89 protein-coding genes (2 of these 89 running past the window's edge) are annotated in these 115,343 nt (G+C 36.4%); 54 read left to right on the top strand and 35 right to left on the bottom strand.

Translation table 11 applies throughout. The features are described from left to right. On the bottom strand, positions 1 to 47 hold the start of the coding sequence (locus tag K4L44_09935) for a hypothetical protein (GenBank protein QZE12907.1). Its footprint begins 1,189 nt before the window's first position; the window shows 47 of its 1,236 coding nt (coding positions 1-47); its start codon is at positions 45 to 47; the stop codon falls past the left edge of the window. Positions 48 to 54: 7 nt separating this feature from the next. After that, positions 55 to 2,910, bottom strand: a complete 2,856-nt coding sequence (locus K4L44_09940; GenBank protein ID QZE12908.1) for a TonB-dependent receptor — start codon at positions 2,908 to 2,910, stop codon at positions 55 to 57. A gap of 378 nt (positions 2,911 to 3,288) precedes the next feature. On the opposite strand from K4L44_09940, the gene K4L44_09945 reads away from it, so the two are divergent. From K4L44_09945 to K4L44_09955, 3 genes are all read left to right on the top strand, one after another. Continuing rightward, on the top strand, positions 3,289 to 4,101 hold the full coding sequence (locus K4L44_09945; protein ID QZE12909.1) for a Cof-type HAD-IIB family hydrolase: 813 nt from the start codon (positions 3,289 to 3,291) through the stop codon (positions 4,099 to 4,101). Positions 4,102 to 4,170: 69 nt separating this feature from the next. Beyond that, positions 4,171 to 6,219, top strand: a complete 2,049-nt coding sequence (locus K4L44_09950; GenBank protein ID QZE12910.1) for a TonB-dependent receptor plug domain-containing protein — start codon at positions 4,171 to 4,173, stop codon at positions 6,217 to 6,219. A gap of 18 nt (positions 6,220 to 6,237) precedes the next feature. After that, entirely contained in the window at positions 6,238 to 7,356 is a 1,119-nt protein-coding gene (locus K4L44_09955) for a DUF5074 domain-containing protein (protein QZE12911.1), read from the top strand. 55 nt (positions 7,357 to 7,411) lie between these two features. On the opposite strand, the gene udk is transcribed toward K4L44_09955, so the two are convergent. The 4 genes from udk to K4L44_09975 all read right to left on the bottom strand — a co-directional run bounded on the left by udk (position 7,412) and on the right by K4L44_09975 (position 11,504). Then, positions 7,412 to 8,020 (bottom strand): uridine kinase, encoded by a 609-nt coding sequence (gene udk / locus K4L44_09960; protein ID QZE12912.1) that lies wholly within the window; start codon positions 8,018 to 8,020, stop codon positions 7,412 to 7,414. A gap of 521 nt (positions 8,021 to 8,541) precedes the next feature. Next, the gene (locus K4L44_09965) at positions 8,542 to 9,759 is read right to left on the bottom strand and encodes a glycosyltransferase family 4 protein (protein QZE12913.1); all 1,218 of its coding nucleotides are present in this window, start codon (positions 9,757 to 9,759) and stop codon (positions 8,542 to 8,544) included. 471 nt (positions 9,760 to 10,230) lie between these two features. Then, the gene (locus tag K4L44_09970; GenBank protein ID QZE12914.1) at positions 10,231 to 10,791 is read right to left on the bottom strand and encodes a hypothetical protein; all 561 of its coding nucleotides are present in this window, start codon (positions 10,789 to 10,791) and stop codon (positions 10,231 to 10,233) included. A gap of 398 nt (positions 10,792 to 11,189) precedes the next feature. Further along, a complete protein-coding gene (locus K4L44_09975; GenBank protein QZE12915.1) occupies positions 11,190 to 11,504 on the bottom strand; it encodes a transposase in 315 nt (104 codons plus the stop codon). A 190-nt stretch (positions 11,505 to 11,694) separates the two neighbouring features. On the opposite strand from K4L44_09975, the gene K4L44_09980 reads away from it, so the two are divergent. Further along, complete coding sequence (locus K4L44_09980; GenBank protein QZE12916.1) at positions 11,695 to 12,960, top strand: transposase; 1,266 nt, start codon at positions 11,695 to 11,697, stop codon at positions 12,958 to 12,960. On the opposite strand, the gene K4L44_09985 is transcribed toward K4L44_09980, so the two are convergent. After that, positions 12,944 to 14,053 carry a transposase gene (locus K4L44_09985; GenBank protein QZE12917.1) on the bottom strand — a complete coding sequence of 370 codons (1,110 nt, stop codon included), beginning with the start codon at positions 14,051 to 14,053 and terminating at the stop codon, positions 12,944 to 12,946. The two genes, K4L44_09980 and K4L44_09985, sit on opposite strands and share 17 nt — an antisense overlap. An 850-nt stretch (positions 14,054 to 14,903) precedes the next feature. On the opposite strand from K4L44_09985, the gene K4L44_09990 reads away from it, so the two are divergent. From K4L44_09990 to K4L44_10030, 9 genes are all read left to right on the top strand, one after another. Beyond that, on the top strand, positions 14,904 to 15,875 hold the full coding sequence (locus tag K4L44_09990) for a hypothetical protein (GenBank protein QZE12918.1): 972 nt from the start codon (positions 14,904 to 14,906) through the stop codon (positions 15,873 to 15,875). 169 nt (positions 15,876 to 16,044) lie between these two features. Further along, a complete protein-coding gene (gene gcvT / locus K4L44_09995; GenBank protein ID QZE12919.1) occupies positions 16,045 to 17,130 on the top strand; it encodes a glycine cleavage system aminomethyltransferase GcvT in 1,086 nt (361 codons plus the stop codon). 225 nt (positions 17,131 to 17,355) lie between these two features. Further along, the gene (serC, locus tag K4L44_10000) at positions 17,356 to 18,429 is read left to right on the top strand and encodes a 3-phosphoserine/phosphohydroxythreonine transaminase (GenBank protein QZE12920.1); all 1,074 of its coding nucleotides are present in this window, start codon (positions 17,356 to 17,358) and stop codon (positions 18,427 to 18,429) included. A gap of 353 nt (positions 18,430 to 18,782) precedes the next feature. Beyond that, positions 18,783 to 19,706 (top strand): 3-phosphoglycerate dehydrogenase, encoded by a 924-nt coding sequence (locus tag K4L44_10005; protein ID QZE12921.1) that lies wholly within the window; start codon positions 18,783 to 18,785, stop codon positions 19,704 to 19,706. 165 nt (positions 19,707 to 19,871) lie between these two features. Further along, the gene (locus K4L44_10010) at positions 19,872 to 21,119 is read left to right on the top strand and encodes a DUF1015 family protein (GenBank protein QZE12922.1); all 1,248 of its coding nucleotides are present in this window, start codon (positions 19,872 to 19,874) and stop codon (positions 21,117 to 21,119) included. A 149-nt stretch (positions 21,120 to 21,268) separates the two neighbouring features. Further along, a complete protein-coding gene (locus K4L44_10015; GenBank protein QZE12923.1) occupies positions 21,269 to 22,423 on the top strand; it encodes a hypothetical protein in 1,155 nt (384 codons plus the stop codon). Then, entirely contained in the window at positions 22,395 to 22,934 is a 540-nt protein-coding gene (locus tag K4L44_10020; protein ID QZE12924.1) for a hypothetical protein, read from the top strand. The genes K4L44_10015 and K4L44_10020 overlap by 29 nt, the downstream gene beginning before the upstream one ends. Before the next feature lie 707 nt (positions 22,935 to 23,641). Then, complete coding sequence (locus tag K4L44_10025; protein QZE12925.1) at positions 23,642 to 24,835, top strand: saccharopine dehydrogenase family protein; 1,194 nt, start codon at positions 23,642 to 23,644, stop codon at positions 24,833 to 24,835. A gap of 304 nt (positions 24,836 to 25,139) precedes the next feature. Beyond that, positions 25,140 to 26,690, top strand: a complete 1,551-nt coding sequence (locus tag K4L44_10030; GenBank protein ID QZE12926.1) for a sulfatase-like hydrolase/transferase — start codon at positions 25,140 to 25,142, stop codon at positions 26,688 to 26,690. Positions 26,691 to 26,749: 59 nt separating this feature from the next. Here the strand turns inward: K4L44_10030 and xerD are convergent, their stop codons facing one another. After that, entirely contained in the window at positions 26,750 to 27,649 is a 900-nt protein-coding gene (gene xerD / locus K4L44_10035; protein ID QZE12927.1) for a site-specific tyrosine recombinase XerD, read from the bottom strand. Positions 27,650 to 27,862: 213 nt separating this feature from the next. Here xerD and aroQ point away from each other — a divergent pair, with 213 nt between their 5' ends. After that, complete coding sequence (aroQ, locus tag K4L44_10040) at positions 27,863 to 28,285, top strand: type II 3-dehydroquinate dehydratase (GenBank protein ID QZE12928.1); 423 nt, start codon at positions 27,863 to 27,865, stop codon at positions 28,283 to 28,285. Between the two features lie 215 nt (positions 28,286 to 28,500). Here aroQ and K4L44_10045 read toward each other — a convergent pair whose 3' ends face one another. From K4L44_10045 to K4L44_10055, 3 genes are all read right to left on the bottom strand, one after another. Beyond that, positions 28,501 to 30,132 carry a glycoside hydrolase family 18 protein gene (locus tag K4L44_10045; protein QZE12929.1) on the bottom strand — a complete coding sequence of 544 codons (1,632 nt, stop codon included), beginning with the start codon at positions 30,130 to 30,132 and terminating at the stop codon, positions 28,501 to 28,503. 511 nt (positions 30,133 to 30,643) lie between these two features. Further along, positions 30,644 to 31,051, bottom strand: coding sequence for a DUF5606 domain-containing protein (locus tag K4L44_10050; GenBank protein QZE12930.1), 408 nt, complete (start codon positions 31,049 to 31,051; stop codon positions 30,644 to 30,646). 130 nt (positions 31,052 to 31,181) lie between these two features. Next, entirely contained in the window at positions 31,182 to 33,242 is a 2,061-nt protein-coding gene (locus K4L44_10055) for a TonB-dependent receptor (protein ID QZE12931.1), read from the bottom strand. 153 nt (positions 33,243 to 33,395) lie between these two features. Between K4L44_10055 and K4L44_10060 the strand changes: the two genes are divergently transcribed. Continuing rightward, positions 33,396 to 34,112, top strand: coding sequence for a TonB family protein (locus K4L44_10060; GenBank protein QZE12932.1), 717 nt, complete (start codon positions 33,396 to 33,398; stop codon positions 34,110 to 34,112). A 173-nt stretch (positions 34,113 to 34,285) separates the two neighbouring features. Here K4L44_10060 and mnmA read toward each other — a convergent pair whose 3' ends face one another. From mnmA to K4L44_10075, 3 genes are all read right to left on the bottom strand, one after another. Continuing rightward, the gene (gene mnmA, locus K4L44_10065) at positions 34,286 to 35,344 is read right to left on the bottom strand and encodes a tRNA 2-thiouridine(34) synthase MnmA (GenBank protein QZE12933.1); all 1,059 of its coding nucleotides are present in this window, start codon (positions 35,342 to 35,344) and stop codon (positions 34,286 to 34,288) included. Between the two features lie 74 nt (positions 35,345 to 35,418). After that, positions 35,419 to 36,003, bottom strand: coding sequence for a DUF4956 domain-containing protein (locus tag K4L44_10070; GenBank protein ID QZE12934.1), 585 nt, complete (start codon positions 36,001 to 36,003; stop codon positions 35,419 to 35,421). Next, positions 35,996 to 36,739 carry a VTC domain-containing protein gene (locus K4L44_10075; protein ID QZE12935.1) on the bottom strand — a complete coding sequence of 248 codons (744 nt, stop codon included), beginning with the start codon at positions 36,737 to 36,739 and terminating at the stop codon, positions 35,996 to 35,998. Before K4L44_10075 ends, K4L44_10070 begins: the two co-directional genes overlap by 8 nt. 164 nt (positions 36,740 to 36,903) lie before the next feature. Here K4L44_10075 and K4L44_10080 point away from each other — a divergent pair, with 164 nt between their 5' ends. Further along, positions 36,904 to 37,590 (top strand): hypothetical protein, encoded by a 687-nt coding sequence (locus K4L44_10080; protein QZE12936.1) that lies wholly within the window; start codon positions 36,904 to 36,906, stop codon positions 37,588 to 37,590. 7 nt (positions 37,591 to 37,597) lie between these two features. Then, on the top strand, positions 37,598 to 39,808 hold the full coding sequence (locus tag K4L44_10085) for a RelA/SpoT family protein (GenBank protein QZE12937.1): 2,211 nt from the start codon (positions 37,598 to 37,600) through the stop codon (positions 39,806 to 39,808). Positions 39,809 to 39,916: 108 nt separating this feature from the next. On the opposite strand, the gene K4L44_10090 is transcribed toward K4L44_10085, so the two are convergent. The 4 genes from K4L44_10090 to K4L44_10105 form a co-directional block, all read right to left on the bottom strand. Further along, the gene (locus K4L44_10090; protein ID QZE12938.1) at positions 39,917 to 40,699 is read right to left on the bottom strand and encodes a hypothetical protein; all 783 of its coding nucleotides are present in this window, start codon (positions 40,697 to 40,699) and stop codon (positions 39,917 to 39,919) included. Positions 40,700 to 40,705: 6 nt separating this feature from the next. After that, positions 40,706 to 41,803, bottom strand: coding sequence for a hypothetical protein (locus K4L44_10095; protein QZE12939.1), 1,098 nt, complete (start codon positions 41,801 to 41,803; stop codon positions 40,706 to 40,708). Positions 41,804 to 42,219: 416 nt separating this feature from the next. Then, positions 42,220 to 43,362, bottom strand: coding sequence for a hypothetical protein (locus K4L44_10100; GenBank protein QZE12940.1), 1,143 nt, complete (start codon positions 43,360 to 43,362; stop codon positions 42,220 to 42,222). Between the two features lie 11 nt (positions 43,363 to 43,373). Next, entirely contained in the window at positions 43,374 to 44,546 is a 1,173-nt protein-coding gene (locus K4L44_10105) for a BamA/TamA family outer membrane protein (GenBank protein ID QZE12941.1), read from the bottom strand. Positions 44,547 to 44,882: 336 nt separating this feature from the next. Here K4L44_10105 and K4L44_10110 point away from each other — a divergent pair, with 336 nt between their 5' ends. Then, positions 44,883 to 45,152 carry a DUF493 domain-containing protein gene (locus K4L44_10110; GenBank protein ID QZE12942.1) on the top strand — a complete coding sequence of 90 codons (270 nt, stop codon included), beginning with the start codon at positions 44,883 to 44,885 and terminating at the stop codon, positions 45,150 to 45,152. 24 nt (positions 45,153 to 45,176) lie between these two features. On the opposite strand, the gene K4L44_10115 is transcribed toward K4L44_10110, so the two are convergent. Both K4L44_10115 and K4L44_10120 read right to left on the bottom strand, forming a co-directional pair. Next, on the bottom strand, positions 45,177 to 45,806 hold the full coding sequence (locus K4L44_10115; protein ID QZE12943.1) for a hypothetical protein: 630 nt from the start codon (positions 45,804 to 45,806) through the stop codon (positions 45,177 to 45,179). Positions 45,807 to 45,881: 75 nt separating this feature from the next. After that, entirely contained in the window at positions 45,882 to 46,724 is an 843-nt protein-coding gene (locus K4L44_10120) for a hypothetical protein (GenBank protein QZE12944.1), read from the bottom strand. 149 nt (positions 46,725 to 46,873) lie between these two features. On the opposite strand from K4L44_10120, the gene K4L44_10125 reads away from it, so the two are divergent. From K4L44_10125 to K4L44_10145, 5 genes are all read left to right on the top strand, one after another. Further along, the gene (locus tag K4L44_10125) at positions 46,874 to 47,698 is read left to right on the top strand and encodes a Cof-type HAD-IIB family hydrolase (protein QZE12945.1); all 825 of its coding nucleotides are present in this window, start codon (positions 46,874 to 46,876) and stop codon (positions 47,696 to 47,698) included. A 38-nt stretch (positions 47,699 to 47,736) separates the two neighbouring features. Beyond that, positions 47,737 to 47,874 carry a hypothetical protein gene (locus K4L44_10130; GenBank protein ID QZE12946.1) on the top strand — a complete coding sequence of 46 codons (138 nt, stop codon included), beginning with the start codon at positions 47,737 to 47,739 and terminating at the stop codon, positions 47,872 to 47,874. Between the two features lie 179 nt (positions 47,875 to 48,053). Beyond that, the gene (nhaD, locus tag K4L44_10135; protein QZE12947.1) at positions 48,054 to 49,430 is read left to right on the top strand and encodes a sodium:proton antiporter NhaD; all 1,377 of its coding nucleotides are present in this window, start codon (positions 48,054 to 48,056) and stop codon (positions 49,428 to 49,430) included. 52 nt (positions 49,431 to 49,482) lie between these two features. Further along, positions 49,483 to 50,001 carry a 3'-5' exonuclease gene (locus K4L44_10140; GenBank protein ID QZE12948.1) on the top strand — a complete coding sequence of 173 codons (519 nt, stop codon included), beginning with the start codon at positions 49,483 to 49,485 and terminating at the stop codon, positions 49,999 to 50,001. Positions 50,002 to 50,032: 31 nt separating this feature from the next. Next, complete coding sequence (locus K4L44_10145) at positions 50,033 to 50,605, top strand: TIGR00730 family Rossman fold protein (GenBank protein ID QZE12949.1); 573 nt, start codon at positions 50,033 to 50,035, stop codon at positions 50,603 to 50,605. Between the two features lie 58 nt (positions 50,606 to 50,663). On the opposite strand, the gene dapF is transcribed toward K4L44_10145, so the two are convergent. Beyond that, positions 50,664 to 51,446 (bottom strand): diaminopimelate epimerase, encoded by a 783-nt coding sequence (dapF, locus tag K4L44_10150; GenBank protein ID QZE12950.1) that lies wholly within the window; start codon positions 51,444 to 51,446, stop codon positions 50,664 to 50,666. A gap of 113 nt (positions 51,447 to 51,559) precedes the next feature. Between dapF and K4L44_10155 the strand changes: the two genes are divergently transcribed. Together K4L44_10155 and K4L44_10160 are read left to right on the top strand one after the other, a co-directional pair. Continuing rightward, positions 51,560 to 53,008 carry a Do family serine endopeptidase gene (locus K4L44_10155; GenBank protein QZE12951.1) on the top strand — a complete coding sequence of 483 codons (1,449 nt, stop codon included), beginning with the start codon at positions 51,560 to 51,562 and terminating at the stop codon, positions 53,006 to 53,008. 69 nt (positions 53,009 to 53,077) lie between these two features. After that, positions 53,078 to 53,938, top strand: a complete 861-nt coding sequence (locus K4L44_10160) for an RNA polymerase sigma factor RpoD/SigA (protein QZE12952.1) — start codon at positions 53,078 to 53,080, stop codon at positions 53,936 to 53,938. Between the two features lie 718 nt (positions 53,939 to 54,656). Here K4L44_10160 and K4L44_10165 read toward each other — a convergent pair. Both K4L44_10165 and K4L44_10170 read right to left on the bottom strand, forming a co-directional pair. Next, the gene (locus tag K4L44_10165) at positions 54,657 to 55,850 is read right to left on the bottom strand and encodes a trans-2-enoyl-CoA reductase family protein (GenBank protein QZE12953.1); all 1,194 of its coding nucleotides are present in this window, start codon (positions 55,848 to 55,850) and stop codon (positions 54,657 to 54,659) included. 190 nt (positions 55,851 to 56,040) lie between these two features. After that, complete coding sequence (locus K4L44_10170; protein ID QZE12954.1) at positions 56,041 to 58,110, bottom strand: HDIG domain-containing protein; 2,070 nt, start codon at positions 58,108 to 58,110, stop codon at positions 56,041 to 56,043. Between the two features lie 152 nt (positions 58,111 to 58,262). Here K4L44_10170 and K4L44_10175 point away from each other — a divergent pair, with 152 nt between their 5' ends. Both K4L44_10175 and K4L44_10180 read left to right on the top strand, forming a co-directional pair. Further along, positions 58,263 to 58,973 carry a C40 family peptidase gene (locus tag K4L44_10175; GenBank protein QZE12955.1) on the top strand — a complete coding sequence of 237 codons (711 nt, stop codon included), beginning with the start codon at positions 58,263 to 58,265 and terminating at the stop codon, positions 58,971 to 58,973. Between the two features lie 209 nt (positions 58,974 to 59,182). Beyond that, positions 59,183 to 59,611, top strand: coding sequence for an NUDIX hydrolase (locus K4L44_10180; GenBank protein ID QZE12956.1), 429 nt, complete (start codon positions 59,183 to 59,185; stop codon positions 59,609 to 59,611). A gap of 862 nt (positions 59,612 to 60,473) precedes the next feature. Here K4L44_10180 and pyk read toward each other — a convergent pair. Then, positions 60,474 to 61,913, bottom strand: coding sequence for a pyruvate kinase (pyk, locus tag K4L44_10185; protein QZE15993.1), 1,440 nt, complete (start codon positions 61,911 to 61,913; stop codon positions 60,474 to 60,476). A gap of 215 nt (positions 61,914 to 62,128) precedes the next feature. Continuing rightward, positions 62,129 to 62,929 (bottom strand): hypothetical protein, encoded by an 801-nt coding sequence (locus tag K4L44_10190; GenBank protein QZE12957.1) that lies wholly within the window; start codon positions 62,927 to 62,929, stop codon positions 62,129 to 62,131. 242 nt (positions 62,930 to 63,171) lie between these two features. Between K4L44_10190 and K4L44_10195 the strand changes: the two genes are divergently transcribed. From K4L44_10195 to K4L44_10220, 6 genes are all read left to right on the top strand, one after another. Beyond that, the gene (locus tag K4L44_10195) at positions 63,172 to 65,079 is read left to right on the top strand and encodes a YgiQ family radical SAM protein (protein ID QZE12958.1); all 1,908 of its coding nucleotides are present in this window, start codon (positions 63,172 to 63,174) and stop codon (positions 65,077 to 65,079) included. A 101-nt stretch (positions 65,080 to 65,180) separates the two neighbouring features. Further along, the gene (hydG, locus tag K4L44_10200; GenBank protein ID QZE12959.1) at positions 65,181 to 66,671 is read left to right on the top strand and encodes a [FeFe] hydrogenase H-cluster radical SAM maturase HydG; all 1,491 of its coding nucleotides are present in this window, start codon (positions 65,181 to 65,183) and stop codon (positions 66,669 to 66,671) included. Between the two features lie 18 nt (positions 66,672 to 66,689). Continuing rightward, positions 66,690 to 67,403 (top strand): hemerythrin domain-containing protein, encoded by a 714-nt coding sequence (locus K4L44_10205; protein QZE12960.1) that lies wholly within the window; start codon positions 66,690 to 66,692, stop codon positions 67,401 to 67,403. A 3-nt stretch (positions 67,404 to 67,406) separates the two neighbouring features. Next, the gene (locus K4L44_10210; GenBank protein QZE12961.1) at positions 67,407 to 68,006 is read left to right on the top strand and encodes a LuxR C-terminal-related transcriptional regulator; all 600 of its coding nucleotides are present in this window, start codon (positions 67,407 to 67,409) and stop codon (positions 68,004 to 68,006) included. A 265-nt stretch (positions 68,007 to 68,271) separates the two neighbouring features. After that, positions 68,272 to 69,522, top strand: a complete 1,251-nt coding sequence (locus K4L44_10215) for a hypothetical protein (protein ID QZE12962.1) — start codon at positions 68,272 to 68,274, stop codon at positions 69,520 to 69,522. A 343-nt stretch (positions 69,523 to 69,865) separates the two neighbouring features. Continuing rightward, on the top strand, positions 69,866 to 72,571 hold the full coding sequence (locus K4L44_10220; protein ID QZE12963.1) for a sel1 repeat family protein: 2,706 nt from the start codon (positions 69,866 to 69,868) through the stop codon (positions 72,569 to 72,571). Between the two features lie 187 nt (positions 72,572 to 72,758). Here the strand turns inward: K4L44_10220 and tdh are convergent, their stop codons facing one another. Continuing rightward, positions 72,759 to 73,787 (bottom strand): L-threonine 3-dehydrogenase, encoded by a 1,029-nt coding sequence (gene tdh, locus K4L44_10225; protein ID QZE12964.1) that lies wholly within the window; start codon positions 73,785 to 73,787, stop codon positions 72,759 to 72,761. 265 nt (positions 73,788 to 74,052) lie between these two features. Here tdh and K4L44_10230 point away from each other — a divergent pair, with 265 nt between their 5' ends. From K4L44_10230 to K4L44_10240, 3 genes are read left to right on the top strand one after another with little or no spacing between them, the layout of a single operon-like run. After that, complete coding sequence (locus K4L44_10230) at positions 74,053 to 74,391, top strand: translation initiation factor (protein ID QZE12965.1); 339 nt, start codon at positions 74,053 to 74,055, stop codon at positions 74,389 to 74,391. A 59-nt stretch (positions 74,392 to 74,450) separates the two neighbouring features. Then, a complete protein-coding gene (locus tag K4L44_10235; GenBank protein QZE12966.1) occupies positions 74,451 to 77,333 on the top strand; it encodes a DEAD/DEAH box helicase in 2,883 nt (960 codons plus the stop codon). Continuing rightward, complete coding sequence (locus K4L44_10240) at positions 77,330 to 77,971, top strand: tetratricopeptide repeat protein (GenBank protein QZE12967.1); 642 nt, start codon at positions 77,330 to 77,332, stop codon at positions 77,969 to 77,971. Before K4L44_10235 ends, K4L44_10240 begins: the two co-directional genes overlap by 4 nt. Before the next feature lie 71 nt (positions 77,972 to 78,042). Here K4L44_10240 and fabD read toward each other — a convergent pair whose 3' ends face one another. Together fabD and folE are read right to left on the bottom strand one after the other, a co-directional pair. After that, a complete protein-coding gene (fabD, locus tag K4L44_10245; GenBank protein ID QZE12968.1) occupies positions 78,043 to 78,930 on the bottom strand; it encodes an ACP S-malonyltransferase in 888 nt (295 codons plus the stop codon). Positions 78,931 to 79,090: 160 nt separating this feature from the next. Next, a complete protein-coding gene (folE, locus tag K4L44_10250; protein ID QZE12969.1) occupies positions 79,091 to 79,702 on the bottom strand; it encodes a GTP cyclohydrolase I FolE in 612 nt (203 codons plus the stop codon). Positions 79,703 to 79,988: 286 nt separating this feature from the next. Here folE and mqnB point away from each other — a divergent pair, with 286 nt between their 5' ends. Together mqnB and K4L44_10260 are read left to right on the top strand one after the other, a co-directional pair. Continuing rightward, positions 79,989 to 80,687 (top strand): futalosine hydrolase, encoded by a 699-nt coding sequence (gene mqnB, locus K4L44_10255; GenBank protein ID QZE12970.1) that lies wholly within the window; start codon positions 79,989 to 79,991, stop codon positions 80,685 to 80,687. Positions 80,688 to 80,695: 8 nt separating this feature from the next. Then, positions 80,696 to 81,520: a 1,4-dihydroxy-6-naphthoate synthase gene (locus K4L44_10260; protein QZE12971.1), complete on the top strand. Its 825-nt coding sequence runs from the start codon at positions 80,696 to 80,698 to the stop codon at positions 81,518 to 81,520. A gap of 28 nt (positions 81,521 to 81,548) precedes the next feature. Here the strand turns inward: K4L44_10260 and K4L44_10265 are convergent, their stop codons facing one another. Continuing rightward, on the bottom strand, positions 81,549 to 83,072 hold the full coding sequence (locus K4L44_10265; protein ID QZE12972.1) for a hypothetical protein: 1,524 nt from the start codon (positions 83,070 to 83,072) through the stop codon (positions 81,549 to 81,551). A 1,102-nt stretch (positions 83,073 to 84,174) separates the two neighbouring features. Here K4L44_10265 and K4L44_10270 point away from each other — a divergent pair. From K4L44_10270 to K4L44_10280, 3 genes are all read left to right on the top strand, one after another. After that, complete coding sequence (locus tag K4L44_10270) at positions 84,175 to 85,257, top strand: hypothetical protein (GenBank protein QZE12973.1); 1,083 nt, start codon at positions 84,175 to 84,177, stop codon at positions 85,255 to 85,257. A gap of 24 nt (positions 85,258 to 85,281) precedes the next feature. Next, positions 85,282 to 86,646, top strand: coding sequence for a hypothetical protein (locus K4L44_10275; GenBank protein ID QZE12974.1), 1,365 nt, complete (start codon positions 85,282 to 85,284; stop codon positions 86,644 to 86,646). 321 nt (positions 86,647 to 86,967) lie between these two features. Further along, positions 86,968 to 87,780, top strand: coding sequence for a sialate O-acetylesterase (locus K4L44_10280; GenBank protein QZE12975.1), 813 nt, complete (start codon positions 86,968 to 86,970; stop codon positions 87,778 to 87,780). 328 nt (positions 87,781 to 88,108) lie between these two features. Here the strand turns inward: K4L44_10280 and K4L44_10285 are convergent, their stop codons facing one another. Further along, positions 88,109 to 88,696 (bottom strand): RNA polymerase sigma-70 factor, encoded by a 588-nt coding sequence (locus tag K4L44_10285; protein QZE12976.1) that lies wholly within the window; start codon positions 88,694 to 88,696, stop codon positions 88,109 to 88,111. Positions 88,697 to 89,236: 540 nt separating this feature from the next. On the opposite strand from K4L44_10285, the gene K4L44_10290 reads away from it, so the two are divergent. The 5 genes from K4L44_10290 (at position 89,237) to K4L44_10310 (ending at position 97,351) form a co-directional block, all read left to right on the top strand. Beyond that, on the top strand, positions 89,237 to 90,235 hold the full coding sequence (locus K4L44_10290) for a DUF4974 domain-containing protein (protein QZE12977.1): 999 nt from the start codon (positions 89,237 to 89,239) through the stop codon (positions 90,233 to 90,235). A gap of 99 nt (positions 90,236 to 90,334) precedes the next feature. Beyond that, positions 90,335 to 93,775, top strand: coding sequence for a TonB-dependent receptor (locus tag K4L44_10295; protein ID QZE12978.1), 3,441 nt, complete (start codon positions 90,335 to 90,337; stop codon positions 93,773 to 93,775). A 12-nt stretch (positions 93,776 to 93,787) separates the two neighbouring features. Next, on the top strand, positions 93,788 to 95,494 hold the full coding sequence (locus K4L44_10300) for a RagB/SusD family nutrient uptake outer membrane protein (protein ID QZE12979.1): 1,707 nt from the start codon (positions 93,788 to 93,790) through the stop codon (positions 95,492 to 95,494). A gap of 110 nt (positions 95,495 to 95,604) precedes the next feature. Then, on the top strand, positions 95,605 to 96,129 hold the full coding sequence (locus K4L44_10305) for a GNAT family N-acetyltransferase (protein QZE12980.1): 525 nt from the start codon (positions 95,605 to 95,607) through the stop codon (positions 96,127 to 96,129). Between the two features lie 316 nt (positions 96,130 to 96,445). Beyond that, positions 96,446 to 97,351: a transposase gene (locus K4L44_10310; protein QZE12981.1), complete on the top strand. Its 906-nt coding sequence runs from the start codon at positions 96,446 to 96,448 to the stop codon at positions 97,349 to 97,351. 533 nt (positions 97,352 to 97,884) lie between these two features. Here the strand turns inward: K4L44_10310 and K4L44_10315 are convergent. Beyond that, on the bottom strand, positions 97,885 to 98,727 hold the full coding sequence (locus K4L44_10315) for a porin family protein (protein QZE12982.1): 843 nt from the start codon (positions 98,725 to 98,727) through the stop codon (positions 97,885 to 97,887). 509 nt (positions 98,728 to 99,236) lie between these two features. On the opposite strand from K4L44_10315, the gene K4L44_10320 reads away from it, so the two are divergent. Then, on the top strand, positions 99,237 to 102,173 hold the full coding sequence (locus K4L44_10320) for an insulinase family protein (GenBank protein QZE12983.1): 2,937 nt from the start codon (positions 99,237 to 99,239) through the stop codon (positions 102,171 to 102,173). 41 nt (positions 102,174 to 102,214) lie between these two features. On the opposite strand, the gene K4L44_10325 is transcribed toward K4L44_10320, so the two are convergent. Both K4L44_10325 and K4L44_10330 read right to left on the bottom strand, forming a co-directional pair. Continuing rightward, a complete protein-coding gene (locus tag K4L44_10325) occupies positions 102,215 to 102,892 on the bottom strand; it encodes a hypothetical protein (GenBank protein ID QZE12984.1) in 678 nt (225 codons plus the stop codon). Between the two features lie 103 nt (positions 102,893 to 102,995). Then, entirely contained in the window at positions 102,996 to 103,469 is a 474-nt protein-coding gene (locus K4L44_10330) for a hypothetical protein (GenBank protein ID QZE12985.1), read from the bottom strand. Positions 103,470 to 103,684: 215 nt separating this feature from the next. On the opposite strand from K4L44_10330, the gene K4L44_10335 reads away from it, so the two are divergent. The 5 genes from K4L44_10335 (at position 103,685) to K4L44_10355 (ending at position 112,072) form a co-directional block, all read left to right on the top strand. After that, positions 103,685 to 105,964: a DUF1566 domain-containing protein gene (locus K4L44_10335; protein ID QZE12986.1), complete on the top strand. Its 2,280-nt coding sequence runs from the start codon at positions 103,685 to 103,687 to the stop codon at positions 105,962 to 105,964. Positions 105,965 to 106,013: 49 nt separating this feature from the next. Then, positions 106,014 to 107,222 carry a T9SS type A sorting domain-containing protein gene (locus K4L44_10340; GenBank protein QZE12987.1) on the top strand — a complete coding sequence of 403 codons (1,209 nt, stop codon included), beginning with the start codon at positions 106,014 to 106,016 and terminating at the stop codon, positions 107,220 to 107,222. A 45-nt stretch (positions 107,223 to 107,267) separates the two neighbouring features. Further along, complete coding sequence (locus tag K4L44_10345) at positions 107,268 to 108,479, top strand: 50S ribosome-binding GTPase (protein QZE12988.1); 1,212 nt, start codon at positions 107,268 to 107,270, stop codon at positions 108,477 to 108,479. Positions 108,480 to 108,757: 278 nt separating this feature from the next. Continuing rightward, positions 108,758 to 109,807 (top strand): IS5 family transposase, encoded by a 1,050-nt coding sequence (locus K4L44_10350; GenBank protein QZE12989.1) that lies wholly within the window; start codon positions 108,758 to 108,760, stop codon positions 109,805 to 109,807. 243 nt (positions 109,808 to 110,050) lie between these two features. Further along, on the top strand, positions 110,051 to 112,072 hold the full coding sequence (locus tag K4L44_10355; protein ID QZE12990.1) for an SGNH/GDSL hydrolase family protein: 2,022 nt from the start codon (positions 110,051 to 110,053) through the stop codon (positions 112,070 to 112,072). A gap of 471 nt (positions 112,073 to 112,543) precedes the next feature. Here the strand turns inward: K4L44_10355 and K4L44_10360 are convergent, their stop codons facing one another. After that, positions 112,544 to 113,620 carry a DUF3810 domain-containing protein gene (locus K4L44_10360; GenBank protein ID QZE12991.1) on the bottom strand — a complete coding sequence of 359 codons (1,077 nt, stop codon included), beginning with the start codon at positions 113,618 to 113,620 and terminating at the stop codon, positions 112,544 to 112,546. 57 nt (positions 113,621 to 113,677) lie between these two features. On the opposite strand from K4L44_10360, the gene K4L44_10365 reads away from it, so the two are divergent. After that, the gene (locus K4L44_10365; protein QZE12992.1) at positions 113,678 to 114,181 is read left to right on the top strand and encodes a sel1 repeat family protein; all 504 of its coding nucleotides are present in this window, start codon (positions 113,678 to 113,680) and stop codon (positions 114,179 to 114,181) included. 11 nt (positions 114,182 to 114,192) lie between these two features. Further along, a complete protein-coding gene (locus tag K4L44_10370; protein QZE12993.1) occupies positions 114,193 to 114,720 on the top strand; it encodes a carboxymuconolactone decarboxylase family protein in 528 nt (175 codons plus the stop codon). 53 nt (positions 114,721 to 114,773) lie between these two features. On the opposite strand, the gene K4L44_10375 is transcribed toward K4L44_10370, so the two are convergent. Continuing rightward, on the bottom strand, positions 114,774 to 115,343 hold the 3' portion of the coding sequence (locus tag K4L44_10375) for a MarC family protein (protein ID QZE12994.1). The gene runs 48 nt beyond the window's last position; only the last 570 of its 618 coding nucleotides appear in the window; its start codon lies off the right edge, out of view; its stop codon occupies positions 114,774 to 114,776.

Raw genomic sequence — 115,343 nt, forward strand, 5'->3', positions numbered from 1 at the left:
AATATGGTAGTTACAGCGATTAATAAGCTATATATTTTCTTCATCATACTATTTTTAGAAAGTTAAGGACAGGGTAGTTGTAAAAGTTCTTGCTCTAGGAACTGTTGTCCAATCTAATCCAGAATAGGATATTGAACGAGAATATGAGCTTCCACCACTTGCATCAATCTCTGGATCGGAACCTTTGTATTTAGTCCAAAGGAATAGATTGTTTCCTGTAAAGGAGATTCTAGCACTTTTGAAGGTATCTGTCTTAAGCGTGTTCTTCAACAAAGAGGTCATATCATAACTTACAGTTAGAGCACTCAAACGAAGAAAGTCACCATCTTGAATAAAGTCTCCTCTTTCGTCTCCGTTGTTTGAAGCATACTCATTTGCCCAGTGGATATACTCAGGAGTACCTGGAGCATATTGATTCATATTATTATATGCCTCCACTCTAGGCTTGTAGTTGTTCTGCGCAATATCGACATCGTTTGTACCTCTAGCAATATTACGTTGAGTCACATTATACAATTGGAAACCTGTGGCATAGTTAAAAAGAGCAGACACAGTCACCTTCTTAAACATCTTGACATTGAAACCAAAAGAACCAGTATAGTCTGGAGTCGGTTTGCCAAGATACTCAGGATCTGTAGACGCCACCCCAGTATACTCTTTGGTCACAGGATCGAAAGTAGCCACATTGGATGAAGTATAAAAAGCATATACTGGAAGACCTTCGCGAATAGTTGTAGCCCACACATTTTGAACCACTCCTCCTGTAGATAGCACTTCGTTGGTCTGATAACTTGCGTTGGCAAAAAAGTCAATCTTTAGGTCGTTTGATTCTGACTCATAAAGGGTTCCGTTATAAGAAAGCTCCACCCCTGAACCTTTGATCTTTCCAAGGTTTTGTGCATATTTTCCATTGTTTGTTGGCCATCCTTCAGAAGGAGGAAGGTCGGTATAGATAATCGAATTTTCCGTTTTTTGGAAATAGGTAGTCACACCCACTCTATGTTTTGATAGCGTCCAATCGAAGCCTAGTTCTAGCTCTCTAGTACGCTCTGGTTTGATATCGGGATTTCCTTTGATATAGTAGTCGTAAGCACTACCTGTAGGAGATTGCAACCCGATATAAGAAGAGTTTGCATCGTATGGATTTGGTAGACGTCCACTCTCACCATATGCAGAACGGACCTTCAATTGATCTGCCCACCTCAGGTCGTCAAACACATAAGCACCATTCACTTGAGGGTACCATATAGAAGCCACATTCTCTCCAATAAGATTTGATTGGTCACGACGCAAACCAGCTCCAAGAAACAGTTTGTCGTCATAAGTATAGTTTACTTCACCATAATATCCTTGTATACGTTTTTCGAAGACATTCTCTGAGACACCATTCACTTTACCAGCAGTACCGATACCGTCGACACCAGGAGCAGAGAAGTCTTGCACATCGATGGTATTGACACGATCATAATATCTATTGGTTTGAGAGACCAAAGAGAATTGCAGGTTCGAGATGTCATTGACTCTCCACAAATAATCTGCACCAAATTCGAAGTTCATACTCTTGGTTGTATGATTTGACTCTTTTTTACGCCCCTTTGAGATAGAGCCGTATTCAAAGCCATAAGGATATAGATTTGTACCGAATACATTATTTTGGTCATATCCCACATTACCCCAAATATGAAAATCTTTAAATGGAGTCAATTTTAGTTTTGCTCCCCCAATATAACGGTCATTATCATAGTTAATATCAATAGCGTTCCATGCATCCTCCGTAAGAAAAGGCCAAGGCTCTACAAATTTCATCAAGTTCCAAGTTGCACTATATTTACTTTGGTCAGTCAAAGGAACAGAGAGTTTTCCGTTAGTATATTGAGAATTCACACTCCACTCATACCAATCACCACGTTTACCAAGATTTAAACGTAGCCCCAAACGATTGTCCGTATTCCCTGGAACATAACTCTCATTATTACGATAGTTAAGACTAGCATAATAGCTTAAATCCCCTTGTGTTCGTCCACTGACTCCTACATTGGCATTGGTCCCTACACCAGTACCGTAGAAATCATTAATGGGGTCTGCGTTGACCAAATAGTCATAATCATCAGCACTCTTAGAGATTACATTCGTAACCTTTGCATTGATGGTCATCTTTTCGCTCTTCCCTCTTTTCGTCTGAACAATAATCACCCCATTAGAAGCTTCAGCACCATAAGAAGCGGCGGCTGAAGGACCTTTCATCACTTCCACGGAAGCCACATCATCCATATTTAGATCGTTCAGTGCACTCATCGCATCTTGACTAGAAGTCACATCACTGTAGTTTGATGTAATCATCCTTACCCCGTCAATGATTACAATTGGATCTTTCATCGTACTAAAAGAGGCAGAAGATCTCACATTAAACTTCGTACCACTACCAGCCTTACCATTCACTTGAAACACCTGTAATCCTTCCACACTACCACTCAACACGGAAGTTAAGTTATCGGCACCAGTCTCTAGCATCTTCTCTTCCACATCGATATGCGCCACTGCTACTGGCGTAGAGCGAAGTGTACGACGATTAGAGATACTTGCTTGGACGGTTACCTCTTCGAGGTTCACTCCACTATCTTTTAGTACAATATCGAGTGGAGCGTCTATCTTAGACACTAAAAAGTGCTGTTTCTCATATCCAATATAAGTAATTTCCACTTGCGCATTCGGATGGATTATTTTTAAAGAGAAATTTCCATCTACATCAGTCACTACCCCATTGGTTGTTCCCAGTTCTACAACGGTAGCTCCCACAAGAGGCTCATCTGAAACAGTCTTTACAATACCACGAACCACTTTAGAGGTTTGTGCCATACTAGTAAGACTCATGAAGGCAAATAAGAAAAAACATAATAATTTAGATCTCATACTATCAAATTTATGTTGCTATTTGGTTTTTTGTTTTTCTGTCTTGAACCTTGTATTCGAAGACATGACAAAACTATTGCCATTTAAACAGGTATACAATCACTAGATTTAGGGATTTGCAATCGAGCCATACAAACACCTATATCACAACATATTGCACACCTTAACACTTCGATAACCTATGTTATCATCGTATCAACCACAACAAATAGGGATAAAAAGATCCTTTAGTGTTAACATTAACTTATTTTTTTTAACACTAGCAAACATTTTTTGGGATCGTTTGCGAAAAACAAACCGACAATTATCGCCCTTCATAGGGAATATTGTTTCTAAAAATATTGTTTCTTTGTCAGCTCAATAAAAAGAAGTAAAGAGATGAGCAACTTGAAGTATAAAATGTTGGTCTTAGACCTAGACGACACTTTATTAACAGATGACCATAAAATCTCACCAGAGAATGAGTTGGCATTACAGAAAGCACAAGAAGCAGGAGTATATGTTGTTTTGGCATCAGGACGCCCAACTCCGGCGATGATGAAATATGCAGAGCAATTGGATCTAAAAAAATACGGTTCCTTTCTTATCAGTTATAATGGAGCTATCATTACCGATATGAGTACTGGAGAGACGCTATTTGAACAGACCTTGACCAAAGAGGAAGTTCACGATCTTCACGATTTTAGTTTGGACCACAAGGTAGATATCATCACCTATATTGATGGAACCATTGTGAGTGAAAAGGAGTCAGAATATATTGATGTAGAGATTGGACTGACCCAGATGCCACATCGCATTGTACCGAGCTTTAAAGAGGCAGTGCATACCAACATGGTGAAGTGTATTATGCTAGAGGAGCCTACTTATTTGAAGGGAGTAGCAGAACAACTTAAGAGAGAGAAGCAAGATAAGAGTGTCTCTATCTCGAAGCCATTCTTTCTTGAGGTTACTCCAAAGGGTATAGACAAAGCTGCAAGTATCGGGAGGTTGGCACAACGACTGGAGATCAAACAAGAAGAGATTGTTGCAGTAGGAAACGCAGGAAACGATTTGACCATGGTAGAGTATGCAGGTCTTGGTGTATGGGTAGACAATGTCGATCCAGCATTAAGAGACAGAGCCGATGTGATCGTATCGAGCAACAACGATCATGGCGTATCGGAGGTGGTATACAAGTATCTTCTATGTTAAGATAAATAAAATAGAGGAGCAAACAATCTTTTTTTATAGTTTGAACTCCTCTTTTTCTATATCTTTGTCGTGAAAATTACTGTAATCAATCGATCTATTTTGAAAATTGTGTCTTTGCGTCTTGCCATATCCCTTTTTGTAATTCTTGCAGTCTCATTGTCCTCGTTCGCCCAAACTGAGGCGACCAAGGATACGGTTCAACTTGGCTCCATCGATATAAAGAGAAAGTCGAATAACAAATATATTGCAGGCAAAAGCATCACAAAGATATCTTCCCAAATACTACAAAACAATAGTGTAGAGAACCTTGGCGCAGTAGTTCTGCAGAAAAGTGCGATATATTCGCAACAACAAGGAAGAGGGGGGGCTATGTATCTCTCTATACGGGGTACTGGAAAAAATCATACCGAAGTTACATGGAATGGGATCCCTCTAAACTCGCCTCTATATGGAACGGTAGATTTCTCTTTAATTCCCACACAGGTAGTAGACCAAGCCTCTATCTTCTTTGGAGGTAGCGCAACAAGTGAATCCAATAGCAATATTGGAGGAGCTGTGACTCTACGTACCTTTCCCAATCTCAGTCAGACCTTTAGAGGCAAAGCTTCATTATCTATTGGTAGTTATGAGACATATAAAGCATCGACCGCTCTATATTATCCTATCAGCGAAAAACTTACTGCTTCTACAAAGCTATACTATAGTGCTTCACAAAATGACTTCACCTATACCAATACCTATAAGGTGGTTCCCAACGAAACGGGAGATGGATGGGTCAACCCTACAGAAACCAATACAATGGGGGATTGGCTCACCACAGGAGGGCTACAAGAGTTTTTCTATAAATTCAATGAAAATACTCGGTTGAGTATTCACTACTGGGGACAATACAACAATCGATCCATTCCGATGATTGCGACTAGTGAGGCCAACGATACTGACTCTGATAAAGAGAATAGATCGATCACCACAAGTCATCGAAGCAGTATACAGCTCTACAGCTCTATTTGGGATTGGAATGTGAGCGTATCATCAGCATTTAGTCATGAAAAAAACCATTTTTGGTACAAAGACAATGCCACAGGATACAGCATGAATGACGACCAAAGTACACAGAAGAACACCTTTAACCAACTAAAGGCGTACAAAGAGATAAACGAAAAGCTCATCCTTCGGTTGGGGGCACAGGTCAACTATCTCACCATGAATACAGAAAATCTCATTCAATATCAGACACAAAAGAGTCATCGAGGACAACAGATACTCTCACTAAAATCGGATTATCAGATCGCAGATTTTATCCACACCTCTCTCTCGCTACAAAATCAATGGAATGAAGGCAAAAGTAGTGGGTTGATTCCATTTTTTGGAACCAATATTTCTCTATTAGACCAAGAACGACTAGACCTTACAGCCAGTGTCAATAGAAACTATCGATTTCCTACCTTGAATGACCAGTATGCGATTCCTGGCGGGAATCCAGGCTTGAAAGAAGAGAGTGGTTGGGCCTATAGTATCGGAGGACAAAACACCCTTCACAAGGCGAAGTTCACCTTCCAAAATAGTCTCGAATACTATCACTCAGACATAGACAATTGGATTGAATGGAAGCCCTCGGATGCAGGTTATTGGACTCCTTCAAACAAAGAGAAAGTGAGATCGTATGGTTTTACAGTCAAACAGAATACCCGATGGAATGCTTCCAAGGAGCTACAGATAGACTTAGACCTGCACTACAACTACTCCAAGACTGTAAATCGATCGACTCCAGTAAACACTTACGACGATTCGTACAACAAACAGTTGCCCTATACGCCTGTACATGTCTTGACAAGTTCTATTGGTGCCACTTATCGTCAATTTGAAAGTTCATTGCATTGGAGTATACAGAGCATGCAATATAGCACCTCTGACAATGACACCAATAACGATTATGGAACCATTGATGGTTATCACTTGGCAGATATCGACTTTAAATATCATCAAAAAATAAAAAATAAAGAGCCCATGACCTATACCCTATCGATATACAATCTTACAGACCAGACCTATGAGAGTGTAGTTGCACAACCTATGCCTGGAATTAATTTTCAATTTTCTATCCAATATCAATTTTAAAAAAATTCATTTAATTATATGAAAATAACTAGAATCTTAAGCGTATTGTTGTTATTGACAACATTGTTCGTATCCTGCAGCGAGGAAACAGAAAAGAAACCGAGTGTCCCAGGAAAATATAGTAATAGTGTTTATATCCTGAATGAAGGACCTTATGGCGATCCAACCGCTTCGTCTATCTCCGTATACAATCCTGTGGATCAAGAGGTGGAGAACCAGGTGTTCAAAACGGCCAATAAGGATATTGGATCGGATGGACTGATCCTAGGAAATCTTCCACAGTCGATGACACAAGAGGGAGAGTTGATCCATATTATTGTCAATGGGGACAATAAAATCTTCACTATAAACGGTAAAGATGCCCGTTATTATGGCAAGACGACAGGAGTAACCTCACCTAGATATATGGTAACCCTTCCAGATCACTCTGCTTTTGTAACCAGTTTGGGTGTTACAGAATTGACGAAAGTAGACTTGGTACAAAAAGAGTTTGACGAGGGAAAAGTACTCGACAAGATAGATCTTACAAATCCAGACATCACAAAAGTCAAACAACATACGACAGAACAGATCATTGCAACGGGAGACCAACTTTTCACCAATGCATGGAGTTACGATAACAAGATCTTGGTAATTGACCCTAAAACAAGGATGTTGACAGACAGCATTACCGTAGGTATTCAGCCTCAATCGATCGCTTTAGACAAAAACAAGAAGTTGTGGGTGCTGTGTGATGGTAGTTGGAATGGAAACCCATATGCAACTCAGACAGCAGGCTCGATATATCGTATCGACACCAAGACCAACAAGGTGGAGTGGAGTTATCAGTTTCCAACAATTGGAGCACAAAAGAAGAATTTGTGTATCAATGGATCTGGGGATACACTATACTTTATTAACAAAGATGTCTATCGTATAAAGATTGATCAGACAGAACCAGAGAAGGTGATTGAAGCCAAAGCAGGTCAGACTTTTTATGGGATGGGTATAGATCCAAAGAATGGCGATATCTATATCGGAGATGCTATAGATTATGCACAAGATGGAATGGTATATAGATATAACAAGAATCTAGAGAGTGTAGATAATTTTAAAGTTGGAATTCTTCCAAACTCCTTCCTTTTCTATTATAACTAGACAAAAAATGGGATAGAACAAACTTTGTTTCTATCCCATTTTTCATATACTATTCTTAATATAAGTTCTTTTGAATGAATTGGGTTAAGATATCAATGGCTACATGGTTTTGTCCTCCTGATGGAACAATGATATCTGCATATCGTTTCGTAGGTTCGATAAATTGAATGTGACTAGGTCTTACGGTATCTTCGTAACGAACTAGTACCTGCTCTACACTACGACCTCTCTCGACAATATCCCTTAGTATCACTCGAGATAGACGCACATCAGACTCACAATCGACAAATACTTTAATGTCCATTACATCTCTCAACTTCTCTACACCCAAACAGAGTATTCCTTCCACAATCACCACATTGTGAGGCTGTACGGGAATGGTCTCATCCGATCGAGTACAAGAGAGATAAGAGTAGATAGGTTGTCCCACTTCTTCTCCCCTACGAAGTTGTTCAATATGGTCAATAAGTAGATCCCATTCAATTGCATCTGGATGGTCAAAATTAATTTTCTGACGATCCTCTAACTTCATATCACCATTGTCTTTGTAATATGAATCTTGGGCTAAAACACTCACTTGGGCATCCGAAAGATTCTCGATAATGCGTCTTACAACGGTACTTTTCCCCGATCCTGTTCCTCCAGCAATTCCTATAACTATCATACTTTTATATACATCATTTAGATAAGACCACTCATTATTAGGTTGCTTCAAAAATAGTAATTTAAATTAACACTATAAGGAGATTGACCATTTAATGCGAAAGTCTCATTCATAAAAAAAAGGATTCAAAGTGTAGTTTTGGACGGTCTATTGGGGATTTATGAGAGTCATTATGGAATGAGTATCAAAGAGGAGAGGTAGAAATGGATGCAGATAGAGATAGTACAGGAGTAGATAAATATTATTACTATAATTGATTTTTCTTCGTACATATAAATGTGCCTACTGTAATATCAATTCCCATGATGACAATCCTTTGACAAAAAAGATGAAAGCTTTTTTCTCTCAAACATTGGCAAATAAATACAAGGGGGCTAATGAGAGTGAGAGAATTACTATCTATTTCTATTCGATTGTTACACTCCTTCTATTTCCCCTAAAAATTACGACATCATCATTCCAATCGAAAACGGTAGAGAAAAGGCACTTCCTTATCTAAAGACGACTGCAATACATTTATACTAGACCTGAATTGAATCCTTTCGTAGTAGTGCAAGGACTGACTTCGAGAATTCGTGCCAAGAATAACGATTAGTTGCTACTACACAACGCTTTTGCATGGTATTATAATCACTCTCTTTCATCATGACAATACGCGTCATACACGCAGCAAGATCAGAAGGATTCATTGGACAAAGCAAGCCTGTTAAACCATCTTCTACAATCTCCGAGGAGGCACTCATTTCGCTTTTATATGCGATAACAGGTAAACTAGAAGCCAAAGACTCTGTTACAGTCTGTCCAAAAGGTTCAAATCGAGAAGTCATCAAGAAGCAATCAGAAGCAGCATAAAACATTTCAGGTTTATCGGTAGCCTCACAAATCTCAAAACAGTTGTTCACCTCTTTATCTTGTATCAGACGAATCAAGGCAGCCTTTTCTGGTCCCGAGCCGACAATAAGAATTTTTATCTTGTGTTTTATCAATTCAGGCAAAAGAGAAACCGCCTCCACAACATCATGATACTGTTTTTGTGGAACCATTCTTCCCATACATAGAAACACAAAATTAGGATCCAAAAATAATGAGGAACGCAGGCTTTTACGGATATTCAACGATCGATGATAACGGGCATGATCGACACCAGGAAGCAACATGCTAACTTTATGATTGGAAGCCACTTTTATGACTTGGCGGAACATTGTATCACTAAAAACGACCAGTTGTGGGACTTTTTTAATCGCAATATTTTGAATGATAATATGCTGAGAGATCATTCCAAAACGAACGATATAGGCTCGAAACCGCTCCTTTAACGAGGCAACGCTACTCACCTCGGTATCAATTTGTGATGCCAAGCTAGGAACAACATATACCACTTTACGTACCCCATAAAGTAGAAATCCGACAGCCATAATATGGTTGCGGCATATCACCTCTTGATTTCGATCAAAATGATCTTTATATAAAGCACGCAATAGAGATAAGATCAAGCATATTGGGGTAAATATAGAGAACCAGATGGGAGGATGATAAAAACGCTTAATCTGAACACCATCTTCAAAACCACTTTTCGCTCGTTTTCCAGAAGGAGTTCTGTCGGAAGTCCAAATCACCACCTTCTCGTCCATACTTTTTAATGCCTGAGAGATATAATACAATGAACTCTCCACCCCACCTACAAATGGTTTATAATAGAGACTACATACCACCACTGGGGGGGTTAAATTAGGATCCATTTTGTCTAATATTAAAATAAAAAGTAGAAATATACCTCCTTTAACAGTATACAAACTTGAAACGATAAAATAACTCGAATATTATTAGAGAATCATAAGAGTATACATCAACAAGATAATTATTATTCATTAAGGACAAAAGCGCTTATTTAGTAATAAGGATGAACAGAACACTACTACAAAATTCTTTTTTAGACTAACGACATTAATTAATAGAATAACGAGAGAGTAAGAGAGGGAGATAACACAGCCAAGACATTGGTTTGCTATTCAACACATATTAATACAAACAGATTAATAACGCCCAAAAGAGAAGAAGTAAATTTACTATTTATTGGGAGATGATAAGGCTATAGAATACCATTTTTTAAATTATTTGCAAAAAAAAGGCTTAATACATCAAAGAAATCTCTTCGCTGTAATAAGCCTTTACAATTTTTAAATATTATCTGGTATATATAAAAACAAAAGTTAACCCATTGAGATAACAGATATCGATATTCGAGGTTTGCCATCTAACAAACCATCATATTTACCAATAAGTTGAATCTCACTCTTTTTTAAAGGATCCAACCAACCTTTTTCTGTTACCACTTTACGTGGGAGATATCCTATAAAGCGGTACTGGTTGTCATAAACACCAATCACATCTTTCCCAAAACGTTCTTCTGTGTCAATCTTAATAATGAGAGGAGTATTACTGTGAACAGTTTTCAAATACCTTAAACGATGGTCTGCCATATTGACCACCATAAAATACTGTTCGATCACTGTGGATTGATTCTTTTCATTGTGGTATGTTTCGACAACCGCATTCCAATCATGAATAAAGAGGCTATCGGCCGCAACAATTTTCTGAAAAATACTAGAAGGGTGGCCCAGATTATATAGATTCACTTTTTCAGTAAACAGTTTCTTTTGTTTCACCTTCTTGAGGTATTTCTTGTATAAAATAGCAGTAACTACCAATACTATCACCACAATAGATATTATTATGTAGTGAGATGAGGATAATTGAGATGAGTAGTTCATTTAAAATGATAATTTTTGTTCTGGTTGTTCAGTAAAACACCATTTATTAATAAAAGGTGCTAGTTAAAATAAGTGCTCTCCCCTTTATTAATTAAAAGTGGTTAACATTATTTAAAACAAAGTCAAATTAATTTTGTTCATCGAATAATTAAGAAAAGGATAAATAGAACTCAATTAATATCAACTCTATAGGCTATATTCAGATATTTGTTGATATTATCATTCACAGTTATCTCATCGATGGACTAATACAACCATTTCAAAATTCTAAGTATTACTAACTCAATTAGCATTCTGAACTGTAAACCCAGGTATTGTAACTACTCAGCTTCATTTATAGTTTAGCCTCCATTCGCTAAAGAATGGAGGTTCAGAAAATATATAATGTGTAAATTATTTTATTGCCAACTGACCTTAAGATTGTTTTGAGATAACCAATGAGCAATCATTCTCACTACACTCTTTCCTTGTTTTTTAAGTGTATCAACAATAGAGCGTAACATGGCATACCTTTGGGCTCCTTCTTTTGTTCGATAACCTGCAGATACTTTTTGTTTTATTTTAATATTACGTATTGACCTTTCGGATGCATTGTTGTCAAAAGGAACTTCGTAATACTCTAAGAAAGTAAACACACTATCAATCCTTTTAATTAATCGACTCCGTAATGTCTTGATCTCATCTAGCTGATCGTCATACTCGTCATTTTTCAACAGTAATAAAAGCTGTTCTTTAAATATTGATTTTTCTTTTAAAGGATATTGGTTGACTACCTCCCGAAAAAAGTTGTATTATTACTGCAAGTATCTGACATTCACAATATAATATATGTGTAAAAACGAGGAAAGCTAGATTAAAAATGTTATTTTAAGTGTGAAAACATAATCATTTAAAACCTAGCTCATGAACAAGATACTTACAAAACAAATACAGAACAAGCTAAGTCTATATTTTTGTAAATTAAATAGTCATTTAACCAAACCAGAATTACGTTGTACACGTGAGATAACAACAGGTATTCTTAAGACAGGGTCTGTTATTATCAATCAAATAGCAACAGCTATAGGTGATTCTATAGACAAACAACAAACGACCAAAAGGCTTCGAAATCATTACAATAAAAAAGGTTTCTTTTTAAAACTTCTTAGAGGCCATATGGATTGTGTGTCAGATACAATTCATGAAGGAGACTACATTCTATTTGATGGATCAGATATTCAAAAGAAATATGCTAAGACCATGGAAGGTCTGGATTTTGTAAAAGATGGAGATGAGAAAAATAAGGTTGGATTAGGTTATTGGCTTATGAATGTTGTACATATTGATAAGGCCAATAAGATGACACCTTTGTATAATAAGCTGTACAGTTTCGATCATGGAGCCAAGAGTGAAAATAATGAAGCAATCGAAGCATTAAAAGAAGTAGATAATGCTATTTCAAAGAATGTAACTTGTGTGTTTGATCGAGGATTTGATCGTCAGATTATTAAGGATTATGTTGTTAGTCAACAAAATAACTTCATAATCAGATTGAAAAAGAATACCAAATTAATATACAAAGGCAAAGAAACTACTGTATCTACAATTGGGAAAAAGATTCCATTCTTCATGGAATTAACTGCCAATAAAAGAGGCAAAAACAAAAGTAAAAAGATAAACTTTGAGTGTGGTGCTGTTAAGGTTAAATATAGAATAAAGCAGAGGGAATTTGAGCTATGGCTTGTTGCTACAAAACGCAAATCAGGAGGGAAATGTTGGTTATTAACCAACTCACCTAAGCATACAATAACAGAAGTTATTAGTGAAGCTTTTCAAGCATATGGCTTTCGTTGGAAAATAGAAGAATACCATAGACATATCAAATCAAGCTATGATTTAGAGAATATACAAATAAAGAAGTTTGATGGACTGCAATGCATGTTGGCAATTTTAACCATTGCAATGGGAATCCTTTATAACACATTAGAGTCCATGCATCTAAGGTTGTTGCTAGATAGCAAAATTAAGATACTTGATAAAAACAAGGTATCTGAACTCAGAAATTTTATCTATTATAAGATAAGTACGATAATTAAAATTTTATTGGCAAATGTTTACACAAAACATATAATACAGAGTAAACAGACACAAGTAGACGTAGGACAAATGAGACTCAATCTAGATTTCTGACTAAAAAACGGGAGGTAGCCAAAGGATATTGGTTATTGGCTGATTCTCTCTTTAATTTCATGGCTTTATAGAATATATTCAAAATATCCTCTGCCCAACTGTTATTCGTTTGTTGTTTAATGTAGATTAATTCTCGTTGTAAATGTGCTAAACATAGTTGATAATGTTTGGCTGGAGTTTTTAATTGTGAAGCATAACAGTCACTGACTAAGGTCGCATTAATAAATCCTTTTTTAAAATTTTCTACAACAACTTTATACCCTCTAGACTTATTGGCTGTAATGAATGTTACCTCATGATTTTGCCATACCCACATCCATCCTTTGCCTCCATTGATCTTGCAACCTGTTTCGTCTGAACCAACTACACTGGATTTGGATATCGATTCACGAAGTGATTCATATAAAGGAGTCATCACCTCTTGGGCTTTATTTAAAATATTAGTAATAGTCCCATCTCCAATTTTAAATGATGTTATCTCTTCCACTAGTGAACCAATACGGTTTAAAGGGATATAATGTTCAACATACAAGCTTACAATTAGTGATCGTAAATGAGAACCGTATTGGACAGGTGCTTTTATATTCGAGGGCATAGAACCTTTGTGTAGTTGACCACAACTGCATCTATTTTCATAAAGACGATGCTCAGTACAGATTTGTTCAAGAACAGGTGGTATGTCAAAAACCTGACGTTTGCATAACAAGCTAGCGTCTTCTTGATTTAATGTATTACCACACTGACACGTCGATGGAGGATAATATGACTCTATGCTTGTTGGGAAATCACTCTGTTGTAATGTCGATCCTTTATGTTTGGGTTGACCTTCGGGTTTCCTAGTGGATTTATTTCGAAGTGATTGATTTTTCTTTACTGTATGTAAATCTCTTGAAGGTGGAAAACTACTATTACTACTGTTTTTATGATTACGCGATAGTTTATCTTCTAGATCCTTTACTTTTTCATGAAGCATAGTATTCTCTTGTGACAAAGCTTGAACTCGTGACATCACTCTGTCTAGCTCTTTCAGTAATGTCTCAACCTGCTTCTTTAAAGCTCTATTTTCTTCTTCTAAACAATCAATTGTTCTCATGATTACAAAGATTCATTGATCTTGACAAATTAGAAAATATTATAACAGAAAGTAATCAACAATACGGCCTATTATTATTAACAATCATCACTAAAACAACGTGTTTGGAACTTTTGTGTGATTATTAGACTCAAAAAGAACCTGAGTAGTTACATTCAGTGACATAATTTACGCTCATACCCCCCCACTTCTCCCTTTAAATCATTTTTCCAATTGTATAATGTTTTTTTCCAATCACAAAGCAAGAAGCCATTTTTTGTATTACCTCTGTAATATTTCATAAGTGGTCCATAGGACAAACAAAATAGTCATATTGTGGATTACTGTATAATTCGCTTTTATGTGGTACCTTCTCTTTAAATTTCTTCTTTTTCTCTAACAGGAAATAATTGCACATCACATAACCTTCAAGATCATCCATTTATTAAACATGACAACAATATCGTTGCTAAATGCAAAGAAACCTCTTCTGTAAAATATTGACCTAGTAGATCAGTCAATAGTACTGCCTGACTTAGAATGTTTCGTTAGAAGTGGGTAAATGCAAATTATGAATGCAATAATATCACTACTACCATTGTTACACATAGGAATTGCATCCATATTACGACAACATCATCGTATAGACAAACAAAATTGATAAGCCACAGCCTTGTCTAATTATTAAGTCTTCCTTTAATGATATTTCGGCTGTCAATACATAAAAACGTTACATATCTATTCAACCATATTGCATAGATATAGGATTGCATATGATAAATTGAATTGTTAAATTAGAGAATAGATGAAAATTAGTTACCTTGCATTTTAGGTATTTTATGGTACAAATTTTTATACAAACAACACTAGAATGAAGTTTATTGGATTGCTGCTTTTGATCACGTTTTGGATTACCCAACCCCTCTCCGCTATGTATCAGTCGGGAAAGAGTCGTTCTGTGGTTGAAAAGAGAGACCAATCGGTCAACCTTAAACGCTACCATGCCATTGAGCGATTTGGGAAGATGGAGCGCTCGACACTTACCAATGAAACCATTTCGAAATATCGTTTTAGTAGCAAAGGGGACACCATTGAGTTTAGTCAATACAAGATTGACAAAAGTTCTCCCAATGGCAAGATCGATACGCTGTGTCTAATTAGATACAACACACATGGGGTAAAAGTAGAAGAACATAAGTTTGATCCACAAGGCAATTATGTTCGCTTGGACTATTTTTATAGCCCACAAGGGAAAGTGATCTTGGTGAATCAATATGACAAGTCGGGAGTAAAGACAGAGAGAGCAGATTACTTTTATGATTCCATGGGGCGTACCCTTCGAATGGTAAAAAGAAATTTAAAAGGAGACACCTTACGATATGATGAATATCAATATTATCGCTCAGGGACCTATATGCTCAAAGCAAAATTGAAGGAAAATAGTAAGAAAGTAGAAGTACACTACAGTTATGACAAACAAAAGAGGGTCTTTGAAAAGAAGTATCATGTAGCCAACAAACCGGTAAAAGAGGTGTTTATCGATTATGGGCCCAATGGGAAGATATCCTTAGAAAAGATAAAAAAAGGGACCCATGCCCCAAAGCATATACAATATCGATATGATGCGCGGGGAATGTGTAATTACAAGAGAGTGTTAGACACTGGAACAAAGAAAGCGACGGTGGAACGATATAGATATATATATAACAAAGCCGGGGTGTGGATTCACCGATATATCTCAATAGAGAAAGTCGAGGGATTTTATGATCATGGATTTATAGAAGATAGAGAGTTCTATGTGGATGGTAAGGGGCTTCAAACCCAAACGCCAGTATCATTTTAAGACTCTTTTAAGTGGTAAAAATATGAAGTGAGATGTTTTCGAACAAGAAATAAATACGATATGACAAAGTTCACTTTTAGTTGTATCAAACTCACTACCTTTATGGTGCAAAACAGATCGTATTAGAAGAATTGACTAAAAAAGAAACTCAAAATAAAATAGACCAAAAATGAAAACTACCGCTCTAAACAAGATACACCGAGAATTGGGTGCTAAGATGGTTGAGTTCGCTGGATATGATATGCCAATAGAGTATAGCGGAATCCTAAGCGAACATATGAAAGTTCGTGAAAGTGTTGGGGTTTTTGATGTTTCTCATATGGGAGAGATATATGTAGAAGGACCAAAATCACTTGAGTATCTTCAACACATGACATCCAACGATGTAGCCGCATTAGATCATGGAAAAGCACAGTACTGTTACTTTCCAAATGGCAAAGGAGGTATCGTAGATGATTTGATTGTTTATTGTATGATCAAAGACCAGAAATATCTTTTGGTTGTCAATGCCTCGAATATTGAGAAGGACTTCCAATGGTTGCAAGACAACCTCATTGAAGGCGTCACATTGGATAATATCTCAGATCGTATCTCTCAGCTTGCTGTTCAAGGCCCCAAAGCACAGGAGATTCTTCAACGACTTACGACTGTAGAGTTGGATAAAATTCCTTTTTACCAATTTGTAGTAGGATCCATTGCAGGGGTAGAGAATGTGATTATCTCCAATACAGGGTATACTGGATCAGGAGGATTTGAGCTCTATTGTGAGAACAAAGATATAGAGATGTTGTGGACTGAGATTTTCCGTGAAGGAGCTCCTGAGGGGATTAAACCAATTGGTTTGGCTGCTCGCGATACCCTACGTATGGAGAAAGGATATTGTCTATATGGCAACGATATCGATGACACCACCTCTCCTCTTGAAGCAGGATTAGGATGGACAACCAAGTTTATCGACAACAAACCATTTATTGACAGACCAACACTTGAAAAAGAGAAAGCAGAAGGAGTAAAACAACGCTTGCGAGGCTTTATTCTACAAGAGAGAGGTATTCCTCGTCATGGATATGAAATTTGTGATGCTGAAGGAAACAAAATTGGTGTGGTTACATCTGGAACCCAATCTCCTATATTGAAGCAAGGTATTGGTTTGGGATATATTCATATCGATCACTGTAAATTCGGGAATACAGTCTATATCCGTGTTAGGAAGAAACTGATTCCAGCTTTGATCAAAAAATTACCTTTGGTGTAGGTTAATCATAACGTGTATGATATGATTATCTCTAAACTCTCATGCATGCGTTTAGAGATAAAATACCACCCTGTGTTAAGTCTTTATTTCATATTACATATGATTTTTATCATGACATAGGATTTTGTTTTAAAAAACATTATATTGACAAAATATAACAAGTTAATGAACTTCTTTCAGTTCATTAATTATTAGGATAATAACATATTTAATGACCAAATCGCTATGAAGAAGCATAATTTTTATGCAGGACCTTCGATCTTGCCAGAATACACAATTAAAAAAACAGCGGAAGCTATATTAGATTTTGCAGGAACAGGACTATCTGTAATGGAGGTTTCCCACCGAAGCAAGGAATTTGTAGCAGTAATGGACGAAGCAACCGCTTTGGTAAAAGAGTTGTTACAGGTGCCAGAAACTCATGAAGTACTATTTCTTCAAGGAGGTGCATCTACCCAATTTTTTACTGTTCCATTTAACCTGCTAAAGACAAAAGCAGCATACCTTAATACAGGTACATGGTCCAACAAAGCGATCAAAGAAGCAAAATTATTTGGTGAAATTGTCGAAGTGGCATCATCTAAAGATACGACTTACAACTATATCCCTAAGGGGTATGTAGTACCAGAGGATGTCGATTACTTCCACTATACTACCAATAACACCATTTACGGAACACAGATTCACCACGATCCAGAAGTATCTGTTCCATTGATTGCAGATATGTCATCGGATATTTTCAGTCGTCCTATCGATGTATCAAAATATGATTTGATCTACGCAGGAGCACAGAAAAACCTAGCACCAGCGGGCGTTACATTGGTTATTGTACGCAAAGAGGCACTTGGAAAAGTAGATCGTCCAATTCCTACTATGATAGACTATCGCACTCATATCGAGAAGGGGTCAATGTTCAACACTCCTCCATGTGTACCAGTATTTGCAGCATTGCAAACATTAAGATGGTTAAAAGAGAATGGTGGAATTGAGGCAATTGCTAAAGTGAACCAAGAGAAAGCAGCCATCATTTATGATGAGTTGGATCGTAACAAATGTTTCGAACCAGTGGTAAAGGATCCAGCAGACAGATCATTGATGAACATTACTTTCGTGATGACAAAAGCTTACAAAGAGAAGGAGGCTGAGTTTTTTGAACTTGCAACTTCTAAAAACTGTGTTGGTATTAAGGGACATAGATCTATTGGAGGATTCCGTGCATCTACTTACAATGCTATGCCCAAAGAGAGCATTCAAGTTCTTGTGGACGCAATGAAAGAGTTTGAGCAAAAACAAGCATAAAAAAGGAGCCGTTAATGGCTTTCAAAGAGATAAGGAAAGGTCGTAAATGTTATTTTACGACTTTTTTATATTCCTTTTTTATAACTAAAGATGAATGTTTTGTGACACCCAATTTGTCAGGATAATTTCATTTTGATTTACACCTAGTGAAGTCTCTAAAAAGATCAAAGCTAGAAGCTGTATTATATTATAATTTAAAAAAAACTACGACACGATCGACACGATGATTGTTGTTGTAGAACATTTGTAATCCAGTGAAATAGGGAGCTATTTTTTTACAAAAAATGATTGTTGTCATGTTTGTTCCATGAAATAAGCTCTAAATTTCACTATAATTTTAAGCTATGACAGTGATGAAAAAAATATTAGTTGCTACAGAAAAACCATTCTCTAAAGAGACCACAAATTATATGTTAGAAACTGCTAAGAGTCTAAATGTAGAGGTGGTATTATTAGAGAAATATAGCTCAAAAGAGGAACTATATGATGCACTGAAAGATGTTGAAGGATTGATTGTAAGAAGTGATAAGATCGGAGCTCAAGAGATGGATAAAGCCCCTAAATTAGAGGTAATTGTTCGTGGTGGTGCAGGATACGATAATATTGATTGTGAATATGCTAAACAAAAAGGTATTGTGGTAATGAATACACCAGGACAGAATGCCAATGCAGTAGCAGAGTTAACTTTCGGTCTTCTTCTTATGATGACACGCAAGAAATATTCAGGAAATCAAGGGTTTGAAATCTCTGGAAAAAGTCTTGGAATCTTAGGTTTTGGAAACATCGGTCGTAGAATTGCAAACTATGCACTCGGATTCAATATGGAGGTTGCTGCTTGTGACATCTTCCTTAAACCAGGGGAGACAGGTAATGACAAGGTTGCATATTGCGCGACAGTAAAAGAGTTGTTTGCAAATAACCAGGTGATCTCTTTAAATATCCCTGCAACCAAGGATACTATCAATAGTATTGGTTATGACCTACTCATGTCGATGCCTAAAAATGCGGTAGTTATCAATACAGCACGTAAAGAGGTAATTCATGAAGAGGAACTTGCCAAAGCACTTAGTGAAAGAACAGATCTACACTATGTAGCAGATATTGCACCTAGTAATGCACAAGAGCTTTTGGAAGAGTATGGGAAACAGGTATTCTTTACTGCTAAAAAGTTGGGGGCACAAACAGAAGAGGCAAATTTCAATGCAGGAAAAGCAGCATTGAACCAATCAGCAAAATATCTAAATGAGAAGGTAGCTGATTTTCAAGTAAACAAGTAATGTCTTGTTTGGGTAAGACACAAATTCATCATGAACCCTAATGTCGTCGGTCCCCTACAATGTTATTCTGTTTACACTATCGTGAAAAAACAAAACAATCAGATATGCAGGAGAGCAAGTTCTCTCCTGCTTCTTTAGAGTGTAATTTAATAGAAAACTAAAAGTATGGCTATTCTAAAAGCATTTAAAGGTTTACGTCCACGTACAGATTTGGCAACACAAGTTGCTTCTCGTCCTTACGATGTCCTCAACTCAGAGGAGGCAAGAAAAGAATCTGAAGGAAATCCATATTCACTTCTTCATATTATCAAACCGGAGATTGCCTTCGAAGCAACTATGGATGAGCATGCTCCTGAGGTGTATGATAAAGCGGTAGAAAAATTTAAGGATTTTCAACAAAATGGATGGCTAGAGCAAGACAAAGAAGACAAACTCTATATTTATGCTCAGACCATGAATGGTCGTACCCAATATGGAATTGTTGGATGTGCTGCGGTAGACGATTACATGAATGGTGTGATCAAAAAACACGAGCTTACCCGTGCGGATAAGGAAGAGGATCGAATGAAACATGTGAGAAATACACAAGCCAATATGGAGCCCGTATTCTTCTCTTACCCTGCTGTGAATAGTATTGATGCATTTGTAGAAAAGTTTGTTGCAAACCACAAGCCAGTGTATGATTTTGTTGCAGAGGATGGCTTCGGTCACCACTTTTGGGTGATAGACAAACCTGAAGATATTCAATTTATCACAAAAGAGTTTGCTAAGGTTCCAAATACCTATATCGCAGATGGTCATCATAGAACTGCTGCTGCTGCCCTCGTTGGAAAAGAGATGAGAGAAAAAAATCCTAACCATACAGGAGAAGAGGAGTATAACTTCTTCCTTGCAGTACACTTTCCTGACAACCAACTGAAGATTATAGACTACAATCGAGTAGTGAAAGATCTTAATGGAATGGCTACGACTCAATTCTTAGATCTTTTAAAGACAAAGTTTGATTTTGTAGACTCTTCAAATGAGGTTCTAGAGCCACAAAAACTGCACCAATTCTCTATGTACATCGAAGGGAAATGGTATCGTTTTGATGCAAAACCAGAGATGTGTAATGATGACGATCCTATTCAAGGGTTGGATGTCACTATTCTTTCGGACCATATCCTAAATCCAGTATTGGGAATTAAAGACTTAAGAAGAGACAAGCGTATCGATTTCGTTGGGGGTATTCGTGGCTTAAAAGAACTAAGCAGACGAGTCGACTCTAATGAGGTGAAGGTGGCTTTTGCACTCTATCCTGTTTCGATGAAACAACTGATTAATATTGCAGATACAGATAATATTATGCCTCCCAAAACAACTTGGTTTGAGCCGAAATTACGTTCGGGTCTTGTTGTACATAAACTACAATAGGCTATAAATCAACACTTACTAAAAGTTAACAAGTCATTATAACATATAGAGTAATGACTTGTTGACTTTTTTTTGTATTTTTACATATTGTAAATTGCTTACAATATTCTTTTGCCCAAAAAGAATTCATTGTTTTAAATAATGAACTCATGAAACGATTGACTTACTGCATTCCTCTACTATTGCTTCTTTGGGGACACCTTCCCCTAAAAGCACAAGACACCTTATATTATAACCAATGGTTTGAACGAGTACCGAAGGAGATTAGCAGTTATACTACAGTCATCGAAGTAATCAATAAGAAAGCCAACATCACTGTATATAACAATGATGGGAACAGGGTCCATATGAGAGGTTTTCTCAATGGGAAGAAGGCTGTACCATGGGATGGACGTTTTGTATGGTTTTATTACAATGGGAAGACCAAACATGAAGGTCTATTTAAAGAAGGAAGGCCAGATGGTGTACACAAATACTACTGGGATAATGGAAGGGTAAAAGCAGAAGAGAACTACCAGAATGGCATCTTAACAGGGAAATTAAAGGAATACTATAAAGACGGTAATATTCGAGCAGAGTCGAATATTACTCAAGGAATTTTAAATGGATACACCGTTGTATTCCACCATAATGGGAAGAAGAAAGCAAAAGGAGCATATCGTAGAGGGAAAAAGAATGGAGAATGGCTCTTCTATGACACATCTGAAAAGGTGGTAAAAAAGATCAATTTTCAATCCCTTTTTACTATTGACAAAGGGAAACTAGAGATCGAGTTTCCATCAAATAATTGGAAGTTAGTACATAAAGAAGGGAATGATAGTACCAAACGTCAGATATTAACCTTTGCATCGAAACCAATCTCTATAAAAGAGGTGGGGACAACTACCCCAACAGTTACAATTATAACAGAAAAGGTAGATTGGATGCAAGATCTAGTCTACTACGCCACCAATATGCGACTTAGATTACCTTACCATAGAGAGAAAGATCTTTCTTGGGAAAAAGGGGATTTCAATATTAGACGTACGATGGGGTATATGGGCAGACGTTACCAAGATGGTCCCTACACAACTAAAGGGGTAGTGATTACGCAAGTAAATAGAGGGAAAGCAGTTACCGTTATTGAAGAGGTTAATGAGATCTTATTCAACAAGAACCAAGACTATTTTATGGATGTCATAAGATCGGTGAATGCACCGATACCAAAAAAAAGTAGTAATATTGCAGATAAATCGGTAAAAAAGAAGCGTAGAGGATTATTTAAAAGAAGAAAGAATGAAAATAGAAAATCAAAAAAGAGCTGAAGATAAGTTCCTTCTAGGAGTTAACCCAACTTCAAATAATGAGAATGATTTCGAAGTGGTTTTTCATAACCAGTTTCCCTTCTTCTCTTCAAAAGTGTATCCTATCTCCATTCAGGATCTTAGCGAGAAAGAGGTACCGATGTCAACATACTCCGCATACATCAATGGAGAAGGCGATCTAGAGATATTCCGTATTGAAATGATGGGATACGATAAAAACAGAGAGCTTGAAGATTATATAGAACACCTGAAGAGTCTAGAAGAGTGGTATCTAGATTACCTATCTTGGTTAGATGAAAGAGAGTTAGGAAAGCCTGGAGTAGCAATTAAAGATTTCTCGACAGAGATGCCTGGGCTGAAGATCATCAAAGATAGTGAAGGATATATGCTATTAGGCCACCAGCTTGTTGTGACCTTTGAGAATGAAGATGATATGGATGCATTTCTAGAGCAAGAGCTTGAGATTCCAGAATCTAAATTAGATCATGGAATCATTAATACTTTTGAATAAAGAAAGTTAAAAAGACAGGAAATAGAGAACATATTCATCAAACAGATGTTTCAATAATTACATAAGTGATGTTTGAATTACCTCCATCGTGTCATATTATTTGTTTGTTCTGTTTTTCTATTTTTAGTTTTAATCTATTTTTTTCTACTAATACACAATATAACACGGAGGTTTTAAGAGGATGCTCATAACCAGGCATCCTTTTTTATTTGTACCTATTTTATAATAAAAAAATTAAGGTAACGGCTCATTCTACTAACAAATATCTCTGCTAGTCATGGAACAGAAGCAATGCGTCTCCCAGATATTGCATCACCATTTTAAGAGTCCATTATTTCAACCACATGTCGTAGAGAAAAGCCACGTACTTATCTAATGATAACAAGCCCCATTCAACTATATCTCCCATTACAACAATCTAGAATAGACACACTGTTCAACACACAGCAAGCAAGAGTATCGTGGTTCCTTTTAATTACATATCCAAACAGAGTTAAACCATCGATACGAACATGCAAAATATTTGCATACAACGAAAAGGCATGATCTGAGTAATACAAACGCTCCCAAAGCCAAAATAAGCTACAAGAGTGATACAGTAATATCTTTTTTTTCTTCTCTATCCAATCTATTTCGAAACATTCGTATCTTTGTATATTCAAATAAAAGGATATATCCTTATTAATTAACATTTATTCTTTTCTAAAATGGGTAGAGTTTTAGTTATTGGTGCTGGTGGAGTTGGATCGGTAGTGATTCAAAAGATGGCGCAACACCCTGATCTATTTTCAGACATTTTGTTGGCTAGTAGAACAGAGTTAAAATGTAAAGATATTGCTTCGAAAATATCAGGAGTGAATATCACAACAGCTTCTGTTGATGCTGATAACGTAAAAGAGGTCGTGGCACTTATCAATGATTTTAAACCTGAGTTGGTTGTCAATGTAGCCCTTCCTTACCAAGATCTTCCGATTATGGATGCTTGCCTTGAGACGAAAGTATCGTATTTAGATACTGCCAACTATGAGCCTATTGATGAGGCTAAATATGAGTATAGTTGGCAATGGGCATATAAAAAGAAATTTGAGGAAGCGGGAATTACTGCAATATTAGGTTGTGGCTTTGACCCTGGAGTAACAAGTATTTTTACTGCCCGTGCAGCAAAGCACCACTTTGATGAGATCCACTATTTGGATATCGTCGACTGTAACGGAGGAGACCATGGAAAAGCTTTTGCTACCAACTTTAATCCTGAAATCAATATTCGTGAAATTACCCAAGAGGGGAAATATTGGGAAGATGGGAAGTGGGTGGTAACCAAACCACATGAGATTCATAGACCTCTTGATTATCCCAACATTGGAGAGAAAGAGTCATATCTAATCTATCATGAAGAGCTGGAGTCTTTGGTTAAAAACTATCCTACGATCAAACGAGCACGATTCTGGATGACATTTGGTCAAGAGTATCTAACTCACCTTCGAGTAATCCAAAATATAGGGATGGCAAGTATTGAACCAATCATATATGAGGGGAAAGAGATCGTACCAATTCAATTTCTTAAAGCAGTGCTCCCAGATCCAGGAGACCTAGGAGAGAACTATACTGGCGAAACTTCGATAGGATGTCGTATCAAGGGAGTAAAAGATGGTAAGGAGAAGACCTACTATATTTATAATAACTGTAGCCATCAAAAAGCATTCGATGAAACAGGAATGCAAGGAGTAAGTTATACTACGGGAGTCCCTTGTATGCTTGGAGCCATGATGTACCTTAAAGGCATTTGGAAAAAACCAGGTGTATATAATGTAGAGGAATTTAATCCAGATCCATTCCTTGAACTTCTAGGAGAGAATGGATTGCCATGGGTCGAGAAATTTGACGTGGACTTAGAGCTATAATAACGATCCTACAATATAAAAAAGTCATCATTCATTTATTTGGATGATGACTTTTTTTATCTGTAAAGAATTAGCTCCACTTTTCTTTATAGATAAAAATACCCCACAAATTGAATAAAAGTCTCCTAGAGGATCATTCTCAAGATAAAATGAGACAAAATTGTTTCCATCGATTGAAAATATTAACCTACATTAATCGTTCAAGAGATAGGGCATAATAGACCAAAAAACAGATCGTATAGAGGATTTTTACATAACATATCCATATATTTGATAGCTTAAAATTAACTTATTAATTACTGAAATGAATCAGACACGAATTACAAACACAATTGGTGGAGCATTTCTTTCTCTTCTGATGTTGGGTACCACATCTTGTAAAGAAGACGCTTCAAAGAAGGAAGTTAAAAAGCCTAATATTATCATTATAATGGCAGATGATTTAGGGTTTGGCGATGTCAGTTGCAATGGTGCAACAGAGATTAAAACCCCAAATATTGATAAGATTGCTACAGGTGGTATTCGTTTCACCAATGGATATTGTGCTTCGTCCACTTGTACTCCTGCAAGATATAGTATGTTGACTGGAGCTTATCCTTGGAAAAACAAGAAAGCAGAAGTACTTGCTGGAAATGCACCTCTACTTATTGACACTACATGGAACACACTTCCTAGAATGCTTCAAAGTCAAGGATATAAAACCACTGTTATTGGAAAATGGCACTTGGGACTTGGGAATGGAAATGTAGATTGGAATAAAGAGGTGACACCTGGACCGCGTGCTATTGGTTTCGATTCAGAGTATATCATGGCTGCGACCAACGATCGTGTACCATGTGTCTATATTAATAATGGACATGTTGACAACTTAGACCCTAACGATCCGATCCAAGTAAGTTATAAGAAGAATTTCGAAGGAGAACCTACGGGAAAAAATAATCCTGAAATGTTAAGGATGAAGACAACGCAAGGGCACAACCAATCAATCATCAATGGCATCTCGCGTATCGGTTTCATGAAAGGTGGAAAGAGCGCTATTTGGAAAGATGAAGATATGGCAGACCTTTTCTTAGAGAAGGCAAAACAGTATGTGACTGACCATAAAGACAAACCATTCTTCCTATACTATGCACTACACGAACCACACGTTCCACGTCTACCAAACAGCCGTTTTGTAGGGAAATCAGGTATGGGATCACGTGGAGATGCTATTCTTGAGGCAGACTGGTGTGTAGGTGAATTTATGAAACACCTTCATAAACTAGGATTAGATGAGAACACCATTGTCATCTTTACGAGTGATAACGGTCCTGTTACAGATGATGGATATGCAGATCAAGCAGACGAACTTCTTGGAAATCACAAACCTTTAGGACCACTAAGAGGAGGTAAGTACAGCCTTTACGATGGTGGAACGCGTATTCCTTTCTTTGTAAAATGGACCAACCATATTAAACCAGGAGAATCGAATGCTGTCGTAACGCAATTAGATTTCCTTGCTTCTTTCGCAAGCCTTCTTAACGTAAAAGGAATCGATTTAAAGGACAGCGAAGACCATATGGATGCAATCCTTGGAAAAGATCTTAAAGGACGTCAGGAGCTTGTATTTGAAGCTTTAGGACACAAAACAGGACTTAGACAAGGGGATTATATCTATATTCCTCCTTACAAAGGAGGACACTATATCAGTTGGGGAGTAATGAACGAAACAGGAAACTCTAAAGAAGAGCAACTGTATAACATTACGGATGATATTGCACAACAGAAAAATCTTGCTGAAACCAACCCAGCAGTTCTTAAAAAGATGAAAGAGAGATATCAAGAGTTAACCAAAGGTTACAAGTGGGGACACTAACAGGTAATACTAAAAAAAGCCACTTTTATAAAAGGTGGCTTTTTTTAATCTATCTCTTATTATGATCTTGGATGGTGTCTATTCACTGTATCCTTCAAATAATCTTGATCAAGGTGGGTATAGATCTCAGTAGTAAGAATTGATTCATGTCCCAACATCTCTTGTACTGCACGAAGATCCGCTCCTCCCTCGATAAGTTGAGAAGCAAAAGAGTGTCTAAAAGTATGTGGACTGATATTTTTATTTAGCTTCACTTTATCAGCCAACCCTTTGATAATGGTAAAAATCATCACCCTACTCAATTGACGACCTCTTCTATTAAGGAATAAGATATCTTCACTATCGGCACTAACATTTAAGTTTACACGATACTTCTCTACATAATCCTTGATATCGTTAATCGCCTTTACACTGATAGGTACCATGCGCTCCTTCTCTGACTTCCCCTCTACAACGATATACTCCTCTTCGAAGTGTAGGTTAGAGATCTTTAAATTAACAAGTTCTGATACACGTAAACCACAGCTGTAAAGTGCTTCTATTATCGCTTTATTACGTACTCCTTCAGGTTTCTTAAGATCGATAGCATCAATAATTTGATCAATCTCATCTGGAGTCAAGATATCTGGTAATTTACGCCCAATTTTTGGGCTTTCAAGAAGTGTTGTTGGATCAGCCTCAATAACATTCTCCATCAAAAGGAACTTAAAGAAAGATTTGGTTCCTGAAATTGTCCTAGCTTGTGTTCGTGGACTCACGTTATTACTGCTCATCCATTCTACAAAAGCTCTAAGATGTTCAAGTTTCACCTCCTTAGGTGTAATATTCTTATATTCGGAAGTCAAAAAAGTTGTAAGCTTATTGATATCATTCATATAAGCACTTACGGAATTTTGAGAAAGAGATTTCTCGAGACGTAGGTATGTCTCATATCCTTTTTTACATTGATCCCAATTCATAACTAAGCAATTAAGTTTCTAAGTAAATATTTCGTTTCTGTCTAAGCGTTTCTGTTTACAATAATAATTAGCTTCATTAGAAAAGCCTCATAATATATTGTTAAATAAATATAACAATATTATTTTATTTATTTAAAGGAACTACTAGATAATATTATTTTTATCTTACTTTATATTTGTATAAGGAATAAAAAACGTTATTGTTCAATCAACATGAAGAAAATATTAATAATTAATGGCCCGAACCTTAACTTATTAGGAGTTAGGGAGAAAACAATCTATGGAGATCAATCTTTCGAAGCATACTACAATGAACTGACAAAGAGATATCCTAAAATAAATTTTGATTATTTCCAATCCAATATTGAAGGAGAAATTATCGATAATATCCATAAAGTTGGTTTTGATTTTGATGGAATTATTATCAATGCAGGTGCTTATACCCATACATCCATTGCTATTCGTGATGCCATTGCTGGGGTAAACACTCCTGTTATAGAGGTACATATCTCTAACACTTTAACAAGAGAGGCATTCCGTCACGAATCGATTATTGGACCGGTATGTAAAGGAAGCATTATGGGATTTGGACTAGATTCATACAGGTTGGGTATTGAAGCAATATTAGGCTTTTAAAAAGAATTAAGTCTATATAAAAAAGTCTAGAAGAGCAGTGCCAAAGAGACACTTTTTTGTGTGAAATCGAAAAAAGGCATGAAGATCCAATTCTTCCTACAATACAAAAGCAGTAAAAAGATTTTTTATAATCTTTTTACTGCTTTTAATTTATACTATATATACTATTTTATATCAAAGCCCTTAATTAGAAAAAAAGAGGCATGAAACACTCCTTATATCTCGTTATATTTTTCAAAAAGATTTGTTAACATCTCCGCTTGATCGGGGGCTTCATTTCCAATATTAAACCAACCAAATCCTAAAAGCTTCTCTTCATTGACAAATTTAAGCTTAGCAGATATCGACTTTTGATCTTCGGCATAAACACGAATCCAATCTTTATCATCTTTGTAGTCGTAAGTGTAACACTGCTCTTTTTCGTGCCATACTGCTTCTCCTCCTTCATACACTTTATGGAATTTCATTGGAATATAGCCCACCAACATTAAGTGACGGTCATTCATCTTATTGACAACCCAACGATTTCCATAAAGAGGAAATATCGGAACCAATTTATTTGGGGGAACTCCTTTTGCATAGAGCTCTTTCACTCTTTTCTTTACAATATTTAGAGGAGAAGAGAATTTACGAGAAAAACCATACAAAGAAGCAGTTACGAACTCCGTACTCTTCGCAATTTCATCATAGTCCCATGCTCTATAGTCAGTAGTTACACTAGCCGTAACAGACAGATTACGATCCGACTGCTCTTTAAAGGTAGTATTCAACACTTGAATAAAACGACAAAGATGCTCTTTTCGATTCAACCCAGTCTCTTTAAACGATTTGAAGTTAATATTGACCCCATCAAGATTATTACGGTTCAACATATCTTTCAAAGATAGAGCAAACTCTGTCATATGGTTTTCATCACTCAACAAACTAGTAAAGTAATCCAATCGAAACTGGTCATCTCTATCAATCCCAGCAACCAAATTAATATAGACTCTCACCCCTTTTTGGTGAAGTGAGTTAATCAATTCAGCTTGATCGATAATAAAAGAGCCTTTACGAGCCAAAAAGATCGAGTTATCGGTTGCAATACGGAAATCAGAAAGAAATACATGACTAAAAACAGAAGGCTCAATCTGAGAGCGACGATATGTCATCTCTTTGTTTAGCTTAATAAATGCAACATTATACATACTATGTTTCCACTCTCTTTGGGCAAGAGGTGTCGATTTCGTATAAACTAAAGGAATATATCTTGGTTTATGAGAATCAGCCATTTTTGCAGCATATATCGATCGTCCTTTATTAAAGAAGAACCCTTTAGGGTCAAGTTCAATGTTAGTATCTTCAGGTATATCGCTACGAAGATAAATGGACACAATTAGTTTCGCCTTGCCATCGGTAAAATTGATATGACGATCAAAATTAATCTTAGCATCTCGATCTCCCTTTACCACAAGATGTTTTGCCAAAGGCTTATCTTTGGAATCAAGCTCCAAATCATTGGTTTGATAGATCGATATTGACTCAATATATTGAGAAGCAGCTTTCTGGGAAAGATCAAAAACTATCTTATTGGGTTTACTTCTTTTATCGGATGGCTGAATAACGTCAACAAAACCCCATACCACATGTTCATCATATGAAATACTTGGCCTATTCTCACGAATAAACTTAACATCTCCCTTCAATGTCGCAGAAGCTTTATTAAAAATATCTTCACGAATCGAATACCTATCTTTATCCTTTTTTCCAGATAAAGACATACTATTGGTAGAACGAGAACAACTAATAGATCCCAATAATAAAAGGGATACAAAGGCAAATGATAAAAATATATTAACTCTCTTCATAGAATTATGTATAATAATACAAAATAACGATACGCGACTAATAAATAGAAGATTTTGATTCATTATCAACACGATAAAAGTGTTTCAAATCAAAAAATACTCTCTTTCAAAAGTCTAAATTAATCAATACTATTTTGATTTAAAAATATTATATTAAACATTTCGTAAAATATAGAAAAATAAAATATACTAAACCTATAGGAATGAGTTACATTACTTGCACCAGATAGTGGAATATATATTTTAAAATTATTAAAATTAATCGGCATCCACTTGTGTTGAATATGCACAATATTTATGTCCATAAATTTTTCCTATCAAAAAAGATCTCCTATGAAAAACATGAATAGAGTAAGTCAATTTTATTCAGAAAAAATGAAGGATATTGAGACATGATATACCCTCCCAAGGGAGATAATAAATAATTAAAAAAAAGAGGATATCTCGCATGAGATACCCTCTTTTTTAATTATTTGATTCCGTGTAATAATCAAAAATTAAAACTTAATAATTAAGCTTTCTCTTCATTCTCTTCCTCTTCGTCAAAGATAAGGAGTTCATTTTCTTGAAGAATATTATACCACTGGAAAACTTTTTTCATATCAGATACATAAACCTGAAACTCATCGTAATTAGGCAAGATCTCAGCAAAACGAGCTTTGATCTCATTCGCAGATTTTTTGTGGCTAACTGTCTTAGCACCATCCTCTTTTTCAGATATTTTACGGAAAACTTCCACCAAAGGGATATCACCCTCTGTTGTAAAGATTGAGATATCAGCCAATGCACTAATCTTAGATGTTGCATAAGCTGGTAAACGCTTTCCATCGACAACCGACTCCACAATAATACTGTTTTTAGCTTCTGAAACTACTTTATATAGACCTGGACGACCTCCAATAGCTAATATTTTCTTCATACGTCAAAAAATTATAATCACTTTTATTTCCAAAGCACGAATATAACAACATATTTCTAATTGGAACAGTGTAACTCCTATAATAAAACAAAGTTATAAAGAATTTCATCTCTAAAAGGAAATCTTTATTCTACAAATTAAGCTTGTAGCTTATACCTAATCGGACCCATCTACCAGGCTGCTCAACAGAGCCTATATCTACATAAGATTTATCAAATAAGTTAGCCACTTCACCATAAATATTCATTGCCTTATGAATATAAGAAACACGAACATTGGCAACGACAAAAGGATCATAATCTTCAGTATATGGCTTCATTTGGGCATTATAGGCAGTATAACTACCATTTCGACTCTGGTAAGTAACCTTCCAATTAGCCACAATGGGACCATAAATCGTATGAGTCACCCCAAGATCAACCTTCGCTTTCAAATAGTCAAATAGATAGGCCGAATCGTAGTGATCATTCTCTTCCAAGTTCTGATTTAAGAAGGCATAATTAAGAGATATTTTCTTTAGGAAACAGTTAGAGAATGGAATGTGAATATCACCTTCCACTCCATAGGTATTTAAATTAGAGATATTTTCCGCCACATATACGGGGTCCTCATTACCTACAGGTGCCAACCAATCGATCATATTTTCAGTCTTTCGGTAAAATACATTTATTTTCGCTTGAACAGATGATCCATAATACTTCAATCCAGTCTCATAAGTAGTTCCCTTTTCTGGTTTCAAATTAATATTTCCTTTTATATTCGGAGAGTTGTAATAAAGGTCCGTATAGGTAGGTAATCTTAAAGCTCGATTCGCTGAAGCTACCCAGCGAAGCTCATCAGTAATTCCATAACCTAAAGTTACTCCTGGAGCAAAGAAGACACTCTCATCCAAATCACTATTTTTAACAGCCATCGCAGAGAGAGACACATCCAAATTACCAAGAGTAAAATCATCAGAGACAAAAAGACTATAGTTACTTCTCTGATGACCCTTATCATACATAGCCTCCGTAACCCCCTTAATCTCTTTGGCACTCTCTTTAATTTCTCCCAACACATTACTCATGATACCCTCATAACGATAACTAAATCCTACAGCAATCTTCCCTACAGGAGAGTGAAACCAGCTATCTAGATTCACACCTAAAACATCAGTTTGGTGATAATTATCGGTGATATACCAAGAAGGAGCCACAGATCGATCACGATAAAGTTTAAAATGATCAACTCCTCTTCGGTAATAGACAGAAGGAGAAAGGTGCATCCTCCCATAATCTTTCATCTCAATAGATGAAAAAAACGTCTTTATCTGTTCGTATTGGTCTGGATATTTAGGAGTATAAAACGAGTTGGCACCATAAGCATTGTCTACATAACCTGCTTGAAAACGTAGTTCTCTCTTTCTTGTATGATATTTCGAAGCAATGTAGTAGTTGGTAATATCAAAATCAGTATTGTCGATATAACCATCACTATGTTTGTAACCTGCAGAGACAAAATTGGTCCATTTTCTTGAAGCAAAACTAGCGGATAAACCACCATTGAAGTAACCGAACTGACCCCCATCAACTCTTGTTTTAATAGAGGAGGTATCCTCCGAGTCTGTAATGATATTGATTGCACCGGTAAAAGCATTCACCCCGTAGTTTACACTAGCAGCACCATTGAGAATCTCAATACGCTTTATCGCATCCATTGGAATTGGTATATTTAATGTATTATGTCCTGTTTGTGGATCATTGATGCACATTCCATTAATCAGAACGGCAACTTGCTCGGAAGTACCCCCACGAATACTCATATCGGTTTGTACTCCCATTCCTCCACGTTGTCTGAAATCAACCCCCATGGCATACTCAATAAGATCTTGTACGCTTTGAACTGGTGCTAGTTCAATCTCTTTACGATCTATGACTGTGACCGACCGGTTGACATCGGATAATAAAACAGGAACTCTCTTGGCAGATACAGTAATCTCGTCCACCTCATGAACTAAAGTATCCTCTTCCTCTGGAATTTTTTCCACTACCTCTTGCGCATTGGCATCTAACGATGGTACGAGTGCAATATAGGTAGACATTAGTGCAGCAATATGGACCACACGTTTGATTGTACTAAAAGCACTATAAGCGTGCCCGTTCCACCTCTTAAAAACAAGAGCAGAACTTCTTAATGAATTGATTGATTTCATACATGTATAGATTTAGACATAATAATATAATACGGTACAAAAATAAACTAGTTGGAAATAAATAGCAATATAAAAGAACATTGTATATGAACTATTTGTTAACTAAATATTAATTGTATATTTACATAGGATTCATTCTCAAACGATACGGTTATGAAACAGATCATTTTATATATATTCATTTTGATGTCACTAAGCGGATATGCCAACAGAGTATATTTAAATAGTGACTTTAAAAAGACAACCAAAGCGAAAGCTTCCTACTATAGAGATATAGAGACAGAAAACAAGATATTTGTAATAAAAGACTTCAGCATCACAGGAATAAAACTAAGAGAGGGACTTTTTAAAGATAAATCGGCAAAGATCAAACATGGGAAAATTAAAGAATACTACTCATGGGGTAACATTGCCTACATCTCACACTATGAAAACAACAGCCTTCAAGGGAAAAGACAGAGCTATTATGCCACTGGAGAGTTAAAAAGAGAGGAAGAGTTTCAACATGGTGAACTTATCTCGGGCAAATGCTTTAACAAAGATGGTACCGAGACTCCATTCTTTCCATCTCTAAAGATGCCGACGTTTGATTCTAATAACGAATCTCTCAGTGCATTTATCAACAGAAATATATATTATCCAACCGAGGCATACCAACTGGGAAAAGAAGGCAGGGTACTTGTAAGCTTTAAAGTAGATTCCGATGGAAAGGTATCCAATATTAAGATCCTTAAATCCAGCAATATACTCTTTAACAAAGAGGCAAAAGAGATCATTAGAAAGACCAATAAGAGGTGGCAAAGTGGATTATATGAAAACATCCCTTCAGCAATCACCATGACCATTCCAATTGATTTTACTCTAAATTAGAATCACTTTAATGAAACAAAAAGAACTCTTTGGTGTTATACTTAAGACTCAATTTTTGTATTTAATCTCAGCAACTTTGGTAATATATAGAAGCCTTAGCCTTGAGAATTAGTGAAACTTCGACATCTTTGTCAAAACAGCGCCTATTATCTTTAATAGGCGCTGTCTTTTTATTAATAATTCTCAGCAATCCAACCTCCTGCGACCACTCTCCCATGATGGTAGAGTGTTGCGGTCTGTCCTGGTGCCTCTAGGATCTCCGGTTCATGAAGTTGCACCACCATCTCGTCTCCATCAACAGACATAACATGTCCTAAGACATACTGTTTTCTATAACGAATACGTACTTCCAACGCGTCGTATCCAAGCAGGTTGGGATCCGTAAGATGGATATCTTTCAATAAGATTCGTGAAGTTAGAAGATTCGACTTATCTCCCAAGATAATCTCTTCTCTATCCACATTCATTCCAATCACATAAAGTGGCTTATTGAAATTTACACCAAGACCTCTTCTCTGCCCAAGCGTATAGTATGGAACACCCTGATGCTTACCTAAGAAAGCTCCCGTTTCATCTACAAAGTTCCCTCTAGGAATCTGCACCCCATACTGCTCATAAAGTTCTTTAAGAAATAATCGATAATCCTTGCCTTGCAGAAAACAGACCCCCATGGAATCCTTTTTAGTTGCGACCTTCTGAAAACCTCTTTGGGCAGCCATCTCTCGAATCTCCTCCTTGTTGTATCTCCCCAAAGGAAAGATGGTTCGTGAGAGAATCTCTTGAGGCAATCCCCACAAGAAGAACGACTGCTCTTTTTCTGGATCAAGACCTGAATCGATATAAAAGATCCCCTCTTTTTCTACCACCTGCGTATAGTGACCTGTAGCAACATAATCACAACCATATCGATCTGCAGCTTCAATAAGATAGGGCCATTTGATAGTATTATTACATAAAACACATGGATTGGGAGTGATACCTACCTGATACTGCTTCATAAATGTCTCCACAATAGTTTGTCGAAAATCAGAGCGAATATCTACAGTATAGTGTTCTATTCCTAATCGATGAGCAAGCGTCTTTGCATCTTCAACAAATTGTGGGGTCTCTTCTTCTGTATCAAACATTCTGAATGTCACCCCTTTCACCACATACCCTTGCTCCTGAAGGAGCATTGCAGAAACACTACTATCTGTCCCACCACTCATTGCCAACATTACACTCTTTTTCATATCCCGCATTAAGAAATTTCAAACCTAAAGTGTGGCAAATATACAGTTAAAACGCAGAATGAAACCCAAAACAGTTATAAAAAATAGACTACTAAGGTGGCGGTCTCTTTGAGCATATCCACTCCCGAGATCTTCACTTCAACCACCTTTAAACCAGTACGTAATTTAATATCTTCGATCAATTCATCCTGTTTCTCTGGTGAGATCAAATCTAGTCGATCATACACAATATCGATTGTCGAAGGCCTTCTATGGTATAAAAGTCTCTCGGTCACTGCCAAAATCACCCAAATAACAATATTAGAAGCAACCACATGATTGGTGAAGAAGAAATCAAAAGAGAGGGCATTAATCAGCGACACCGCAATGCCAACAAACAGATAGGTCATCTCTTTTATGGGGATAGGATCTGTTCTAAAACGGATAATCCCGAAGATTGCAAACAGACCTATAGCCAAAGAGAGCTGAAACTCTACATGATGAAGAAGAAAGGATAGCACAAACACACAGACACTAATCGCAATAAAAGAGAAAGTGAAGTCTCTCTTCAGCCATGTCGATGGAGTATAGATTAACCCAAAGATGACAAAGACAGATACTATTTGAAAAAACAATGGACTAATAAAAGACCAAGGTAAAGAGACAAACGGTTCACTCATAATTTCTATTTTTTTTATTCAAATATCGTGTTATCATTTTCCGTTTTTCTGGGAAGAGGTTCGGATTCAGTGTCCCTATACCATAGCAATACTTACTAAAATTGATAGGATATATAGCTCTCTCTTTCAGAAATCTACAAAACATACTTTGTAAAAAATGCTCCCCCTTCACCTCCACAATAGCAAAACCTTTCAGCAACGAAATAAATCGACCATCATCATAGATAGACAGATCTAAATCAATAGTCACCTTTTCGCAAGACGTGAAATCATAAAACGAAGAGCGAAGATATCTATTTACCAGCGAACAAAACAACTTTTCGTTATCCTTTGCAACAGAAAAAAAATCAGGACAACCATCGACTTCTCCCTCAACAACCTCTCTTGATTTTTCCATTCGCCCTCTAGCACTCTTTCTCTTGATCTCCCAAAACGATTCTCCTGTCAAGAGGTAGTTTCTTTTACGGAACTTCAGACGTGGTCTCTTCCCTCTAAAATGGTCTTTCGCACATCGTAAGTTATCCGTATCGTAATATACATTCTTATAAGTTTGTATTTTTTTACCATCAACAGACAAAATTTGGAACGATCTTTGAAGATACGTCAGGATAGAAGGCAACATCGTCTCGGGAACAATAAATTTCTTATCATTCCTCGACATAAAAGAGGGCTTCTTTTTCAACTCTTTTAAAGTCACAATGCGGAAGTCTAGTTCCTGTATTATATTCTCGATCATCTTCTACAAACTAATAGTAATTTTGGAACAAAAACAATCTCTTATAAGTTTAGCTTATCACAGTATTAAAAATACACAAAAAGATGTTCAATAACTTTACTTTAACCTTTTTGAATGATATTTTTTTTTAGTTTTGATTAAAGCCACGAAAAACAAGTAGCAATATGAAAAAGATCTTTACAACACCAAAGAAATACACTTTTGTATTCGCGTTATTACTCTTATCTACTTTTTCTTGGGCTCAAGAATCACAGTCGATGCCAAGCCAAAGTAATATGAATCGATCCATGTTATCTGATGGCATGTTCTATAACTACTTCACCCCATACTACCTATCCCCAAATATCCTTATTGAGAAAGACTCAATAGGAAAAAATGATATGGTCATGGAGGTAGGCACCTATTTTCAAACAGACTTTGATCATTTTAACGAACTAGGAGTTTATGTAAGTCCCTATATACAAGGACGACTCTCTAAGAATTTAGTATATACTCTACAACCAACCATAAGCAACCATAATCTATGGATGACAGGAAGCAATAAACTGCCTAGCGGAATGAATATGAGCTCGTATGCTAATTTTCAACAAATCGGAGGAAGTGCTTTTCTTGGTTACGAAATAAATGAACATTTCGAAGTAGGGGCAGGAATTTATGGAAGTGCTGCTTTTTCAAACAGTAGGGAGATGCAACAGGTAATCAACAACATGCACCAAATTGGAGCTTCTGTCTATACAAGATATAAAACAGATAACTTCTCTTTTACCATGCAATTTGATTACTCAAAAGTGCCAACCTATACCATGCCTATTAGACAAAACAACCTAGATCTTCCTAGAACTAAACGTTAAAATGAGAATGATTCCTACAAATATAAACATTAAAGAACTAGAGCTACAACTTCACAACTACTGTTTAAACAGACTCACTGAAGAAGAATATCACAAAGTAGAGAAAGCTCGTCTTGAAGCCCATGAAATACTTTCGGAAAAGACTCTTCCTGATGGAGAATCATACTATTCTCACTCCCTTGGAGTGGCACTGATTGCTAGCCTTGAGATGCGATTGGCATCCGACTCCATCATCGCTTCGCTTCTGCATAACACCGTGAAGATGCAAGAAGACCAGCAAAAGTACCTAAGTAAGATTGAGGCAACCTACGGTGCTACTGTAGTCACAATACTGAATGGATTTATTAAGATAAACTCGTTAGCAAAAGACAATATTGCAGTCCAAAGCGATAATTTCAGAAGGCTAATGATGACGCTTTCTGGAGACATTCGTGTTATCTTGGTTAAAATTGCAGACCAACTTAGGGACATGCGGAATCTACACTATTTTCCAGAGGAAAAGAAGCTTCTTTTTGCGCATGAAACAAACTACCTATATGCCCCTTTTGCACATAGACTAGGACTCTATAAGATCAATTCTGAACTTCAGGATCTATGGCTGAAAACGATTCATCCTGAAGATTACGATTATATCAATAAACAACTTGAAAAAAGTGGCTCTTTTAGGGAAAACTTTGTGTCCGAATTTGTAAAACCTATCGAGAAAAAACTTCTTGAAAAGGGGTTCAAGTTCGAGATGAAAGCAAGATCTAAATCGATCTATTCCATCTGGAATAAGATGAAGAAAAAGAAGGTCGACTTCGAGGATGTACATGATATTTTTGCCATTAGAATCATTCTGGACTCACTCCTAGAAGAGGAGAAATCTAACTGCTGGCAAGTATTCTCTATTGTTACAGAACACTATCAAACAAACCCAAATAGGCTGCGTGACTGGATATCCATCCCAAAATCCAATGGATATGAATCCCTTCATACAACCGTTCTAGGTCCTGGAAACAGGTGGGTAGAGGTTCAGATACGTACCGAACGAATGAATGATATGGCTGAGAATGGGCTTGCAGCACATTGGAGATACAAAGGAGGTAAAGGATCTGCAAATATTGACGACTGGCTAAAATCGGTAAAAGAGATTCTTGAAAATCCAGAACTGAATCCCTTTGACTTTATTGACGAATTCAAAACCAATGTCTATGAAGACGAACTATTTGTTTTTACACCCAAGGGAGACCTTAAGAAATTACGTGCAGGGTCCACACTTCTTGACTTTGCTTACGACATACACTCTCAAATCGGAGATCAATGTATTGGGGGACTAGTAAATGGAAAAAAAGTATCGATCAAACATGTTCTGCAAAATGGCGACCATATCTCCATCGAAACATCTAAGAACCAAAAACCTAAACTGGATTGGCTCGACTTTGCTGTCACCACGAAAGCCAAGTCTCGCATTAAGGTCAGTTTAAATGAAGAACAACGAAAATTAGCCGAACATGGTAAGGAGATCGTTAAACGTAAATTTAAAAACTGGAAGATAGACTATAACGATAGAGTGGTACAAGAGATACTTGATCATTATAAAATAAAATTATCCAAAGACTTTTATGCGGACATTGCATTAGAAAAACTTGATATCTTGGATATCAAAAATTTTATTAATCAAAAGATTGAGAAAGATACAGAACAAGAGGTTACTATAAGCAATATAGAAACTCTTTTGGGTGAAGATATAGCTCAAAATCTTAATATTGATGGTTCCGATGATTTCTTGGTCATTGATAACAACATTACCAATGTTGTATACAAACTGTCTAAATGTTGTAATCCTATTTTAGGAGATGACATCTTCGGTTTTGTTACGATAAAAGAGGGTATTAAAATACATCGAAAAAGTTGTCCTAATGCACCTCAGATGTTGGAAAGGTATCCGTACAGAATGCTCAAAGCAAAATGGAAAGGCGAAAACAATACAAAGAAAGCATTCCAAGCCAGCATCCATGTAACAGGTGTCGATCAATCCAATATCGTAGGGGAAATCTCTCAACTAGTATCTAAAGAGGTCGGGGTTCAGATGACCTCCATCTCTTTTGACTCGGGAAATGGCCAAATACAAGGGGTAATCAAAGTATTTGTACACGATCTAGACCACCTAGATTTCTTGATTAAAAAGCTACGTAATGCCAAAGGTATAAACTCTGTCTCTAGAGCAGATGGATAGCATTAAAATATACAGCCAATGCTTCCTTGTTTATGGAAACGTTGGCTTTTTTATAGAGGAAAGCTTCATTCGTCCATGAAGTTAGAATATAATCTAAACCAATCTACTCTACAGTTGTAATTGTAATCCCAAAGAGAATATCTGATTCCACTCTCGATAGGTATGTATTTTAGCAGTATCATAATTTATATACCTCCAATCGTAATCAACAGTAAAAGCCAACCAATTCATCAAATCCCAACAACCGCCCATTGAAAAACGGAAGTCCACATATGATGGTCCATAAAACTGAACCACAGACTCCTCCTCACTCGGTCTACTATATATTTGATATGACTTATCGAACACCATGGAAAAAAGAGCATATTTGGCCACCGCATGAAATCGAAGTCTCTCTCCAATATCCTGATTCACCGCAACTACTGCAGCATAGGAGTTATAAGGAGTAAGATCTGATTCGTTAGGAAAGAACAATGCATCACTATGATATTGTGAGATATGTTCTCTCACCCCCAAGTATAGAGCGGCTCCAACAAACAATGAAGTGGTTTTTCCTCGTTGAATATTTTTCATCAAACGATACTCTAGCTCATACAGATTTGCCTTTAATACACTCTCAGGAAGGGTTGCCGTTGGATCATCAAATAGATAAGAGATCTCCCCATTCAACATACGAAAAGAGACTTGATGTTTCAACCCTTGCTCTCTTCCAAAACCATATTGTAACTGATACTGCAACTGTTGACCTGAATGTTTCAAGCCAGTAAACTGTTCATTCTCTACCGATGTATTTCCTAAACCTGTTTTAATATCAAATACATGTTTCATCTCCTGCCCTATTCCAACAAGAACACAAAGAAAAAAGATCGAAAAAATAGTTATACGTTTCATTATGTACTAGTTGTTTTGGTTTTCTATATACTCTACTGCACGAAGTAAAGGATAGTCTACGACTCCCGACTCCACTGTTTGACTCTGATTAAAAGCCTCCATATCACTAGGGGTAATCAGGACCTCTGGAATCACTCCAACCCCTTCTAAAGAGGAACCATCCATTTTTAATACCTCCTCTACAGGGATAGACATAATCCAACCATTCTTCATCTGAAGAATGTTAATCCCTGAAAATATACCCATGGTCGTATCTCCCATGGTTGTAACATATTTGCCATAACCAATCCCTTCGGCAAAATGCTCTCCTGCACTTCCATTTCCAGATCCAATCAATACCACCACTGGACGGCTATATTCTCCATTAGAACCCTTATAAATTAACTTATCACGTGATGGTTTTAAGTCGAAAATCCCTTCTCCACAACGAGTATTCTTCTTAAAAACTTGCACGTCTTCTTGTAAAAAAGGAGAAGCCAAAACACCACCAAGCTCAGACGATCCTCCACCTTGAGAACGTGCATCGATCACAACCCCTTTTGTATCTTTAAAAGAGCCAAGGATCTCTTGAACCATTCCGTCATACTCTTTATTAGACACACCATCTTGAAATCCTCCAAATGTATGGGTATCGATATAACCTATATCATGATTGTCTCCTATAAAGCCATACGTAAAATACTGGAGATTATCACTACCGTAGAGATCCTGCATCTGATAAATCTCTCTCTCTCCATTAAAATAGTAATCAAGAAACAGGGTATTATCTTCGGACCAATTATTCTCTCCTGCATTCACAAAAAGATTATTGCCTGTCAAGGAGACATGACCATCCTTTACCTCATTTACAAGAATCTCACCACATAAATTAAATAATGCCTTTCTACTCATCTCCTCATTGACTCTACCTTCATACTTTGACTTTACGGTTTTATACCAATCGATATCTCTAACCCTAAAGTTCGCATAAACCCTTCCAAACGTATAAAAGAAATCATCATACACCTCTCTGTTAGTCTTCTTTGAGGATGGGTTGTCAAATAGAACCTCTTCGCATCCAGCTAATAAGAGGACACAACATAACAACAGTTTTAATTTTCTCATAAATAGTTCGTTTTAATTACCTCTTAATACGCAACGATTTAATATCCATTGCACGACAATCTCTATTTTACATATTATTTATATTTTTTAAATAATATAGAATAATATCCACGCTCTTAAACAAATGGTAAACAAAGAGGTGTAAAACAGCCGTTATTGGCACGATACAGGAGAAAAAGAAGACATAATGAGAGTAAAAACAGGGCAAACGATATACTATCGATGGAAAAAATAAAGAATAAGACCTAAAAGTCTAGTAATCTAAAAGGCCGTAAAAAAGGGTATCTATAGAGATACCCTTTAAACCTAACCTAACCTAAATTCCTATGAAAAAATTTGCTTTTCCCTTACCTTACAAAGGTGTATATTTTAGTTGAATGTGAAAAATATTTATACATAAGATTCTTAAATAAAAACTAAAAAGCCTCAAGAAAAGTCAGAAATATTGCACTATCCCCATAAGGACCAAAACCAAAGTCTGCCCTTAGATGAACCTTTTCTTTATCATCAATCTGAAAACGCCCTCCAATACCATATACATATTTGACATCTTCAAAGAATGCACTGTGTTCGTTGGAATAGTCATTTCCAACCCCAACCCAAGCGACAGCACCTAGACGCCACCAAAGGTCTCTACGATATTCTACTTGACTATACCACATATTGTTATCTATATATTTATTGGGATTGGATATACCCCTTAGAGTGTTCTTATCAGCAAGTACTGGCATTCGATAAAATGGCGTATTATCACTACTATTTTTAAATACGGACTGAAAAGCAAAAACATGCTTCTGTGGAAGACCAAAAGTGTTAAAATAACGGATATCTAGAGCCAACGTAGAGAATTCATAATCGCTTCCCATCCATGAGGCATAGTGTAAAGATCGAAGGTCTACATACAGACCATGATGAGGATACACCACATTGTCTCTTCCATCAAAACGAATCATAGGCCCAATCCCTAAGATAAAACCTCCTTCATAACCAGGAACATCAGGAGTAAATAGATCCCCTTCGATAGAGGAGATAGCCATGGTTTGAATATCATAAAGAAGCCCTACATAAACCTTTCCAAAACCTTTGGATATGGCTCCAGAAAAAAGAAATTCGTTACTATCAAACATCGAATAATCGATCGCTTCTCCTGAGACTCCAACACCATACCACTGATTCTCTTTGCGGTAGTAAGCCACAGAGGATTCGATACTCCAGTTCGAATTAGTAAACCCATTCAAGTTTGCCTCCGCATTAACAAACCCTTCTGTAGAGTATGAAAACTCGGTGGCGATGGTCGTACTTTTTCCTCCGACACCATAAAGAGTCCATAACGGTTTAATCCCAAAGATGAATCCTGCTTGGGGTTCATACCCAGCAACCGGATACATCGAAAGAGAGTAATTAGGATGATTAATTGTCGCAAAATCAATGAAAGCTTCTAACCAACGTTGGATCACTGGATCTTGGCTCTTTGACTCTACTGCAGTAGAATCTAGGATAGACGCTTTCACGACAATCACATTCAATAAAAGGAGTAATAATACAAGAGATCTCTTCATTCTTATCTTTTTCAAAACGCTTCTAAAACGGTCAAATATATTGAATTTTGTCCATGTGGACCAAAACCGATATCTGCTCTAAAATTTAAATTATCATCAGGAAGGATTTTAAACCTCAAACCAGCTCCATATACAAACTTTATATCTTTAAATGCCTTCGTATCATTAGACCCAAACTCATTCCCTAATCCAGAAAAAACAGTAAAACCAAATCGATTTTTAAACATCTGTCGATACTCTGCTCTTGCAAACCAAACATTCTTATCTATATAACGAAATGGATGTTCTATTCCCCTCAAAGCATATTTACCTCCCAATTTGCTCATTAAATAGAATGGGACATCCCCGTATTCTAAATCTGTCATCAACTGAAATGCCATCACCCGATTCTTACTCTTCAATGGATAATAGTATCGTAAATCCGTTTTCCACTCCATAAAGTGATAATCATTAAACGATGCGTTAGGGTAGGCCAAAAAATATGTAGTTCCAAAGAAACCTTTCGATGGAAAAAGGATATCATCTCGTGAATCATAACGTACAACGGGCCCAAGCCCCAAAGTAAATCCACCATCATAACCATAAACCGACGAATCCAAAGGAACCACATCTGACTCCGAATCTAAATCTAAATTATTCTTGGTCTGTACGATATTAAACCTCAACCCCAAAAAGAACTCATCGGTCAGCCCTTTAGAAACCTCACCTCTCCATGAGTTATTAATATAGGTGTAATCGGTGGGAGTCACTTCACTATTATTATTAGATATACCATAATATTTATTAGGGACCTCTTCTATGCGAATGTTAGACATCACCAACCATCGATTATCAGTAAACATTAAGAAGTCAATCTCAAAACTATATTGTCCTTGGGTAGAGACCATAAAAGAGGGGATCAAAGTCGTGGGACGATAAAAGGAGCTACTATCAGGTTGTTCTTTAGGTAAAAATCTGAATACAGGCATTAATCCAACTTGGAATCCATATTGCGGACCAAAACCAGCCATTGGATAGAGGGAAAATGTATACTTGGGGTGTGTAAAGGTGACCTTGTCTAGGGTCTTACTTACCAAGTGAGTAGTTTTGTCAATAAGTTTCTTACTCTTAATGGTATCCTGCTCCTGTGCAAGTCCATAAAAAATGGATACAAAAAAAAGGAATATAAAGACTACTTTTCTCATTAATATTTCTTTCGTTATTTAAGATTCAGACGTTTCTATCAATAGTAACAACAAAGGTGGTATAATAGATTAGCAAAATATCATCTTTTCAGCGAAAATTAATTTCAATTAAAGAAAGTAAAGATTATTTTCAATAAGAGATCTCGCATAGTGTCTATCATAACTATATTATCTTAAATTGTTTCTCCAATTTTCATACCCTCAATCCTCCTGAACAATTCTTTAAATAAGCACATCGAGACAATGACTTTCTACACTAATCTTCCATACCAACGCCTTCGAAGCATGCCATTTTTAAATAGAAAACCACTATCTTTGTACCAAAACAGAAAGAGTATGTTAGATCCATATAAAAGATTAGAAGAGATTCTTAAAGAGGACAAGTCTTGGCCAAAACCATATATGTATAAGTTTATTGTCCCAAATCACGATGACAAAGTAAACAAAGTGAAGAAAATGATGCCTGAACCAGAAAAGGTGGTAATGAGAAGTTCAAAAGATTTAAAATATATCTCTATCTCTCTTAAAACCATCGTAAATAGCGCAGACGATATCTTGGAACTATATAAAAGAATAGATCAAGTAGAGGGAGTCATTAAACTTTAATACAATACAATTCCGATTCTACTCTTAGAATCGGAATATCCAAAATAGACTTGCATAAGAGGTACGTAACTGATGATACACATTATCTACCACGGCATCCAAAACCGACCCAAATCTCGAAACTTGGTGAGAATAATCTTCAAAAAGATTCACAGAGAGCTTCGTGACACATTGGTATCTTTTCCTTAATAGTCCAGTGCTCTTTTGTCGCTGTTCACAAAATTTATCTGGTTCTTTTTTATCACATTGAAGTTTACACACAAACTTATTTCGTGGATCATTCTCTGTAAAGTAGGACGCCGACGTCCCACTATTTAGATCAAAATCTTTTCCCAAAACCCCTTCATAAATATCATGTAAGGTAAAAGGCAAGCCTGAAATAAACCAGTGATGATGGTCTACCATCCAACGGTAGCGTATATAATTTTTTTCAGGAGGCCACAATGACTTTATCACATGATGAAGTGCTGCAAAGATATAGGACCAAATATGAAACCTGTCGTACATACAGTCTATTCTATCTAGTTCGAGACTTCTCAATCGATCTATTCCTTGGAATAGTAACGTACTCTCATTTGACAAAGAGGATGCTTCAATCTCAAGCATCCCTGTCACCTCGTGGTATAATTTTGTCACCTCCTCAATACGATTCATTTGTTGCATACCTTAATCCTAAATAATACTATACTATTAAGACAGGTAGTACAACAAATTGTTTAATCAAGAGAACTAAAAAGCACTAAAAAAGGCTTTTAATGCGGAAGTTAGTTGTCCTTTGATCGAATCTAAGATATATCCAATATCCTTGGTTGTTTCACTCCATTCTTTCTTAATAAAGAAGAGGTTAAACTCATTTTTAAACGCGGACTTTGTATCAGCAATATCCATTACGGTTTTGTAAAACAGCGTAAAAAGATCCTTTTCTCCATATAGAGTTTGATCGTCAATAGAGACCACCTTCAACAGATTATTTAACAAAGCACGATCCTTTAAGAGAATGGCACTCCAAAGCCCTTTCATATAGTTACCATATAAAAATGGTAGTGCATCTTGATCGTTACAAAAGGCAATTTCGATAGGCTGAAATTGAAAAGTAGAATAGAGTGCTTTTGCCCCCTCTTTATCTCCTCTGTAAATCATTGCAAAAGATTGTATATTGGCAAGGGCCAATCTTTGGTAGCGATCCAAACTTTCAGCTTCAGGTCTCTTCTTATAGGTCACAACAACAGACTCCATCGCCTTAATCCACTGATCAGAATGAGATTTATCTGAATAGATAAAAGCAGTAAAATATAGATCAGATAACTTATATACCCAATCGATGATCTTTTGGTCTGGATAGGTTGCAATATATGCTTTATACTCACGCTGGGCTTGTTGAAACTCACCAATCAACTTATACGCATCAAAACGTGCCATACGCAATTCACAATATGCCACTTGGTGATCCACCAACTGCTCTAGAGCGATTGTATCCTGAAGAAATGCTTGTAATTCACTACTAGACCTATGCTTGATAGCATCTTGATATCTTTTTAATGTCTTATCTAAAATGGAAACTTTTTCCTCCATACAGGGTTACATTTAAAATGTCAAATAAATAAAATACTATTATCTCTACTCGAAAACAGTGCAAAATTAACTATTATTGAATAGAGAAACTCTTTTTCTAAGGGGAAGTTGTAAAAATCATTTCAAACAGATAAATTACATATCATAATATGCAGAATAGAAATATGTGGGTTACCGACCTCGATGGAACACTTCTAGATGGGCAAGAAAAGCTCCCATCTCAAATGTTAGATATTATTCCAAATATTAACGAAAATACCATCAAAGTCATTGCTACTGGACGCAACTTAGAAAAAGTATGGAAAGTGATTGACAATCCAAAACTATTCAACTATATCATATTCTCTTCTGGAGCTGGAATTTACAACTGTATCTCGGGGAAGATCATTCAAGTAAACAACTTACGACAAGAGGATAGTATAGAGATATTTAACTATCTTGACAAACAATCGCAAAACTTTATATACACCAAAGAAGTACCTCAAAACAGCACCCTTTATTACAAACAAAACTATTCATGTGACCATTTCACGGAATATGTAGATGCTCACCAAGAGGAACTAGAGAATACACTTAATCCATTCTCTGATAAATTGGCTCAATTCATGGCATTCTTACCAAACCAAAAGAATCAAATCGAGATTCATACTTCTCGAATTATGGAGATCTCCAAAAACATACAGGTCATTCGTGCCACTTCTCCTATAGACAAAGATTTCTGTTGGCTCGAAATATTTCATCAAAATGTTTCAAAAGGTAAAGCAGTACAATTTTTGAGCAATACACTCTCTATTGATCTAAAAGATATTATCGGTGTCGGAAACGACTATAACGACCTAGATTTTCTGGAAATTATCGGAAAACCTTATGTAGTAGATAATAGCCCGCAGAAAATAAAGGCTAATTTTCCAGTGGTTTCATCCAATAACGAATTAGGAGTTCTTGAGGTCCTAAAAAAACATAACTTAGCTTAAACATTTCCTATTTAAATTTTGTCTTATCTGAAAAAAATATGACAAAAAAGAAGTGTAAAAGTCCTAAGATAATGCCAAAAGAGAGTCAACTTAAGTATAAATGCAAGAAATGTGGTGAAAAATCTGAAGAAAAAAAGCAGGTTTGCAAACCCCAAAAGGTAGACCCAAAAGATTAACATTCACCACATTACACCTTATAATCATTATAAAGTAGTAAATCTATTTAACATTTTTTTCATTACCTGGAGAACAAATAGTATGGTTTCAACTTACCTTTACCCCCAAACTACGAATAAACCAAACACAAAAACTAACAATACATGAACAACATTTTTTTCATCAAAACATACTAATTATGTTCTCATTTATGTTGATCGTTTTTATAATCGGTTATCTAGCGATTATTTTCGAATCAAATATTAAAATTAGCAAAACAGCTTCCGCTTTATTTATGGGTGTAGCTGTTTGGATTGTTTATTCCTTAAATGGTTTTGATATTCTCTCTTTAGGGCATAGCCATAGTTGGCATGAATTTCTAAGCGTCCATCCAGACTCCAACTCTATCAAAGGAGCATCCAATTTTATTCTAGAAAATGAACTTTTCTCTCATTTATCAGAGGTAGCCTCCATTATCTTCTTCCTACTAGGGGCAATGACGATAGTGGAAATTATTGATAGATACCAAGGTTTTAAGGTCATAACCAGCAAGATTCATCAGAGGAGTAGGGTGAAACTTCTATGGATTATTGGAACTCTTGCTTTTATCATGAGTTCGGTATTGGATAACCTTACAACCACCATTGTAATCATCTCTCTTCTCAACAAACTTATCTCTGAAAAAGAGGAACGTTGGTTAATTGCTGGAATCGTAGTCATCGCGGCGAATGCAGGAGGGGCTTGGTCTCCGATTGGTGATGTTACAACCATCATGTTATGGATAGGGGAACAGGTCACTACTGTAAGTCTGATCAAAGCGGTACTTATCCCAAGTATTGTAAACATCTTGGTCCCTCTTACAATCGCAAGCTTCTTCATCAAAGGGAAAGCAATACCTCCTACGTTAGATCAAAATGAAACGAAGGTATTTACTACAAAATTCGAACGTAATTTTGTATTCACTCTTGGTATCAGTGCTCTCCTTTTCGTTCCAATACTTAAGACTTGGACTGGACTTCCACCATACATGGGGATGCTATTTGGACTATCGATCATGTGGACCGCAACCGAGGTCATCTCGAGAAGAAAAGATGAAGAGGATCGTAGACGTCTTAATGCTGGATATATTATAAAGAAACTAGATACTCCTACCATACTCTACTTTACGGGGATACTACTAGCCGTTTCTGCACTATCTTCTGCTGGACAGCTAGATCTTATTGCGGAATATTTAGATGATCATATTGGTAATATCTATGGTATTAACCTTGCTATTGGAGCACTATCTTCTGTGGTAGACAACTCCTCTTTGGTTGCTGCTACAATGGGAATGTACGAGACTGCACAAGCAGGTGCCACTGGATACCTAAGTAATTTTGTACAAAATGGTGATTTCTGGACATTCCTAACCTATTGTGCAGGTACTGGTGGTTCTCTAATGATCATTGGTTCCGCTGCAGGTGTAGCTGCAATGGGTATCGAAAAAATTCCTTTTGGATGGTATTTTAAACGAATATCATGGATGGCATTAGCAGGATTCCTTGCTGGAGCACTTACATTCTATTTACTCAATTAAACGAAACCCCTTTCTATGGAGATATTCTTCTCCATAGATCACCTTTTTATATATGAATACATTTGTAGCACTTGACTTTGAAACAGCAACTAGCAAACGTGACAGTGCTTGCTCATTGGCTATTGTAACAGTAGTAGATGGAGAGATCAAAGAGACATATCATACATTCATTCGCCCCCCCCAAAATAGGTATGACTCACGTAATATTCATGTCCACGGGATCACTCCCGAGATGACTGAATTTGCAAACGACTTTAGAACCGCATACCATCAGATACGCAAACGTCTTGTAGGTCAGGTCGTGGTAGCTCACAACGAAAGCTTTGATCGAAGTGTTCTAAGAAATACCATGGAGTACTACAACCTCCCTTCCGAAGAGCTACAACTTGACAAACAGTGGTTCTGCACCTATAAACTGTGGAAAAAAGAGGGACTGACCCCAACTACTTTAAGAGATTGTTGCGATCACTTTGAAATCCCTCTAAACCACCACGATGCGATCTCTGATGCCGAGGCGGCTGCAAAGCTGTTTATGATCTACCAATACTACCTCAAAGAGATTAAAGAATAATAAACCGTAACCCTATCAAAAAACAGAACATATGAATATTTGTGTATTTTGCGCCTCAGCAAACCACCTTGATGAGAAATACAAAAATGATGCAATAAAGCTCGGTCAAATAATTGGTCAAAATGGACACACCCTTGTTTATGGGGGGGCAAATGTTGGATTGATGCATATGGTAGCACAAAATGTCAAATTCCAAGGAGCAGAACGAATAGGAGTTGTAGCACAAGTCATTAAAGACAATAACGTAGCAGCAACCGATGACACCAAGCAGATCATTACCCCAACCATGCACGAACGAAAAGCAAAGATGAGAGAGTTGTCCGATGCTTTTATTGCACTACCTGGAGGATTTGGTACCCTTGAAGAGCTTCTAGAAGTATTGACTCTTAAACAGCTAGGGGTAATAAAACAACCTATCGTCATCTTAAATACAGACCACTACTATGATAGCTTGTTGTCCCAGTTCCAGAAAGCAGTCAATGAAGGAATTTCGAAAGAGGTATATTTAAATCTATTCTACGAAACAGACTCCATCGACAAGGCGATTGATTTTCTAGAGAACGACAAGAAGACAAACAGAAAAATAGAGACAAAATGGAATTGATCCATCTTACCTCGATGAAAATATCATTCATCGAGGTAAAATAGATCTCAATAAAATATTACAAGGTTATATCTCCCTCAAAAACTCGAACAGCGGGGCCCTTCAACCAAACATGCTCAAACTCATTGATCGACTTGGCTTGAAAACGAACACCTAATCTTCCTCCTTTAGCCTCAATATCAAAGCCTTCATACTGACATCCAGACATGACATATGCTGCTATAGCGGCAGCAGTTACTCCTGTACCACATGCCAATGTTTCATCTTCAACCCCACGCTCATATGTTAACACTTTTAAACAATCTTTATCCATAGAGACAAAATTCACATTGGTTCCCTCCTCTTTAAAACGAGCATTATAACGAATCGAACGCCCCTCTTTCACCACATCTAGATCCGATAGATCTTGAAAAACAACATAGTGTGGAGACCCCGTATTTAGATAGAAATCCTCGCCAATACGCTCTACGAAATCCACATCAATCATCTCCAAATCAACCACTTCATCCGACTCCATGATCGCCTGATGAACACCATCAACTGCAACAAAAGTAACCTCCTTCTCAAAAAGACCAAGATGATGAGCAAAGGCAACAATACAACGCCCCCCATTTCCACACATGGTAGCCTCTCTCCCATCACTATTATAGTAACGCATACGGAAAGTATAATGATCATCATTCTCCAACAACATAAGCCCATCGGATCCAACACCAAAACGTCGGTCACACAACTGATTAACTAAGGCAAAATCCTTGGCATCAAATTTGTTCTCTCTATTATCGATAATGACAAAATCATTACCTGCACCTTGATATTTATGAAATCTATAACTATTCATTACATATGTTTAATTTATCTTCGTCCTAGTCATTTATTATGACCACTCACGAAATAACCACTTTCTAATACTCTAATTTTTGTTTAACTCAAAACTACAAAATATTAGTTGACATGAAAAATTTTAAGAACTTACTTAACTACGTAATTGTAGCATTCATCACCAGTTTACTTTCTATTTTAGGTGTTTTTGCAATCATTTCAAACAAACAGAAGGATACGACAGAATTTACACATAAGAAGCCTGTTCCGGTACAGCTCGCGAATTTTTCAGAAAAACAGCCTGAAAGATATCCGAATTTAACCACGGCTGCCCAACATTCGGTAAAAGCAGTAGTCCATATCACAACACAAAAAGATATGGGGAGACAACCTCGTAGCCTAATGGACCTCTTCTATGGGAACGGTTATCAAAGACAACCGCAAATACAACAAGCCAGTGGTTCTGGGGTGATCATCTCTAGTGATGGTTATATCGTGACCAACAACCACGTCATCGAAGGTGCCGATAATATTCGGGTAATCTTTGAAGAGAATAGGATTTTCAAGGCGAAGCTAATTGGAACAGATCCAAATACCGATATCGCAGTACTAAAAATAGAGGCGGAAGACCTTCCTTTCCTTCAATGGGGAGACTCTCAAAAACTTAAACTCGGGGAGTGGGTACTAGCCGTAGGAAATCCTTTCTCTCTAAACTCTACCGTGACAGCTGGTATCGTAAGTGCCAAGTCTAGATCAATTGGAATTATGTCGGGTCAAATGGCACTAGAATCGTTCATCCAAACCGATGCTGCGGTAAACCCTGGTAATTCGGGTGGTGCTCTAGTAAACAAAGCGGGAGACCTTGTAGGAATCAATACCGCGATCGCATCCAGGACAGGAAGCTATTCGGGATATTCGTTTGCTGTCCCTTCAACCATCGCTCGAAAGGTAGTAAACGATCTTCTGAAGTATGGTGCGGTACAGAGAGCAATTCTTGGAGTACAGATTATGGACAACAACAGTGAATTAGCTAAAAAAGAAAATTTAGACATTACAAATGGCTCTTATGTAGCAGAAGCCACCTATGGCAGCGGCGCGGAGAAGGCAGGAATCAAAAAAGGAGATGTCATTGTTGGTGTCAATGGAGTCGATATCAAAAACAGTACCCAACTGAAAGAACAGGTCGGTCAGTACAGCCCTGGGGATAAAGTGGAAGTTGCGGTCAATAGAGATGGAAGAAACAAAACGTTTACAGTGGAACTTCAAAATATTAGTGGAAGTACCAGCATCGTAAAATCAAATACTGGAGTACTTGGAGCAGAATTAAAAACTATCAGTATGAAGACAAAACAACGTTTTGGCATACGTAATGGACTTAAAGTAACGAAACTAGAAGATGGAAAACTAAAAAAAGCTGGAGTAAAAGAAGGATTTATTATTACTAGTGTTAACAATAACACCGTAACTTCCGTAAAAGAATTGGAAGAATTGGTAATAAACACCCCTCCTAACAAACAAGTTTTGCTAGAAGGTGTCTATCCAAATGGAGAATGGGCTTATCATATATTTAGAAACAACTAAGATAACAGGTGCTAGGATTTGTTTTTAAGGGGAACAATCACTAAATTTGCGCACTTTTAATCGGAGAGCATGAGACAACTTAAGATCACAAAATCTATCACTAACCGTGAGAGTGCTTCACTAGACAAATATTTACAAGAAATAGGTAAAGAGGAGCTAATTACCGTTGAAGAAGAAGTAGAATTGGCTCAACGGATAAAAAAAGGAGACCAAGCAGCTTTAGAAAAACTAACTAGAGCAAACTTGAGATTCGTTGTATCTGTTGCCAAGCAATATCAGAATCAAGGTCTGACACTTCCTGACTTAATCAACGAGGGTAACCTTGGACTGATCAAAGCAGCGGAAAAGTTTGATGAAACAAGAGGTTTTAAATTTATCTCTTATGCCGTATGGTGGATTCGTCAATCTATTCTTCAGGCGTTGGCTGAACAATCACGTATCGTTCGTTTGCCTCTGAACCAGGTGGGTTCTTTGAATAAGATCAATAAAGCGTTTTCTAAGTTCGAACAAGAACATGAAAGAAAACCTTCACCTGAAGAGTTAGCTGAAACATTGGATCTTCCAGCAGATAAAGTCTCTGATACTCTTAGAGTATCCGGTAGACACGTATCAGTGGATGCTCCTTTCGTTGATGGAGAAGATAATAGTCTTTTGGACGTATTGGTAAATGATGATTCACCAAATGCAGACAGAAGCCTTATCGGAGAATCATTGGCAAAAGAGATCGAAAGATCCCTTGCGACATTGACAGAGAGAGAAGCTGACATTATTCGTATGTTCTTTGGAATAGGTTGTCAAGAGATGACACTCGAAGAGATCGGAGAACGTTTTGGTCTTACAAGAGAGCGTGTACGTCAGATTAAAGAAAAAGCAATTCGTAGATTAAGACACACATCAAGAAGTAAACTCCTTAAGAGTTACCTTGGATAAAATGTCTCGACATATCGTTTTTAGAGGCTACCTGTTTAGGTGGCCTCTTTTTTTATATCATACCCATACAAACAATACAACCCTCCATCCTTCAAAAGAGAAATCCCAAAAATCACCTCAGCAATCATTATACTAAAATATTAAATCTGTTGAAACAAGCCTAATGGCTTTATAATTCCTAGCAGTGCCGCTATTAATTCGACACCATCCTATTGTATCAACATATTGCCATATCAAACACATGAAAAACACCCTTCGTAGCTGTTAACTCATGTGATTAACCTTCATATTGCAAAAAATGCAAACATCATTCAGCTCTTGTCAAATGAACGATAATATTAAATCATTTTAAATCAAATTATTGAAGAATCGTGTGTCACTGAGTTGTAAGAACACACTCCCGAAATCATTTCAAAACATAAAAACACTCCCGAAATACAAATAGCCAAAGACCTACTTCATCCGTAGTTTGGATACCCTTCAGTTACCCTTTGGATACCCTTCAGTTACTCTTAGAGTAATCAAACCCTAACCAATCCTTATATAAACCCTAACGAAAAGACGAAGGTAAGAGGAAAGAGAGCCCTTCTAAAAACAAACTATTTCAAATGTGATAAAACCTTATGATTTGTGAATAGAGAGAGATTATATGGGCATAAAAAAAGAGGTTATCTCAATAATCTGAGATAACCCCTTCGTATATAAATAAACAAAAAAACTACTGAATACTCTTCACCGAGGTTGTTTCGTCTACATCAGCAGCATAATCTACTCCTTCGATATCGAATCCAAAAAGACTCATAAACTCATGTTTATAACCTTCCAAATCTCCAATCTCAGATAGATTATCAGAACCTGCAATATCCCAAAGTTTAGATACTTTCTCTTGGATATCCTCTCTCATCTCCCAATCATCAACACGGATAAGACCTTTATCATCCACTGGCACTTCTCCTCCAGTATAAAGTCTTTCGCTGTATAGACGTTGGATCTGCTCAATACAACCTTCATGTATCCCTTCTTCTTTCATCACTTTAAATAGAAGTGAGATATAAAGAGGGATTACAGGAATCGCAGCACTTGCTTGAGTAACCAAAGCTTTATTTACAGAGACGTAAGCCTCACCATTGAATGATGACATATAATCAGTCAACTCATGAGCTGTTGCTTCCAAATGATCTTTTGCTTTACCAATAGTACCATTACGATAAATTGGGAACGTGATTTCAGGGCCAATGTAAGAGTAAGCGACAGTCTTAGCACCATCAGCTAAAACCCCTGCATCACGCATCGCTTCGATCCACATTTTCCAATCTTCACCACCCATTACTTTTACAGTGTTTTCAATCTCTTCCTCATCCTTTACAGGCTGAATAGAAACTTCAGACACTTTTCCAGTATGGAAATCTACTGTTTTATTAGAATAAACCCCGTTAATAGGCTTTAGTACAGAACGATAAGTTTTTCCATCTACCGGATTTGTTCTTCGAGGAGAAGCCAAGCTATAGATTACTAGATCCACTTGACCTAGATCTTTTTTGATCGCTTCGATAGCCTCTTGTTTCACTTCATTTGAGAAAGCATCTCCATTGATAGTCTTTGCATAAAGACCCTCCTCTGTAGCAAATTTCTCAAATGCAGCAGAATTGTACCAACCTGCAGTACCAGGTTTTCCTTCAGTACCTGGCTTTTCAAAACAAACACCTAATGTTGCTGCATTGGATCCAAAAGCACTAGTGATTCGTGATGCCAATCCAAAACCAGTAGAAGAACCGATTACCAACACTTTTTTAGCGCCATCAATAGCACCTTTAGATTTCACATAGTTGATTTGGTTCAACACATTCTGTTCACATCCTTTTGGGTGAGAAGTAAAACAGATAAAACCTCTCATCTTTGGTTCAATAATCATACTGTAAATATTTTATTCAAGAATATATTTCAAAATTCAGGTTGCTCCTTCTCAGGATCCGATATTCAATACAAACATAGTAACTAAGAGCTTGTTTACAACGTAAAAGGATCAAAAAGCAACCTCTGAAAGAGCGATAAGACTAAAAAAGGATCAAATCATCGAACAGATCAGAACAAAAGTTCAATTTTCAGGACTCCTTTTTGGTCTTTTTCTTGTCTTTAGGGTATGCTATCCTTGAGTGGTAAACGTTTACCAACTGCTCGAGGTAACATCGCTTTAGACTAGTTAGCTCTGCCAAGGTAATAGGGGCATTATCTAGTTGTCCCATCTCTAACTTACTATCAATAATTTGATCGATAAGCTTTTTAAGGCTCTCTTCACTTTTATCTTTTAAACTACGAGAAGCAGCCTCGACCGCATCAGAAATCATCACCACTGCCTGCTCTTTGGTCACTGGATTTGGACCAGGATAAGAGAATTTCTCTTTATCAATCTCCTCTCCATCCTCGGCACGATTCTTACTCATGATATAGAAGTATCCTGTGACGCCTTTCCCATGATGCGAAGTGATAAAGTCAACAATAGACTTGGGTAAATTATGTCTTTTAGCAAGTGCTACGCCATCAATCACGTGATCAATAATAATCTTAGCACTCTCTTCGGGAGTCAAATTATCATGAGGATTCACTCCTCCTACTTGATTCTCTGTATAGAAAGTAGGGTTCAACATCTTTCCAATGTCATGATAGAATGCTCCAGCCCTTGCAAGGTTGGCATCAGCCTCTATCTCCATGGCTGCTCTCTCAGATAGATTGGCAACCTGATTAGAGTGTTGGAAGGTTCCAGGAGCCTCTTTCGACAAGCGACGAAGTAACTCTTGCTGGTTAGTATTCGACAGCTCCATTAGTGTAAAGTCTGAGATAAATCCAAAGGCTTTCTCCGACACATATGCTAGCGGTTGTGCTAGATTCACCAAAAGGGCATGAATAGAGAACCATTTCAACATAGACCAGTTTATTTGGCTTAAGTTACCATCTTGCATCAACGAAAGAGACAGATACCCTAAAAGAAAAGCAACAAAGACAACCACTGAGGTCAATACCCAATGACCTCGCTTCTTTAATGTACGCAAAGACATCACTGCGGCCGTTCCTGCTACAAATTGCAAAAATACATATTCATAACCACTCGGAGCAAAATAGCCTATCATCACCACAAGAATAGTATTGGTAAAAATGGCAATCCTACGACCTAAGAAAGAGTAAGCTAATATGGCAAAGGTGGAGACGGGGAAAAGATATAGATTCAGAGATTTAACCTCGCTAATTAATCGTGCAGAGGTCACTGCAATAACCACTAGGACAAAAAGATAGAGCACCTGCTTCAGGTTCTGACTGATCTCTGGATAGAAATCGTAGATATAGAGTATCAATAGAATAACCAAAGTAATCACAAAGATTAACTTCCCAAGAACCACCAAGAGGGTATCAACATTCATCCCACCAACATCTTTTATCTTCATCTGCATAGACTGTAAGATATTGTAGATATGCGGCGTTACTAAGTCTCCTTGCGCTACAATACGCTCCCCCTCTTGTACCATACCTCTTGTCTGAGATATTCCTCCTATGAGCTCGTTTTGGGCCTTTAAAGACATATCCTTTTGATATGTCATGTTGGCTTCAATATATTTAGATGGCTCTAGGGCTGACAATCTTTTAGAAGAGAGCAGACCTTGATCTTGCCAATGCTTTGAAACATAGGCAAAAGCATTCTTCAGGGAGTATAATCTATCGACTTTCTCAAGTTCCACAATACGGTTTCGAAGAATAGAGACTTCAGAAACACTATCGAGAAGCCCATTGTTTACCACCTCCTGTTGCAAAATTCCATGTCGATATACCGAATCTAAAACCGCTACATACCAGTCCTCAATAAAACTATTGTTTCCCTCCAAACGACGAATATCTTCACGAAGAGATTGGATGTTTTTTCGACCAATCTTTCCATTCAATTCAAAGTAAGGGTGGTAATCTTTCATCACCAGTGTCTTCTCTTTCTGTAACTCAGTAGAGTTCTTAGCAATAGCAAAGCTAAAAGGAGCATAAAGGGTTTCATGCCTCCATGGTTTCCCCTCCCGATACTCATAACGGAAGTTCTTATCTTGAGGGAAAGCAATAAATAACATTGCTGAAGTGAATATACAAATTAATACAATGTATACTATATGCCACTTAGAACTATGATTTTTATTCATATACGTCATTCTCCTTATTTATATTCATAACACTAGATGTGATTATGAAATATCATTCAAAATGATTAATTTACACAAAAATAAACAATATAAACCTGAATAAAACAAAACAGGTAGCTTATATCCACCTATACACTTCAAACACCTTCTATATGAATGATTTTGGAACCATAATTTGTAGCAATATGGCCATGCACAGAGATGCCACCTTTCAATCAGAGACAATATCTGAAGTATTATGGGACGAACCATTTATCATTCATAAATCCCAGAAGGACTGGATCTATATAGAACTTCTTTACGATCACTACAAAGGATGGATTCCCGCTTCGATTGTCATCCCCATTGAAAAAGGGACTGCCCTACAAATGGACAATGATTATATTCCGGTACACACTTTCAGCGCACACAAAAAATGTATCATCGATAGTGCAGAACAACATATCCATATTCCGATGGGGGCTATGACCAAAGACATAGGACGTAAAATAGCCCCACTTCATCGAATAATGGATCATTTGATTGGGGTATCTTACCGTTGGGGTGGTCGTAGTTCTTTCGGATTAGACTGCTCTGGACTCACTCAACTTCTCTATAAATTCATTAGACATCGTATCCCTAGAGATGCGTCAGATCAAGCAAAAGAGGGCATCCTCATGCCATTTGGAGAACAGAAATTTGGAGACCTCGCTTTTTTTGGCCCTAATGAACAAAATATTAGTCACGTCGGTTTCATTAAAAGTGTAAATCAAATTTTCCATGCTTCAGGAAGTGTAAAAGTAGAAACCATCACGAAGCAAGGGATTATAAATAGCAAAAACGAAGTCACACATCAACTTTTATTTATAAAAAGGATGAAATAATAGGCAATAATGGAAAAAACACATCTAATAATTTATATATTGGCGATATTGATAGTCATATATTTATCTTACAACTGCTCAAATAAGAAAAAGAAATAAAATTCCTGTTATTCTTATGGATCTGTTTTTTTTGTTAAAAAGTTTCTATATTTGAGAGCTTAATAAGAGATGAATAATATATTCATTAAATCCATTTAACTTAGTCGACAATGAGTTTTGTCTATAAATATCCTCGTCCAGCAATTACTGTTGATACCATAGTGATCGCTCCACGAAATCAAGAAATGCTTATTCTTTTAATTAAAAGAAAAGAGTATCCTTTCCAAGGATCTTGGGCCCTTCCGGGAGGTTTCATCAATATGGATGAACTTCTTTTAGATGCAGCTGCACGAGAATTAGAAGAGGAAACAGGAATCTCTGGAGTAAAACTAAGCCAGTTCTTCACTTTTGATGCGATCTTAAGAGACCCAAGACAAAGAATCTTATCTTCCGTTTTTCATGGAGAACTTCCTGAACCAGTACCTGTAAAAGGAATGGATGATGCACTTGAGGCAAAATGGTTCCCTATTATCTCATTGCCTGAAATGGCTTTCGATCACAATGAAATTATCCGTAAATTTGTTAGAGAGAAACTTTAGACCCCCCAATAAATGCTTTTGGAGAAGGTTATAAAGCAATACATATAGTAAAGAGATCTATTGATAGATCTCTTTTTTTGTCTCCATAAAATGCTTCAGAATAAATATTCAAGGAACCAAAACTCTTCATTTATGAAAATAAAGGCCCGAAAATGCATTAATTTTCATGGTTCTGATACTAGATTTTTATGGTAATATTATGGTCGCAATCGACAGATGCAATAAAGAGAATGATAATAGGTTGCTAAAACCTCGAGGAACGTTGGTTGAATCAGATTCCTGCATTACAACAAAAGGATCTTCAGCTTGTCGAAATAACGCAATCTAATATATCGAAGGCTGGTCCTGTGTTTGTCGAAGCTTAGTGGTCATTAAATGAGACTTTGTCCAATACATGTTAAATAGTTCATTATACCCAATATAGTTCTATCCCTGAAAGACAAGGTAGTGCAGTTATCTATAGCGTGTATGAAAATAATATCGTGTTTCTATTTGATTGATACAATAATATCGTTTTAAACCATTCATCCAATTATGGAATTGCAATATGCGGTGACAATTCCTTGTAACGGGACTTAAATTAGGCCCCTGTATTTCAACAATAGGTTCTTGAGTTTATCGAAAGATAACAACCTACATATTGACAGCAATTCCTCTGCTTGTCAAAATGTGAGGTGGTCGAACAATACTTCATCCAAGATGTTAGATAGTTCATTATACCCAATATGGTTTTGTCGTTGGGAGACAAGGCTGCTCATAATAATGGATATAAAACATTGGAAACGATGATGTTTTCGTTTTTATCAAAAAAAAGAGAGATCTTATAACAAGATCTCTCTTTTTTTATTCTCATAAGATGTGATTACTCAGCATCTTGATCTTTTTTGTTTTTGCTTGTCAATTGCTCAACAGAACCAATCTCCATGAATGTAGTTCCAGCACCAGCACCGAAGCTTCCTCCAACGTAAACTACGTTGTCCTCTTTTACAAGAGTTTCGTCTTCAACCATTCCTTTCAATACAGACTTAACCAACTTGTCTTTGTTCTTACGACCTTTGATAACATCAGCGTAAACACCGTAAGAAAGAGCCAATTCTCTCATTACATTTGGAGTGTGACACTTAGCCAAAACAGGCTTGTTACAACGGAAAGCAGCCAAATAACGAGCAGTACGTCCAGACATTGAATCTGTTACGATTGCTTTAACATCCAAATCTTCTTGATTTGCAGCCTTTACAGCAGCTTCTGCCAAGAAAGCAGGAACTTGGTAAGGAGCCATGTTCACATCCAAGTTGTTTGTACGGTCTTGAGCAGCCTCAACTTCTTGAGCAATACTAGTCATAACCTTAACAGCTTCAACTGGATAGTCACCATATGCAGTCTCACCAGACAACATGATAGCATCAGTATTTTGGTAAATTGCATTCGCAACATCACTTACTTCCGCACGTGTAGGACGAGGATTCTCGATCATTGTGTGAAGCATCTGAGTTGCAATAATCACAGGCTTCTTACGAGAAACACAAGTACGTACAAGTGATCTTTGGATTCCAGGAATCATAGAAGCAGGAACCTCGATACCCAAATCACCACGAGCTACCATTACACCATAAGCGTGGTCAAGGATCTCGTCAACGTTTTGTACACCATCGTGGTTCTCAATTTTAGCGATGATTTTCGCTTTACTATTTTTAGAATCAAGAATTTCTTGAACTGCAAGAACGTCTGCTGCGTTACGCACGAATGAGTGAGCTATGAAATCAATATCATTCTCAGCTGACCACTCAATAAACTTTTTATCTTTTGCAGTAATAGCTGGCAATGTAATTGTTACACCAGGAACGTTCACACTCTTACGATTCTTGATCGCGCCATCATTACATACTACAGTAACAAGTCCTTCTTCTGTTACATCCTCTACTTTCAACTCTAGCTCACCATCATCAATTAGAAGTGAACTTCCTGCAGGAACGTCGTTTGCAATACCTGCATAGTCAAGGAACAATACGTTGTCTTTCGACTCGCCTTCGCCACCTTTTACGATCACCTTATCTCCTGATTTTACAGAGATAGGATTCTCCACATTCTTTGTGCGAATTTCTGGACCTTTGGTATCTACCAAAATCGCAATCTTGTCTGATACTTCACGAATGTTTTTGATCACACGCTCAGTATCCTCTGGCATTTGGTGTGCTGTATTAATACGCACAACGTTCATACCTGCTTCGTGTAGTTCGCGAATAAACTCTGGTTCGCACTTTCTGTCTGAAATTGTCGCAACAATTTTAGTATGCTTCTTGATATTCATGTAAAAAAGTTATTTAGAAGAAATCTGATTTCGCCACAAAAATATATATTTTTTTTAATTTACATATCCTAAAACATACGTTTTATTGATTGTTTTTTCATTTTTAAATTGTATTTAGATGAAAGAGAATAAAAAAGTTTGAAAGGAGATGCCTTTATTATTATCTGGGCCATTCTCCAATCAAACTATGATTTTTAGTCTTTTATATACTATCTACCCTTCAAGAATTGTAAATTAATAGAGGTAAAAAGCTGAAATACGGGAACACCCACTCCTTCTGAATAAATTGAATATTGAGGTTCTATGAAAAGGTTTGCCACAGTATTTCCTATTTTTACGACTTGACCATAACCGATACCAATAGGAAAGTTATAAGCCTCTTTCTGAAAATCAACAGTCCATATTGGTGCACCTCTTAAATAACGTCCTTTTCCTAATTGGAAAAAGTAGAATGGTTGTATTGCCATTAAGTTCATCTGCTTATTAATATCTTCACCATAATATGGTATATCTCCGTCAGAACGATCTCCTACTCCAATATTCCAAGTAACTAAACCACCCCATTGAAATTTAGGGTTCGTTGCAATATATGCAACAAAAGCAGCTCCTACTTGATACTGATCTGCTCCCATCGAGTTAGTACCTGTTGGGAATGTAGCCATAGGACCAATACCAAAGTTTGTAGCTCCGGTCTTTACGAGATAAGTCGCAAACAAGTTTAGATCACCAAGACCAGATTGCTGTCCCATATTGGTCGTACTATTTAAAACTGGAAGCGTTCCCCTTAATAAAACACGTCCAATAGGTTGTGCATATCTAAGATTAGTCATGTTTACCTTAGAATCTGTCCCAGATATATTTGATAAATAATTAAACTGAACATTAAATGCTTTCATATTGGCCAAAGGATTATTGGCTTGAGCAGCTTCAGACATAGAGTGATTCTCTTGTGCAAAGCCTTGAAAACAGAAGACAATAACAGCTATAAGTACAATTAAATTTCTTTTCATAACATTCTGATTTATAACAAATAATTGATTTACACTCATAAAAACAGACATGCAAACCTAAAAGTTCAACACCACCATCAAAGATCTAAGCTCAGAGGAACAAATTCTGTTTATGAAAGATATATTATAAAAAAAGTCTAAGCGTCAATACTCTTTAGAGAAACAAAAAAACGAAGATATTAAAAGAGTTATTGGTGTGAAATAACTACTTTTGTTCGCTTATAAAATCTTAGATTAAGAGAATGACAGGGAGTTTAAAAAACAGATGGTTGCCTACGAGCCTTAAAGAGGTTAAAGAACGTGGATGGGAAGATATTGATGTGATCTATTTTACAGGGGATGCCTATGTAGACCATCCATCATTTGGGGCTGCTGTTATCGGTCGTATTATGGAAAGTGAAGGGTTGAAAGTGGCTATTATCCCACAACCCAACTGGACTGATGACTTGCGTGACTTCAAAAAATTAGGAAAACCAAATCTATTTTTCGCTGTGACAGGAGGAAATATGGATTCCATGGTGAATCACTATACTGCGAACAAAAGAAGACGTTCCAATGATGCATATACTCCAGGAGGTCGCGCGAATGCTCGCCCTGACTATGCAGCGTATACATACGTGAATATCCTTAAAGAGTTATATCCTGATGTTCCTGTGATTGTTGGAGGAATAGAGGCTTCTCTTCGTAGATTAACTCACTATGACTACTGGAGCGACAAACTTCGCCCAGGTTTTCTTGCAGATGCTCCTGCCGACCTTCTATTCTATGGAATGGGAGAAAAATCGGTTAGAGAGTTTATCTCTCTAGTTAAAAAAGGAGTTCCTGTCTCCTCTATTACCAACATCAACCAAACTGCTTTCGTGAGAAAAGATTGGGAGAAGTATGCTACCCAAAAGAAGTGGGACTCTCAAGAACTTCACTCACATCAGTCTTGTCTTGAAGACAAAAAGAAGTATGCGGAGAACTTTAAGAATATTGAGATCCAATCCAATAGTTGGGAAGCTAAAAAACTCCTGCAGAAAGATCACGATAATGTAATAGTAATCAATCCCCCATATCCTCCTCTAGAAGGGAAGGAACTAGACGAAGTATACAAATTGCCTTTTACTCGTCTACCCCATCCTCGATATCATAAGAAAGGAACAATTCCAGCCTATGAGATGATCCGTCATTCGGTAAATATGCATCGAGGCTGTTTTGGAGGTTGTGCATTCTGTACAATCAGTGCTCATCAAGGCAAATTTATCGTCTCTAGATCTGAAGAGTCGATACTAGAAGAGATAAAAGAAGTTACATTGATGCCTGATTTTAAAGGGACTATTTCCGATATCGGAGGACCTTCTGCAAACATGTATAAGATGAGAGGTAAAGATCTGTCCATCTGTAAAAAATGTAAGAAGCCATCCTGTATATTCCCTAGAATATGTAGCAACCTGGATAACGATCATGAAACATTGACAAACCTTTATAGACAAGTAAGAAAAGTCGAAGGGGTGAAAAATGCTTTTATTGGAAGTGGGATACGTTATGATATGATTCTTGGAGATCATCAGGATCCTGACACAAAAAGAAAAAACCTAAAATATCTCGAAGAGGTGATTAAACATCATGTTTCAGGTCGCCTGAAAGTGGCTCCAGAACACACGTCAGATAATGTACTGCAAGTGATGAGGAAGCCCTCTTTTAAGCTCTTTCACGAACTGGTTCCTTTCTTCAATAAGATCAACAAAGCCAATGGATTAAAGCAACAGTTGATTCCATATTTTATCTCTAGCCACCCTGGCTGTGAGTTAAAAGATATGGCAGATTTGGCTATACAAACCAAAGCATTGGAATTTAAACTAGAGCAGGTACAAGACTTTACACCGACTCCAATGACTGTAGCAACCGTTATATACTACTCAGGATATCATCCATATACTCTTGAGCCAGTACATACGGTAAAAACAAGTAAAGATAAGTTAGAACAACGCCAGTTCTTCTTCTGGTATGATTCCAAACAGCGCCACCAAATAGAGAGCTCTTTAAAAAGGATAGGAAAACAAGAGTGGATTCCAAACCTATTGGGACAAAGCAACAAAATATCAAAACCTAAAAAAAAGGAGCCAAATAAACAACAGAACAATCCAAATAGAAAAAAGAGAAGATAACCAACGTTTTACATAGGATATATCTTTTGAAAATATTAATTTGACACTAAATAAACGAGCTAAAGTGGGATTCCCACTTTAGCCCTCCTAAAATAGAGAGTATGAAGGTCTCAGAATGGAAAGAGAGCGTTATAGATCCATCTCAAATTGATAAATATCTTGTAGATGGAGAAGATTTTATCTGTGAAGATACAATCAAGCAACAAATTAAAGATGGGGAAAATCCGTCAGACGAATATATAGAAAAGATTATTCAGAAAGCACTTTCTGTACATACATTAGCCCCTGAAGAGACAGCTGCACTATTGAATGTCAAATCACCCCAGATGTGGGATAAGATATTTGCTGCTGCTTTAGAATTAAAGAAAAAAGTTTACGATAATCGTATTGTTTTTTTTGCACCATTATACTGTTCAAACCTTTGTGTAAACAATTGTGAGTACTGTGGCTTTCGTGAAAAGAACTGTACAGAGAAGCGAGTAATTCTCGATTCGGATCACATCAAAAGAGAGACACGTTCGGTTCTTAATGAAGGACACAAACGATTAATATTGGTATTCGGGGAACACCCTAAGTCTGACATTGACTATATGATTGATGCCATAAAAGCAGTTTACGATGTAGAAGCAGAAGCTCCTAAATCAGGAAAACTAGCAAATATCCGTCGTGTGAATATCAATGCGGCTCCAATGAGCATCGAGAAACTACAACGTCTCAAAGAGACAGGAATTGGAACCTATCAAGTTTTTCAAGAGACTTATCACAAAAAGACCTATTCAGAGGTTCATCCAAAGAATACATTAAAAGGAGACTATCATTGGAGACTATATGCCCTTCATAGAGCGATGGAGGCTGGAATTGATGATGTAGCTATCGGAGCCCTATTTGGACTATACGATTGGAAATTTGAAGTGATGGGACTACTCTATCATACCCTAGAACTAGAGAATCGTTTTGGGGTGGGACCTCATACAATCTCATTTCCTCGTATTACACCCGCGTCGGGATCTGATCTGAGTAAAAACCTTCCATATCAAGTAAGCGATGAGGACTTTAAAAAAATCGTTGCTATTCTTCGCCTTTCAGTTCCTACTGCTGGATTAATTATTACCGCAAGAGAGAATCCTGAACTTAAAAGAGAGGTTATTAAACTAGGTTGTACACAAACCGATGCCTCAACTCGTATTGGAATTGGTGGTTATAGCGACCAGTTAAACCAAGATAAACAACAGTTTACTATTGGAGATCCTAGAGATCTTGATGACGTGATACAAGAGGTCTTAAAAGAGGGATTTATTCCTTCATTCTGTACTGCAGGTTACCGTTGTGGACGTACAGGAGAAACGATTATGGGGATGCTAAGCCATTGTGTAGAAGGAAAATTTTGTAAACTAAATGCGGTGCTTACTTTCAAAGAGTATCTATATGATTATGCTTCGGAAGAGACTCGTAGGTTGGGAGAGAAAGTAATTGAGAAAGAACTTAAAGAGATCCATAAAGAACAATACTTTATAGATCATCCGAAACTGACAGGGAAGTTTGACCAACAGTTTCATGATATAACGATCGGTAAGCGGGACCGTTTTATTTAAAAACTAGAGATAAAGATTATGAATAATATTGATATAAATAGATGGAAAAATAGAAGGATGTGTGACATCCTTCTTAAATATCCACGAGTGTTATCTATATTGGATAGACTTCATATACACCTTGAATTGCATGAGATGACAATTCAAGAGGTGTGTGATAGAACAGGCACAAACATTACCATGTTTGTCATCTTACTAGAATCTTTTTTAGACAAAACAGATAACTTTCAAGGCAAATGTGATATAACACTTATACCAGACCTTGTGGCCTACCTAAGAGAGTCTCATCACTACTTCCTTAATAAGAAGATTCCATTTCTAAATAGCATACTAGAGCAGTTTATAGAAAGATCTAATCATCCACAAATTAAACTACTAAAAGTATTCTTTGAAGAGTATTGTCAGGAAGTAAACCAACATATGTCGTATGAAGACAAAGATGTATTTCCTTATATCGAGAAACTATACAAAGACTCTATTGATCAGAACATCAAACAATTGGATTTCTCTATAGAGTATTTTGAAGAACACCATACCAACATCGAAGAGAAACTTAGTGATCTAAAGAATCTTCTAATCAAACACTTTGCTTCCGACTCAGGGAACTTCCTTAAGACCCAGTTTCTAGTAAACTTGTACGATCTAGAAGACGAAGTACACGATCACTCTCGACTAGAAGATGATATTCTCATCCCATTGGTAAAACAGTTAGAAAATTTAACCACCAAGTAAGAGATGAGCGATAAACTAAATGTTGTTATAATAGATAATTCAACCATTATAAGAGATGGTATCGAAGCACTTTTAAATAGAAGCTTTTTCCCTCTTACCACCCACAAGCTATCTAACTTTCCGATAAGCCTAGATAAATATATCAAGTTGAAAGTGGACTTGATCCTGATTAATGGAGATATTCTGTGGGAATACACAGGGGAAACTAAATCACTATTTGAAAAACTTAAATCCAAAAACACTCCTGTGGTTGGATATAACATCCAGAAAAAACTACAAAAGAAATTATTCTCTTCACACTTCTATCTAGATCAATCAGAGGAAGAGATTATAGAGTCTATTAAATCTCTTATCTATAAGACACAAAAGATAGTGGAGGAAGACAGTAGTAATTTGTCTACTAGAGAGATTGAGGTGATTCGTCAGATTATCGATGGTAATAGTAACAAAGAGATTGCAGAAAACCTATTTATCAGCACCCATACTGTGATCACACATCGTAAGAATATTACCCAAAAGTTAGGTATCAAGTCAATCTCAGGACTAACAATTTATGCCATATTACATGGACTTGTTGAGATCGACGAATATAAGAAACCGTAAGCTCATAAAAATAGAACAATCTATATTCATTTAAAGTAATTATGGATAAATTTGAATATACCCAAACCTTAATATAGAATGGATATCCCTTATCTAAAAAAGACGGGGAAGTCCAATGCATAAGACAACCTCTGTTTGGATATCGGGAATAAAATCAATGTAAATATTCATATTAAATAGATAGGGCTTTTATTATATTTGCGAACACGCTCCCTGTAAAGAGAGCCTATTAATTATCCAATTCATTAAACATTAGATAGAAACCATGAAAAAAGCACTTTTAACACTAGCTGGTGCTGCTTTTATTAGCGTGGCTGGTGCTCAAACAAAAGATCCTGCGAATATCCAAATTATCGAAGGTGGTAAGGGGTATTATCAAGAGACCATCATGAAAGATATTAGTAAGGTAAACAATCAACTTAAAGAGAAGAAGCCTTACAAACGTTTTGTAATGGATCAGTCTAAAATGGTTCTTCCTAATAAAGTAGACATTTACAAAAAGCTATGGGCTTTCGATCCTATCTCACAAGGAAATACTGGATCATGTTGGTGTTTCTCAACGGTATCGATGTTAGAATCTGAGATCTATCGCATGCAGAAAAAAGAGGTGAAACTTTCTGAAATGTATGTGGTATATTGGGAGTATGTCCTGAAAGCAGAAAGATTTATCGAAAAGAGAGGTCACTCTAACTTCTCTCAAGGATCAGAAGGAAATGCTGTCGCTCGTGTCGCTTCTAAATATGGTCTTGTTCCTGAAAAAGAGTACACAGGAAAACTCAATGGTCGTAAGTTCCATACGCACGAAAAAATGTATGGTGAGATGAATACATATCTAGAGGGACTTGAGAAGTCTAATGCTTGGAATAAAAAAGAGGCTATCGAGACAATCAAGGCAATCATGAACCACTATATGGGAACTCCTCCTGCGTCTTTTAATGTAGATGGAAATGTTTATACGCCTCTATCGTTTATGAAAGACTATGCTAAAATTAATCCAAACGATTATGTAGAGATTCTTTCTTATAAACAAGAACCATATTGGCAACAAGTAGAGTACACTGTACCAGACAATTGGTGGCATAGTAAAGAGTACTACAACATTCCTCTAAAAGATTATATGAAGATCATCCGTCGTGTGATCGACAAAGGATACACAGTAAGTATTGGAGGAGATGTATCAGAAGCTGGATTCCTTAGAGAGACTCAATGTGCTATGGTCCCAGATTTTGATATCCCTGCGAAGTATATTAGCGAAGATGCTCGACAATTCCGTTTCTCTAATGAAAGTACTACAGACGATCATGGAATGCACATGATTGGATACATCAAGAATTGGAAAGGCGATGGTTTTAACTGGTATCTTATCAAAGACTCTAGTTCAGGATCAAGAAATAACGATCCTAAGGTTAAAGAGTTCGGATACTACTTCTTCCGTGAAGACTACATCAAACTAAAAATGATGGGATTCACTGTTCATAAAGATGCAGTGAAAGACATTATTAAGAAATTCAAATAATACATCGTATTATAGAGATTTTTTTAGGGGAGTATGTGTTCTACATACTCCCCTATTTTGTATCCAAACATTCGTAAATATAACTATCTAATTTAATATCTATTTCTAACCTATCTAGAAAGACAGAACCACTGTCTTTTTTCACCTCTTTACCTATTAATAATCGCATAAAGGCTAAAAAAATAAACATCATGTGATGCTTTTTTCTTATTTAGAGTGTTGCTTACCATGATTTTATTAAATTAGTTGCTTATCATATTATTCTCAGTGACACAAATAAAATCTATAATAAATAGTATTAATATCTCCAACTAGACATATTTCACAAATCATAAATAAATCTATGACACCGAATTTTATCTTTAAATCTATCATTTGTATTTTATGTATTCTGCCATCTAATTTATTGGCATCATATCAAACAGATAATATCTTACAGCCTAGTAACACTTCTCCTCTAACTGTTTTTAACGACTCCACCAACCAAGTTCCTCAAACCTCTACATCAGAGACTCCGTTAGATTCGATACAAGGAGGAGCAAAAAAGATAGAGGTAAAGACAAATAACGATTCGATCCAAACGACTGATATAAATCGAAGCAATTCCATTGATCAAGATTCACTGAAGATAGAAGAGGAACAGACAGCAGGAATCGATACGATCGTAACACCACCTACTGACACGACGACTACTCCTGAAATTACCATTTCAGAATCATTTACAGAAGAGACAAAAAGCGCTGTAGATCAAACAGAAGAAGATATCGTAGTAGTAGAAGACAAAGATAAAAAAATTGCAATAGGAGGAGTAAGATACCAGGAGGCAATACGCCTATTATATGAAGAGATTGAAGTAGAAGATGCCTACACCATTCTTCATAAGGAAGCACTTAATGGAGACATTGCAGCACAACTATTCCTTGCTCTATATCCAAATAAAACAACCTTTAATTCATTAGACCCTTCCCTTGAACAGATCTTCCTTGATGCCAATGAAGAAGATGCTCAAAGTCAATATCTACTAGGGAAGTCCTATCTTGGAAATGGTTATATCATCAATTTAAAGAAATCTATATCGTGGCTACAAAGAGCCAAAGAGAATCGAAACATTCAAGCATCGATACTATTATCGAAGCTTACCTTATACGGTATTGGCGTTGAGAAGAGTCAGTCCAAGGCATTTAAGATGCTATTAGATGCAGCAAAAAGAAAAGATACCATAGCACTACGTTTGGTCGCAAATGCTTACATAAAAGGAGCCTATGGACAGAAAACCAACCCTCAAAAAGCAATTCCCTACCTTTTACCAATAGCACAAAATGGACAGATCCTGGCACAACGACAGCTAGGAAAAATCTACTATAAAGGGAGACGTAGTAAGTCGGTGATGTGGTATACAAAAGCCTCTACTCAAGGAGATATTGAATCCACAAAAATACTAGCCGATCTATACTATAATGGAACGGGGGTCGTAAAGAACTATTCCAAAGCAAAACAGTTATACACACAGTTGGCTTCACAGAGTGATATGAAAGCCTTAACCATGCTTGGCGATATCTACTTTTATGGAAAAGGAGTTAGAAGAGACTACAACAAAGCGTGTCAATACTATCTTCAAGCAATGGAACACGGAGCCACCTCTCCTGCGACCAACCTATCTCGTTGTTACGACAAAGGATGGGGAGTAAAGAGAGATCATCTTTATAGAGATTTCATTCAAGGAAAAGCGAGCAAACACTACAAACTAACACCAGAAGAATGCCACACACTTGGAAGTCAAGCAACGCTTTACTCCCATGGAGCCAAGATGAATGTGGACTTCAGTGGACTAACACACTATAGGATCGGAAGAGAACTAGAAAAACAGGGCAACTTTAAAAAAGCATTCCAATGGAATAAGATGGGAGCACAATACAACCACGACCTCAGTCACCTAAAACTAGGTGAGTATTACATCAAAGGACTTGGTATAGAAGTAAACAGAGACAGCGCATTCCACCATTTTATTATTGCTGCTGCGATGGGTAATAAGAGTGCGAATCAAAAATTAACCCAATACAACTACCAAAGAGTAAACCCGAATGTGATTGAGAAAGACATAAAACTCTTAGAGGAGATTGCATATCATGGCAACAAAAGAGTCGCAATATTCCTATCTCGTTGTTACAAAAGTGATAAACTAGGAGTCGTATATAATATTGATAAGTCAAGCTATTGGCAGAAAATAGGAGACAGTAAACAGAAAATCATCTCATTGAATAAATGGACACAGGGACAGTGGAAAGACCTGAGGTTTATCACCAAACAAGCATATGCACAAAATAGAGAAGCACAGACGATTCTTGGCTATTGGTATCTCATCGGAATAGAAGATCAAGAGAATTTAAGCGATGCCATTATGTGGTTAGAGAGTGCATTATCTACTGGCGACCAAAGTGCGGCCCTATTGTTGTCGCAGATATACTACTATGGATACAAAACCATTATGCCAGACAAAGATCTTTACAATAAGCATATAGAAATTGCCAGCAAAAGCAACAATCCAATAGTCAAATTATCCACCATAGAACTACAACTTCAACACCATCTTACGGGATCCCAGATGAAAAAGAAGGTAACAACATTAGAGAAGATTGGTAAGATGACTCTATCGTCTTCTCAGAGAAGATGGCTACAGTGGATACAACATCACCCAAGCACATTAACCAGCACTTTGGATCCAGATTATGCAAAGAGATCCCAAAATATGATTGCCAACATCCTTTTTTATGGACCATATCCCGTATACAATCCATCCAAGTCGATGTTATACTATCAAATAGCAAGCAAAGCTGGATCGGCTCAATCCATGATTAATCTAGCATATGGTAATCAATATCATTTGATGCGTCAAGGTACTGCTTCTAGAGCTCTTTTTCATTGGAGAACCCTATCCAAAGAAAACCAAGCATTGGCAAAGCCATACCTTTATCGTGCCTACTCCGAAGGCATCGGAACACGAAAAAACAGAAGTTACGCCAAAAGATACAAAGTAGATAGCGTATTATAAGAGACCTTCAAATCCACATACATCTCACCCTAGCAAAAATAACGTTAGGGTGAGATGTCATCCAATCCAACATTAAACAAAAAGGGAAATGTTATTCTAATTGTCAAGAAGAGAACTCCTCCTCAGACAAATGAAAAAGAGGAGATACTCAAAAAGTATCTCCTCCTTATATTATTGCATATAACGTCTATTCCCAGTCAAGAATCACTTTACCACAATTACCCTCTTCCATCACATCAAAACCTTTTTGGAAGTCCGTATAGTGCATACGGTGTGTAATTACAGGAGTCACATCCAAGCCAGAAAGAAGCATTTTCTCCATATGGTACCAAGTTTCATACATCTCACGACCATAGATCCCTTTCAAAGTAAGCCCTTTAAAGATCAATCGATCCCACTCTACTTGAGTCGTTTCAGGAAGCAACCCTAAAAGAGATATTTTACCTCCATTATACATATGAGCCAACATATCTTTAAAAGCATAAGGCGACCCAGAGCACTCCAGCCCAATATCGAAACCAGAAACCATCTGCATCTCTTCCATCGCCTGACTAATGCTTGACTGCAAAGGATTCACCACCTTAGTCGCACCCATCTTCTCAGCAAGTTTGATACGATACTCACTAGTCTCTGATCCAAGTATATTATTAGCACCAACAAAACGAGCAATTGCAATAGCCATAGCACCAATAGGGCCACCCGCACCAGTCACAATAACATCCTCTCCTACAAGAGGGAATGAAAGAGCAGTATGTGCAGCATTACCTAGAGGGTCCATAATAGAGACTACCTCATCAGGGATACTAGCATCTATTTTCATTACATTTTCTACAGGTACAGATACATATTCTGCGAAACCACCATCACGATTCACTCCAATACCCACAGTATTATCGCAAATATGTTTACGTCCTCTTCGACAGTTCCTACAAAACCCGCAAGCAATATGTCCCTCGGCAGTCACACGGTCACCCAACTTATAGTTAACCACTTCACTACCAACTTCAACAATCTCACCTACATACTCATGACCAATAGTCATTGGTGTATTAATAGTTTTTTGAGCCCATGCATCCCATTTGTATATATGAAGATCCGTACCACAAATAGCACTCTTCTTAACCTTAATAAGAACATCGTTGACTCCAACCTGAGGCATTGGCACATCCTGTAGCCACAACCCCTTTTCTGCTTTTGCTTTTACTATTGCTTTCACGTTAGTCAATTTATATAATGGTAATATTTTAATTGTGTCATATATGATAAAGAGCAGTTCATCTTTTACCTGCATAAACCCGTCAACCTTTGCATATACGAAAATAAAAAAATTATAATACTAAACACCATGTATTATGACAGGAAATCAAATAATTTATTACACTTTTTTTATCCTCATATATTCGTTTTTAATTAAATTTGAAACCTTGTTTTTTGATAAATAGTCAAACAAGGTCTATACATTTATTTAATCATTCATTCCTATGAGTAAGAATAATAGAAAAGGAGTTGTCTATTCGACATCTGACAACTACGAATACGATTACGATAACAACGAAGAGATGGAAACTCTTACTCCAAACCAGCAACAGTTAAGGATCCTTTTAGATCGTAAATCTCGCAAAGGAAAAACCGTGACACTCATTGAAGGATTTGTGGGAACAGAAGAAGATCTTAAAGATCTTGCAAAGAAGTTAAAATCGAAATGTGGCGTAGGTGGATCCGCAAAAAATGGAGAGATCATCATTCAAGGAGAATTTCGTGATAAAATAATCACTCTTCTAGAACAGGATGGTTATAAGACAAAACGTGTTGGAGGCTAACTGAAGAACCTGAGATTTTAATCAACAAATTAACCACCACCATCTAAAATAGATTACTCTTGAAGAATAAATTTATTCTTTTGCTACAAGAACATAGAGCACTTGGTCTCCTACTCAAACCTTGTCTTATTACTCAAAGACAAGGAGCTCCTTTTTACACTATTGTAAAACCGATTCGTTCTCACAATTTCTTGGATAACGACTATGAGTATAGCCAAGTAGAAAAAAGAATTGTAAAGATCACTGAAAGCTTTAGTGATGATAGTTTGGTCAAAAGATTCAAACAAAAAGGAGGCTTAAAGGAGTTATATGAAAAACTAACTTCGGATGATTTTCGTGAAAAGATAGAGCCTATTATAGACAGAACCCATACACAATGCTTAAGACTAATGAAGCAGAATGGGATACGTCTTTTCTTTTCTAAAGGACAGAAATATAACAACATCTATGATGAAGACGAGATCATAATTCATGACACCAACAACACGGCCACATTCCTTTTTCACAAAACAGACCAAAGTATTCGATATGCAATTCGTCTTAATTGTAATGGAAAAGAGATATCCCTACCACATAGAATGCTTAAGGTGTTAACTAAAAACCCTTGCTCCATCGTAGTGGGACACAATCTCTATCTATTCGAAGATCTGCAAGGCAAAAAATTAAAACCCTTCTTAAAGAAGAGTCACTTAGATGTGCCACTTACCATAGAAGACGAATACTTTAAAACATTTGTCTTAAATACCATCAAATGTTATCCAGTAGAGGGAAATGGATTCACCATCAAACACATTCATGAGTTACCAAAACTCGTATTCGAAGCAGAACAGGTAGATGACAAACATGTTTTAGTAAAACTCCTATTCTCATTACATGACCACACAGCTTCCCTTTCCAAGCACGAATCCATTGTATCCTACAGGAAACAGCATGGGCAATATATCTACACCAAGTGCGACTTTCCTGAAAAGGAGTACCTACAGCTACTCAACATACTTACAGAAAAGAATCTGAAAGTAGAGAACGACATTCTACACTTCAATGATGCGAAATACTACACCAAATCCAGCTTCATTGAGATACTTCATGAACTAGAAGAGAGCTGTATTGCATTTGATATCACCCACCGTTTCCTTGATGGTTCTAAACAGTTCTTTATTGGGAAAAGAGAACTTGCTTTCTCTGTACAACAGGACGACGATTGGTTTGATCTAAAAGGAACGGTTACCTTTGGAGACTACCAGTTTCCATTTACGCATCTCAAAAAACATATTCTCAATAACATCCCTGAGTTTGAACTACCCAATGGGCAGATAGCACTGATCCCTCAAGAGTGGTTTACCAAGTTCAAAGAGATATTCTCTCTCTCTGAAGGAGAAGTAGATAATCTAAAAATACGCAAAGTTCATTTCTCTCTTATCGACCCAACATATCTCGAAGAGAAGCAGAAGATTAAGAAAAAATTAGAGAAACTATCCAACAATGTAGAGATAGTTGACGTTCCAGACAATATACAGGCCACTCTAAGAAACTATCAGGTAGATGGTTTTCATTGGATGAACTACCTCAACAACAATGGGTTTGGAGGCTGTCTTGCAGACGATATGGGGCTAGGAAAGACCCTTCAATGTATCACATTGATTGCAAGCCTAAAGGAGAAGTTAAAGAGAGAATCCAATAACGAAGTGCTATCCACAAACCTTATCGTATTACCCACAACGTTGGTATACAACTGGGAGAACGAGATCAACAAGTTCTGTCCATCTCTCTCTTGTTTTAAATATGTCGGAACCTATCGTCCTAAAGGAGCACTCTTGAATGAGACCATTCAGAATAATGATGTCATCCTCACCACGTACGGAACCATCCGCAACGATTATGAGATTCTAAAACAGTATCGATTCCAATATGTTATTTTGGATGAAGGACAAAACATAAAGAACCCTCACTCCAAAACATACAAGGCCATTGAACAGTTAAACTCTATTCATCGCCTGAGTATTACTGGTACTCCAATAGAGAACACCCTCTATGATCTTTGGGCACAGCTCAACTTCCTAAACAAAGGTCTCTTAGGCACAGAGGCTTGGTTTAAAAAGAACTTCCTTACTCCCATCGAGAAGAAAAATGATGAGGAAGCACAGGCCAAATTGTTAAAGCTGATCCAACCATTTATTCTGCGAAGAACGAAAGAAGAGGTAGCAACAGACCTTCCTCCTCTATCTGAGCAAACAAGACTCATGAAGATGAGTGAATCACAAGCCAAAGGTTACGAAAAGGAGAAATCAGCAATACGAAATATGCTCTTAGAAGAAGAGATCGCAGGTCCGAGTAAAGAGAAACAAGCACCTCTGGTGATACTTCAAGGACTCATGACCCTTCGACAATGGGCAAACCATCCCCAAATGATTACGGGTGACCCTTCGATGAACTCAGGGAAATTTGATGAGGTGATGCGTATGCTTCGTATTCTACGAACAGAAAAACACAAGATACTAGTCTTCTCCTCTTTCGTAAAACACCTAAACCTCTTTGAAAAGGCATTTGTCGAAGAGCAGTGGAAATACTCTATACTTACGGGACAGACACACCAACGACAAGAGATCATTGAAAAGTTCCAAAAAGAAGAGGATAACAATATCTTCCTAATCTCTCTTAAAGCGGGAGGAGTTGGTTTAAACCTTACCGAAGCCGACTACGTTTTTATATTAGATCCTTGGTGGAATCCTGCAGCCGAACTCCAAGCTATAAACAGAGCTCATAGAATAGGACAAACCAAGAATGTATTTGTATATCGTTTTATCTCGGAAGGAACCATCGAAGAGAAGATTCAGAAACTAAAAGACAAGAAGTCTCTTTTAGCCGAAAAGTTTATTCAATCAAACAATCCACTCAATGGTTTTACATCGAATGAACTTCTATCTTTAATTGATGACTTATGATACGTAAATATTTAGAAAAAAGAGCACTAAAAAAACTGAATAAAGGATGGCTTCTTTATGATCAAAAAGATCGTAAAGAAGCATCTCGCATTGCTCTAAAATATGTGAATAGTAAAAAACCACACATCAAACAAAATGCGATACGTCTGTTAGGGCTTTCATACTATAAGATGGGAAACTATGATCTGTCCATCAAAACTTTTATTCAGCTTACTGACATCACCCACTACAAACAAGACTACTATAGTTTGGCACAAAGCTACCTCAACGACGAACAAGTAGACAAGGCGATGGAAGCATTTGAAAAAATCACTACAGCCAAAGCACCAGCAACCGTCTATGCCTTCTCTCATGGAGAGCTACTACTACAGTTTGGCAAACGATTATATCAAAAAGGCTACTATCCAGAGTCGATCACACTACTCAATCAACTCATGTCGTTTTATGCAGGGGTAAGAAGTATCGACTCGAAGATCCTTTTTGAAAGAGGTCTTCCCGAATTCCATTTCTTTGAAGACTGGGTAAAAAAGATTATTCCCATCCACCACAACGATCCATCACAGTGGTGGTTCCAAGCACAAAAAGTGATTCCAGAAAAAGCAAAAAAGAGACTAGCCATCTACTTCAAAACCTTATAAGAGAAAAATAGTATACAAAAAAAGTGGATTGTATAACAACCCACTTTTTTATCTTATATATGAAAGATCGATTAACCTTGGTAGCTGTTGATACCGATAGTCTCCATCTTGCGATCCACCTTCTTCACCAAACCTTGAAGAACCTTACCAGGTCCAATTTCTGTGAAAGAGGTAGCACCGTCTTTAATCATATTCTCTACTGTTTGTGTCCATTTCACCGCACCAGTCAACTGTTTTACCAAATTCGCTTTAATAGCTTTTGCATCTGTTTGAGGCAAAGCATCCACGTTTTGATAAATAGGACAAGTAGGCGCTGAAAAGTTTGTTGCCTCGATAGCAGCCTCTAATTCAACACGAGCAGGCTCCATAAACGGAGAGTGGAATCCCCCACCTACAGGAAGTTTCAATGCACGACGAGCACCCTTCTCTTTAAGAATCTCACATGCTTGATCAATAGCAGACTCTGCACCAGAAATAACCAGCTGACCTGGACAGTTGTAGTTCGCAGGAACTACCCCTTCTATTTCAGCACAAACTTCTTCCACAACATCATCCGAAAGGCCTACAATCGCAGCCATCGTAGAAGATGTCATCTCACATGCCTTCTGCATAGCCTGAGCTCTTTGAGAAACAAGCTTCAAACCATCTTCAAAAGACAATACTCCATTAACAACCAATGCTGAAAACTCCCCAAGAGAGTGGCCAGCAACCATTTCAGGCTTTGCATCTTCGCCAAGCGTCATTGTCAAGATGACAGAATGCAAGAAGATAGCAGGTTGCGTTACTTTTGTTTGCTTAAGCTGCTCGTCTGTTCCCGAGAACATAATATCCGTAATACGGAAACCTAAAATATCGTTTGCTTGCTCAAAAAGAGCTTTCGCTTCAGGACAGTTCTCATATAAATCTTTACCCATTCCAACAAATTGGGCTCCTTGACCTGGAAAAACAAATGCTTTCATTTTATTCGTTTTATTAAAAACTTTAAGATAAAAATGTAAAGTTCTTTTTATTTTGACTTAGAACAAATGTAAATCATTCATTGCGATCTTAGCTAATATTTAGACTACTTTTTTGTCTAAATAATAGAAAATAGACAATAAAAATGATCCTTTTTCGAATTTATGATAAATGTGATCCAATTAGTCGAATAAACTCAGATCGAGTTGCTTCATTTTTAAAGGCACCCGTAAAATCAGAGGTAGTAGTAACACTACTCTGTTTCTGCACTCCCCTCATTGACATACACATATGTTTGGCTTCGATCACTACTGCGACGCCCAAAGGATTTAAAGTACTATCAATACAATCCTTAATCTGGGTAGTCAAACGCTCCTGAACCTGTAGTCTACGAGAGAATGCTTCCACTACACGAGCAATCTTACTCAAACCCGTAATGGTTCCGTTAGGAATATACGCCACGTGCGCTTTCCCAAAGAAAGGAAGCATATGGTGTTCACATAAAGAGTAGAACTCGATATCTTTGACTACCACCATTTGGCGATAGTCCTCTTTAAACATCGCTGAATTTAATATTGCAGCAGGATCTTGTTGGTATCCTTGACATAAAAACTGCATCGCTTTCGCAACGCGTAACGGAGTCTTTTCTAATCCTTCACGATTAGGATCTTCCCCAAGAAGTTCTAAAACCTGTTGGTAGTGATCCGACAACGCTTCTGTAGTATCTGCCGAATAGTTCTCTATTTTCTGATACCCGTTGATCACCTCACTCATAATGGTTATCTTGTTTATAATTTATCTTCTTAAATGAAATCAGAGTGCAAATTAAGACCTTTTTTGTGAAAAACATGGCATCTATGTCATGAAAAACAGACATGATCCTCTTTAAAAAACAGTTATTTTACATCATTTGTTTCACAAAACAATCCATCCGAACATAACAGAGCAGCTTTTAAGCCCATATTGCACTTTTTTATTTATACTATAATTCAACAAGAATCTGCTGTTATTTGTTTCTCTTTATTTGCTACTTTTGAAAATCACCAACGAGGTACGAGTTATGAACAAAAAGTCGAAGCATATACTATTAGTAGCCGCGACAAAATTTGAGATCGAACGTATCACCCAGAAGTTCACTCATTCAGAAACACCGAACCATTTTCGGGACAGTCGATATCCAAACACTCTTTTTGAAACACTGATCACTGGTGTCGGTATTCATCCTACCATCTATCAGTTAACCAAAAGAGTAATGTCCCCATGCGAACCAGTTGATCTCATTATAAATCTGGGGATAGCAGGAGCTTTCGATATGAATAGAGCTCTAGGAGAGACTGTCCAAGTGGTAAAACAACAGTTTGTCGACTGGGGAGTAGCCGATTCAAAAGGATTTCTTTCAGTCTTCGATCTTCAATTTCAAAACCCCAACCAACCGCCATTCTCAGAGGCTACAATAACCAACCCTTTGACAATAGAGATGAAAAACCTATCTCAAGTATCTTCTATTACATCCAACACCTCGCATGGATCCATAGAGTCAATACAGATAGCGAAAACTCAAGCCCACGCAGATATCGAATCCATGGAAGGAGCTGCCGTAGCATTTGTAGCCAAACAGGAAAGTATCGACTACATAGAGATGCGAACCATCTCCAACCATGTGGAGCCTAGAGACCGATCTAAATGGAACATCCCATTGGCACTAGACAACCTTTGCACAAGTTTTTTTCAACTCTTAGAACATTATAAACAAATATAAATACTAGTATGAAGTTATCTTTAGGATTCTCAACATGTCCAAACGACACCTTTATCTTTGATGCCATGATACATCATAAGATCGATACAGAAGGATTGACTTTCGAGGTCGTGATGGAAGATGTAGAGGCACTGAACGACAAAGCATTTAAACAAGAACTAGATATCACCAAGCTGAGTTATCATGCCTTCTGCTATCTTACGGACCATTATCGTTTGATGAATGCAGGAAGTGCACTCGGAAGAGGCAATGGACCACTACTAATTTCACATAAAGAGCAGGTCGATCTACAGAATGGGGTGGTTGCAATTCCTGGCAAATACACGACAGCCAACCTACTTCTAACGGTTGCCTATCCACAGATACAACACAAAAAGGAACTGCTTTTCTCAGACATAGAACAATCACTCCTAGAGGATCAAATTGAAGCAGGAACTATCATTCATGAAAACCGCTTTACTTATTCCGAACGAGGACTGCATAAGATTGCAGATCTAGGAGCATTATGGGAATCCAGATCTGGACATGCCATACCACTAGGAGGAATCGTCACCAAAAGAGAATTCCCTCTCGAACTTCAGAAAAAAATCGATCGAGTGATGGCTCGTAGTGTACAATATGCTTTCGACAATCCAACCGAATCGGTGGCATTTATGAAACAACATGCCCAAGAGATGGAGCTAGAAGTGATGAAAAAACATATTGCACTCTACGTAAACCAATTTACCAAAGACTTAGGAGAAGAGGGAAAAACAGCAATCCTATTCCTCTTTGAAGAGGCCAAAAGAGTAGGTCTTATCAACACCTATCAAGAGGACTACCTCATCTCCTAATCCACGGCTCCACTTATTCCTTGTAATTTTACCTACAAGGAATAAGTGAAACCTTCTCTTTCATCACATTAGGCATCCCCTGACCAATAGAAGCTCCAACATAGGTAGGATCACAAACGGTAAATGCAGTCTTCTTATAATAGACTACATCTCCTTGGGCAGGCGAGAGATCCACAGCAACAAACATATGACCTGGCGACCACACTCCCACTGTTGGCAGCGAAACAAAATGATCGACAAGAAATGAGAACAACACCGAGCGGTCTTCACAATCACTAAAAGGATAGGCAAACATCTCCTCCACATAGAAATATTTCTCTTTTCCGAACTGCTCCACATCTCTCTTATATGGGAATGCATGCTGTACAAACGAAAGGAGGAAGTCGACCTTCTCTTTGGGAGTTTCTAAGGCTGACACAACAGGCTTCAACTGTTTATCGATACTCTGAATCATCTCCTCTGTAACAGGCGTTGAAAAATGCTCTTGTACCGCTATAGGAGGATAATTTTTATAGAAATCAATCAAGTTCTTGTTGTAAGTAAAATCAAATTTATAATCCTTCTTCTTATAGGCAAATGCTACAGGGATATTTTTGTTAGACTCACTCAATAACATGGCATTCGAGAAGGTCATTTTTAACGGCGTGTTCGCCCCCTTAAATTGATCCTCATAAATATACCAAGAACCACTATAGTTCGAAGTCATGTAGTACTGATTCTTTCCAATCATCATCGAAAGCTTTCGATAGACCTGCACATCGGTCGCATACATCATGGCTATCTCATCATCATGATATGCAAGGCGCACGTCATAGGACTGCTCCAACAACACATACCATGTCCAAAGCGTCTGCAACGATTCCGAGTCTTTAAAAAGATAAGTAGAGATATCTTTGATCAGCATATAATAACCATAGTCGTTTAGTTGATAAGAATCTCTAAGCTCTTTTAACGATGCAATATCATCAGAGACATCCATACGGCTCCACTTCTTATAGACATTCGCTATCGCCTCCTCTTTGGATTTCCCGTCAAATGCAACCTCAGTCCATCTATTGAAAGTTTTAAAAAAAATATACGATCCATAGAATGAAAATCCAACTCCTGTCACATTTGCTTCATAATTGCCATCATCTGCCTTTGCCCATGGAATAAGAAACTCTTCTTTCTCTTTCTCAACCTTCGTAGTAGACAGAACCACTGTTTTAGGGATATAGATACGATCGATATGTTTGATCTTCTTAGTCTTTCGTTTTATACGCTTAGGGGTGGTGGTCGGAACCTCTTTCGGCTTCACTTCCTGAGGCATAGAATCGGCATGAAAAGCCTTTCGCTTCATCCAATCTTCTATCAGATAGTTTGCAAAAGACTCTCTTTCTCTCTTTTTATATAATTCCAAAGCAATTGCCGCTTCATTTAGCCCATTTTGTTGCTGCTGCTTCTGTCTCTTCAGACCTTCCTGTTGTGCCTTTTTAAACTCCTCTAGTGTCTGGCAAAAGACGGGAGAAACTGTCAGAAGTATCGCCAATAAAAATAATATTTTACGCTTCATAGATTCTGGGTTTGTTAAATACAGTGTAAAATACAAAAGAAATGCTACTACGACAACTATTTATTTAACTAAACCACTAAAGCTATCTGTGAATCAACAGAGTAAAAAAAGATTATCAGATATATTATTTCATAAAACGTAGAGACAACGGAATTGCCTTTTCTCACGATATAAAACTTTATACACCTCAAATGTCTCCACAAGAAAGGATGATTTTATAATTGAACCCGAACAAAGTAGAACAAATGTAAATAGCAAATTAATCGAAGAGAGATACACGAAATAACGAATCTTCGACACAGGTTATAGATATATATATAAAGAACGAGCACCCTTCTCTGAACTCTGTCTTGCTCCGAAAACACCAAAGAATCGATAGGGGATTCAAGGCTGGATTGGTTACCCTTCCTTTACCCTTCCTTTACCCTTCCTTTACCCCTAGAGTAACCAAAGGGTAAAGAACCTCCGAGAAAACCATAAAGGAACTTGCCTTAAAACCAAATGAAAAAAGAGGGAAAAAAATAGAAAGGGAGATGAATAATATCGTGAAACTGTACCTACAGTTGTGTGCTAAAAGTCCCTTTTAAAATAAGCAAACTTCAACAGAAGTTACAAAAATACAAACAACAACAATCCTTAAAAGGGAAACATCTGATATTCGGTACAGTCTCAGGATATTACAAAAGAACAATATAAGTGATATATTGGTTCTAAAATATTCAGAAAAATCTATTTCTAGCTTTTCTATATAAACTACAGTAATGTAATGTTACCAATAATTCACTGTTCAGTAAAATCGTTTAACTCTTTTTTCTAAAGTTTGGCATTCATACATATCACTTACTATAATTATCCTTATAGAAGATTTGAATGTGTTAACATAACTAAAAAAACAACACAAGATTAAAACCATTAACCTTTTGTTGTTCAATAAGCTAAACACACCGATCTTTCGTTGACAAAGATATTTAATAGCCTATTATTTCATTGCTATTGCTATCTATTTACACTATCAATAATTTTGAGGTGATCCTCTTTACGAAAGAACATTACTATTTTCATTCATTAACCTTTTAACATGTCGTTACGACAAAATCAATTTATGAATATAATAAGAATATTTTCGTGGATATTTATCACATTGTTTCTTTTCTCCTGTACAAAAACAGAAGAAAACACCTCTAGTATTGAACACTATATTAATGTCATTTACGACAAAAATGTAGCGATCTCAAGTCAGTATAATAGTGAAGAGTTAGGACCTCATGGATACAAACATAAGGTATACTATAACAATGGCTATCTCTATTATGGTACGACTTACAATGAACTAGACAGTAAGGGATCTGCTTCGCAGTTATTAAAAATAAATGCTGAGACAGGAGATATCGAGAATATGGTAGCTCTTAGTAGCTGGGGTGGTTGTCAGGATATGGTTTTCTACAGCGGCAAAATTATCACCGCTTTTAGTGGATACACCTATACACGTGTTATGGATCAAAATACACTAAAGAACATCCGAACTGTCAAAGGAAATTTTACAGATGTAGATGGAGAGACTAATACAATACCCCTTTTTAAAGCTCTTTCTGTTTTCGACAACAAGATTATCCTTACTTCCGATAGTCAAAATAGGGCAATTGTTTTCGATATCGATAAATTTACAGAAGCTCCAACAGATGGGGTCCTACTTGTCGCAGAATCACAAATTGGCACCAATAGTGAATCGGAAGTTGCTGCATCACAAAAGAGTGCAGAGAGTTTGAATGCACCTTTTAAATCAGAAGTGATCGGCAATTACCTACTCATTGCGGATAAAGACAAGATAAACGTATATGATAGAAACCTGACTCTTGTAAATAGCATCACTAAAATTAAAGATGTCAATAGAGACAAAACGATAAACTATACAACTGCAAATTTTGATTTTGCCCAAACCTCTGAGAACTCCGCTTTTATGAAATTCAAGAGTGAAGGAAAGTACTATCTAATGTTCTTCAATATCGACCAGATATTAGAAGGAGATACCCTTTCTGTATTCTATTGTGAATCCAATGGAGATGCAATCATCGATGCCAGTAAAGCAGTAAACCCGATCACTATCAAGAACAAGATTATTTCTAATGACAACGAAGGAGGCGTAAACTATTATGATATCTCTGAGTTTAAAGTGGTTGTAGAGTAATCGTAAAAAATTAAAACATAAGAGATGAGACAATTAAAAAACTATATACTTTCGTTATTTACTATCTGCTTAATTTTCAGCTGCTCCAAAGAAGAAATAACGAATCCAAGAGACTTCTCAAAGATTCAGACTCTAGAATCAGAGACACCATCGACCATCATTAATGATGGAGATACATGGGAATTGGCATCGAACTATCAATTCAAAATTTCCCAATCTATTTTCGTTACCCATATAGACCAGAATCATTTTAAGTTAACGAGTTTGATTCCAATGGACATGAGCAATGTCTATATCACCATGAAGCTTTTCAGCACAGAGATCATATTGGGTAAAATAGATCTTATTCCTGGATTAACCGAAATGACTGTAACCTATCCTTTCGCAGAGGGTAAAAGAACATTTTTCAGTACGGATTTTAGAAAAGTGACTCTACCAGATGATTTTGCACTACCAGCAAAACCGGAGAGTATGTTTTACAAGTTCTCTTTTATGGGAGAACCAGATAACGAAAAGATGAATATTCTGAAATCCATCACTTGTGACTGGAAGATTAACCTACATAGAAAATATGGTAAAGATATTGAACATGCAGAGGATAATGGTGTAAGCACAAACCGTCCAGTTCAATTTCGTCTTTGGTTGATGGCAATCATGAATACAGCATACATCTTTTCTCAAGATGAATTTGAAGATATATTAAAAAAACAACGCTTCTATTACTGTACAAAAGGGAGTCCAGTGTACGACAAAACAGCACCAGAAAATGCATATGTATATAAAGGAAATGGGTTTACTTGGGGGACCAAATATATGGGGAAAACTTATATCGAATCCAAAGAGGCAGTAGATGCCATTCTTTATAATCTTAAAAATGATTTTCACCTTGAGCTAGGAAATGCAAGAGGAGGCGGATCATATGGTGGGGGTGCTGGAAAAGGAGGACCTCTAATTATCTGGCCAAACTCTATTCGCAATTTTCATAAATGTCAATTTGTAGGCGTACCTTACAAAGATCTGAAATATAATGATCCAATCTTAAAAGAAGAGGTATATTTCCTTCCTGATTTCTACTACGAAAAAGGGCCGATGGCTGTTCTTGCACACGAAATTGGACACTGTCTCGGATTTGGACACAATTCCAACTGGTGCTCTACAGGAAGAGTCCAACCTATCGGAACAGAGTTTGATGAGAAGCCTGGAAGATATGGATTTCCTGCAGCAGCAAACTATGTAGCAAATAAAATGATCACGGAGAAAACCCTCTTTATCAACAAGGAAGATTATTACAGACAAAAAGATTTCGACTACGATATAAAATCGCTTCCTGATGGTTCTCCATACACAACTATTCCTACTTATATCGATGGATACTACGACAACAAATAACAAGATTCACATAACACCTTTCTATAAAACGACCACATGATCAGATCGTGTGCAGTCCATAGCATGGGGCATAAAAGGTTGTAGTCCTCTAATGGTACTACAACCTTTTTTCTTTCTATCAACATCCGAAAAAACCGATAGTACAATATCGAAGTGATCCCAACAATCCTATCGACAAGAAACCAATAACTTCATCTTCAACTACCTAACCTACAGGCCGTAAACTTATTTTACTTTTTTTTTATGATGGACAGAATGGTTGAAATTTGACAAAAACATTATCTTAGCATCCATACTAACAATATTAAATCAGTAACTTTTATGAAAAATCTGGTCTATACGATCATGCTATTATTAATGGCATCAAACTACTCTTGTGTCTCCAAAAAGAGTAAAGGAAAAGTGCAGCCAATGCATATTTTTATCCTTATGGGGCAATCAAATATGTCTGGATATGGCAACATGTTACCTCAAAATAAAAAGGTAGTAGATGGCATTTATTACATCCCACAATCGGAAAAGAATGATTTTAAATGGGAAGGTGCAAAACATCCTCTACATAACAGGACAAAACACGATCGATTCGGTCTAGGGCTTCCTTTTGCAAAAGAATATCTAAAAAAACACCCTGGGGTAAAAATTGGTTTGATTCCTGTTGCATGGGGAGGAGCAGGTATCGATATGCTTAAGAAAGGAACTGATGTATATACCGATGCCATAAACAAAGCAAATTTTGCAATCGCTCATCATGGGATTATTAAGGCAGTCCTATGGCACCAAGGTGAATCGGACACAGTAAATAAAGAATTGGCAGAACAGTACGAGAGTAAACTGACCCAACTCATTCAAGATGTACGTACAGATCTTAAAGCACCAAAGTTGCCTTTTGTTGTCGGCAATCTTGCTGAATTTTATGGAACAGGAAAAGATCATTGTGCACCAAAAAGGGTTTCCTATATCAATAAAGTGAAAAATACACTCAGAGAAATTCCAAAAAAGGTTCCAAATACTGCTTTTGTGGAGAGCACTGGAGGGGTGACATACGACCAAAACAATGTACACTTTAACAGAGAGTCCTATATTATGCTAGGAAAAAGATATGAAGTGAAGTACGAAAGTTTGGTAAAAGAGTGATTCGATAAGAGGCTGTTTCGAGTAGAAGTAGCCTCTATCCTATTCATCTTTTATACTCGCAGATACAATACGATTGAATTAGATTCTAGTGTCAGTCATTAGTCTTTGAAATCCCCCCTTTCATAAAAGCTTATTGTTTCAAACATAATCATAAAGCGATCTTTATATGAATTAATCCAAACAGTAGGGATGGATAATTATCACATAGATGATACTCCTTGATCAAAACCCTCTATACAATAAACAGTAAAATATAGAAGCAACACATTGACAACGATATACCAAAAAAATGGAATAATATTTTGGTACACATCACCTCCAATAGACATTAGCGATTCAGAAGAAAAACTGAAACCAATAGGAGATAATCCACCAACTCTTTACTTAATATTTTTAGAGCCTTTGTAATATTTGCCTCCACCGTTTTAATGGAGATATCTAGGTCTTCAGCAATCTCTCGATTCTTCAAACCAGATTCTCTACTTAAAAGAAATATATCTCGGCATCTATCCGGGAGATTATTCACGGTGTCGTTTATGATATTGTTAATCTCTTTGAAAGTGATCGAGGTAGTGTCTAAGTTTTTAAGTGCATCAATATGAATATTGGTTTGAAATAGTTTTTCTTCTCTATCTCGATACTTTAAACGAATTTTATTTTTGCGAATAAGGTATAGACTACTATTCTTGACTATTGTATAGAGATAACTTTGAAGTTGAAACTTATTATTGAAATGAGGATTTTTATTCCACAAAGTTACAAAGGCATCTTGCACAATATTCTTGGCATCATCAATGTCTATATATTCATTTGCAAAGCCCAAAAGTCTAGGGTACAATAATTCAAACACATCATTAAATGCACCTCGATCCTTTCTATTCAGTGATATAATTATATGTTCTAAATTATCATTCATGGCTTAAGTTTATTTATTGAAGTGATATTTTCCCATAAAAATCTTATCGTACAAATTTATTTTTGTGAGATCAGATTTAACAAGTAAACATTATTTTATGGATAAAAAGACCATCAAATTTGATTAAATATAAACAGATATGCAACTTTTATTAAATCTTTACAACATAAAGTCACAACCATTACTAAATTCCAAGATGGAATATCAATAACAAGATGGATGAACAAATTCATCTAAAAACGAATAAACAGCCCCCCTACACAACAAACGCAAAATGTTAATTATCTACATTTTACACAACACACCCTAAGTAAAACCTATCCAACCTCCGCTTCTCCCCACTTCTCACCTACTCCTACACACTGTTGTATCCGACGAACAATTAAGCAATTGTTGGTACAATAGAATTTATTTTGCTTCTGAAATAATACTTTTTTGGATAGTAGAAGATCTCTGACTTTGAAAAAAATAAAAAAAAATCATAGGGTATATAGATTTATGCGCATTGTATATACGTAGATAGATATATAAAACTCAATAATGAATAAAAAACAGATCTTTAACAATACAAACAAAAACAAATCAATTGAAGAAGATGAAACATTAAGAAACTGGATCTTATCATCGAAAGCCAATAGAGAAAAATATATTAAAGTGAAGAACCTTCAAGCATTATACAATGACGGAAGCGAATACACAAAATTTGTACTCGAAGGCTTAAATAGAACCCACGAGAAAATAGAACAAAGGAGAAGAAATATTACAATTTACCAAAAGGTATTTTCATATGTAGCAATCTTCATTATTGCACTAATAAGTGGATATCTTATTCCTAAAATATTCGATACGAAACAGACTAATTCCGAGGTATTAATTAGTGAAACCTATGTTGCAAAAGGGAGTAGATCCCAGATCACATTGCCTGATGGATCAAAAGTGTGGCTTAATAACGGATCAAAATTAATATATCCATCCTCATTTAACAAAAAGCATAGAGATGTCGAACTTGTTGGAGAGGGTTTCTTTGATATCGTTCACAATAAGGATATTCCATTCGTCATAAAGGTAGAAGATAATAATGTTCAAGTTCTTGGGACCAAATTCTTACTGAAAGCATATCCAACAGATCCTTTGATCAACATAGATCTTGTTTCGGGGTCCGTATGTTTTAATCAGAAAAAAAGCGAAGGAGATTATGATGACTATATGCTGACTCCAAATCACAGACTTACATTAAATAAAGAGAAAGAAGCAATACAAATTAAGCAGGCAGACCTTAAACTTTATGACTTTTGGACCAAAGGAACCTACTCATTCAGACAGACTCCATTTAGGGAACTAGTTAGTATTCTTAATCAGTTATATGGGGTACAGATTGAAATAAAAGGATCAGCACTGAAAGAACGGAAGTTTACGGGATCATTCTCTGTTGATGACAGTATTGATAAGATACTAGATGTATTCAAGAAGACATCTGTTGAGAACTCTTTTGACTATATAAAAAATGATAATAAAATCTATATCAAAATAAATCAATAAAAGCCTATGTAACAGACCATAAACAAACACAATTAAACTAACATCCCACACCTCTTAATTCGAAATAGAGGTTGTATTTAAACTTTAAAAATTGAATTTATGCATAAAATAATTCCCTCATTTAAGGGTAGCCTATACTCTTGTTCAAAAAAGATTGGACGGATATTGACCGTCTGCTTCATAATCCTTTCGATTACGAACAATGCATTAATCGCAAATACATATATCGGACAAAGAGTTAAGATTTCTGTCAATTTAAAACAGGTGAAATTATCTACATTTTTCACAGAAATTGAAAACAAAACGGACTTCCAGTTCTTTTACGATAGCAATGATGTAGATGTAGAAGATAAAATATCTGTATCAAAGGAGAATAAAGATATTGATAAGATAATGTCCTCTGCCTTCAAAAAAAGTAAGTACGATTACGAATTTGTGGATAGATATATCGTCATAAAAAGTAAAAGCCCGATAGAATCAAATACTTCAAAAGTATCACAACAAGTTAAAACGATAAAAGGAAAAGTCTCTGAAAGGAACGGCAATCCTCTTCCAGGAGTATCCATCTCTTTAAAAGGGACAACCAAAGGTATTGTATCAGATATAGACGGTAATTTCACTCTTAGTGGAGTCTCACCAAAGGATATCTTAGTTTTTAGTTTCATCGGAATGAAAACCAAAGAGGTTCTTGTTGGAAACATTAAGTCCTTTAGTATTACATTAGAAGAAGACGCTATTGGTATCAACGAGGTGGTAGCTATTGGTTATGGTAGTAAGAAAAAAGCAACATTGACTGGAGCCGTTTCCAATGTGAAAGCAGATGAAATTGAAAAGATTCCCTCTTCAAATGTCTCTGCAAGTCTATATGGTAGAATGGCAGGGGTGAATATCTCTTCACCAACAGGTACTCCAGGAGTTTCATCAAATATTCTTATACGTGCAAAATCAACTTGGAATAACACAAATCCAATATATGTTATTGATGGTATTATACGAGACAAAGCATCTTTTGATCGATTAGATCCTGTAGAGATAGATCAAATATCTATACTGAAAGATGCGGCAGCCGCAGCAGTATATGGTGCACGTTCAGCAAACGGTGCTGTTGTTGTGACGACAAAAAATGGGGCGGAAGGTGCTCCTTCCATCTCTTTTACAAGCTCATACAGTATCGAAGAGGTTAGTTATACACCTAAATTTATGGACAATGCGCTAGAAATAAATAAATTCTTTAACTCTTTTCTTAAGCCTGGTCAAAATGGATATTCTACTCAAGAAGAACTTGATTGGTTGGCAACACAAAATGGAGGAAAAGGTTGGAATTGGTTTGATGAAGCCAAAGAGAAACCAAGAGATCAACGTTATGCTGTAAATGTTAGTGGAGGGTCCAAAAAAGTACGATATTTTATGAGTGGTGCTTATTATGATCAAAAGGGTATCATTGATGCACTAAAGTACAACCGACACAATCTAAGAGCAAAGATAGATGTAGATATTACTGATAACTTGACTGTTGGATTACAACTAGCAAACGTTTCGTCCGAAAGAAGAAAATATAATTTCCAATATGACTACGGCAACGATGCATTGCCAGATGTATTCTCTAAGTTATTCTACTACAATTGGGACAAACCTCCTTATATAGATGGAAAACCTGTAAATATCGGTTGGGTTGGTCATCCAATAGAGTTGATGAAAAATTCGGGCTATTGGTTGCAAAACATTACGAGTCAGGAAGCAATCATGAACGCCAAATATAAAATACCATTTATCAAAGGCTTAACCGCAGGTTTTGTTTATAGTAAAAATGTTCGAAACACTTTGACCAAGTCTCTTTGGAAAAAACATACTGTATATAATTTCAAAACAGAAGGAGCAAATAATAAGATCTATACAAACGAACTGCTCGGCTCTCAAACCTCGTCATCGCCAAACAGAGAATCACTATATAATGGAGATGGGAAGTATGACAACTATCAAATGAATGCGAACCTTAACTTTAATCGCAAGTTTGGAGATCATAGCATTAATGCGAACTTTATCTATGAGCAAGCAGAAGGTAGTGGAAAAAGATTCACAGGAAAAAGATATGATTTTCCTCTCATATTCAAAGACCAATGGTTTGCAACAAGTTCAGACAATAAAGATTCATCGGTTGGTGGTTATGAATATGAAAATGGACGCTTGTCTTATATCGGAGTATTAGATTATAACTACAAAGAAAAATATATGATTAGTGGTTCGGTTAGACGAGATGGTTCCATGAAATTTGCTAAAGATAAGAGATGGGGATGGTTTCCATCAGGTTCTGCTGCATGGAGAATATCTGAAGAATCGTTCTTTAAGGACAATATTGAATTTATTAACTACATGAAAGTTAGAGGTTCGGTAGGTCTTCTAGGAGATGATAGTGTATCCCCTTATCAGTGGCAAGATACATATGCAACGGCTGGAGGTTTCTTATTTGGAGATGATAGCCATATTGGTAAAGCTCCTGGTGCACAATATAAAGGACTTCCAAATAAGAATATTACTTGGGAAAAATCATTATCTGTTAATTACGGTTTAGATATGTCGCTTTTCGACAGCCATCTTAGTATCACAGCAGAGTTGTGGAATCGTAAAAATTACGACATCTTAAAATCTAGAATTGTCTCTCTTCCAACTTCAGTAGGAGCTAGCATGCCAGATGAGAATTACGCAGAAATAAAGTCTCACGGATATGAACTAGAGGTAAGATACAACAACACAATAAAAGATTTAAACTATTATATCGGTGCAACATTTGCCTATGCAACCAATGAAGTAGTGAAGCTAGATGTGGCGGAAAATGTACCAGATTACAAAAACCCAATAGGCCGTAGTTTAGATTACGTTTATAGTGTTCAGGCAACAGATATTATCAGAAGTCAAGCTGAATTAGATGCACTTCCTGAAGACTATCGAATCTTTGGATACAAACCAACCCTTGGAATGATCAACTACGAAGACATTAGTGGACCAGAGGGAAAACCGGATAATAAAATTGATGCTTACGACAACCAAGTATTGGCCGATCATAGTATTGCTCCTTACAATGGGAGTGTACTTTTAGGTGTATCATGGAAAGGAATTAGTCTTGACATGGTAATACAAGGTGCATTTGGAAACAAAAAAATGTATCAAGGATTAGGTCGTCAAACAATAAGTCAGATACGACCAGCAGCCCATTGGAGAGATGCATGGTCAGAAGACAATCCAGATGGAGAATATCCTGTCGCAGGACATTGGCATAAACATCCAGGTTATATGGACTCCTCTTTTTGGTTAAAATCGGGAGCGTATATGAGACTGAAGAATCTGAACTTAGGGTATAAACTACCAAAATCATGGACCAAAGGGGCATTGGGAATTGAAGGAATTCAAGTGTATTTCAACACTACCAACCTATTTACTCTTAGTGAATTTACTAATAAAGGATGGTATGATCCAGAGCTTTCTAAAGGAGAAAACTATCCTAATATGAAGAAATATACTTTTGGTCTAAATGTAACACTTTAATAATCTGAAGATATGAAAATAAATATTAGATATATATTCCTAATTATCTCGGTACTATTCATTTCTAGTTGTGAGAAGGTATTAGACAAAGAGTACCTTGAAGCAATCAACCCAACTGATATCTGGAATCAAGAGAGCCTCTCGGAGGCTTATGTCAATAACTTTTATGCAAAGGTAATGCCTGGGTGGTCAATAGGGACAGGAACTTCATCTGATGAAGCATGCCATATCGGACAGATATCCAGTTTGCTTAATGGTACTGCAACCATCGATTCACATAACAATTGGCAATATAATAACATTCGTACAGTAAATATTTTCTTCGCAAATATTGATACTGGCTCTTTGACAGAAGAGGAGAAGAATCCCCTTAAAGGTCAAATGTATTTTTGGAGAGCTTGGATGTATGCAAGTATGGTAAATAGCTATGGTGGAGTCCCTTTGATCACAGAGGTACAAGATGTTTCTAGCCCAGATGTCTTTATGAAGAGAAACTCTACCACAGAGTGTATGACTCAGATATTTAAAGATCTAGACAATGCAATAAAATTTCTTCCAAACAATTGGAGTGGAAAAGATGTAGGTCGTATCGATAAAGTTGCAGCATTGGCATTCAAAGGTCGTATAGCACTTCGTTGGGCAAGTCCTTTATTCAATCCTACCAGAGAGATTGGTAGATGGCAAGAAGCTTATAATGTCAATAAAGAAGCTCAGAGAGTTGCACTGGAGAACGGAAAAGGTCTTTGTGATAAATTTAAAGACATATGGTATAATGAGCTCAATAAAGAGGTGATCATGGTTCGTCGTTTTCACAATCCAGGATCTACATACTTTGTTGGAGGTATTCGCCCTTTAATATACTCTAAAGACATGGCGCTCCAAGACACGCCAAGTCTTGAGTTGGCAAACGCATTCCCAATGAAAGATGGTAGTGATTTTGATCCTTCAGCAGGATATGCAAGTTTAAGTGCAAACCGAGACGATCGCTTTTATGCTACCATTGCATATAATGGATCTGATATGCATCTTGCAGATATGATAGAACAAGGTACTTTCCTATGGACCTATTATCGTTATTCAGCGACAGAAGAGGTTGGAAGTAGCACAGAAGGCTCACATATCTCAGCATCAAGCTTCTATCGTCAAAAAGGACAAGATCTACAAGTTAAGCAATCGCAAGTATATGATGCGACTCTTGATAATGTAGTGATAAGGTATGCAGAAGTATTAATGAATTTAGGAGAAGCCGCGAATGAGATTGGGAGACCAAATGAGGCACTAGATATTCTTCATCAAATAAGGGGCCGTGCTTCAATCGAACCAGGACCTGATGGCAATTATGGTATTACGGCAACATCCAAGGAGGAGATCCGTGAGGCATATTTTAAAGAGAACTTTGTGGAGTTTGCTTTTGAAGGGAAAAGATGGAATGAGTTGCGTCGTTTACGTAAATTCGATCATCTTAATTCTATTGGAAAACGTCATGGACTTAGATGGATTTTGAAAGATGATGGTTATGAACCGACAGGATATGATGATATTTCTACTCCTGAAATATATGAAAGATTCAAGATTGAGGTTCGTGAAACGGATGAGGAGAAAATTGAAATTCCAGATACATACTATTTTTATGCGATTCCAAGAAAGCATTTAGAACGCAATAGTAAATTGGAACAAACCAAAGGATGGGAAGGGGGCACATTCGACCCATTATTATAATAGTTTTTTTAACATTTGTTTTTAGGTCATCTCTAATGAGATGACCTATTTTTTTACCTTTGTCTAATACGCTTATTTAATGATGTATGAAGACCCTAATGACACTACTCATGAAGCACACCCTAGAGACACAAGACAGTCATTTTGAGACTGTTTTGGATATCCTTTCACAATCGTTTCCATTAGAAGAACGGAGGGATAAAGATTGTTTTATCACAGTCATGGAAGAAGACTGTTTCTACCCATGTTATTACCAGATTGGAGAAAAGGTCGTTGCTATTTTATTCTATTGGCGTTTTAAGGAGCTCTGTTATATCGAGCATTTTGCCGTTGGCAAAAAATTTAGAGGATCAGGTATAGGAGAATCAATACTTCAGCAATTTATAGATGAAATGGATATACCAATCGTATTAGAGGTTGAAAAGCCTATAGACATGAATCATTGGAGACGTATCTCATTCTATGAACGAAATGGGTTCTATCTACTGAAACAGGGGTACCTTCAACCTGCATATCGCTTGGGAGATAAAAAAGTAATGTTATCTCTGATGAGTTACCCTCTCCCGCTCGATAATTCATTAATTAATGAGTTTGTAACAAAATACCATCCCATCATATATCCAATCTTAGAATAGAGCTTCTGATCAGTACTCAAACCGATATATTAGAAGGAAAAAAAAAGAGATTCCATAGGAAAAGGAAGCGATTCTACCTACTTATTATTATTCGATCGATGGTTGTGACATTGCTCTTTTTAAAAAGATCTCAGATAAAAGACTCTAAAACGATACCAATACATTAGGTGGACTATAAATCTATCTTAATAATGCGAATCAAGAGTTGGATTTCATATCTAACCAAGTGGTTTAATTGCCTATATATTAGACATTTATATTGTTTTTATCCTTGAAAATCAGTATCTTATAGTTGTTTTCAAAGCGACTTTAAAATATGATAATCAAGGATAAAGACTTCAATTTAATAAAAATATACGATCTAATTTGTTATTATTTCGATGAATTAAGATATTATTGTGAACGATTTAGTAACAATAACTCCCCTTGCTTTACTGATCAAGAGGTGATGACAATATATCTTTTTGGTGTTCAATATCAAGAATACACCAAGATAAATCAGATTCATAAATTTGCAAGTGATTACTTGTCTGACTGGTTTCCAAATTTAGGATCTTATCAAGCATTTTGTAATCGCCTTAATCCTTTAGGTGGAGCTTTTACAAGATTGTCTGAGTTATTACTTGAAGACACTCAGCCTAATGATTGTATTATCGATCAATGTTTACTTGATTCGATGCCAATTATAACGTGTTCTGGCAAACGAAAAGGCAAGGTGGCCAATGAAGTAACCAATAAAGGCTATTGCTCTACGAAAGGAGTTTACTATTATGGCATGAAGCTTCATATGCTGGGGATAAGACGACAAGATGCTTTACCATTTCCAGAGCAAGTCCTTTTTACTCCTGCATCTGTGAACGATATTGTCGTTTACAAGGAGAGATGGTCAGAGATGCGGAACAGAACCTTCTTCGAAGATAAAATTTACATGCATAATGAATTTAACCAACAAGTGAAGAATCAGTATAATTCAGAAATGTTGACACCTATTAAGGCAATAAAAGGGATGCCCTTGATAATCAAACAAAGAATAAAAGCAGCAGACGATTTGTATAATAGAGCTGTATCTAAAATTAGACAACCTATTGAAGCAATGTTCTCTTGGCTAATCGAAAAAACAGATATACAAAGAGCTAGTAAAGTAAGGTCTACAAAAGGATTAATGGTACATGCATTCGGTAAACTAACTGCAACGTTTCTTAATTATGTTTTGAACCCTTGATTCGCATTAATAAAAGAAAAAGCAAAAAATAAGAATTTACTACGAGGAAAGGGTATTCATAAGGAATACCCACACGACACAACATACTGTATTTAAAAACATTGATGTCTTACAATGACTTTATATCCTATTGTATTGGTTCCCATTGAATAAATATTTACCTCAAATTAAAGGACCCTTATTGGAGGTACATCTACACACATGACACACTGTTATCCACTACATTGACCTATAATAAAAGCTTATTAAGAAGATCTTTCGTTTAATGACTCTTCCTAGAATATTGCATGAACTCTAAAACATGAAAGATACCGCCATAAATAAAAAGGATCTAGACACTTCCAAAATTTCTTCTCTTTATAAATTACAGTAACAAAAAAATTACACGATATAAAAAGATAAAAAAAGCAGTAATATAAAGAGTTCTAATTCTTTATATTACTGCTTCTATAAATGCTTAAACTTAATGAATTAGGCTCTTTTTTCAGATCTAATTTTAAGGAACAGACCAACAAAGATTAGAAAACTTCTATTTAGAAGTAATATGTCAATCCAATATTGATTCCTTGCTTACTATATGGAGAAGTAGTCTTAAGTGCCTTAGATGGATCTGGATTAGTAGAATCCACAGTGTCCACATAATCCACATTAACTGACTGTCCAGTAATTGCGGTAAAATTATCCAACTGATCCACTCCATTTACAGTAAACGTCTCAATAGTTGATTTTTTTCTCTTGATATTTAAGTATACTCCTTCAAGTTCAGCAAACATCGCGAACTTATCATTCAATCGATATTGTACACCCAATACGCCTGTGAAACCAATAGAGAAATCTCCATTAATCTTCTGCTCAATCTCAATAGCATTTGCTGTACTTGGATCTAAGCTACTAGATTCAACCATTGCATATCCACCCATTGGTAAAACGAAACCAACTTTAGTATAAAGACTCAACGTTTTGCTGTTTCCTGTACTCATAATGATAGTTGGTGCCAAACGATATTGGTTTGTGTATGCATCCGCTGACTGATAAGTCACCCCTCCTACTGAAACATTCTGAACATTTTGTTTTGCTCCTTTTAAGTAGGTAAAATCAAGCTCTGCACCAAGGTGATCTGTAAAGAAGTGACCGATAGCAAACCCGGCGATGGTTCCACCACCTAGAGAGGTAAAGATCTGCTCTTGTTGTCCATCAATAGAACTTCCCTGTCCCATATCAACATAGTAGCCATCTTTGGCAACACCCCATCCATATCCACCTTTGATTTTCACGTAAGTAGATTGTGTTTGTTTATTGTTCTCTTGGGCTTTGGTTTGAAAGGATAATCCTATCATTGCGAAAACTGCCAAAGCAGTTACGAATAGATTCTTCATATTTAATATAGATAAATAGTTTTTACATGATAATTATTATAACCTTCTAATAAATAGGTAATTATACAGTTACAAAACACCACAAATCTATAGGGAAGAATGGGTTTATCCTAATTCATTTCAACGACTTTACGTACCATAGACTCATCCATTATAATGGTCTATTTTTCGACATAATAACCATTGAACAAAAGGTTTAGAAATCTGCACTTTAGAAATTAATTAAGCATAATATAGGCACTAGTGTCAAATGTCCTTCATATTATTTTAACCTATTTTAACACATTAATTGAAATGACAGACAAAAGGAATAGACATACTAGAGTAAACAAAGAGTTGTACTTAAGAGAATCGATAAAAAGAGGACTATATGCTATAAAAATAAAACTTTGGGGACACTTGAGATAATAATTTATATAAAGATCTCTGATTTAAATTACCACTTTTATCTTTTTTTTAATTTATATTTACATTTAAGACATTTTTTTTTCACTTAACCATACAGATTAATGAAAACGATTCATCAAATTTCATTATTGCTTCTGTCTTTTCTTTTGATTGCAAGCTGTACGCAAAAGCAAAAGTATTCGACATTAACAAAGACTGACAAGAATGGGTATACCTATACGGAGGTAACAGACGACCCCACCCATTCACGTATTTATCAACTTGAGAATGGTCTAAAGATCTATCTTTCTGTAGATAAAACGAAACCAAGAATTCAGACCTATATCCCTGTACGTGCAGGTTCATCATACGATCCTAAGGAGACCACTGGTTTGGCTCACTATTTGGAGCATATGATGTTTAAGGGGACCTCTAAGATTGGTACATTAGATTGGGCAAAAGAGAAACCTCTTATTAACAAGATCTCGGACCTATATGAAAAACATAAAAACACGGAAGATCCTAAAGAGAAAGCTGCTATTTATAATCAAATCGATGAAGTATCTCAAGAGGCTGGGAAATATGCTATTGCAAATGAGTACGACAAATTGATGAGTATGATTGGTGCATCAGGAACCAATGCTTACACTTCAACAGACCGTACTGTGTATGTAAACAACATCCCATCAAACGAAATTGAAAGATGGTTACAGATTGAGAGTGAAAGATTCTCTGAATTGACTTTAAGACTATTCCATACTGAGATCGAAGCAGTATACGAAGAGTTTAACATGGGTCAAGACCGTGAGTCGACACAGGTATGGGAAAAACTAGGTAAGATGTTGTACCCAAATCACCCTTATGGTACACAAACTACTATTGGAGAGGCTGCTCACCTTAAGAATCCTTCAATGGTTAATATCAATAAATATCACGACAAATATTATGTACCAAATAATATAGCGATCTGCTTGTCTGGAGATTTAGATATGGAAGCAACTGTGAAATTGGTTGATAAGTATTGGGGAAAAATGAAGAAGAGTCCAATTGAACCAATCCAATATCCTAAAGTACCTGAATTGACAGAGATCAAAAAAGATGAGGTATATGGTCCACAAATGGAGATGTTCTATATGGCATATCGTTTTGGTGGCGAGGCATCAAAAGACTTCCAAATGGTTACGTTGATAGATATGTTGATGAGCAACTCGGTAGCAGGTCTACTTGACTTGGATATCAACCAACAACAAAAAATGCTTCAGTCTGGCTCATTCACAAACTTTATGCAAGAGTTTGGAGAACACTATTTCTATGCTGTTCCTAAACCAGGACAGACTTTGGAAGAGGCTGAGAATTTGATTAATCAAGAGATCGACAAGATTAAAAAAGGGGATTTCGAACCTTGGTTGCTAAAAGCGGTGGTTAATAACATGAAAATTGCAGCGATTGAAGGAAGAGCTAGTGGAGAAACTGCAAATGAATTTGTATCTTCTTTTATCTCTCAGAGACCTTGGAATCAATATGTAGATTTTTGTAATGAAATGAGCAAAATCACTAAAGAGCAAGTAATGCAATTTGCCAAAGAGCACTACAACAACTATGCGATTGTTTATAAACGCAAAGGGGCACTTAAAGGGATTACCAAGGTGGACAAACCAAAGATCACTTCTGTCCCTATCAACCGTACTGCGAAATCTGACTTCGTGAAAGAAATTGCTGCAGAAAAAGTTCCTAGACTTAAACCTGTTTTTATCGATTATAAAACAGCCGTTCACAAAGAGGCTATTAATGATCATGTGTCTTTATATGCAAACAAAAATGAAACAAATGATCTTTTTACTTTGAGCTATCGTTTTGATATTGGCAAATTAGCGGATAAGAAGTTGGATATTGCGGCACAATTAATGGAGTATCTTGGAACAGATAAGATGAGTGCAGAAGCTTTTAAGAAAGCGATATACAAAGAGGGTATTTCTTTTAACTCATGGTGTTCAGGTAAATATCTAAACGTAACAATTAGTGGTCTTAATGAGAATATGGATAAAGGAATCCAATTGATTGAAGATTACCTGAAGAATGTTGCTCCAAATCAAGAGGCTCTTGACAACTTGGTAAATGATATATTGAAGATTCGTGAGGAGAATAAAAATGATAAAAACACAATTTTCAATAGAAACCTACAGCAGTATGCACTTCATGGAAAGCATAATGTAACTACTGATATTCTTACAGAAAAAGAGTTGAAAGAGTTGAAAGCGGAAGATCTTATCGTCTATATCAAAAACCTAACAACTTATCCTCATAAGATCACCTATTATGGTCCTAAAGAGAATGGTGAAGTGGTTAAAATATTGAAGAAAGATCACTTCTGGGCTACCAATTATCTTCCTAAACCAGAGATGAAAGACTATACATATGTTGCAACTAATGAAAACAAAGTGTATTTCGTTCATTACAATATGGTACAGTCATTCATTAAATTGATCAATAATAAGGGCGTTGTTCCTGTAAAAGACTTCCCTAAATTGACGCTTTTTAATGAGTATTATGGTGGTGGTATGGGATCTATCGTATTCCAAGAGATCAGAGAATCTCGTGCATTGGCATACTCCGCATGGTCATATTTTACAAAACCACACGACAAAGGAGATCCTTCACTTCTTTATGCTAGTATCTCGACTCAATCAGATAAGTTCGATGACGCTTTAAATGCAATGGATGAAATCCTAACAGATATGCCACTTTCTAAAGTTTCTTTTGAAACATCTAAAGAAGCTATCATTAAAAAGATTGAATCTCAAAGAATCCTTGGAGAAGATTTGATCTATCAATATCTTAACAATGAGAAAATGGGATATGATCATGATTTAAGAAAAGATGTATATAATTACGTACAGACAGCAACATTAGAAGATATAAATAAATTCTTTAATGACAAAGTAAAATCAGATCACTATACGATTATCGTAGAAGGAGATAGAAACAAACTAACACCAAAACGCCTAGGCAAATATGGTAAAGTAGAACAACTATCCCTGGAAGAGATCTTTAACTACTAAATAGATACTAAAAGGCTGTCTTTACGACAGCCTTTTACAACTTATAACTGAAATACTAATCCTAAACTAAAGTCTCCCTGAACCATGACAGAAGTGGCACTTACTCCAATAGATGAATAAGATCCGCCTCCTCCGAAACCGACCATAAAACCAGCTCCATCAAAATACATCGGCATTAACAATCTCCCTTGGAGTCTTAATCCTACTCTATCATTAAGGTAATACTTCACTCCACCTCCTAAAGCCATAGAGAAAAGGGATGTATCAGAAACTTTATCATCTTTCGAATTTAATAATGTTGCACCGACACTGATCAGTCCAAATGGACGAAGAGCTCCTCTCTTCATATAGTGCAGGTAACCAACTTGAAAATAATCGACACTTAAGTTATAACTACCACTTTTTAAGATACCATAGCTGTTAAAGTCGGCACGTGTATCCATTCTAGAATAAGAAAACTCGGCATCTCCATCAGGGTGTAAATGAACCCCAACGGCACCACCATACATCATATCATCACGGATATTTAGTTGTCCTTGAACAAAGTCGACTTTTCCTCCAAATTGAAATCCTATCATCGGAGTTACTTCAAATCGACTATCGGTAGTAGTTTGTGCTTTTTGTACGTTAGCATAAGTGTTACTTTGGTAAAACCCTTGTGAAAAAGCAACACCTACCCATGTGAACGTTGCTATAATAGTTAATAGATATCTTTTCATAATGCTTGTTGTTTAGATAATGGAACAAAAAAAAGCTTGTAAAGGTTCATCTCCTTTACAAGCTCAGTATTGTATATGATATTGTATATGATATTGTAATCGCTTATCGATACTGCATCAGTGGCATATTCTCATATATCTTCATCTCTACTAATAGATCAATCTGTCGATCAATCTGGAGAAAACGAATAGCATATACAGGCGACATCTTTTTAGAGATAATTTTAAAATATTTCTGCCTTAATGCGGTTGCCTTTTTGCTCAATTTAAATTGTTCTAGTGCAATCTTCTTCGCATCATCCTCTTTAATAATCAAATACTCATCTGCATATTTCTTCAGAATTTTAATTCTTTGATCCATAATAACAGACTTCTCATTTTGGTATTTGTTATAGATAGGCCAAAAGATATCTGCCTCATCAGACACCAAGTTCATATTCTTACGAACAAGATCTTTCTTCTCTGTTTTTAATTCACTTTTAATAATCTCTAATTCTCCTTTGGTAACTTGTGCAGTTACAGAGGAGACTATTAATAGTAGAAAAGAGATCAATAATAATCTAAATTTATTAAGCATAATATTATATTTTTTAATTTCTTTGTAAACAATTCAAAGATAGATAGGGTTCATTTTTATAAAAGTTAAATAAATATTATTAACCATAATATTTTACAACAGTATCAAGAAATAAAAAGAACGAACCTTTTTTATTCATACTTTTTTAAGTATATTTATATTTAACATAGATTATTCTATTTATAAAGATTAGGAACATAGGAAAACCTGAGTATATGAAAAGTTATCAATTTAATCACACTGTGAGAACAAATCTATTTTTGGTCCTTTTGGTATTCTTACTATCTGTTTTCAATAGTCGTACTATCGCACAGAATGTATCCATTAGTGATATTAAGAATGCACCAGCAGATGTAGCAGCAGTGCTAGATGTCTATTCTAAGACGAAAGGAATACTAGTTCCTAGAGTTGAACTTAAAAGTGCAGACGATCCAATTGTAGGGATCAAGCCAAATGGACTTTTAATTTATAATACGGTAGCTTCAGACAAGTATAAAGTCGAAGGCTTCTATTTTTGGAAGGGAAGTGATTGGATGCCTCTTGGGCAAGATATATATGAAGTAGATCCTACAGCAAATTTTATATCTAGTGCCACTAGTGCAAGTAATGCGGATTTTCTTTTGGATCAGGTATGTTTAGATCTACAAAACAGATTGAAGGCAATCTCTACTACAGCCGGTTCTCCTGCAATGATACAAGCCTCTATAGAAGCAACAAGAATAGGAGCTGGTTTAGATGCGACCAATGGACACTATACACAAAATACTTCAGGACACTATATCAATGCTTCTACTTCTATTAATGAGGCAACCAACGAATTAGACAAAAGAATGTATGGTATCGATTCAAGATCGGCTTCCAATGTGATTGCAGTCAACAGTAATATTGCAAAGATCGATGAGATAAACAAAAAACTTACATCCATTACGGGTGGTAGTTCTGGAACACAAGATGAATTAGATCGTTCTCAACGAGCAATAGGCCTTGAGACAACAGGTGCATTTAAGGCTATTAAATACTCTAACTATGTGAGTACGGCAACCACAATACAAGAAGAGGTATACCTTTTGGATAAAGGACTACACTCCACAGATAGCCAGATTGCAAACATGAATGTGATTCTAAATAATGTAAGCAATAGCCATACAGCACTTCAAGATAGAGTAGCACAAAACGAGACAGACATCAGTGGGGTTCAAGATAAATTAAAAAAGACAATTACTGGAGCTGGACTTAGCGACAATGGACAATATGCAAAATCGACTTCATCAAACTATATCAATAGCGCAAGCTCTCTTTTTGATGCTGACAAACTATTAGATGCTAAAGTAAAAGAGAACAAGTCTTCTATAGATCGAAACACGAATAATGTTGTCAATGCTCAGAGTGAACTAGATAGAACTCAAGCTTCAAGTGGATTAAATAGTAATGGAAGTTATACTCCATTGTCATCTGCTCACTTAATCACAAGTGCAACGAGCCTACAAAACGAAAGTGCTATCCTTGACAATGAAGTATTTAATATGAAGATTAAGGTGGCAATCAATGCTACAGATATTGAAAAACTTAAAACAACAGTGGGAGGCCTTGAGCCTAGGGTAGGAAAAAATGAGTCTGATATTATCAGCATTCAAGGTGCTACCAATAATTTAATTGCAAGACAAGATAATGCTGACACCAAAATGGCTGCCATTATCACTGGAACCGGATTAAACACAGATGGGACTTATAGCCCAGACATGACTACCACTACCATAAAAACGGCTACTAGTCTAGCAGATGCAGATAAAAAATTAGACAAAGCAATCAATGATCTAAACTTAGAAAGTAAAGATAAGTTTGGGGATGAAGGAGTGGTTCAAGCAAGTAAAGCAATCGTTGCAGATAGTAAAAAAGAGGTAAAAGGTTACAATAAAATTGTGGTTGGAAGCGAAACCGCGACTTCCGCTTCTGCTGCTGTAGAGATCAGTAGTACTTCTCAAGGATTCCTTCTTCCTAGACAAACCACAGATCAAATATCAAATATTAAATCGCCAGTTGAAGGATTAGTTGTATATAATTTAACCCAACATATACCCGTTTTCTACGATGGATCTAGATGGAGGACTTATAAGGGACGTCCGATGATTCCTGTTATAGGAGATAATCTATGGGGAGGAGTGGTTTTTGAAGTAAACGAAACGTCTCATGAAGTTCTTATTGTCGCAAACTATGAAGATGCTCACAATTATAATGCTGCATTACTAAAGGCTGACAATTATACTTTAGGAGATTATACAGATTGGAAGCTTCCAACAAAAGAAGAACTTCGTAAGCTAAATACAAACTACCCTGCAGCGTTTAATAATAGTGGATCTTTTTGGGCAAATTCAGAAGCCACAGCACCTACTGATCCTAATAATGCATTCTTTTATAACAAAACAACGGATACAATGGGAGATAAAGCGAAATCAGATGTTAGTTACACAAAAATAATTAGAAAGACGAGTTTCTAACTTATGTGTAAGTAAACACATTATTTTAGCTCTTATAAACACCTTGAATATGAGAAGAAAACTATTCATATTGGCTATACTCACCTTTACAACGAACCTATCGTTTGCTCAAAAAGCATATGTCTCTATCAAAGGAGCTGTAATATCTGTTTCCAAAGAGGCAAATGTGACGATTCAAGGAGATTTTGAAAGTAAAGGAGAAAAATCAGCCGATCAATCATTCGTAACGATGGATGGTTCTTTGAACATCTTTGGGGACATTCTAAATAACACCTTCCCTCTTTTCGATGAGTTCTCTAAAGGACACTTCTCTTTTTTGGGAAACCAAGATCAATATATTACGGGAGAAGGGACAGTAAACTTCTCCAATATTGAAGTAAATAAAGTCCCTGTAGATGCTTTAGAGAAACCAAAGATCTTTTTTGATGCACCCATTTCTATTACTAAAAAAACGAAGCTTTCTTCTGGAATAATTGAAGTAGGGGATGATGACTTACTACTAAAAGAGGAAACGACCATTACTCGTTCTATCGATGGTGTGGGTTGTTTCTTTAATACCGATAGAGAAGGTTCAGTAAGAAAATATTTTAGTTATACAGAAGATCCGTCACTAACTCTAGAGATGCCTATCGGGGCAAACAATCAATACTCCCCTGTAACGGTACAATTTGTAGATCTAGAGACACTAAATGACAATGCACAACTACGATTCAAAGCCCAAGGAAAGCGTCATGAATCGATGCCTAAAGATGGACAATTCTTAAATAGGTTTTGGGAAGTCGAGAATATCGACATTCACGAAAACACCCAATATAAGATGACATTCTTCTATCAACAAGAGGATATTGTCTCGGAAGATCAAGAGAATACTTACGAGGGTATTGAGATGAAAGAAGAGAAGGGATTCCTTCTTCCATTTAACACCTTAGAAAAAGTAGACGAAGTAAATAATTACTTTAATATTAATGCGAAAGGTAAGATGAAAGCTTTCACTGCAGGTGATCTTAGAAGTGCAACCTTCTCCGATGTGATCGTCTTCCCTACTCCTAACGACGGACACTTCTCCATAAAAATCGATAATCCAAACGATAAATGGATGGATTACGAGTTCTACAATATTTTTGGACAAAAGATTCTTTCAGGAAAAACAGAGAGAGGAGTATTTAACTTTAACTTCTCTAAATTCCCTAAGGGAGTATACTTCTATAAAATATATTTCAGTACGAAAACAGTTAGTCGTAAGATTACCATTCAATAAAAGAGTAAGAATACCTATCTTTACACCGTTTTAATATTTTTATCCATGAAACGTGTAGAGATAGGTATTTTTGGTAGAATGAATGCAGGGAAAAGTACCCTAATGAATCTACTCACTCAACAAGAAACATCCATTGTAGATCCAACACCGGGAACGACAGCCGATCACAAAATTACTCTTTTTGAGCTCCATGGCATCGGTCCATGTAAAATATTCGACACCCCAGGTATAGATGAAGAGACAATACTAGGACAAAAGAAACGCAAGAAAGTGATCCAAACACTACGAGAGTGTGATCTAGCAATCATTACCACTCCTTCGAATATTGCGGACTTTAGCGTGGAGGAAGAACTTATATCTCTAGCACAATCTATTCAGAAAACTTATATCTTAGTACATAATATTTTCGATTCAACACCTCAGCACTCCATCAAGTTTAAAGAGGTCGATACTTCCATTATCAAGGAGGCCAATCTTTCTGAAGAGAACTCTAGAGAAGCAATTCTCCCATTCATCAAAAAATATATTACCAAAACAAAAGAGCATTCTCTATTGCCATTTATTAAGAAGGACCACTCTTACGTTTTAATCATACCAATGGATGAAGAGACTCCGGAGAAGCGACTTCTAAGACCACAAAGTATGGCTGTAGAGGAGATCACAAGAAACTGGGCCTATTCTATCACCTACAGAATGGACCTTAAAAAAGCGAGAGCAGGTAATATTGAAGAGAAGAGAAGATTTGATAATTTGCTTAACCATATTCCTTTTTTAGATGCAGTGATCACCGACTCTCAGGCAATGGATATTGTCTCAAGATGGACACCTAAACAGGTTCAACTCACAACGTTCTCCATCATGATGATTCAACATGGAACACAAAGGTTATCAAAGTTCTATCAAGGAGTGAATACTTTAACTACCTTAAAAGAGAATGGAAAGATACTGATTTGTGAGGCATGCAACCACTCAAGGATACAAGAAGATATTGGAACAGTTCAAATACCAAACATACTAAAAAAGAGATATCCGAACATAACGATTGATCATAGTTTTGGTCGCGAATTTGAGGACAAAAATCTTCAGGAATACGATCTGATCATTCACTGTGGCGGGTGTATGATCTCTGCCCAGAAACTAACTCAAAGAGTTGTGAATCTTGAAGTACACCACATTCCAATCACGAACTATGGTATCTTCCTTTCTTGGATACAAGGCCAAGAAGTATTAGAAAGAGTGGTAAAACCTTGGATATAAAAGACTATTATCATACAATCAATATGCAAAGTGGGACTACATAAAAAGCCCACTTTAATTTTTAACAAACACTCTTTTGATTAAACATAACAAACAAATAGTGGACCAATTAAAATCTCGAAAGAGTCTTTGTAAACATACTTGTATTGACAATAAAATACACAATTAATCAAATTATAGTTAATTAATCCTACTTTAGGGCACCTCTCAGAATTAATTAACTGATACTTAATATTGTAAATTACCTTATTGTTGTCATAATTAAGATCTTTCGGACTATGAGATATAAGACTATAGATAACGATATTTTATTTGATGACATTTTTAGGCTAGAGAGGTTACAGCAAATGGGAGATCCCTTGGAGCGATTAAATGACATTATCGATTGGGAAATTTTTCGACCGACATTGGAACTTATTTATGAGAAAGACCGAAAGAGTAATGCAGGAGCTTCATCATATTGCCCAATACTAATGTTCAAGATTTTAATATTACAACGGTACTATAATCTTAGTGATTTTCAAACAGAATATCAGATTCTAGACCGACATTCATTTAGTCGTTTTTTAGGTCTTGTTCGAAGTAGTGCTGTACCTGATGAAAAGACAATATGGCGATTTCGGGACAATATAACAAAGTTAGGACTTGAACGAGACCTCTTTGAACTTTTTAATGAGAAGTTAAATAATGAAGGACTATTAGTCTCAGAAGGGAAGATTGTTGATGCAAGTTTTGTGGAAGTTCCAAGGCAACGAAATAGTGAAGAAGAGAACAAACATATTAAAGAGAATGACTGTATTCCAGAGTCTTGGGAGTCTAATGTTCATAAAATAAGACAAAAAGATATAGATGCTCGTTGGGCTAAAAAAGGAAGTGAAACCTTTTATGGTTATAAGAATCACATCAAAATAGATGCAAAAAGTAAACTGATAGATGAGTACACCTCTTCTAGTGCAGAGCTTCACGACTCAAAAGTCATAGAACTTCTTATCGGAGACAAATCTGATGAGAATTGTGACTTTTATGCTGATAGTGCTTATACAGGAGAGAGATGTGAGGAAATTATTAAAAAGAGCGACATGAATAATAAAGTCAATGAAAAAGGAACCAGAGGAAATCCATTGACAGACCAGCAAAAAAAACGAAATAAAGAGAAGTCTAAAACAAGATCAAGAGTTGAACATGTCTTTGGTTTTATGGAATACAGTATGAATAAATTATATGTCAGAAGCATCGGTTTTAAAAGAGCAAGTACCATTATAGGGCTAATTAATCTTACTTACAACTTATTTAGATATGAGCAAATTAGACGATTACAACTAATGTAGGGATAGGTATGTCTAATCAATTAGTGAGTATGGTGTATTATCCTGATATTCAACGCTTAAGGTGTAACTAAAAATAGATAATTTTTCTTATCTCTATGAGGATACAGGCATTAGTTTGAAAAAAACGATTTTGAGAGGTTCCCTTTATTATTTCTTACACTATTTGCATTTATAATGTGAATAAAATGTTATAATAGTTTGCTATATTTATCAAAACTAGATTGATAATATAAACACTAAAACATGAAAAACATTTCACTACTTGTTCTATTATGTTGCTTCGTCTTTGGATCAAACAATGTAAAAGGTCAAACTATTCAATGCCTATCATCGAAGCTAATATCCAAAAATACAGATCAAAAGTGGAAAGGTTATAATCGTACGAATCTATCCCTTGAAATTGAGTTTAAAGAGAAGGGCAAAACTTACCAAGAGACCTACCAAGCACGAATAGTGACCCCTAAGAAAGTACTTAAAGGAAATCCATGGGTATGGAGAGCTAGGTTTCCTGACTGGCATACAGAGATGGATCGTATTCTTTTAGACCAAGGATACCAAATAGCATTTGTCAATACAAACAATATGCTAGGTTCTCCCAAAGCAGTGCAAGTATGGAATGCCTTTTATAAAGAGATTAGAAAGAAATTCAATCTATCGGAGAAGGTAGCACTTGAAGCGGTTAGTAGAGGAGGACTTTTTGCGTATAATTGGGCAAAGATAAATCCACAAAAGGTATCTTGCATCTATGCGGAAGCTCCTGTTTGCGACTTTAAAAGCTGGCCCAAAGGAGATGGGATAGGCAGAGGAGATAAAGGTACTTGGGAAAGATTGAAGAAAGAGTATCGTTTTAAAAATGATAAAAAGGCAAAAGCATATACAAATATTCCTTTGAATGGACTTGAAGCACTAGCCGACAACAAAGTCCCTATTCTTCATATGATTGGACTTAAAGATATGATTGTGCCTCCAACAGAAAATACCATCCCTTTGGTAAACAAATATATCAAACTAGGAGGCCCTGCGACAGTGATACCATGCACTAAGGGTAAACAGAATTTGGAAGGACATCATTTTGAAATCGAAACACCTCAAATTGGCGCTGATTTCATTCAGAACCATACTCCCATTGACCCTCATCTAGATTCTAAAAATTTCCATCAATACAGAGATGGAATCACCAATAGCTTGCTTAAGTTTACGAGAAACAAAACTGCACGTGTTGCATTTCTTGGAGGATCAATCACATACAATCATGGATGGAGAGATAGTATCAGTACTTATCTTACCAAACGTTTTCCAAATACCAAATTTGAGTTTATTGCAGCAGGCATCCCATCGATGGGTAGTACTCCAGCTGCTTTTCGTTTGGAAAGAGATATAAAAAACTTAGAGAGTATTGATCTTCTTTTTGAGGAAGCTGCTGTGAATGATTCATCTAATGGAAGAACGAACAAAGAACAGAAAAGAGCCATGGAAGGTATCGTTAGACATCTAAGAGAGAAAAACCAAGAGATGGATATTGTATTGATGCACTTTGTGGATCCTAGTAAGATTGCTACATACAATAACGGGGAGACTCCTGCAGTCATAAAGAATCATGAGTCTGTAGCAAAACACTATGAAATCCCTTCAATCAACCTTGCACTAGAGGTGACTGAGAGAATTAATAACGAGGAGTTCAACTGGAAAGATGACTTTAAAAACTTACACCCCTCTCCTTTTGGACAAGGAGTTTATGCCCACTCTATGATCACATTTTTAGAAAATAGCTGGTCAAGAGGCGTTGCCCAGGACGATAAGGTGACAAGGTATACCATGCCTAAGGCACTAGACAAACACAACTATAGCCATGGTATCTTGAAGAGTGTAAAACTAGATTACAAAACAAAGGGATGGGAATATATTCCATCATGGGTCCCTACCGATAAAGTAGGAACGAGGGCAAACTATCACCATGTTCCAATGCTTGTTGCAAGCAAAACAAATAAAAAACTAAAATATAAGTTTCATGGCAAAGCGATAGGTATAGCAATTGCTGCTGGACCAGATGCTGGTATTTTAGAATATGCCATAGACAATAAGGAGTGGAAAAGACAAAACTTGGCAACCAAGTGGAGCAACCACATTCATCTTCCATGGTATTATATTTTGGATGCAGAACTTGAAGAGGGAGAGCATACATTATATCTTAGGATGGTGGACAATAAAGACCAAGAAAGTTCACACAACGCTTGTAGAATAAGGTACTTTATTGTAAACGAATAGGTCTATATATAGACAAAAAAACAGAGACGTAGAAATAATCTTTCTATGTCTCTGTACTCCTTGTTTATTAAATATAAAAAATAGAGCGAGATCCGTTGAAATTATCATCGGATCATTATGTTGTTATTATAGATCAACAGAGAACCACTCAAATAATAATTAACCATGAACAATTTAACTATTAATAAACTCTGAAAACTCTTCCCCCAAAGAGCGACCTCAACATAATACAATTGCTACCTAGATTCCTCAGAAAAACTCCTACGTAAGCGATCTCAACTCTACAATCGTGAAAACAATCAAATTTTAAAATAAGACTTCCCCAAAACAAACTTTCACGATGATCAAAAAACTATTATATAACAAATAGTTAACATTTTATATTACTACAAATTTAACATTATGATCATATATATCAAATAAAAATTGCCAAAGAAGTACACATTTAAGTTTTTTTGATAATTAACCTTATCAGGACTTGTTCTTGGCAATCTTATTGGAATCTTGGTTAATCCAGAAAACCACCATCCCGAAATACTTTCCATAGTTCATCACGCCATCTTCTACTCCATTACTCTTTAGATAGATGTCGTTTGCTTTGCTTTGGACACGATCTATAAACTCATCTCGTTGGTCTCTATACCAATAAGAACGACTCCTCAAATCACTAATTAGATAAGAAGGAATGGTACGCACCATCTCATTAAACTCCTCTTGAGGATATTGATAAAAGTAGTCAATAAAATAGGGAAGTATATTGAGATAAGCACTATAACGCAAAGACTTATCTTGAGAGTGATACGCTAAGATAAAAGCAATAAAATTACAATCTCTTTCACTACCGACTCCTTGTTGGTGTGATAATTCATGAAAGGCAACATAAGGATAATCCTTCTCATATAAATATCTATTCACATGCACCTCATTAAAAAATGGACCAAAAAATCCCAACACTCCTGCTTGAATATAGAACTTACTAAAGGTAATCTTCTTGATCTTATGAGGATTCACATACAGAGGAATCTCCTCTCTATCCATTTGATCTCTATATTCCGCAATCAAAGCCTGATCCACAGGTGTCGTCCAGTTTAAAGCATCCATGGACATATCAGATATATCCTTCAATATCAAATGAAAAGCATCTTCTACATCAGACTTAGTCAACCCTTCCGTATTGATATCCATGACCTCTATCATAGACCTTCGACCATAAGAATATCCCCAAGAAATATAGAACCAATTGGCACCTATCAATAGAACAAAAACAAAATATTTAAGAGACCTTTTCCAAAATGATTTTTTTATAAAAGAGAGGACAATCAAGACAATAATGAATAGTATAAAAAACACCCAAAAGAGTTCCCATAGAGAGATGCTCACCAACGAAGAGAGGCTATTTGATATATTTCCAACAAATGAGTAGACATATTTAAGGTAATACGACTCGATAAAACAGGAACTTGAATATCTTGAAATTAAATACTGTATACACAATACAATTCCCAATATAATAACTCCTCTGAAACGTTGTATAAATAATTTTAGCATAATAAAATAAACAATCAATTTATACTAGGTGTTCTATTGATAGAAAAACAGTATAACATGAAAAGAACAATACTTACAACCACACTCTGCTTGCTATTTACGACCATCCTAATAGCACAAACCAAAGAGATCGAATCTCTTCTTTCGAAAGCACAAAAAGGAGACCTACAATCACAAGTAACACTCTCGCGTACATACTATTTTGGAAACCAAAAAGTAAAGAGAGACTACTCTAAATCGTTCTTTTGGTGCAAAAAGGCTTCCGAACAAGGAGAACCTAAATCACAATTTCTCCTATCCAAACTCTTCTTTAAAGGTATCGGTACCGACAAAGATATAAACAAAAGCTTTTATTGGTGTAATAAATCGGCACTACAAAATGATGCTGAAGCAATGTTTTTTGTTGGAAGGATGTATCTAGATGGTATTGGTACAGAAAAGGACACAAAGAAAGCACTATATTTTATTGAAAGAGCATACAACTTTGGTAATGAAGATGCCATGGTCTATTGGCAAAAAAATCAACTATGGAAATTAGAAGAATTAACTACTAATGATTAAAATACCTGATTATGAAAAAGATTATTGTTCCTTTATTTGAAGAGCTTCCCAAAGAGTCACAAGAAGTACTTGAACCGATGAAGAGAAAAGGCAGGGTTCCTAATATTATTAGAACCATAGCAACATCTCCTGCTCTTCTTGAGGGATATAACAAGATGGAAGCGATTGGAAAACGCAGTAAGTTTTCAGCCAAAGAGCAGGAATATATCAAATTAGCTGTTGCCGAAGCCAATCAATGCACCTACTGTATCGCTGCACACTCCTATATAGCCAAACATATGGTTAAGATGAGCGATGAAGAGATCTTAGAAGCTCGTAACTGTAATTCTCATGACAAGAAACTAGGGACACTAAGTTGTCTTGCTGCAACTGCAGCAAAAAATAGAGGGCATCTCGATGAAGCCGATCTGAATAACTTTTTGGAATTAGGCTACGACACAAAAGACCTAATGAACTTTATTGGTATTATTATCACCATGATCATCACAAACTACGTCCATAATATCACAGATATAGAGATCGACTTTCCAAAGGTATAACAAAAGATATATGAAGGGGGCCTCCCCCCTTCATCATACTTACGGGTAAAGATCTATTTTAGAAATGCCAACTTAATCCCCACTATAATCATATCCATACCCATCACTGCAAGGATCAACCCCATGATCTTACCCAACACTGCAATAAAACTCTTTCCCAAATATTTCAACACACTATCTGCCTCTTTAAAAGCAAAATAGGTCAAAATACACATCAGACCAAAACAGAGGATCACCACCACTAGGTTGACAATATTCTTCTCACTCACAAAATTAATCCCTGTCACCAAAGTTCCTGGTCCAGCTAGAATAGGTATAGCCAAAGGCGAGACAGCAACACTAGAAATCTCATCGTCATTCATAGAGTGATGTATGGCATTCTTCTTTGATTCCAACATCTGAAATCCCACATAAAAAAGAAGTATCCCTCCTGTAATTTTAAAGGACGGGATAGTGATCCCGAACACCTTAAACAGAAAATGACCAGACAATACAAAACAACCTGTAATAACAAAAGCGACAAAAGTAGACTTCTTTGCAACCTTATTCTTCGACTCCTCATCTAAACCTTCTGTAAGACCTACAAAGATTGGAGTATTTGCAATTGGATTCATTACAGCAAA

Source organism: Prolixibacteraceae bacterium (assembly GCA_019720755.1).
Taxonomy (GTDB): Bacteria; Bacteroidota; Bacteroidia; order Bacteroidales; family Prolixibacteraceae; genus Halosquirtibacter; species Halosquirtibacter laminarini.

Excerpts from the sequence above, each read along its gene's own strand:
- K4L44_09940 (QZE12908.1), bottom strand. The coding sequence starts at position 2,910 with ATGAGATCTAAATTATTATGTTTTTTCTTATTTGCCTTCATGAGTCTT.
- K4L44_09945 (QZE12909.1), top strand. The coding sequence starts at position 3,289 with ATGAGCAACTTGAAGTATAAAATGTTGGTCTTAGACCTAGACGACACT.
- K4L44_09955 (QZE12911.1), top strand. The coding sequence starts at position 6,238 with ATGAAAATAACTAGAATCTTAAGCGTATTGTTGTTATTGACAACATTG.
- udk (QZE12912.1), bottom strand. The coding sequence starts at position 8,020 with ATGATAGTTATAGGAATTGCTGGAGGAACAGGATCGGGGAAAAGTACC.
- K4L44_09965 (QZE12913.1), bottom strand. The coding sequence starts at position 9,759 with ATGGATCCTAATTTAACCCCCCCAGTGGTGGTATGTAGTCTCTATTAT.
- K4L44_09970 (QZE12914.1), bottom strand. The coding sequence starts at position 10,791 with ATGAACTACTCATCTCAATTATCCTCATCTCACTACATAATAATATCT.
- K4L44_09980 (QZE12916.1), top strand. The coding sequence starts at position 11,695 with ATGAACAAGATACTTACAAAACAAATACAGAACAAGCTAAGTCTATAT.
- K4L44_09985 (QZE12917.1), bottom strand. The coding sequence starts at position 14,053 with ATGAGAACAATTGATTGTTTAGAAGAAGAAAATAGAGCTTTAAAGAAG.
- K4L44_09990 (QZE12918.1), top strand. The coding sequence starts at position 14,904 with ATGAAGTTTATTGGATTGCTGCTTTTGATCACGTTTTGGATTACCCAA.
- gcvT (QZE12919.1), top strand. The coding sequence starts at position 16,045 with ATGAAAACTACCGCTCTAAACAAGATACACCGAGAATTGGGTGCTAAG.
- serC (QZE12920.1), top strand. The coding sequence starts at position 17,356 with ATGAAGAAGCATAATTTTTATGCAGGACCTTCGATCTTGCCAGAATAC.
- K4L44_10005 (QZE12921.1), top strand. The coding sequence starts at position 18,783 with ATGAAAAAAATATTAGTTGCTACAGAAAAACCATTCTCTAAAGAGACC.
- K4L44_10010 (QZE12922.1), top strand. The coding sequence starts at position 19,872 with ATGGCTATTCTAAAAGCATTTAAAGGTTTACGTCCACGTACAGATTTG.
- K4L44_10015 (QZE12923.1), top strand. The coding sequence starts at position 21,269 with ATGAAACGATTGACTTACTGCATTCCTCTACTATTGCTTCTTTGGGGA.
- K4L44_10020 (QZE12924.1), top strand. The coding sequence starts at position 22,395 with ATGAAAATAGAAAATCAAAAAAGAGCTGAAGATAAGTTCCTTCTAGGA.
- K4L44_10025 (QZE12925.1), top strand. The coding sequence starts at position 23,642 with ATGGGTAGAGTTTTAGTTATTGGTGCTGGTGGAGTTGGATCGGTAGTG.
- K4L44_10030 (QZE12926.1), top strand. The coding sequence starts at position 25,140 with ATGAATCAGACACGAATTACAAACACAATTGGTGGAGCATTTCTTTCT.
- xerD (QZE12927.1), bottom strand. The coding sequence starts at position 27,649 with ATGAATTGGGATCAATGTAAAAAAGGATATGAGACATACCTACGTCTC.
- aroQ (QZE12928.1), top strand. The coding sequence starts at position 27,863 with ATGAAGAAAATATTAATAATTAATGGCCCGAACCTTAACTTATTAGGA.
- K4L44_10045 (QZE12929.1), bottom strand. The coding sequence starts at position 30,132 with ATGAAGAGAGTTAATATATTTTTATCATTTGCCTTTGTATCCCTTTTA.
- K4L44_10050 (QZE12930.1), bottom strand. The coding sequence starts at position 31,051 with ATGAAGAAAATATTAGCTATTGGAGGTCGTCCAGGTCTATATAAAGTA.
- K4L44_10055 (QZE12931.1), bottom strand. The coding sequence starts at position 33,242 with ATGAAATCAATCAATTCATTAAGAAGTTCTGCTCTTGTTTTTAAGAGG.
- K4L44_10060 (QZE12932.1), top strand. The coding sequence starts at position 33,396 with ATGAAACAGATCATTTTATATATATTCATTTTGATGTCACTAAGCGGA.
- mnmA (QZE12933.1), bottom strand. The coding sequence starts at position 35,344 with ATGAAAAAGAGTGTAATGTTGGCAATGAGTGGTGGGACAGATAGTAGT.
- K4L44_10070 (QZE12934.1), bottom strand. The coding sequence starts at position 36,003 with ATGAGTGAACCGTTTGTCTCTTTACCTTGGTCTTTTATTAGTCCATTG.
- K4L44_10075 (QZE12935.1), bottom strand. The coding sequence starts at position 36,739 with ATGATCGAGAATATAATACAGGAACTAGACTTCCGCATTGTGACTTTA.
- K4L44_10080 (QZE12936.1), top strand. The coding sequence starts at position 36,904 with ATGAAAAAGATCTTTACAACACCAAAGAAATACACTTTTGTATTCGCG.
- K4L44_10085 (QZE12937.1), top strand. The coding sequence starts at position 37,598 with ATGATTCCTACAAATATAAACATTAAAGAACTAGAGCTACAACTTCAC.
- K4L44_10090 (QZE12938.1), bottom strand. The coding sequence starts at position 40,699 with ATGAAACGTATAACTATTTTTTCGATCTTTTTTCTTTGTGTTCTTGTT.
- K4L44_10095 (QZE12939.1), bottom strand. The coding sequence starts at position 41,803 with ATGAGAAAATTAAAACTGTTGTTATGTTGTGTCCTCTTATTAGCTGGA.
- K4L44_10100 (QZE12940.1), bottom strand. The coding sequence starts at position 43,362 with ATGAAGAGATCTCTTGTATTATTACTCCTTTTATTGAATGTGATTGTC.
- K4L44_10105 (QZE12941.1), bottom strand. The coding sequence starts at position 44,546 with ATGAGAAAAGTAGTCTTTATATTCCTTTTTTTTGTATCCATTTTTTAT.
- K4L44_10110 (QZE12942.1), top strand. The coding sequence starts at position 44,883 with ATGTTAGATCCATATAAAAGATTAGAAGAGATTCTTAAAGAGGACAAG.
- K4L44_10115 (QZE12943.1), bottom strand. The coding sequence starts at position 45,806 with ATGAATCGTATTGAGGAGGTGACAAAATTATACCACGAGGTGACAGGG.
- K4L44_10120 (QZE12944.1), bottom strand. The coding sequence starts at position 46,724 with ATGGAGGAAAAAGTTTCCATTTTAGATAAGACATTAAAAAGATATCAA.
- K4L44_10125 (QZE12945.1), top strand. The coding sequence starts at position 46,874 with ATGCAGAATAGAAATATGTGGGTTACCGACCTCGATGGAACACTTCTA.
- K4L44_10130 (QZE12946.1), top strand. The coding sequence starts at position 47,737 with ATGACAAAAAAGAAGTGTAAAAGTCCTAAGATAATGCCAAAAGAGAGT.
- nhaD (QZE12947.1), top strand. The coding sequence starts at position 48,054 with ATGTTCTCATTTATGTTGATCGTTTTTATAATCGGTTATCTAGCGATT.
- K4L44_10140 (QZE12948.1), top strand. The coding sequence starts at position 49,483 with ATGAATACATTTGTAGCACTTGACTTTGAAACAGCAACTAGCAAACGT.
- K4L44_10145 (QZE12949.1), top strand. The coding sequence starts at position 50,033 with ATGAATATTTGTGTATTTTGCGCCTCAGCAAACCACCTTGATGAGAAA.
- dapF (QZE12950.1), bottom strand. The coding sequence starts at position 51,446 with ATGAATAGTTATAGATTTCATAAATATCAAGGTGCAGGTAATGATTTT.
- K4L44_10155 (QZE12951.1), top strand. The coding sequence starts at position 51,560 with ATGAAAAATTTTAAGAACTTACTTAACTACGTAATTGTAGCATTCATC.
- K4L44_10160 (QZE12952.1), top strand. The coding sequence starts at position 53,078 with ATGAGACAACTTAAGATCACAAAATCTATCACTAACCGTGAGAGTGCT.
- K4L44_10165 (QZE12953.1), bottom strand. The coding sequence starts at position 55,850 with ATGATTATTGAACCAAAGATGAGAGGTTTTATCTGTTTTACTTCTCAC.
- K4L44_10170 (QZE12954.1), bottom strand. The coding sequence starts at position 58,110 with ATGAATAAAAATCATAGTTCTAAGTGGCATATAGTATACATTGTATTA.
- K4L44_10175 (QZE12955.1), top strand. The coding sequence starts at position 58,263 with ATGAATGATTTTGGAACCATAATTTGTAGCAATATGGCCATGCACAGA.
- K4L44_10180 (QZE12956.1), top strand. The coding sequence starts at position 59,183 with ATGAGTTTTGTCTATAAATATCCTCGTCCAGCAATTACTGTTGATACC.
- K4L44_10190 (QZE12957.1), bottom strand. The coding sequence starts at position 62,929 with ATGAAAAGAAATTTAATTGTACTTATAGCTGTTATTGTCTTCTGTTTT.
- K4L44_10195 (QZE12958.1), top strand. The coding sequence starts at position 63,172 with ATGACAGGGAGTTTAAAAAACAGATGGTTGCCTACGAGCCTTAAAGAG.
- hydG (QZE12959.1), top strand. The coding sequence starts at position 65,181 with ATGAAGGTCTCAGAATGGAAAGAGAGCGTTATAGATCCATCTCAAATT.
- K4L44_10205 (QZE12960.1), top strand. The coding sequence starts at position 66,690 with ATGAATAATATTGATATAAATAGATGGAAAAATAGAAGGATGTGTGAC.
- K4L44_10210 (QZE12961.1), top strand. The coding sequence starts at position 67,407 with ATGAGCGATAAACTAAATGTTGTTATAATAGATAATTCAACCATTATA.
- K4L44_10215 (QZE12962.1), top strand. The coding sequence starts at position 68,272 with ATGAAAAAAGCACTTTTAACACTAGCTGGTGCTGCTTTTATTAGCGTG.
- K4L44_10220 (QZE12963.1), top strand. The coding sequence starts at position 69,866 with ATGACACCGAATTTTATCTTTAAATCTATCATTTGTATTTTATGTATT.
- K4L44_10230 (QZE12965.1), top strand. The coding sequence starts at position 74,053 with ATGAGTAAGAATAATAGAAAAGGAGTTGTCTATTCGACATCTGACAAC.
- K4L44_10240 (QZE12967.1), top strand. The coding sequence starts at position 77,330 with ATGATACGTAAATATTTAGAAAAAAGAGCACTAAAAAAACTGAATAAA.
- fabD (QZE12968.1), bottom strand. The coding sequence starts at position 78,930 with ATGAAAGCATTTGTTTTTCCAGGTCAAGGAGCCCAATTTGTTGGAATG.
- folE (QZE12969.1), bottom strand. The coding sequence starts at position 79,702 with ATGAGTGAGGTGATCAACGGGTATCAGAAAATAGAGAACTATTCGGCA.
- mqnB (QZE12970.1), top strand. The coding sequence starts at position 79,989 with ATGAACAAAAAGTCGAAGCATATACTATTAGTAGCCGCGACAAAATTT.
- K4L44_10260 (QZE12971.1), top strand. The coding sequence starts at position 80,696 with ATGAAGTTATCTTTAGGATTCTCAACATGTCCAAACGACACCTTTATC.
- K4L44_10265 (QZE12972.1), bottom strand. The coding sequence starts at position 83,072 with ATGAAGCGTAAAATATTATTTTTATTGGCGATACTTCTGACAGTTTCT.
- K4L44_10270 (QZE12973.1), top strand. The coding sequence starts at position 84,175 with ATGAATATAATAAGAATATTTTCGTGGATATTTATCACATTGTTTCTT.
- K4L44_10275 (QZE12974.1), top strand. The coding sequence starts at position 85,282 with ATGAGACAATTAAAAAACTATATACTTTCGTTATTTACTATCTGCTTA.
- K4L44_10280 (QZE12975.1), top strand. The coding sequence starts at position 86,968 with ATGAAAAATCTGGTCTATACGATCATGCTATTATTAATGGCATCAAAC.
- K4L44_10285 (QZE12976.1), bottom strand. The coding sequence starts at position 88,696 with ATGAATGATAATTTAGAACATATAATTATATCACTGAATAGAAAGGAT.
- K4L44_10290 (QZE12977.1), top strand. The coding sequence starts at position 89,237 with ATGAATAAAAAACAGATCTTTAACAATACAAACAAAAACAAATCAATT.
- K4L44_10295 (QZE12978.1), top strand. The coding sequence starts at position 90,335 with ATGCATAAAATAATTCCCTCATTTAAGGGTAGCCTATACTCTTGTTCA.
- K4L44_10300 (QZE12979.1), top strand. The coding sequence starts at position 93,788 with ATGAAAATAAATATTAGATATATATTCCTAATTATCTCGGTACTATTC.
- K4L44_10305 (QZE12980.1), top strand. The coding sequence starts at position 95,605 with ATGAAGCACACCCTAGAGACACAAGACAGTCATTTTGAGACTGTTTTG.
- K4L44_10310 (QZE12981.1), top strand. The coding sequence starts at position 96,446 with ATGATAATCAAGGATAAAGACTTCAATTTAATAAAAATATACGATCTA.
- K4L44_10315 (QZE12982.1), bottom strand. The coding sequence starts at position 98,727 with ATGAAGAATCTATTCGTAACTGCTTTGGCAGTTTTCGCAATGATAGGA.
- K4L44_10320 (QZE12983.1), top strand. The coding sequence starts at position 99,237 with ATGAAAACGATTCATCAAATTTCATTATTGCTTCTGTCTTTTCTTTTG.
- K4L44_10325 (QZE12984.1), bottom strand. The coding sequence starts at position 102,892 with ATGAAAAGATATCTATTAACTATTATAGCAACGTTCACATGGGTAGGT.
- K4L44_10330 (QZE12985.1), bottom strand. The coding sequence starts at position 103,469 with ATGCTTAATAAATTTAGATTATTATTGATCTCTTTTCTACTATTAATA.
- K4L44_10335 (QZE12986.1), top strand. The coding sequence starts at position 103,685 with ATGAAAAGTTATCAATTTAATCACACTGTGAGAACAAATCTATTTTTG.
- K4L44_10340 (QZE12987.1), top strand. The coding sequence starts at position 106,014 with ATGAGAAGAAAACTATTCATATTGGCTATACTCACCTTTACAACGAAC.
- K4L44_10345 (QZE12988.1), top strand. The coding sequence starts at position 107,268 with ATGAAACGTGTAGAGATAGGTATTTTTGGTAGAATGAATGCAGGGAAA.
- K4L44_10350 (QZE12989.1), top strand. The coding sequence starts at position 108,758 with ATGAGATATAAGACTATAGATAACGATATTTTATTTGATGACATTTTT.
- K4L44_10355 (QZE12990.1), top strand. The coding sequence starts at position 110,051 with ATGAAAAACATTTCACTACTTGTTCTATTATGTTGCTTCGTCTTTGGA.
- K4L44_10360 (QZE12991.1), bottom strand. The coding sequence starts at position 113,620 with ATGCTAAAATTATTTATACAACGTTTCAGAGGAGTTATTATATTGGGA.
- K4L44_10365 (QZE12992.1), top strand. The coding sequence starts at position 113,678 with ATGAAAAGAACAATACTTACAACCACACTCTGCTTGCTATTTACGACC.
- K4L44_10370 (QZE12993.1), top strand. The coding sequence starts at position 114,193 with ATGAAAAAGATTATTGTTCCTTTATTTGAAGAGCTTCCCAAAGAGTCA.